This window comes from Agrococcus baldri (assembly GCA_900114805.1).
Lineage (GTDB): Bacteria > Actinomycetota > Actinomycetes > Actinomycetales > Microbacteriaceae > Agrococcus > Agrococcus baldri.
This window is the reverse complement of sequence record FOZN01000002.1, coordinates 666,046-777,178: the sequence shown is the minus strand read 5'-3', so window position 1 is coordinate 777,178 and position 111,133 is coordinate 666,046. Positions and strand designations below refer to the sequence as shown.

Here is a 111,133-nt window from a genome sequence, read left to right as displayed (position 1 = left end):
CGAGCGTCACGGCGACGGCGAACGGCGAGCGGCGCTCGATCGTCTCGGCGATCGCCGCGCCCTCCTTGCCGGCCGCGCGCAGTCGCTCGAGGATCGCCCGCGGGTCGTCGCCGGCGAAGGCTTGGTCGATCATCGGCCGCGCCGCGACCAGCGAACCGGCAGGTGCGGGGGCCGCGAGCTGCTCGATCGCGGCATCCGGATGCGTCGTCTCCAGCAGAGAGACGAGCTCGGCCAGGCGATCGGCCGGCACGTAGCTGTCGGCGAGCCCCAGCGCGATGGCGTCGGCGGCGCCGAAGTGGTCGCCGGTGAGGGCGGCGCGCGTGCCGAGCTCGCCGCGCCGGCGGGTCAGCAGCCAGGTGGCGCCGACGTCGGGCACGAAGCCGATCGTCACCTCGGGGAAACCGATGCGCGTCGAGTCGGTCACGACGCGGTGGCTCGCGTGGCCGGAGACGCCGACGCCGCCGCCCAGCACGATGCCGTGCTGCAGCGCCACCACCGGCTTCGGGAAGCGCGCGATCTGCGCGTTGAGCGTGTACTCGTCGCGCCAGAAGCGGGCGGCCCCCTGCCCGCGGGTGGACTGCACGTCGGCGTGCAGCGAGACCACGTCGCCGCCGGCGCACAGGGCTCGCTCCCCCGCGCCCGTGATGAGCACGCGCTCGACCGCGTCGTCCGCGGCGAACGCGCGCAGCGCATCCGCCATCTCCATCACCATCGCGTGGGTGAGCGCGTTGAGGGCCTCCGGGCGGTCGAGGGTGACGACGCCCAGCGCGCCGCGGACCTCGGTGGTGATGTTCGACATGGCTCCCTGTCAGTACCGTCTCAAGATCTATCGCTCGCCGAGCAGCGCGCGCCCGACGATCATGCGCATCATCTCGTTCGATCCCTCGAGAATGCGGTGCACACGCAGGTCGCGCACGACCCGCTCGATGCCGTACTCGTGCAGGTAGCCGTAGCCGCCGTGCAGCTGCAGCGCCTGGTCGGCGACCCGGAAGCCGGCGTCGGTGGCGAATCGCTTGGCCATCGCGCAGGCGACGGGGGCGTCGGGCGCCTTCGCGTCGAGCTTGGCGGCGGCGCGCTCGAGCAGCGCGCGGGCGGCCTGCAGCTCGGTCTCCATGTCGGCGAGCTCGAACTGCACGTGCTGGCGGGTGGCGAGCGGCTGCCCGAAGGTGGCGCGCTCCTTGACGTACGCGACGGTGCGCTCGAGCGCGAACTGCGCGCCGCCGATCGAGGCGGCTGCGATGCCCAAGCGCCCGCCGTTGAGGCCGCGCATGGCGATGCCGAAGCCCTCGCCCTCCTCGCCGAGTCGATCGCTCGCCGGCACCCGCACGCCGTCGAGCACGACCGCGCGGGTGGGCTGCGCGTGCCAGCCCATCTTCCGCTCCTCGGCGCCGAAGGAGAGGCCGGGGGCGGATGCGGGCACGACGAAGGCGGTCATGCCGCGCGATCCGCGCTTGGCCGGGTCGACGCCGCCATCATCGGTCAGCCCGGTGCGGGCCATCACGACGTAGACCGCGGAGGTGCCGGCGCCGGAGATGAACTGCTTCGTGCCGCTGAGCACGTAGTCGTCGCCGTCGCGCACGGCAGTGGTGGCGACCGCGGCGGCGTCGGAGCCGGCGCCGGGCTCGGTGAGGCAGTAGCTCGCGAGCTCGGCCATGTCGGTCAGCTGCGGCAGCCAGCGGCGGCGCTGCTCGTCGGTGCCCTCGGCGTCGATCATGCCGACCACCATGTTGTGGATGGAGATGTAGGTGGCGACGGCGATGTCGCCGCGCGCGAGCTCCTCGTAGATGGCGATCGCGTCGAGCCGGCTGAGGCCCGAGCCGCCGACGTCCTCGCGCACGCAGATGGCGCCGAGGCCGAGCTGGCCGGCCTCGCGGAGGGTGTCGACGGGGAACTCGTGGTCGGCGTCGCGCTGGTTCGCGAAGGGTGCGAGGCGCGCATCGGCGAAGTCGCGCACCGCCTCGACGAGCGCTGCGCGCTCCTCGGCGCTCGTGGGGCTCAGGCCCTGGCTCGGCTGGCTGGCGCCGGCCTCGCTCTGGCCCGCCTCGCTGCGGTTCATCTCGGTACGGCTCGGCATGGTCATGGTCAAGCGCTCGACCCCTTCGTCGCGTGTCGCTGTGCGCACCTGCGCGAATCCTTGTCATCCACGCAGTTGCATGGACATCCACATATCTACCATCCTGGGAGCACGGCACGCCAGCCACGCGGAAATCTCAACGTGTCCTGTGTCTGCTCGACGGAATAGTCGCGCTGAGCGACCACCTGACACGTTGAGATCCACAGGGCGGGACGAGGCGACGGGGGCGCGAGATACGGTCGGGCGTCGACAGCGCCCGGCACGAGGCAGTACCGGCACGAGGCACGACCGGCACGAGGCAATGGAGCACAGATGGACATGAACGGACAGGTGGCGCTCGTCACCGGTGGAGCATCGGGGCTGGGCCTCGCCACCACCGAGGCGCTGCTGGCGCTGGGGGCGCACGTGGTCGTCATCGATCTCGGCGGCACCCCCGCGGCCGACGCCGTCGCCGAGCGCGAGGGCGTCACCTTCGTGGCCGCCGACGTGCGCGACGAGGCGCAGGTGGCCGCCGCGCTCGACGCGGCAGGGGCGCGCGGAGCGCTGCGGCTGGTCGTGAACTGCGCCGGCGTCGCCGACGCGGCGAAGGTCGTCGGCCGCTCGGGCCCCTTCGCGCTCGAGACCTTCCAGCGCGTCGTCGACATCAACCTGGTCGGCACGTTCAACGTCATCCGGCTCGCCGCCGAGCGGATGGCGAAGCTCGAGCCCGTCGGCGGCCCCGGCGGGGAGGAGCGCGGCGTGATCGTCTCCACCGCATCCGTCGCCGCCTTCGACGGCCAGATCGGGCAGGCCGCCTACTCGGCGTCGAAGGCCGCGGTCGTCGGCATGACCCTGCCGATCGCCCGCGAGCTCGCCGCCAGCCAGATCCGCGTCAACGCGATCGCGCCCGGGCTGTTTGCCACCCCCATGCTCGCAGCGCTGCCGCAGGAGGCGCGCGACTCGCTCGGCGCCCAGGTGCCGCACCCCGCCCGGCTCGGCGACCCATCCGAGTTCGCACTGCTGGTGACGCAGATCGTCGCCAACCCCATGCTCAACGGCGAGACCATCCGGCTCGACGGTGCCATCCGCATGCAAGCCCGATAGGAGATCGAGATGCGTTCCACCTTCTACGACGAGGACCACGAGGCGTTCCGCGAGACCGTCCGCGAGTTCACCGCCCGCAACATCGCGCCGAACCTGGCGACGTGGGAGGCCGAGGGCCTCACCGACCCCGATCTCTACCGCCAGATGGGCGAGGCCGGGATGGTCGGGCTCGCGATCCCCGAGCAGTACGGCGGCATGGAGATCGACGACTACCGCTTCCGCATGATCATCAGCGAGGAGCTCTCGAAGGTCGGCGCCGCTTCCGTCAACGCCACCTTCGGCGTGCACGACGACATCGTGCTGTCGTACCTGATCGACCTCGGCACGCCCGAGCAGCTCGCGACGTGGCTGCCGCCGATGGCCGCCGGCACCTCGATCGGCGCGATCGGCATGACCGAGCCCGACGCCGGCAGCGACCTGCAGGGCATCCGCACGAACGCGGTGCGCTCGGGCGACGGATGGGTGCTCAACGGCTCGAAGACGTTCATCACCAACGGCTTCCACGCCGACAAGGTGGTCGTGTTCGCCCGCACCGACCCGGAGGCCGGCTCGCGCGGCTTCACCCTCTTCCTGGTCGAGAACGGCATGGCCGGCTTCGAGCGCGGCCGCAAGCTCGACAAGCTCGGCCTGCACTCGCAGGACACCGCGGAGCTGTTCTTCAAGGATGTGCGGGTGCCCGACGCCAACCGGGTCGGAGAGGTCGGCATGGGCCTGATCGCCATGATGGAGCGGCTGCCGCGCGAGCGCCTCTCGATCGCCGGCGGCGCGCTCTCGTCTGCCGAGGCCGCCTACACCTGGGGCCGCGACTACGCCTTCCAGCGCAAGGCCTTCGGTGGCCTGGTCGGCGACCTGCCGACGGTGCGGTTCACGCTCGCCGAGCTCGAGACCGAGCTCGACGTCACGCGCGCCTACATCGAGCGCAGCATCCTGGCGCTCAACGAGGGTCACCTGACGACCGCGGATGCCTCGAAGGCGAAGTGGTGGGCGACCGAGCTCGAGCAGCGGGTGATCACGAAGAGCCTGCAGCTGCACGGCGGCTACGGCTTCATGGAGGAGTACCCGATCGCGCGCGCCTTCCGCGACTCGCGCGTGCAGACGATCTACGGCGGCACGACCGAGATCATGAAGGAGATCATCGCCCGCGACATCGCGAAGCGCGCGAAGAAGTAGGCGCGCTCCACCGCGGCAGCGGTGGCCTCAGGCGGCGGATGCGGTGCTCGCGTCCGCCGCCTCGGCGTCCGTGGCGTCGGTGGTCGCCGGCCGCATCGCGTGCGCCATCCACCACCAGGTGAACACGCTCACGGCGATCGGCACGATGAGCGCCAGCAATTGCCCGAGCGCGATCCAGGGGCCGAGGACGCCCAGCAGCACGCCCGGGTCGGCGAACTGCTCGAGCACGCCCGCACCGCCCTCGAGCAGCCACTCCTGCGCCTCCGCCTGATCCATCGTGCCGGGGTCGACGCCGCCCGGGCCGAAGTCGCCGGGGTCGAAGTCAGCGCCGTCGCCGAAGGGGAGGCCGCCGAAGAACGGCAGCGTCAGCGAGCCGAAGCCCGACAGCAGCACGGTCGCCGCGACGGCGATGCCGAAGCCCGCCCAGGTGACGCCGACGGGGCGGCGCAGCCCCGGGTGGCGCAGCATGCGCGTGCTGATCCACAGGCCGAGCAGCGCGATCACGATGCCGGCCGGGATGCCGATCGCGATGACGATGCCCCACGGGCTGCCGAGCCAGGCGAGCGTCTGGCCCCAGACGTCTGCGGTCGCGCTGGTGCCGTCCTGCGCGAGGGCGAAGCCGATGCCGTAGACGACGGCGCCCACGATCGCCGGCAGCAGCAGGAAGATGGCGGCCAGCTGCGTGATGCCGAGCCCGAGCCAGGTGATGCCGCCGCCGATGCCGCCGGCGAGCCGGGCGCGGTGGGCGGCGGCCTTGGTGAGCTTCGGGCGCGGGGGCCGCGGCGGGCCGGCGTCGTAGACCGGCGGCACGTACGGCTGCTGCTGCGCGTAGGGCTGCGGGTAGGGCTGCTGCTGCATGCCCGGATCCTGCGGGTACCGCTGCGGCTGGAAGGCAGGGTCCTGCGCGAACGGCTGCGGCGGCAGGCCGCCGGCGTAGCCGGGCGCGGGGTTCTGCACCGGCTGGCCCGGCTGCTGGGCGTAGGGGTTCGGGTTGGGGACCGTCATGGCCTCCACGCTAGAGCGCTCGACCGCACGACACCCGGGGGTTTCCCTCCGGATCCGGGTCGCTCAACCCGCCAGAGCGCCCGCGCGCCGTCAGGCCGCGGCGACTCCGGGCTCGGCCAGCGCGCGCTCGATGTCCGCGCGGATGTCCGCGGGCGCCTTCGCGGAGGCGTAGCGCTCGAGCACGGTGCCGTCGCGGCCGATCAGGAACTTCGTGAAGTTCCACTTGATGGCGCCGCCGATCATGCCCTTCTTCTCGTTCTTCAGCCACTGGTAGATCGGGTGCGTGTCGGGGCCGTTGACGTCGATCTTGGCCGCGAGCGGGAAGCTGACGCCGAAGTTGCGCTCGCACACCTCGGCGATCTGCTCGGAGGATCCGGGCTCCTGGCCGCCGAACTGGTTCGACGGGAAGCCGAGCACCACGAGCCCCTGCGGCTCGAGTTCCTGCCAGAGCTGCTCGAGGGCCGGGAACTGGCTGGCGAAACCGCACTCGGTGGCGGTGTTCACCACCAGCACCACCTTACCGTCGGTCGCGGCGAGATCGAGCTCGCCGCCGGTGAGTGCCTGTGCCTGGAAGTCGCTGAGCTTCGTCATGCCTTCATGCTGTCAGGGCTTGCTATCCGTCTGCCGAGCCACGCGCATCCGTCAGCTCGGGTGGGACTCCTCGGGCAGCTCGAGGCCGGCGAACGGCGCGATGCCGTCGCGGTATGCCTGCTCGTCGGCCGCCGCGATCACGGTGCCGCCGGCCATCAGCGCGAGCACCGGCTCGGCATCGGCCGGGCCGCCGACGCCGCGCTCGGGATCGACCAGGATGACGGACACCCACATGCTGCCGCTGTCGGCGTTGCCCATCCACTGCCACATCTGGCCGGGGTCGAGCGAGCCGTGCACCTCGCGCACGTCGGCGTCGCGCTCGGCGACCGTCTCGTGACCCCAGGGCTCGCGCTCGTAGTCCCACGCGACCGGCCCGTAGCCGTGCTCGGCGAGCGCCGCCTCGATGGCGGCGACGAGCGTCGGCCAGTCCTCGGGCGGCGCGGTGGATGCCTCCTGCGAGTTGAGCGTCTGGTGCAGGCTGCGGCCGCCGTAGCCGTTCTCGGCGCTCGGGTAGAGACCGCCCTCGGGCCCGCGCTCCCACGCGAGGCCTGGCACGGCGGCGTCGATCGCGGACTGCAGCTCGGCGATCAGCGCGTCGCCCTCGGCCGCGGCCTGCTCAGCGCGCGGCGCGGCGAGCACTTCGGCGGGATCCAGCCAGGCGTCGGCCGGATAGTCCGCCCAGTCGAGCGTCACCTGCCGGCCGCTCGCATCGGTGACCGTGCTGGTCGGCGAGGCCGGGCTCAGCAGTGTGCAGCCGGTCATGACGGCCGCGACCAGCCCGATCGCCGCGAGCGAGAAGAGCGCCGCGGGCGCGGCTCGACGAGTGCCCATGCCCCGACCATGGCAGGCGCGGGTCGTTCGCGGGCACGACCGGCCCGCGAATCATCCGCTGGTCGGACGCGCGTCGTGCGCCGACGCATCCGCGACGTGCGTCGATGCGGCACCCGACCCATCCGCCGTGTCCGGGTCGAGTCCGCGCCCGACCCAGACGGCGACGGCCGCTGCGGCGATGCCGACCGCGGCCACCAGCAGCAGCCAGCGGAAGTCGATGAACACCATGGCGGCGGTCGCGGCGGCGAGGAAGAGCATCTGCGGCACGTTGATCGAGACGTTCATCGCCGCCGAGGTGCGGCCCTGCAGGCGGCGCGGCACCAGCCGCATGCGCAGCGTCGACAGGCCGACGACGACCCACGGCACGCCGAAGCCGATCGGCCACTGCACGAGCGCGATGCCGGCCCAGCGCATCCACTCCTCCGGCAGCGGCCACTGCACGATCGCCCAGGCGGCGAACGAGCCGATCGCGACCAGCGTCATGCCCCAGGCGAAGAGCTTCCGCTCCCCCAGCCGGCGCAGCAGCATCGCCGAGAGGAGGCCACCGGCGAGCGCCGCGACGCCCTGGATGGCCTGGGCGGGACCGAGCGCGGCGGGGCCGGCCTGCAGCCCGTGCTCGATGAGCGGGAAGATCGTCGCGTTCAGGATGCCGGTGAGGCCGAAGCCGGCCGCAGCGGCGATCGTCAGCAGCCGCAGCAGCGGGTCGCGCAGCAGCTCGCGGAAGCCGGCGGAGACCTCGTGCCAGTAGCTCTCGCCCTCGCCGCGCGGCTCGGGCGCCGACTCCTCGATGCGCACGGTCAGCAGCATCAGCGACATCACCAGGTAGCCGGCGACGCTGACGGCGACGACCGACCAGGGGCCGGCGAGCACGTACAGGCCGGCCCCCAGCGGCGGGCTGACGATGCGCATGCCGTTGTCGATCGAGGTGAAGATGCCGTTGGCGGTGCCGATCTCGTCATCGGGCAGCAGGTCGCGCAGCAACCCGGACTGGGCGGCGCTCGTGACGTAGGCCGAGAGGCCGTAGCCGAAGGTGGCGGCGTAGATGAGCCACACCTGCCCCGGCCCCTGCACGAGCAGCAGGGTGAGGATCACGGATGCGGTGGCCAGGTTGGTCACGATCAGCAGCGGCCGCCGGTGCACGCGGTCGGCGAGCTGGCCCGCCCAGGGCGCCAGCAGCGCCGGCAGGCCCAGGAAGAGGAACACGAGCGCGCCCGCGGCGTCGGAGCCGGTCAGCTCGCGCACCCAGATGGCGAGCACCAGGTAGAGGGCGCTGTCGCCGAGGTTGGTGGCGAACCAGCCGACCATCAGGCGGCGGTAGGCCGGTCGGCGCAGGGGCGACGGCGGCTTGACCTTGGTGGCCGAGGTTCGTGCGGATGCGGTGGTCATGCGTGGACTCCTGTGTCCTGATGCAGAGGTGGCGGGGTGGCGCGAGCGTTCGGTGTTCGAGGGGCGGGCAGCGAGCAGCGCGGATCAGCGACTGTCGGTCGCGGAGCACGCGCCGAGGGCGCGCGTCGTGGGGCCGTCGACTACTCGGCGTCGGTCGCCGGCGTTGCCGGCGTCTCGGGCAGATCGAAGTCGGGGTTCAGCGTGGCGAACAGGTGCGCACGGCGACTGCCGGGCGGGCGCTTCGCGGGATCCTTGCGGCCCGCGTACGGGTCGACCAGGTGGTGAATGGCCTCGGCCAGCGCGGCGAGCTCGTCAGGGGTTGCATAGATGGTCGCGGAGTTGACGGTGATGCCGCGCAGCCAGCGCTCGTCCCCGAGCCCGTGCCGCGCGAGGAAGTCGACCACGCGGTTGGCCTCGTGCTGCACGTACATCGACGCGATGGCGGCGGAGGTGCGCATCGACTCCGGATTGCCGGGCTCTGGCCGCAGGTCGCGGCTGCTGTGCGCGGACTTCCAGGGCTTCGACGTGCCCTTCGCCTCGGCGCGCTCGATGAAGCCGGCTTTGGCGAGCTGGCGCAGGTGGAAGGAGCAGTTGGAGGGACTCTCGCCCACATGCTCGGCGATCTGCGTGGCGGTGGCCTCGCCCAGCTCGTCGAGCAGCGCGAGGATCTCGACCCGCAGCGGGTGCGCGAGCGCCCGCAGCAGTGCGGGATCGCCGGTGCGCAGCCCGCGGCCACCCTCCTCCTCGAAGACTTCGGTGCCCGTGTGCTGCTCGGCGCCCTGCGCCGCCCGCTCCTCGGTCATGCTCAGATCAAACCACGCTGCATGCTCAGCTCTGCGCGCACGCGGTCGTAGTAGCGCTGCGAGTCGTCGCGCTCGAGGCGCGTGCGGTTGCGTCGCTCTTCGACGGCGGCGTCGACCGCAGCGATGCTGCGTGCGATGCGGCTGGTGCGTCCCATGGGATGCCTCCTCGGTCGGGGCCGGCGGGTCTTGGTGTGCCGACGTTTGAAAGACTACTTTCAAAGCGCACGCTTCGCAAGAGTTATTTCAAAAGGTTTGCTTCGGCGTGTCGCGCCTGCGCGATTGCGACTGCGATTGCTTCACGCTTGACTTATATAAGCGACGGTGCAAGCATGGGCGCATGCACGCCCTCGATGTCCTCGGCGATCCGGTGCGGCGACGCATCCTCGAGCTGCTCACCGACGGTGAGGCCAGCGCCGGCGCGATCGCGACCGTGATCGGCGACGAGTTCGGCATCAGCCAGCCCGCCGTCAGCCAGCACCTGCGGGTGCTGCGGGAGCAGGGCTTCGCGACGGTGCGGCCAGAGGGGCAGCGGCGGCTCTACGCCGTCGACCCGTCCGGCCCGCGCGAGGCCCGCGAGTGGCTGAGCGCCTTCGACGGGTTCTGGATGCCCAAGCTCGCCGCCCTCGATACCGAGCTCGCCCGCGGCCGCCGGCAGCGCCGGCTGCAGGCGGCGACAGATGCAGCGCGGGAGGCGGCCAAGCGCAAGCGCGCGACCGCGTCGGCGGACGCACCCGGGCCACCCGAGGCACCCGACGACGGCAAGCAGAGCAAGGGTCGCGATGGCGCGGCCGAGAACGAGAGTGAGGAGTAGACGATGGTGGATGTGCTGGGACAGCTGGGCGCGGTGAGCCGCGGCGTGCGCAGCGAGGTGATCGACGGCGAGCCCTCGAGCGTGCAGACGCTCGAGCAGACCTACCCCTCGCCGATCGCCGACGTGTGGGATGCGGTGACCGACCCCGAGCGGATCGCGCGCTGGTTCATGCCGGTGTCGGGCGAGCTGCGGCTCGGCGGCCGATACCAGCTCGAGGGCAATGCCGGCGGCGAGGTGCTCGAATGCGAGCCGCCCGCAGGCGACTCCGCCCGCTACCGCGTGACGTGGGAGTTCGGCGGCGGCGTGACGTGGCTGACCGTGCGGCTCGCGGCCGCCGGCGAGGGCACCCGGCTCGAGCTCGAGCACGTCGCGCGCGACGCGGATGTGCCGGCCGAGATGGGCGAGATGTTCGGCCCGGGCGCGACCGGGGTGGGCTGGGACGGCGGCCTGCTGGGGCTCGCGCTGCACCTGGCAGACCAGCCGGGCGCCGGCCTGAAGCCCGACGAGCTCGAGGCCTGGGCCGCGAGCGACGAGGGCAAGGCGTTCTACCGGGGCGCTGCGGATGCGTGGGGCGCGGCCTCGGTCGCGAACGGCACCGAGGCGGCCGCCGCGCAGCGGCAGGCGGATGCGACCTTCGGCTTCTACACCGGCACGGCCGGCGGCAGCGAGGGCGACGAGGGCTGAGTGCCGCACGCCGCTGCGAGGCGAGCCGTGGCTGGACGAGACACGAGGAGGGGCGAGCCGGCTGCGTGCCGGCCCGCCGCTCGCCTCTCGGCTGTGCGGCTCAGATGAGCCGGGTCATGCCGCGGACCTCGTTGCGCAGGTCCTCCTGATGCTCCATGATCCGCTTGGCTTCGATGCTGAGCGTGTGGCGCTGCAGCCACGTCTGTCGCTGGTCGGCCTGACGGGTGGTGCGCATTCCGCGTGCCATGGTGCTGCCTCTTCCGGTGCTCGTCCCGGCCACGGCTCTCGTCGCCGGCTCCGAAGCATCCGGGGCACGCCGCCTCGGCCTCAGTCAGCCCGTCTCGAACACTTCTCGCTCATTCCAGCACGGGCCACCCACACGGGAGTTGGCCGCGGCCAGCGGGGTCGCCGAAGCCGGTGACGACGCACTCGTGCCGCCATCCGTCGCCGAGGTCGAAGACGTACGCGAAGCGCTCGCCGACCGCGAGGCGCTGCCTGACGCGGTCGCGCATCGACGCGGTGCGCTGGATCGGACCCCAGGGCTCGGAAGCGAGTTCCCTCGCCCAGTCGTCCTCCACCACCTGCGTGCCGTCGGCGAGCTCGAACATGCGCGCGTGCGACAGGTCCCAGCGCGCGAACGCCGCATCGATCGCCAACGCCAGCTGTCCGAACGTGGTGCCGGTCGGGCAGATCATCGCCCTGCCCGCCGGATGCTCGACATCCAGGTGCGCCCCGCCAACCAGCTGCACGTCGATCGTCTGCCATCGCCTCGCCATGCGGCCAGCGTAGGCAGGTGCGTGGGCCGCGTCGAGCGCTACCGCACCGCCACGGTGAGCATGATCACCGCATCCGTCTCGGCGTCGAGCGCGTGCATGGCGTCCGGCAGATCGATCCAGTCGCCGGCGCCCAGCTCGACCGCCTGCTCCTCCCATCGCAGCCGCACGCGCCCCTCGAGCACCTGCAGCGTCGCCTCGCCGGGCGCCACGTGGTCGTCGAGGCCGCGGCCGTGCCGCAGCGCCATCACCGTCTGCCGCAGTCGCACGTCGCGGCCCGAGCGGATCGACCTCGCCGCCCGGCCGCTCGACGCATCGCGGGCGGTGGCGAGCAGCTCCTGGGCGAGCGTCGGCAGGTTCTCGAGCTCCATGTCCCCAGCATGCCCGGCCGCGCCCATTCGGCCTAGCCTCGTTGACATGACGACGGATGCGACCGGCCGGTCTCCGAGGGTCCTGGCCGACACGAGTGCTCTCGGCGAGCGCGCCGCAGCCCCCGACGAGCGCGGGGCGGTGTGGCGGCTGGCGGAGCCGACCCGGCACCTCGACGCGAACGTGATCGCGGTGCCGCCGGGCGCATCCATCGACCCGCATGTCGGGCCGGAGGAGGACGTGCTCTGGCACGTGGTCGCGGGCTCGGGCACGCTCGCCACCGACGCAGGTGCGATCGCCCTCTCCCCCGGCGCGATCGTCTGGCTGCCGCGGCGCTCGAGCCGCGCGGTCGTGGCCGGCGACGAGGGCCTGCGCTACCTCTCCGTGCACCGCCGCAAGAGCGGGCTGCAGATCGGCCGCCGGCCGGACTGAGTCCGCTCGCGCGCCCACGCGCAAGCGATCGACCGTGACGCGCCAGAATGCGCTGATCCCTTGCGCCAGGGGCACAAACGCGCGCGGTCTCGCCGATAGATTGCGAGGTACGCGCCCGCCGCGCCCGAGCCGCTACGAACGGAGCATCCTGTGACCGCCTTCGTCGACGTCACCGACATGGCCCGGTGGGCCACAGCCACCGGCCCCCAGCGCATCATCGCCGAGCTCATCGAGTACATGGACGCCGACTTCCGCCGCTGGCAGGAGTTCGACAAGTCGCCGCGCGTCGCCAGCCACACGCCCTTCGGCGTGATCGAGCTGATGCCCATCGCCGACCGCGACGAGTACGCCTTCAAGTACGTCAACGGCCACCCGTCGAACCCGGCGCGCGGCTACCAGACGGTCACGGCGTTCGGCGTGCTCGCGAACGTGCACAACGGCTACCCGACCTTCCTCGCCGAGATGACGATCCTGACGGCGCTGCGCACCGCCGCCGCCTCTGGGCTCGCCGCCCGCGCGCTCGCCCGCGCCGACTCGACGACCATGGCCCTGATCGGCTCGGGCAGCCAGGTCGAGTTCCAGGCGCTCGCCTTCCGCAGCGCGCTCGGCATCGAGCGGCTGCGGCTGTTCGACGTCGACCCGGCGGCCAGCGAGAAGGCCGCCCGCAACTTGCGGCCGCTCGGCTTCGAGGTGACGATCGCCGGGAGCGCCGCCGAGGCCGCGCGCGGCGCCGACGTCATCACCACCTGCACCGCCGACAAGCAGAACGCGACCGTGCTGCAGCACGGCGACATCGAGCCGGGCGTGCACCTGAACGCGATCGGCGGCGACTGCCCGGGCAAGACCGAGCTCGACCCGGCGATCCTCGACGACGCCGCCGTGTTCGTCGAGTTCGCCCCGCAGACGCGCATCGAGGGCGAGATCCAGCTGCGCGATCCCGACTTCCCGGTCACCGAGCTGTGGGAGGTGCTCACCGGCGCCGCCGCGGGCCGCACCTCGGCAGCGCAGGTCACGCTGTTCGACTCGGTCGGCTTCGCCATCGAGGACTTCTCAGCGCTGCGCTACGTGCGCGACGTGACCGCCGGCAGCGAGTTCGAGCAGCAGATCGAGCTGGTCGCCGCGCCCGACGACCCGAAGGACCTCTTCGGCATGGTCGGCTCGCTCTCGCCGGTGGGCTGACGTGAGCGCCGTCGCGCCCCACGCGGTCATCCTGATCCGCGCGCTGCGGTTCCGCCCGAACCCGGCGACCGCGGCCGACAACGCCTTCCAGGCCGAGGTGGCCGAGGGCGAGAGCCCCGACACGACCGCCTTCAAGGCGCTCGCCGAGATGGATGCGCTCGCCACCGCCCTGCGTGACGTCGGCGTCGTGGTGCACGTGTTCGAGGACGAGGACCACACCCGCCCCGACAGCGTCTTCCCCAACAACTGGCTCTCCACCCACGCGGGCGGCACGGTCGCCGTCTACCCGATGTACGCATCCAATCGCCGGCACGAGCGCCGGGCCGATGTGCTCGAGATGCTCAAGGCGAGCTACCGGGTGCAGGCGATCGTCGACTACTCAGGGCTCGAGCCCGACGGCATCTTCCTCGAGGGCACCGGCGCCATGGTGCTCGACCCCATCTCGCGGGTCGCCTACGTCGCGCGCAGCCACCGCGCCGACACGAACGTGCTCGAGCGCTTCTGCACCGACTTCAGCTACGAGCCGATGGTCTTCGACGCGGTCGACTCGGGTGGCGTGCCGGTCTATCACACCAACGTCATGGCAACGATCGGCACCGACGTGGCGCTGGTCGCGCTCGAGATGATCCCGGATGCGCGCCGTCGCGCCGAGGTGCGCGAGCGGCTGTCGGTGAATGGTCGCCGCATCGTCGAGCTGAGCGAGCGCCAGGTGCGCGAGTTCGCGGGCAACGCGGTCGAGCTCGCCGGCCGCTGGCCAGACGGCCGGCGCCGCACCGTGATGGCCATGTCGGCGCGCGCGAAGGCGTCTTTGACGGATGCGCAGATCGCGCTGATCGAGGAGTCCTGCGAGATCGTCGCGGTCGAGATCCCGACGATCGAGCTCGCGGGCGGCTCGGTGCGCTGCATGATCGCCGGCGTGCACCTCGACCCGCGACCGGCGCGCGAGCCCGAGCTGACCGAGGCGGTCGAGGCGATCGCCGACGAGCCCGAGACGATGGACGGCGCCGAGGCGGCGTCGGAGCTGCCCCTGGTCTCGAGCCTCGAGTAGCGTCCGCCCCCGCGCTGCGAGCAGCGCCCACTCCGACGCTGTCGAGCAGCGCCCGCCAAGCGCGCATCAGATCCGCCTACCCGCGCACCACCCGCCCCATCCACGGCCACACGGCGCGGCCCACGAGCGCGCCGCCCGCGATGCCGAGCAGTCCTGCCACCGGCACGAGCACCCGCTCGATGGGGCTGATGCCCGCGGACTCGAACATGACGAACGCGCCGACCATGGCGACATCGATCAGCAGCGCGCCGCCGGCCGCGAGCGCCGCCGCCGAGGCGGTCACGCGGATCGCCCGACGGCCGTCCCAATGCCGCAGCCGGCGCACGCTGCAGACGATTCCCGCGGTGACGAGCAGCGCACCGCCGGCGACCATCGCGAGCACCCACCACGCGAACGGGTCATCGACGATCGTGCTGCCGGGCCGCCTGCCGGAGGCGAAGGCGATGACGACGGCTCCGAACAGCAGCCCCGGCAGCAGCACCGCGACGCCGACGCCGACCAGTGCGCCCGAGAGCATGCCGATCGAGCGCAGACGCCGGAGCTCGTCGAAGGGCAGGAGCGGCCGCGCCCGGTCGGCCGGCCCGCGCCGGTGCGAGGCTGCGCTCATGACCTGAGCGTAGGCAGGCGAACTGGCGGCCCGGCCCAAGGCATGGCAAGGATCTCCTGTGTCGGCGGTGGCGCTCGACACGCGCGCGACCGCGGCGCGCGCTCCTGGCTGACGAGGCACCACTGCGATACTCGAGGCGATGAGGGTGCACGAGACAGTCATGCGGTGGGTGACGGCCGAGCTGCAGAGCGGGCGGCTCGCGATCGGCGACCATCTGCCGGGTGAGCGCGCGCTCGCCGAGACGCTGCAGATCTCGCGCGGATCGCTGCGGGAGGCGCTCGCCGTGCTCGAGGCGATCGGCACCATCCGCACCTCGACCGGCTCGGGCCCGCGCTCGGGCACCATCCTCACCGCGGCGCCGGGGCAGGCGCTGTCGCTCTCGATCAACCTGCAGCTCGCGACCCGGCACGTGGAGCACGGCCACGTACTCGACGTGCGGCTGCTGCTGGAGACCTGGGCGGCCGAGCACGCCGACCTCGAGGCGGGCGACTGGCAGGCCGCCGAGCTGCTGCTCGACCGCATGGATGACGCGGAGCTGCCGCTGGCCGACTTCCTGGTGCTCGACGCCGAGTTCCACACCGCGCTCGCGCGCACCGCGAGCAACCCGCTCATCAGCACGCTGATGGATGCCCTGCGCACGTCGATCTCGGATCACACGCTGGCGCGCGCCCGCGCCATCCCGGACTGGGCGACGACCGCCGCGCGGCTGCGCGCGGAGCACCGCGGCATCTACGAGCGGCTGCGCGCCGACGACCGCGAGGGCGCCGCCGAGCTGCTGCGCGCGCACATCCGGGGCTACTACCTCGAGACCTCGCAGGGCTCGGCACCCGCGCCCGACGAGCGCGCGTAACCGGCTCGCCGATCGCGACCAGACGCATCCGCGCCTTGACACGGTCGGGCTCATCGCCGTATCTTTCGTGTGGTTCGACCACATGGTCTGACCACACAGCACGGTCACACCGACCGCTTCTCAAAGGAGAGAGCCTTGGCCACGACCACCTCCCCCGCAGCGCCGCCCGAGCGCCTCAACTACCGGGTGCTGCTCGGCAGCCTCTCTGGCAGCGTCATCGAGTGGTTCGACTTCCTCGTCTACGGCACGGTCGCGGCGCTGGTGTTCAACCGCCTCTACTTCCCCACCGAGGATCCGTTCTTCTCGACGATGCTCGCCTACGCGTCGTTCTCGCTCACCTTCTTCTTCCGCCCCGTTGGCGGCGTCATCTTCGCCCACATCGGCGACCGCATCGGGCGCAAGAAGACGCTCTTCCTCACCCTCATGCTCATGGGCGGCGGCACCGTCGCGATCGGCCTGCTCCCCGACTTCAACGCGATCGGCATCTGGGCGCCGATCCTGCTGCTGGTCTTCCGCGCCCTGCAGGGCATCGGCATCGGCGGCGAATGGGGCGGCGCGCTGCTGCTGGCCTACGAGTACGCGCCCAAGAACCGCCGCGGCCTCTACGGCGCCGTGCCGCAGATGGGCATCAGCCTGGGTCTGCTGCTCGCCTCGGGCGTCATCGCGCTGCTGACCCTCATGCCCGAGGAGCAGTTCCTCGCCTGGGGCTGGCGACTGCCGTTCGTCGGCAGCATCGTGCTCGTGCTCATCGGCCTGTGGATCCGCAACAGCCTCGACGAGACGCCCGAGTTCAAGCGCATCCGCGATACCGGCGCACGCCTGAAGCTGCCGATCAAGGAGGTCGTCACGAAGCACTGGCGCGCCGTGCTCGTCTCCATCGGCGCGAAGGCCGGGGAGACCGGCCCGTTCTACATCTTCAGCACCTACGTGATCGCCTACTCGGTGGACATCCTCGACGTGCGGCAGAACACCGTGCTGCTGGGGGTCGCCGCAGCCGCGCTCGTGGCGACCATCTGGATGCCGTTCTTCGGGCGCCTGTCGGATCGTGTCGGCCGAGCCCCGCTCTACCGCTACGCGGCGATCGCGACGATCCTCTACTCGGTGCCCTACTTCCTCATCCTCAACATCGGCGAGGACTGGGCGGTGTTCACCGCGACCATCATCGGCTTCGGCCTGCTGTGGGGCAGCGTCAACGCCATCCTCGGCACGCTCATCGCCGAGAGCTTCAGCCCCGAGGTGCGCTACACCGGCGCCACGCTCGGCTACCAGGTGGGTGCGGCCGTCTTCGGCGGCACGGCACCCCTCATCGCCGCGTGGCTGCTCGAGATCAGCGGCGGCCAGTGGTGGCCGATCGCGGCGTACGTCTCCTTCTGCGCCCTGCTGTCGGTCATCGCCTCCTACTTCATCAAGCACGTCGCGCACGTCGAGCCCACCGACTTCGACGAGTACAAGCCCGCAGGCGGCGTCCTCAACGCCGCCCACGATCACTGAGAGGCTCGAGACCATGAAGCGTCAGCTGCCCAACCCGCGCGAGCTCGTCGAACTCCTGCAGTTCAAGAAGCCCGACCTCAACGCGCGCCGCCGCCGCCTCGACGCGGCGCTCACGATCGACGACCTGCGCGCGATCGCCAAGCGGCGCACCCCCGCCGCCGCCTTCGACTACACGGACGGCGCCGCCGATGGCGAGATCTCGCTCGCTCGTGCGCGGCAGGCGTTCGAGGATGTCGAGTTCCACCCCGACATCCTCAAGCCCGCCGAGCGGGTCGACACCCGCGCGACGGTGCTGGGCGGCACGAGCGCGCTGCCGTTCGGCATCGCGCCGACCGGCTTCACGCGGCTGATGCAGAGCGAGGGCGAGACCGCGGGCGCGGGCGCGGCAGCCGCGGCCGGCATCCCCTTCACGCTCTCGACGCTCGGCACCACGACGATCGAGGACGTCAAGGCGGTCAACCCGCACGGGCGCAACTGGTTCCAGCTCTACGTGATGCGCGACCGCTCGATCTCCTACGGCCTGGTCGAGCGTGCCGCCGCCGCCGGCTACGACACGCTCATGTTCACGGTCGACACCCCGGTGGCGGGCGCCCGCCTGCGCGACACCCGCAACGGCTTCTCGATCCCGCCGCAGCTCTCGCTCAAGACGATCGCGAACGCCATCCCGCGGCCCTGGTGGTGGTTCGACTTCCTCACCACGCCCAAGCTCGAGTTCGCGTCGCTGTCGACCACCGGTGGCACCGTCGGCGAGCTGCTGAACTCGGCGATGGACCCGACCATCTCGTACGACGACCTCGACGTCATCCGCTCGATGTGGCCCGGCAAGCTCGTCGTGAAGGGCGTGCAGAACGTGCCGGATGCGGTGCGCCTGATCGAGGGCGGCGTCGACGGCATCGTGCTCTCGAACCACGGCGGCCGGCAGCTCGACCGCGCGCCCATCCCCTTCCGGCTGCTGCCGCAGGTGGTGCGCGAGGTCGGCCGGGATGCGACCGTGATGGTCGACACCGGCATCATGCACGGCGCCGACATCGTCGCCTCGGTGGCGCTGGGCGCGAAGTTCACGCTCATCGGCCGCGCCTACCTGTACGGCCTGATGGCCGGCGGGCGCGAGGGCGTCGATCGCACGATCGCGATCCTGCGCACCGAGATCGAGCGCACGATGGCGCTGCTGGGCGTCTCCTCGCTCGACGAGCTCGAGCCGCGGCACGTGACGCAGCTGCGCAGGCTCGAGCCGGTGCCGGGTCAGAGGGACGTCACCGCGCGGTAGCCGCCCGGCGCGGCGGCGACCGGGCGCCATCGGTCAGCCCGGTCGCTGCCGGTCACTCCACGGCGAGCTCCAGCGTGCCGCTCTCGTCGCGGTCGTAGCCGGTGGCGACCACCGCGATGTCCTGCGGGCTCTCGCCGATCAGCTCGATGCGCGGGTTGCGGTCGCCGCCGCCGTCGTCGTCCCAGTACTCCTGATCCGAGTCCGGCACGTACGCCCACAGCGTCGTGTCGATGTCGGAGGTCGCGGCGATCGCCTCGTCGCCCTCGGTGATGGTCGCGATCACGAGCGCGGGCCGGCCGGGGCCGAACTCGAGCTCGGCGACAGAGCCGGCGGTCACCGTCGTCGTGCTGGTCAGCACCTGCAGCCGGTAGTCGGTGGAGTCATCGCCCCACTCGGCGAGCTCGATCGTGTACTCGCCCGGCTCCAGCACGGTCGCGATCGCCGGGTCGCGCGTCTGCATCTCGAACTCGAACACGTCGAGGTCGCCGGAGGCGTCATCGCTCTCGACATCGGTGCCGGCGCCGGTGAGGTGCATCGTCAGGTCGTCCTCATCCGGCGAGGTCGCGCCGATGGCGACCGCGGCGCGCTCGTCGATCGTGAGCGTGACCGAGCTCGTGCCACCGGCGGGCACGAACCCCTCCCGCAGCTCGCCCGCGGCCGCGCCGCTCTGCACGATCGGCGCGGCCGGCGTGGGCTGCGGCACGGGCGGCGGACCGGGGATGCAGCCAGTGAGGCCAGCCGCGATGATCGCGACGACGCCCACGGCGCCCGCTGCCCTGCCTGCTCTGCCCATGCTCGGCTCCCTCTCCCGACCACCCGGTCGCGCTCCCGCCCGATCGTACGGCGGCTCGCTGAGCGCTGCGGAGGCTGCTCTCCACAGGAGCACACCCACTCCTCACCCGCCGGCGGCCGGTTGCCGCATCCTCCCGGCATGAGAGCGGATGCGACGCACAGGTACGAGTTCGACGTGGACGGCGGGAGGCGCACCTTCGAGTGCCTCGCGCGCACGCGCGCCGAAGCGGAGAAGATCGCGGGGCACGCGGGGGCACCGACGCGCTTGCGTGCCAGGGTGCGGCTGGGCGACGATGAGGGCGACGCAGTCGCACGTCGTCACCTCCAGGGTCGGGGCCTACTCGACAATGCGTGGCGCGATGATCTGATCCTGCTGGTCGACGTGCTGGATCGCGCACGCTGCATCGAACGAGCTGTCACAGCCATATGGGTCGGAAGCGCACCGCCCGAGGAAACAGCGTTGTTGGTCCAGACGATGGAGGACGGCAGTTGGTCCCTGCACCTGCGAGAGCAGAGCAAGCGAACCGGACCACTCACGAAGATCGACTGGGAACGCTGCCCCGACGCGCACTGTCGCGGGCTCGGCGCCAAACGTCCGCCCCTGACATCTGTCTGGTCGATTGCGCTCGAGGGGCTGGCGGCGCTGACCGCCAGCATCGGCCTGCGCCCGGGCGCCCTCTCTGCCGATCCGATCGATCTCGTCCTACCGGAACGGGCCTGATCGACTGCCGGTCGGCCACGAGCACCGCACGTCTGCGGATGGGAGTCACACGCAATGCCGAAGTGTGTACACAACGTACGTACGAGTATGGTCGTACGCATGAGCGATGTCACCAGTCAGGTCTCGACGCGAGAGCTGCGTGAGCAGCTCTCCGATGTACTGAGCCGCGCGATGTACGCAGGCGAGCGGATCGGCGTGACTCGCAACGGGAAGCTCAGCGCAGTCGTGATCAGCGTCGCCGATCTGGAAGCGCTCGAAGCGTTCGAGATGGAGAGCGATGTCGCCGCCTATCGCGAAGCGATCGCGGAAGACGACGGGCAACGCGTATCGCTCGAGGCTCTGCGGCGCGAACTGTCGACGTGAGCTATCGAATCCAGTTCACGACGGCAGCTGCTCGGCAGATCAAGAAGTTGCCGCGCCCGGGACGCGATCGGGTGCTGCGTGCGATTGACGGCCTCGCCGTGGAGCCGCGGCCGCAGGGCTCGAAGAAGTTGACCGGTGAAGTCACTGCGTGGCGGATCAGGGTCGGCGACTTTCGGGTGCTGTACGACGTCTTCGATGTGACCTTGGTCGTGACTGTCGTGCGCGCGGGTCATCGGCGCGACGTGTACGAGCACCGGTGACACGCTCGCCTCAGCGGACGAGCAGGATCTTGCCTCCCGGAGCCTGCGGCGAGCCCATGAGCTCGTGCGCGCGCTCGGCGTCGGCGAGCGGCAGCGTCGCGCCGATCACGGGCCGCACCGCGCCCGAAGCGAGGAGCGGCCAGACGTGCTCGCGCACCTGCGCGACCACCTCCGACTTCGCGCCGCGACCTCCCGTGCGCGGGCGAGCCCGCAGCGTCATCGCGCGCAGCGTGACGCGGCGCTGCATGAGCCGGCCCAGACTGACCTCGGCCCTCGTGCCGCCCTGCGTCGCGATCACGGTGAGGGTGCCGTCGAGCGCGAGCGCATCGACGTTGCGACGCAGGTAGTCGGCGCCGACGACGTCGAGGATGAACTCCGCGCCACCGCCGTCGGTGGCCGTCAGCACCGCATCCACGAAGTCCTCGGATCGGTAGTCGATCGCGATCTCGGCGCCGAGCGCGCGGCACAGCTCGTGGTGGCGGCTGCTCGCTGTGACAGCCACGCGGTAGCCGCGAGTGCGCAGCAGCTGGATCGCCATCGTGCCGATGCCGCCGCTGCCGCCGTGCACGAGCGCGAGCGCGTCGGGCCCTGGCTCCGGCAGGTCGCGCACGGCGCTCCAGACCGTGCAGACCGCCTCCGGCAGTGCCGCCGACTCCTCGAGCGAGACGCCCTCGGGCACCGGCAGCAGCTGCGTCACCGGCACCGCGACGCGCTCGGCGTAGCCGCCGCCCGCGAGCAGTGCGCACACCGCGTCGCCGACGGCCCAGCCCTCGACATCCGCCCCGAGCGCCACGATCGTGCCCGAGCACTCGAGCCCCATCACCTCCGACTCCCCCGCGGGCGGCGGATACTTGCCTGCCCGCTGCATCAGGTCGGCGCGGTTCACCGCGGTTGCCGCGATCTCGACGAGCACCTCGCCCGCGCCCGCGGCCGGCTCCGGCGCATCCGCCCACGTCAACGGCCCATCCACCTCGAATTGCATCGCCTTCATGCCGTGCTCCCCTCGCTGCTGCAACCCATCCTGTCGACAGCCGATCACCCCCGTCGGCGTGATGCAATGGGCACCACCGCGTTCATCGGGCAGCGCAGACGCGTGTCGGCGCTCAGCGCCATGATGGTCGCGTGACGGACGACGACACGACCATCGGCGACGCCTGGTCGGTGGAGCGCCACCTCGAGGGCAAGCCCGAGCTGAGTGTGGCGATGTTCCGTCGCTTCGTCGAGCTGGTCGCAGCGTGCGGGCCGTACGAGGTGTCGACGAGCAAGTCGTCGGTGACGTTCAAGGGCACCCGCCGGGGGTTCGCGGGTGCGCGACCGACCGCATCCGGCCTCGCCGTCTACCTCGATCTGCAGCGCGCGCTCGAGAGCCCGCGGGTGCGGAACGTGAGCCCGTACACATCGCGGCTGTTCGTGCACCACCTGACGCTGCAGTCGCTCGAGGAGCTCGACGATGAGCTCGCCGGCTGGATCGCGGAGGCATACGATGTGGGCGCCGGGGCGCACCTGCGGGACGACCGTCGCGGCTGAACTGCCGCCACATCGGCGCATCTCCTCTCCTGAGCCCGACCCTCAGCCACCTGCCAGGAGCCGGCGCCGAGGGATCGCCAGTGCTGCCACCGCTGCGAGCACGGCGATCATGCACGCTCCGGCGCTCGCGATGTCGAGCGGGTCGAGCAGCGACCCCGCCGCCGAGGGCAGCGCAGCAACGACACCCAAGATGGCGCTCGCTGCAGCGAAGCCGAAGAACCGCATGAGGGAGTTGATGCCGTTCGCGGTCGCCGCATCCTCCGCGGGAGCAAATCGCAGGACGAGCAAGGGCATGGCGGCGAACGCCATTGCCGCTCCGATCGCCACGACGACCGAGTTCACGAGGATCCAGCCGAGTTGGTGATCGGTCGCGAGATGAGCTGCGAACCCCATGGCCATCAGCGCCGAACCGACGCACAGCGTCATGCGCGCGCCGAGCCTGTTGAGCATCCGAGCGACCAGCGGGGTCGCGACGACGGAGACAGCGCCGATCGGCAGGAGCGCAAGGCCGGTCTCGACCACACCGAGGCTGGGCCCGCCTTCGCGCGCCGGGATGGCGAGCTCGAAGGTCGCGATGAGCATGTTCGCAAACATCGCCATCGAGGCGAGCACGGTCGCGAGGTTCGTCCAGCGCACGGGTCGCGAGGCTAGCTGTCCGAGTTCGATCAACGGCGACGTCGAGCGCGCCTGCATGATGCCGAATATCGTCAGCAGCACGAGCCCGGCCCCGAGCAGACCGAGGGTCGGCATGCTCGTCCAGCCCCAGGCGGTGCCCTTCGAGATGACCAGCATGATGCTGACGAGCGCTGTCGAGAGCACGAGGGCGCCCGACCAGTCGAAGCGGCCGACCGCGCGCGGCGGCGTGCGCGGGACGACGATGAGCACGACCGGCAAGGCGATCGCCCCCAGCACAGCGGTCACACCGAAGACACCGGCGAAGCCGGACAGCTCGAACAGGAGCCCCGAGAGCGGCAGCCCTGCGGCACCGCCGACGGCGAGCGTCGCGCTCATGAGCGCGATGCCGAGAGCGATGCGCTGACGCGGCAGCACTTCCGCGAGAATGCTGATTCCGATCGGCAGGAGCGCTGTCGCGCTGCCCTGCAGCGCCCGCCCCACCAGCACCCAGCCGAACGACAGGGGCAATGCGGCGACGATGCTCCCGGCGACGAGCAGGGCGAGCGTGACCACCAGCATCCTTCGGCGCCCGAACAGGTCGGCGAGCCGGGTGACGACGGGCGGCGCCACCACACCAGCCAGCAGCACCGCGGTCAGCAGCCACGACGCGTCGTCTGCGGTGACGCCGTACCGCTGGGGCGCTACCGAGAGCACGGGCATGACGAGGGTCTGCTGGAGTGCGGAGATGATGCCTCCACCAGAGAGCGTCGCGATCAGCAGGGCGGCCCGGCGCCGCGTGATCGGGGGGCGTGCGGTCTCAGCGGCGGTCACCATGGGTGCCAGGAACCGACCAGCCTGCGGATCGACGTCATCGTCGCCTCCTGAGCTTGTAACAGAACGGTCATCGTCTGTATTCTGAGCCTACCTCCGCCGCATCGGCTCGGCAATATCAGACGAGCGTCGTAGGCGATTCCATCCGCTCGGTCGAGTGAGAGGTTGTTTGCATGTCACAGACCGCGCCCCGGCGTGTAGGGCGCCCCCGTGATCCCTCGATCGAAGGGCGCGTGCTCGACGAGGCGATCCGGACGTTCGGACGTGAGGGCTGGTCGGGATTCTCCATCGAGAAGATCGCGCAGCACTCCGGCACGGGCAAAGCTTCGATCTACAGCAGGTGGAAGACCAAGGAAGCCCTGCTCGTCGCCGCGCTCAGCGACAGGGTCGCGGTCATCGAGGACATCGACACCGGCAGCCTCCGCCAAGACCTCGTCAGCCTGGGCTGGCAGGCGATCGACCTGTTCCTAGGTCCGGCTGGACCAGCGGCCCGACGCCTGCCGCTCGAGCAGGAGATCGCGCCGTCGCTGCAGCCCTTCACCAGCGAGTGGTCACGGTCTCGCGTCCGCGCTGCGCGGGCGATCGTCACGCGTGGGGTGGGGCGAGGCGAGCTCTCCTCGGATGCGTCGGTGGAGTTCATCATCAACACTGTCTGGGGAGGGGCGACGAACTTCGCCTCGACGCAGACGCCGCGCAGCCGGACGACCGCGCACGAACGAGGGCGCGCCTACGTCGAGCAGCTGGTCGACCTTCTGCTGGCCGGAGTGGAGCAGCGATGAGCGAGCTTCGCCCGACGAGCGCCGCCGGGTACGCCGCGTTCACGGACGGCCGTCTGCCTGCGCCGGAGGAGATCGATGGCGACACCCTGGTCGTCGCGGTTCCGATGCCGGCCGGCGGCATCGTCTCGAGCACGCTCTGCTACGTGCTGCGCGACCGCAATGGTGCCGCGCACATCCTCGACCCCGGGTGGAACACCGACGAGAACGCAGCACTGCTGCGGCACGCAGTCGAGAGCTGGGGCATCCGGCGCATCGCCTCGGTCATCGTGTCGCATCTGCACGAGGACCACCTCGGCATGGCCCAGCGGATCCGCGACGCGACCGGCGCCATGTTCGTGATGGCCGACATGGAGTGGCAGACCCACCTCGCGCGCACGGGCAGCGGCGACCGCAGCGCACGCTACGACGCCTGGGGTGTTCCGGCAGACAAGCGGCCGCGCTATCCCACGATGCCGCCGGGCGCGCTGCAACACCCGACCCGTGAGCCGGAGCTCATGGTGCGCGACGGCGATGTCCTCGCGCTCGGTCGCGACGTCGAGGCTGTGCTGACGCCGGGCCACACCCAGGGCAGCCTCACGCTCCGCGACGCCGAGCGACGACAGCTCTTCACCGGCGATCACCTCTTGCCTCACGTGCATCCGGGCGTCGGTCTCGACTACGCGACCGACGCCGATCCGATCGGCGACTACCTCGAGTCGCTCGAGCGCATCCGCGCCTTCGACGGCGACGAGGTGCTTCCCGGGCACGGCTATCGCTTCGCGGCGCTCGAGGACCGCATCGACCGCACGACCGACCACCACCTCCGTCGCGCGCGCCAGGTCGCGGATGCGCTCGAGCAGGAGCAGGACCTGAGCGTATGGGAGCTCGCGAGCCGCCTCACATGGACGCATGGGTGGGATCGGCTCGAGGGATACTTCCTCAACTCCGCGCTGCAGCAGACCGCGATGCACGCCCGCTTCGTCGCCGACACCGCGCGGTCGGCACGCTGGCTCGAGCGGTCCAGAGCCGCGCAGCGCGCCTGATCCGTCGGGCCGCGCGGCGACGCGGGTCAGCCGGCGCTCACCGGTTCTGCCATTGCGGCGCCCGCTTCTGCGCGAACGCCGACATGCCCTCCATCGCGTCCTCGCTCGCCATGAGCTCATCGAGCAGGCCCGTGCGCGCCGTGACGGCGTCGAGCGGATCCGCATGCTGCTGTGCCTCGGCCATGACCTCGAGCGAGATGCGCACCGAGGTCGGCGAGTTGACGGTGATCTCCGTCGCGAGCTCGCGCGCGGCGGTGAGCGCTTGGCCGGCCGGAGCCACGCGGCTCACGATGCCGAGGTCCTTTGCCTCCTGGGCACCGATGCGCCTGCCCGTGAGAATCAGCTCGTTCGCGATCTTCGGCGGGATCGCCCGCGGCAGCCGGATGACGCCTCCTGCACCGGCCACGAGACCGACCTTCACCTCGCTGAGCGCGAACTGCGCCGTCTCGTCGGCGACCACCAGATGGCTGGCGAGCGCGATCTCGAAGCCGCCCCCCATCGCGAAGCCGTTGACCGCGACGATGACCGGCTTGTTCATGCCGCGACGGCTCGTGAGGCCTCCGAAACCGGATGCGGGCACATAGTTGGGCTTGCCGCTGGCAGAGTAGACGAGGTCGTTGCCCGCGCAGAACGCCTGGTCGCCGGCACCGGTGAGGATGGCCACCCAGAGCTCGTGGTCGGCGAAGAATGCGTCGAAGATCTCGGCGAGCTCCTCGTGCGCTGCAGGGAAGAGCGCGTTGCGCGCCTCAGGACGGTTGATCGTGACCTCGAGCACGTGACCATCGCGCGCGACGAGCACGTGCTCGTAGGATTCGCGCAGCCCCTTGGGCCTGGGCGGCAGCAGTTCGAGCGCGCGCTCCGGTGTGGTCGTGACGCGGTTGCCGGGCGCTGCGCTGACCACCCAGACTCGAGCTCCGATCGGTTCGTCGCTCGCCAGCAGCGCGAGGATGTCGTCGTCGCCGTCGACACCCATGGCGACGAAGCGCTCACCGGTGGCCTCGAGCCGGCCGATGACGATGCCGGTCCGTCGACCCTCGCGGTCGTGCTTGACCGTGTACGTCTCAACCGTCGCCCAGCCGTCGGCGCGGCTGATCTGCGCCACAGGCTCCTGCGCGTCGATGATGGCCTGGATCTGCGCCGAGCGGTCGAGCTGCCACTCGCGTGGTGTTGTCGAGTAGATGCCCACCGAGTACTTGCTGCACACGCCGCCGTTCGCACCGACGAAGCCGAAGGTGCCAGGTGCCTGGCGTGCCCGCTCGACGGTCTCGGCGATGCCATGCATGGAGTAGTTGTTGCCAGCGCCGCCGAAGAAGGGCAGTCCGCCGGTCAACGTCAGCCCTCGCTCGTCCTTCGGGTCGAGCCCGAGTCCGTCGACGGCCACGTTGAACACGGGCACGGGGAAGCACGAGTAGAAGTCGAACGTCGAAATGTCATCGGCGGTGACGCCCGCCATCTCCAGTGCCTGGTCGGTGGCGAGCCGTGCGGCCGGGCTCCCTGAGAGATCCTGGCGGTCCATCAGGTCGCGCTCACGCGCATCCGAGTGCCCGTGGATGAAGACCCAGCGGTCCTCGGGAACGCCGAGCTCGCGCGCGGCCTCGACCGATGCCAGCAGCACAGCCGCCCCCTGGTTGACCTGGTCGCGAGCGACCACGTACCGGTTATAGGGATCGGCGATGGGTCGGTTCGCCTCAGTGGGCGTGACGAGCTCCTCCGCCGAGCGCTCGGTCGGTGCAGCAGCGTAGGGGTTGCGGGCCGCCACCGCGGTAAAGGGGGCGAAGAGCTCGCCGATCTTCGCGTCGTAGGCCTTCCGGTCGAGGCCCAACCTCGCGCGGCGCGCGTTCTCGACCAGCGCGTACTGGCTCGGTGCGTCGACGAGCCCATGCGCGGAGGCCTCCATCGACATCATCCCCTTGAGCCCGAAGCCGCGATCCTCCAGGTCTCCGCCGATCGACTCAGAGAAGTCGGGCCGGTCCTCGGACTTGGCGAGGGCGCGCGCCGTCGAGATCGCCTCGGAGCCGAAGACGAGCGCCACCCGGCTCTCGCCAGCCGCGATGCTTCCAGCCAGCTCGGTCACCAGATGCTGCGACGACTGACCACCGCCGACCTCGAGGATCGCGCGGCGCGGGGCCGCACCGATCCGAGCCGCGACCGAGCGCGGAAAGTTGTTCGAGCGCCCCAGCGGTGCCGGCGCACCGGGCGTCGAGGTCTCGAACTGTCGAATGCCGCCGACGGTGTCGATGGCGACGCTGACCGCGTCGGGACTCACGCCGCTGTCGGCGACCGCCGCAGCGGCAGCGCGACCGGCGAGGTCGACCGCGGAGAGCGCCTCGTACCCCTCCTTGCCGTAGGCATCGAGATGCTGGCCCACCCCGATGATGACGGGGGTCCGTGGGTCGATGGTGTTCATGTCCGTTCCTTCCTTGCGAAGACAGCGCCGCTCAGCGCGGCAGTCCGAGAGCGCGAGCGATCAGGCCGCGCTGGATGTCGTTCGTGCCGCCTCCGACGACGTACATGATCGACGTGCGGAGGCTCTTCTCGATGGCACCGCCACCCGGGACCGCGGCGTCCGAGAGCATCCCGACCGGGCCGAGGATGTCGAGCATCACCTCGCCGAACTCTTCGGACAGCTCGCCTCCGAGGACTCCCGCCATGGGTGCCTCGAGCTTGGCACCGGCGCCCGACGAGGTCGCACCGATGGCCGACGCGACCAGCGCCCGGAGCGCCTGGAGCGAGGCGGCGATCGAAGCGAGCTTCGCGCGCTTCGCCGAGCCTCGCGCGCCGACCCAGCGCTCGGGATCCGTGCGCACAACCTCGAGGAAGTCGTCGAGCTGGCGCAGGAGCTGGCCAGCGATCCCGCCCATGACGACGCGTTCTCCCGCCAGCGCATCGGTGATGACCTTCCATCCGCCGTTCACCTCTCCGACGAGGGCATCGGCGGGCACACGGACGTCGTCGAGGAACGTGATCGTGGAGATCTCCCCCGACAAGGCCGTCATCGGCTGGATCGAGACGCCCGGTGTGTCCATCGGCACGAGGAAGACGCTGATGCCTGCGTGGCGCGGCTGCGCGTCGGGGTCTGTGCGCGCTGCGAGCCACATGTACTTCGCGGTGTCGCCACCGGTCGTCCACATCTTCTGGCCGTTGATGCGCCAGCCGTCGCCGTCGTGCACGGCCGAGGTGCGCACCGACGCGAGGTCCGAACCCACTTCTGGCTCTGAGTAGCCCAGGCAGAACTGCATCTCGCCCGCACGCACGATCGGCAGCAGCTTGGCCTTCTGCTCATCGGTGCCGTGCAGCAGGATCGAGTTGCCGAGCAGCATGACCGATCCGAGCGTCAGGCTCGCAGGGTGACGGTGGTAGACCAGCTCATCATGGAGGACCACCTGCTCGGCGAGCGATGCACGGCGGCCGCCATGCTCCTCCGGCCATCCGAAGCCGAGCCAGCCGCGGTCGACGATGGCCTCGACCGCGCGATCGCTGTCGAACGAGCCGTCGGATTCGCGGCTTTCCTCGATCGCTCCGAGCACGTCAGCCCGGAACGCCTCTCCTGCCTCGTCGAGCGCGAAGCCGGGCAGCGCGACGGCGGAGTCGACGAGCACATCAGCGAGAGAGCCGGCCGCGCGCTCGATCGACGCGGCGCGCACGACATCCGCGTGCACCCGACGGAACTGCCACGGGCCTGCGTGCTCATCGAAGTAGCCCATCGCGGCGAGCGTGTGATGCGCGCCGAACTGGATTCGCCGAGCGCCGTCGTGGATGAAGGTCGACGCGAGCTCGGCCGCCAGCACCCACTCGCCAGAGTCTGCCGTGTAGGACTCGACGGCCCGTCGGACGAGGTGGGCGCTCGAGGCGACATCGATCGCGCATGCAGCTGCGCGCTGCTGCACCGCACCGAACGACCCGATGATCTTGCCGAACTGCGCTCGGGTCTTGGCGTGCTCGACCGCCAGCTCGTGCGTGAGCGCGGCAGCCGCAGCTGCGCGTGCCGAGAGGGCGAGTCGGAGCAGCACGAGCGCCGCGTCCGCCGCGTCCGCGTCTACGTCGATCGTGTGCTCAGCATCGCCGAGCTCGATGTCATGCCACGCAGGTCGGGCGATGCCCTCTGTCGCGGTCGCCGAGGTGATCGTCCGCAGCTCGACTCGTCTCCCGGATGCTGGGATCACGAGCGCGTGGGTCGCGCTCTCGGCCGCCTCGACGAAACGTGCAGTCGATCCCTCGACGGCTGCGGCATGCGTCACTCGCAGAGTGCCGTCAGCGATCGCCTGTGCGACCTCGCTCTCGTCGCCGAAGAGCCGCGCGGCGACGAAGGCGTCGGCGATCGGCAGGGGGCATGCGGCACGGCCGAGCTCCTCGACGACGACGACGAGGCCGTCCAGCGCATCGAGGCTCGCGAGCTCGAACAGGCCGTCCTGCGCGATCCCCGCCCAGAGCTCGTCGAGATCGGCATCGGCGGCGGCCGTGCTCGAACCCCACGTCTGCTCGATGCGGCGGCGCGCCGTTGCGCGCAGGGCGTCCAGTTCAGCGTGCTCCATGGGGATCCCCCTAGTCGGTGCGTCAATTTCAGACGGATAGTGTTCTGATTTGCAGCGAGCCTAGCCCGCGCGTCAGACGACTCGCAAGGCAGCGGCTGCTGCCGTCCACCCGACCTTCTCGAGCCAGCGGCGCACTTCCGTCGCGAAGCGCTCGGGCTCCTCCTGATGCAAGAAGTGACCGTTCTCGCTCCAGACGAGGATCTCGTCCGACGGGCCGTGGTCGAGCGTGCGATCCCAGTCGGCGATAGCGGCACCGGTGCCCGCATAGATGGCGAGCGTGGGCGCCTGGCGCCTGCGCAGGTAGCTCTCGCCCACGGTCTTCAGCCCGACGGCGCCCTCACCCTCGTAGAGGCACACGAGCGCATCCCGAACCACTGCCTCGTCGGTGGCGAGGATGCGGCGGCGGTGCCACTCCGGCAGCCACGCGGGCGTCCGCTCGCCGTAGAACCCGCCGAAGGACGCCTCCGCGACCGCGTGAGGCGCCTGGCGGATGGCCGCGAGCGCGCCAACGAGGTCCTGCGCATCCATGCCGTACACGGGGTCGACGAGCACGAGCGCGCCGACGAGGTCGGGGTGCTCGGCTGCGAGGGTGGAGGCGATGATCGTGCCCATCGAGTGGCCGATCACGACTGGGCGCTCGAGCCCGAGCTGCTCGATCACCTTCGCGGCGTCGGCGGCGAAGAGCGCGGGCGAGTACTGGCCGTCGACGGCCGTCGACCGGCCGTGTCCGCGATTGTCGATGGTGATGGTGCGGTGGTCGCGGCTGAGGTCGCTGACGAGCCAGGACCAGTCGGAGCCGTCGCACGACCATCCGTGGATCAGCAGTGCGGGCGGGCCGTCTCCCTTCTCGGTGTAGAAGATCCGCTGGTCATCGGCGACATCGATGTAGGGCATGTGCAATTCCTTCGCAGGTATGGATGTGGTGGGTCGTGCAGTGGGGATCGGGGCCGGATGCGTCGCTCACGCGATGCGCTCCGGCCCCTGGTCGCGAGGACCGGTCAGGCGGCGAGCTCCGCAGTCGCGGCGAGTGCTGCGAGTCCGCGGCGGTCCTCCTGGAGCACGCCGGCATCGATCAGTCGCTCGATCTCGGCCTCGTCGAGCCCGAGCAGTCGCGCCGCGATCGCTCGTGTGTGCTGGCCGAAGACGGGCGCAGGCCGCACGGCGACGCGCGGCAGTCGCTCGAAGGTCGCCGGCTGGCCCTCGCTGGGCATCTCGCGCTCGATGAGCGGGTGCCGCTCGATCTGGAACGCCTCGCGTGCGACCAGCTGCGGGCTCGAGAGCAACTCGTCGAGCCGAGTCATCTTCCCCGCTGGCACGCCTGCGGCCTGCAGGACCTCCATCGCGGCGGCTGGGTCGCGCTCGGCGATCCAGGGCGCGACGACGTCGTCGATCTCCGTGCGATGTGCGGCGCGATCGGCACTGCTCGCGAACCGCGCATCGGCGGCATCGAGACCGGTCACGTCGGCGAGTGCGCGGAAGTGCGCGTCGGTGCGCACATCCACCACGACCCATTCATCGTCGCCCTGCGCCGCGTAGACCCCGCGCGGTGCGTCCCCGGCGCCGATATTGCCCACGACGGCCGTCGTGCCGGGCTGGAGCGACTCGGCTGCGAACCGGTGCGCGTGCTGCGACAGCGAGACCTCGGTCTGCGCGAGGCGGACGGTGCCGCCGATGCCCGTCGCGCGGCGCCGGATGAGCGCAGCGGCCGCGGCCACTGCCATGGCCCGCGCCGCCGCGTGGTCGGGGTAGATCGTCACGTCGTCGTAGTAGCGGCTCGGGTCGTCGTGGTACTGCCAGAGCCCCGCGACGCCCACGGCGGCGCGCACGATCGGTCCGTAGCCCGGGTTGACCGACCATGGACCGGTGTGCCCGAAAGCACTCGACTCCACGGTGATGATGCCCGCGTTGATCTCCCGCAGCTGCGCATAGCCCAGCCCGAGACGATCGAGCGTGCCCGGCTTGAAGTTGGAGAGGATGATGTCGGCCTCTGCCACCAGCTGGCGCATCAGCGCCGCGCCCTCCTCTGAGCGCACGTCGATGCCCAGGCTGTCCTTGTTGCGGTTCCCCCAGCTGAACACCGGGCTGAGCACCGCGCCATCCTGACTCTGGCGTGAGCCGTCCGGCACCGCCTGGTTCTCGACTTTGATCACGTCGGCGCCGAGGTCGCCGAAGAGCCTGCCGCCCTCGCCGCCGGCCACGATCACGCCGAAGTCGAGCACTCGCACACCGGCGAACGGCATGTCCGGCTGCTCGCTCGGTGCCGTGCCGAACGGTCCGATCTCGGGCTCGGGCCGCGCCGCGGCGTACTCTTCGAGCACCGCCATCGAGTCGGCACCGAGCTCGGGCGCCGGCGTGCGGATGCCAGCGCGCTCGTCATCGATCTCGACGAGACCGTCGACCACCTGCGCCGTGCCTGCGGCGGTCTCGATCTCGCGGAATGCGCCACGGGCCGCGTAGTGCTCGTTCTGGAGGATCTCGGCAGGCAGCAGCACGGATGCGGCGGGGATGCCGTGGGTCGCGGCCCCCGAGATGATCTCGGCGCGCGTCAGCGTGGAGAAGAGCTTCTGGATCTCGGGGTAGAGCGTGTCGCTGTTGGCGAAGCGATGCCCGAGGCCCACCCACTCCTCCCCCGCGAACTGCTCCGGGCTGCCGAGCCATGCGAACATGCCCGCCCACTGGCGCGGGCTGAGGATCGTGATGCGCACGGCGCCGTCGCTCGCCTGGAAGAACGGGTAGCGGAAGGAGCTGTCGGTGCGACCGCGCGGGCCGTCCGCGGCGGGCATGCCGCCCGATGCCGACCCCGCCATGCCGTAGCCGGGGTCGAGCACCTGCACGACCGCCTCGAGCGCGGAGACGTCGACGACGTCGCCGGTGCCGTGGACGAGGCGGTTGCTGTAGGCGGCGATCGTCGCCCACGCCGCCTGGACCGCGGCCCCGTGCATCGCGGTGTCCAGCGGCGGCAGCAGCGGCTCGCGGCCCGGCGCTCCCGAGCGCGACAGGGCTCCTCCGAGCGCGAGGTGCGTCCACTCTGTCGCCTCCCAGTCGCGCCACGGACCCGTGAGTCCGAAGTGCGTCAGCGCGACGGCGACGAGATGCGGATTGCCCTCCCGCAGCCGCGCCGGTTCGAGATCGAGCTCGGCGAGCACGCGCGGTGCGAACGAGGTGACCACGATGTCGACCTTGGCCAGCAGGCCGTCGAAGACTCGACGGTCCTCTGGCTCGCGCAGGTCGAGCCGAAGCGATCGCTTGTTGGCGTTGAACGCCTCGTGGTAGGTGCTCGTGCCGCGCACCACGGGCTCGTGCGTGCGGCTCGCGCTCTGCGCATCCCACTCGACGCGCACGACATCGGCGCCGAGGTCCGCGAGGTAGCGGGTTGTCAGCTCACCGAAGCCGTCCGTCAGATCGAGCACGCGCACGGCATGCAGCGGCAGCTTCTCCTGGGTCATCATCGACGCCTCCACGATTGTCACGAGCACAACTCGTCTTCGAGTTGCGCGTGACGACATGGTTGCCGACACGGAGCCTGCTTGTACATCGCAAGCGAGAGGGCCTGTGCGTGCTACTGATTAGCATGCAGGCGCTCAGATGACTTCTGGCTTGCTCCCTGCAGGTGCGAGCATGTGAGCGATCTGCAGGAGCACGGGCGCGATGCGCGCTTCGGTGGTGCGCGTGACCAGCCCCAGCTGCAGGCTGTCGTCACCGGAGCCGAGCTTTCGGAACTCGAGCTCGTCCATGTCGACGAGCGCCCCGATCGGAGTGTCGGTGGCGCGTGTGGTCATGAGGGACGCCCCTGTGCGGCGCATCCGGGGGCCGACGGTCAGCAGGTCCGAGAAGGCGATCTCCTCGACATGTGTGTAACCGGCGTCGTTGAGCAGTGTGACGGTGTGCTCCATCGTGCGCCGTTGCAGCACGATCGGCAGGATCAGCACGGTCTCGGAGCCGGGCGACTCGCGCTCCTGCGCGTCGGCGGATCGCGGAAAGCGTGCGAGCTCCAGGTGGTACTCCGCGACGACCCGGCTCTCGACTCCGGGCATGTCGACCGGCAGATGCACCAGCACGGCGTCGAGCTCGCCGAACTTCAGCTTCGGCAGCAGCTCGCTCGACATTGCCTCCTCGAACTCGATCGGGCCATCCCAGGCCTCGTCGGCGGCCGCGCGCAGCCGCTTCGCGAATCGGCTCGGCGCCCAAGGCGTCGCCCCCAGCCGCAGCGGCGGACGAGGTTCGCCGAGGATCTCTCCCGCAATCCGAAGCATCTCGACCGCCGAAGGCAGCAGTTCGTCGCCCGCCGGCGTCAGCTCGAGCGAGTGGTAGCTGCGCTCGAACAACCGGGAACCGATCTCGCGCTCGAGTTCGCGGATCGTGCGGCTCACCGGCGAGGGCGTCAAGTGCAGCGACGTCGCTGCCCGAGTGATGTTGCTGTGGCGGGCGACGGCGACGAAGACCCGAAGATGGCTGAGCTCCATGGCCCGAGCATACCTGTCAATGGCTGGCACGTGTGCTGCACGCCTCTTGGCATGTCATCGCTCGAACTCTTGCGATGTGCTGCTACACGGCGCCATGTCAGCATGGGCCCACTTGCCGCTGCGACGGCATCTCTCAACGATGAGCGAGGATCCGCATGACATACGCAACCATCCAGGATTCGCGGCCGGTCGAGATCGGCGGCAACGGCACCGTCCGCGCAGAGCGCGTCGACCACGTGCTCCTCGTCACGATCGACCGGCCTGAAGCGCGCAACGCAGTGAATCCCGACGTCTTCGTCGGCATCGGAGAGGCGCTCGAGATCGCCGAGCACGACCATGACATCTGGGTCGTCATCCTCACCGGCGCCGGCGACAAATCCTTCTGTGCAGGCGCTGACCTCAAGGCTGTGGCCCGGGGCGACTTCGCGAACATCGCTCCAGAGATCGACGCCTGGGGCTTCGGCGGCTTCGTGAAGCATCACATCTCGAAGCCCGTGATCGCTGCCGTCAACGGCTTCGCCCTCGGTGGTGGCACCGAGTTCATCCTCCACGCCGACCTCGCCATCGCCGTCGACAGCGCGCAGCTCGGGCTGCCGGAGGTCAAGCGCGGCATCTACGCGGGCGCGGGCGGCACCTTCCGCCTCGGTCAGCAGATCCCGAAGAAGATCGCGATGGAGATGATCCTGACGGGCGAGCCCATCACTGCGGCCCGCGCCCTCGAGCTCGGGCTGGTGAACCAGGTCGTCTCGTACGACGACCTGCTGCCGGCCGCCTTCGCGCTCGCCGACCGCATCACCGCGAACGCTCCGGTCGCAGTGCAGGTCTCGAAGCGCATCGCGAAGGGCATCACCGACGGCCACGTCGAGCGCGACGAGGACGACTGGGCACGATCCGAGGGTCAGGGCGCCGTGCTCATGGCGAGCGAAGACGCTGCGGAGGGCCCCCGCGCGTTCGCCGAGAAGCGACAGCCCGTCTGGACCGGCCGGTGAGCGCCGCGAAGGCAGCCGTCGTCGGGCTCGGCATCACCGAGCTCGGGAAGGTCTACGGTCGCAGCGCTCCCCAGTTCGGCGTCGAGGCCGTGCGGCTGGCTGCTGCCGACGCAGGCCTCCGGCTGGACGATATCGACGGGCTCATCGTCTCCGGCGGCCTCAGCGACATGATCAGCCCCGCCAATGCGATGACGCTGTCGCTCGCGACGGATCTGGGTCTCGAGGATCTCAATCTGCTGACGGTGATGCAGGGCTACGGATCGTCTGCGGCGCAGACCGTGCAGTACGCGGCCATGGCAATCGCGGCGGGCACCGCCGAGACGATCGCGATCGTCTGGGCGGATGCACCACTGCAGGAGCGGCGAGGTGGCGGCGCCGCGTACGCCTCGCAGGCGACATCGACGCCGGCCGGCTGGAATGCCATCACGAGCACCAGCGGCGCGCTCACGGCGAACAACATGTACGCGCTCGCCGCCAGGCGCCACATGGATCGGTTCGGCACGACGAGCGAGCAGCTCGGCCACATCGCCGTCGCCCAGCGCGACTGGGCGGTCATGAACCCGCTCGCGCAGCTGCGGGATCCGATCACGCTCGAGGACCACCAGAGCTCGCGCTGGATCTCGGAGCCCTTCCATCTGCTCGACTGCTGCCTCGTCTCCAATGGCGGCATCGCCCTCATCGTCACGAGCGCCGAGCGGGCTGCAGAGCTGGCGCAGCCGGCTGTCGGCGTCTACGGATGGGCGCAGGCGCACCCGGGTCGCACCGGCATGCGCAACGACGACTTCGGCATCGTGTCGGGAGCCGCTCGCTCTGGCCCCCGAGCGCTGGAGATGGCCGGCCTGGGCCTGGATGAGATCGACATCGTCGAGCTCTACGACTGCTATTCCTTCACGACCCTCATCACGCTCGAGGACTACGGGTTCTGCGGCAAGGGCGAGGGCGGCGCATTCGTCTCGGAGCCGGGGATGCTCGGGCCCGGCGGCAAGCTCAAGCTCAACACCGGCGGTGGGCAGCTCTCCTCCTACTACATGTGGGGGATGACGCCGCTGTCGGAAGCCATCATCCAGGCGCGCGGCCAGGCCGGCGAGCGCCAGGTCGAGAAGCACGACCGCGTGCTCGTCTCCGGCAACGGCGGAGTGCTCGACTACCACGGCACGCTCGTCATCGGCACGGTCTAGGAGGACGACATGCCCCTGTTCCCCATCACCAGCAATGCGGCAACCGCCGACTACCTCGACGGAGCCGCCCGCGGCGAGCTCCGCGTCGTCCGGGACACCGAGACAGACACCTACCTCGAGCCTCGCTTCGACGCATCCGTCGACCCCGAGCGCTACGAGCGCGTCACTGCATCCGGAGACGGCACGATCGTCTCCTGGTCGGTGGCGCACGGGAAGGGCGCCGATGGCCCGACCCGCACGCTCTTCGGGATCGTCGAGCTCGCGGAGGGCCCATGGCTATGGGTCGAGCTGCGTGCTGACGAGCCCTGGGAGCATCTCGGCGGTCGCGCCGTGCGCGTCGCCTTCGAGGCGTCGGGACCGGCTGAAGAGCACGCGACGCTGCCGATCTTCATCGCCACCTAACCCATTCACAGCAGAAGGAACACGACAATGACGTCACCTGATTCCACCAGCCTCGCGGCGCCCAGCGCGCCCAGTCCCGCTCCCGCATCGCGTTCGACCCCGCCGCCGACCGTCTCGGAAGCGATCGACCTGCTTCCGCGCGTCGGCCTGAACTGGGGTGCTTGGGGCGCCCTGCTCCTGGCCTTCTTCTTCGCCAACTACGACATCAGCGTCTTCGCCATCACGCTCCCTGCCATGCGCGAGTCGCTCGACCTGGTCGGCGACGATCTCGCGTGGCCGGTCACCTGGAACCTCATCGGCTACTCCGTCGGAGCCACCGTGTTCGGCTACGTCGCCGACAAGTGGGGGCGCCAGAAGGGTCTCTTCCTCACGTTCGCCATCCTCGCCATCGGCGGCTTCGCGTCGGGCTTCGCCTGGGATGTCGCCTCGCTCTCGGCCTTCCGGTTCCTCGCTGGTGGCGGCATGGGTGCGGTGCTTGCGCTCTGCGCTGCGTACATCGGGGAGATGGTCCCGCTCAACCGTCGCGGCCAGTACCTCACGCGCATCTACATCTGGACCGGACTCGGGCAGCTGCTCGTCGGCTTCGCGTCCTTGCCGATCCTGGCATCGATGCCGGAGCTCGGCTGGCGCGGGCTGCTGATCTTCGGCGGACTCGTGTTCGTCATCCTGCCGTTCATCAACCGCAAGCACGTCACCGAGTCGCCGCGCTGGCTGGCAGAGCGCGGCCAGCATGAGCTGGCGGAGGACATCACGCGACGCATGCAGCGGCACGCCAAGGTCGAGGAGACCCCCGTGTTCAGCCGCGATGCGATCGTCGAGGACAAGGGCGCCATCCGCGAGCTGTTCAAGGGCGAGCTGCTGCGGCGCCTCGCGGTCGTGCTCGGCTTCTGGTTCATCTTCTACACCGCGATGTACGGCTTCTCGTCGTATCTTCCGCTGCTGCTCGAGGGCATCGGCGTCTCGACCTCGGATGCGATCTTCGTGACTGTGCTCACCCGCATCGCACCGATCATCTCAGCGGTCGCGCTGCTGCCCTTCATCGAGCGGGTGGAGCGACGCACGCTGATCATCATCGGCACGCTCATCTTCGCCGTGGGCGTGGCGCTGATCATCGTCGGATGGGGAGATGTCGCGGCGACCGCCGGCTCGATCCTCGCGACGTTCGGCATCATGATCATGGCGACACCGGCGTACACGTACACGGCCGAGGTGTTCCCGACCAGGAACCGCTCCACGGCGGCGGCCATCTGCGACGGCGTCGGCCACCTCGGTGGGGCCGTGGCGCCGTTCGTCGTGCTGCCGGTGCTGATCGGGGCGGGAGCGGTGCCTGCCGGCATCCTCATGATCGTGCTGCTCATCGTGGCGGCCGGTCTGCTCGGCTTCGGCCCGCGCACGAAGAACAAGGCGCTGGAGGAGATCGCCGCCTGAACCGGCCGATCCGGGTGGGAGCGGGGCTCAGCGCCTCGCTCCCACCCGTCTGCATGCAGGCACGCTGCAGCGCGACAGCATCTGCCCCAGGGGCGCATCAACCTTGCGCGTAGTGCGCCGCGAGGCGGCGCAGGCCCTCGTCGATCGACACCGTGGGCGTCCAGTCGAGGTCGCGGCGGGTGTCGCGCTGGTCGAACCAGTGGGCCGTCGAGAGCTGCTCGGCCAGGAAGCGCGTCATCGGGGGCTCGTCGCCACCCGCGCGGGCAGCGACGCCGGGCAGCGCCCAGAGGCGCTCCACGAGCGAGCCAGCGGCGCGGCCGAGCGCAGCGGGGAGACTCACGTGCGGCGGGCGCACACCCGCTGCCAGGCAGATGCCGGCGAGCAGGTCGCCGACCGGTCTTGGTTCGCCGTTGGTGATGACATAGGCGTTGCCGTGCGCCGCATCCGCTCGGTGCAGTGCGGCGACGATGCCGCTCGCGGCGTTGTCGACGTAGGTGGTGTCGATGAGGGCCGTGCCGCCGTTGAGCAGCGGCACTCGGCCGCGGCGGGCGCGCTCGACCACGCGCTCGATGAGCTGCGTGTCGCCGGGGCCCCAGACGATATGCGGGCGCACCGCGACGACGTGCATCGCCGCCGAGTCGCGGGCGAGGGCGAGCAGCTCGGCCTCGGCCTTCGTGCGGGCGTAGTCGCCGCGCGCGTGCTCGGGCGACGCGGGGGTCGCGCCGACACCGGCGAGCGAGGTGCCCAGGTGCGCGACGGAGGGCGATGAGACCTGCACGAAGCGGGTGACGCCGGCGCGCTCGGCCGCGTCGAGCAGCGTGCGGGTGCCCTCGACGTTCACGCGCCGGAAGTCGTCCGGGTCGCCAGCGAGCGAAACCTTCGCGGCGAGGTGCACGACGCCCTCGACACTGCGCCCATCCCCGGCGATCGCGTCGGCGACGACGGATGCGTCGGTGACGGAACCGAGCACATCCGTCACCCCGGGCACACCCGACGGCCGGCGCTGCAGGGTGCGCACCTCGTGGCCGGCGGCGACGAGGTGCGCGGCGACGGCGCGGCCGAGGAAGCCGGAGGCTCCGGTGGCGAGGACTCTCATGCGCGCACGCTCACGGGGCGCTCGGCTTCGCGCCGGCGAGCATGCGGTCGGCCCACTCGGAGAGCCGCGAGCGGTCGATCTTGGAGTTGTGGCGCACGTCGGTGGGCAGCTGCGGCACGACGAGCACGGCGGCGAGCGGCAGCTCGGTGGTGGCGCGCACGGCGGCGGTCAGCTGCGGGTCGGCGAGGCCGGGGCGGCGGGCAGCGGGCGTGGTCTCGACGACGGCGACCGCCTGGCGCAGGCCGTGCGGGCCGACGCCGACGACGGCGGCGCGACGCACCGCATCCGCCGACTCCACCTGCTGCTCGGGGCCGACCGGGGCGAGCGGGCCGTCGGCGGTGACGATGACGTGCTGGATGCGGCCCTCGATCCAGAGGCGGCCCTGGGCGTCGAGGTGGCCGATGTCGCCGGTGCGGTGCCAGCGCTGGGGCTCTGGTCTCGATACGGCGCCTGCGGCGCCTACTCGACCAGCGGGGGTGTCGCGGGTGGCGGCGACGTCGGTGAGGTGGAGGCGGTCGTAGTGGGACTTCAGGTGCGGGGCCGAGACGACGATCTCGCCGAGGACGCCGGGCTCGGGGCTCGGGGTGCCCGTGGCGTCGCCGTCGGAGTCGAGGGCGCTGACGAGCACCTGGTTGTCTCCGATCGGCGTGCCGACGCAGACGCCAGTGTCGGGCGCGGCGGCCGCGTCGCTGACGCCCGCGAGCGTGATGTCGGCGACCAGCAGGCACTCCGTCATGCCGTAGGGCGTGTGGGGCGTGGCGTTCGGCATGAGGCGCGCGACGGCCCGCAGCATCGGCTCGCCGATGGGCGCTCCGGTCGAGAGGAAGGTGTGCACGCGGGCGAGGGCGGCGCGGTCGTCGTGCGTCAGCGCATCCGCCGTCTCGACCACGTTGAGGATCGCCGCCGGTGAGAGGAAGACGATGCCGGCGTCGGATGCGGTGACGGCGGCCGCGACCGCGGTGGCGGTGAGGGTGCGGGGCGCGGAGACATCCATGTCGGGGGTGGCCGAGAGGGTGCCGAGCGCCGGGCCCAGCAGCGCGAACGGCGCGAAGCCCGTGACGAGGCCGGTGTCGGCGGTGATGCCGAGGTGGGTGCCGAGCACGTCGCGCAGCGCCGAGAGCTGGCCGTGCGTGTAGACGACGCCCTTCGCGGGACCGGTCGAGCCGGAGGTGAACAGGATGGCGGCGTCGTCGGCGGGGCCGGGCTCTGCCGGCAGCGGCTGGCCGGCGCCGAGGTCGGCGACGTCGCGGGTGCTGCGGGTCACGCCGAGCGCGAGCGCTGCGGCCTTCGGGAGGCGCTCGGCGGAGATGCGGGTGCCGGGCCAGCCGAGCGCGCGGGCGGCGGCGAGGCCGAGGCGCTCGCCGATGATGAGGTCGGGCCAGGATCCGCGTACGGCTCGCGTGAGGCCCTTGACGCCCAGGCCCGCGTCGGCGACGACGACGATCGCGCCGATCTTCAGGCACGCGTAGAGGACGGCGGTGAGGGTGGGGCCGGGCTTGACGAGCAGCGAGACGCGGTCGCCCTTGCGCACGCCCATCGCGTGCAGGCCGGCGGCGATGTCGCGCACGCGGGCGTCGAGCTGGCGCCAGGTGACGCGGCGCGGGGAGCGGCCGCGGCCGGTGGCCATGTCGATGACGGCGGTGGCGTCGGCGGTGGCGGGGGTGGCGGCGCGGGATTCGAGGGGGCGCCAGAGGGGGGTGAAGGTGGGGTCGGTGGGCGGTCTCGATACGGCGCCTTCGGCGCCTACTCGACCAACGGACTCCTTCAGCCAGTTCAGGACTGCGGGCGCACAGGGGCGGTCCTCGGCGACGAGGTGGCTGGCGCCCTCGAAGCGGTGGATGTCGGCGTGCGGCAGGCGGTCGGCGAGGTCGTCGAGGTAGCGGTCGCCGAAGACCGGGTCGCTCGGGCCCCACAGCATGAGCGCCGGCACGGGGTCTGCCGCAGCACTGTTTGCCGCAGCACTGTTTGTCGCAGCACCGAGCGCCGCGACACCGGCGGCGATGCGCTCGAGCTCGGGGAAGCTCTCGTGGCGCTCGTCGACGGGGATGTCGGCGACGAAATTGCCGATGCCTCCGCGGCGGTCGGCCGACCCGTAGGGCGCGCGGAACGCTGCCTTCACGTCGGGCGCGAGCGCCGGCGAGGCGAGCGCGAGCGTCGTGTCGAGGAAGGCGGTGGTGGCGACGGTGGAGGCGGCGAGCACCCCGCGGGCGCCCGCGAGGCGCAGCGGCGCCGGGATCGGCACGCCCGCCGGGTGGTGCACGGCGGTGTTCAGCAGCGCGACGGCGGCGAGCTGCTCGGGGTGATCGATGGCCCAGCCGAGCGAGATGACGCCGCCCCAGTCGTGCCCGAGGGTGACGACCGGGCCTTCCAGCTGCAGCGCATCCGTGAACGCCGCCAGGTCGGCGACCCGCTGCGGCAGCGTGCGGTGGAGCCCGGTCCGTTCCGAGTAGCCCATCTCGAGCTGGTCGACGGCGACGACCCGCCAGGCGGGCTCGCCCGCCTCCGCGGCACGCACCGACTCGGCAGCGATGGAGCGCCAGAGGTAGCTCCAGGTGGGGTTGCCGTGCACGGCGAGGATCGTGCCTGCCAGGCCGCCCGACGTGACGGGCACGCCTGCGCGCGCCAGCGCATCCGCCGTGTCCAAGCAGTGCCACTGCCGCGCGTGCCCCGCGTCGATGCCGACACCCGGCACGTCGACGAGACGGCTCCAGGAGGGGTCGAGGCCCGGCAGATCGCGCGGGGGCAGCGAGGCGGCCCCGGTGGTGGGGCGAGCGGCGCCGGCAGTCACCAGGCGAGCTCCATCATGGCCGTGTTGAGGCCGGAGCCGACGCCCATCAGCAGCACGCGGTCGCCGCGGTTCAGGGTCGCCTGCTCCTCGGCGAGCGTGATGGGGATGGATGCGGGGCCGACGTTGCCCAGGCGCGGGAACGTGGTGGGCACGCGGGCGGCGTCGAGGCCTGCCGCCTTGATGATCGCGTTCGTGTGCACGGCGGAGACCTGGTGGGTGATGTAGCGGTCCATCTGCGACCAGTTCCAGTCGGGCGCCGCCTCCTTCCACGCCGAGACGACGAGGTCGAGGCCGCCCTTCAGCAGCGACTTCGCGTTGGTGTACATGCCGTCGGCGCTGCCGACGCAGAGGTCGTGGAACTGCGTGGCGGCGCGCGTGACGCCGCCGAGGATGCGGTGGCCGTCGGGGTGCTCGTCGCTGCGACCGAGCACGGCGGCGGCCGAGCCGGAGCCGAGCGTGAGAGTGGCGAACTCGCTCAGGAAGCCGTCGCGGTCGATGTCCTCGCCCAGCAGCCGCTCGATGGTGTTGACCTGGATGTCGTCGGCGTCCTCGCCGTTGACGACGATCGCGTGGCTGATCTGGCCGGATTCGATCATGCCGGCGGCGAGGCTCATGCCGTTGACGAAGCCGAGGCAGGCGTTGGCGACGTCGAAGTTGACGGCGCTCGTGGGCAGGCCGAGCTCGTGGTGCAGCCGCACGGCAACGCTCGGCTCGAGGTGCTTGCGGGTGACCGAGGTGTTGATGAGCAGGCCGACGTCCTGCGGCTTCACGCCCGCCTCGGCGAGCGCACGCTCGCCCGCCTGCACGGTCGCGGCGTCGGCCGACTCCCCCGCCGTCGCATCCCAGTTGCGGCGCTCGAGCACGCCCGCGACGCGGCGCAGCAGGCCGCCCTTCAGGCGCAGGCGCGAGAGCGCGTCGGCAAGCCGCTCCTCGATGTCGACGGATGTCGTGACCCGGCTCGGGAGGGCGCTCGCGACCGACAGGAGTGAGACGTTGCTGAATCTGGTGGTCGCGTTGCCGGTCATAGAAACTCCGTCGAGAGCCGAGTAGGTCGGTGCGGCCCAGCGTCCAGCGTACCGAGCGCACCCGGCGTGCGCCTGCATGGGGCTGTGCGTTCGCCGTGCATGAGGGGGTGACACTGGGCCGAGACAAGCACCGAGCGGCCGGCTGAGGGAAAGGTTCGGGCTCCCGCACCATAGTTAACGCTATGTCGGTACCGTTGTATATAATTCCAGCGTGAGCATGGATACGCGAGATCCTGCAGCGGCCAGCAAAGGCTGGCCGGCGGTAGGTCACGAGACCGCGATGTGGCAGGTGGATGCCGAGTACGGGCTCTCCCGTCGACAGGCCTCGCTGAACCGCGGCGAGTACCGCGCCGCGGTCGTGCCGCAGATCGCAGAGCGCACCGTGTCGCTCCCGACGGATCTCGCGGCGGATCTCGACGAGGCGACGATGGCGCTCGTGCGGCTCGACGCGCACGCCGATACGGCGCTCCGCAGCGAGCTCGAGCTCGCCCCCCTGCAGTCGGTGCTGCTGCGCACCGAGAGCGCCTCGTCGTCAAAGATCGAAGGGCTGACCGTCGGCGCCCGCCGACTCGCGCTCGCCGAGATCGGCGAGCCATCCAGCGGCAACGCATCGCTCGTGGTCGCCAACGTGCGCGCGATGGACGCGGCGCTTCGACTCGCCGCCGAGCCCGGTCTCGCGAGCATCCTCGCGATGCACGCGGCGCTCATGGCCGAGCAGACCGTGCACACCCCTGGCGCCCTGCGCACGGTGCAGGTCTGGATCGGCGGGGGCGCCGGCCCGCGTACGGCGCTGTTCGTGCCGCCGCTGCCCGGCAGGGTCGATGCCGACATGCGCGATCTGGCGGCGTTCGTCGCCCGGGACGACATCCCCGCCCTCGCCCACGCGACGCTCGCGCACGCGCAGTTCGAGACCATCCACCCGTTCACCGACGGCAACGGGCGCACCGGCCGCGCGCTCGTGCATGCGATGCTGCGCCGGGCAGGCACCGCTCGCCGCATCGCGACGCCCATCTCTGCCGGGCTGCTGACCGACACCGAGGGCTACTTCGCGGCGCTCGGCGCATACCGCGACGGCGACATCCGGCCCATCCTCGAGACCTTCGCGCGCTCGAGCAGGCAGGCGGCGGAGTTCGGCCGAGGCCTCGTCGACGAGCTGGCGCACGCCCGCGCGGCGATGCGTGCCCGCACCGCCGCACGCTCCGATTCCTCGGCCTGGCGCCTCATCGACCTCGCCATCGCGCAGCCGGTGCTGCACAGCCGCGCCGTGATGCAAGGCCTCGGCATCTCGGCACCCGCAGCAGGGCGAGCGCTGATGACGCTGGTCGACGCGGGCGTGCTGCGCCAGACGAGCGTCGGCCGACGCAATCGTGTGTGGCAGAGCGACGAAGTGCTGGCGATCCTCGACGGCTTCGCCGAGCGCATCCGCAGAACCGCGGCTCGCTGATCCGGGTCGGCGGAGCCGCGTCACGCGCTCCGAGGTGTCCGCCGCAGCAGATCACGCCATCCGATGGCTACGGCGCAGCCGGCGACGGAGCGCGATCCCGAGCGCCAGACCGACGGCGACGCCGACGACATCGACCACCGCGTCCCACAGGTCACCGCCGCGTTCGGGCAGCAAGAGGTGCTGCACGAGTTCGGAGGCGACGGCGTGCGCGACGAGCGCGGCACCGAGCCAGAGGGGGCGGATGCCCGCCACCACCCCGAGCAGCGCCGGCAGCAGGAAGACGGCGGCGTGCACGAGCTTGTCGAGGCCGGGGATGACAGGGCCGCCCGGCGGCGAGGGCCAGTAGAGGGCCACGAGCTGCAGCACGATCGCGAGCGTGAACGCCGCCCAGGTCGCCTGCCGCGCTCGTGCTGAGATCATCGCTCGATCGTGCCACGGCGGCGCTTCCGGTCCGTCACCCATCTATCCGGTCGACCCGCCGGCCCGGTCACCCATCTGTCCGGTCAACCTGCCGGCCCGGTCACCCCATCTGCAGGTACTGCCGCGGGGTGTGCCCGAGCCTGCGCAGTCCCGCGATCTCGTCGCCGAACAGCCGCGACGCCCACGACGCATCCGCCCGCCGCACACTGCGCGAGAGCTCGACCAGTGCGAGCACGCCGGGGAACGTCGGCGGCCGCCGCAGGCACGCGACCGCCCACGCGAGCGAGCTCGTCGCGTCGTCGAGGTCGACCTCGGGCAGCGGCGCGAGCGGCAGGATCCTGTCGCACAGCACGCACTGCTCCCGGTCGCTGTACGCGTCGGCGCTGCGGCGGTCGCCGTCGTGCGGGCAGGCGCGCTGCGCGCGGGCGGCGGCCTTGATCCAGCTGATGCCGGCTCCGGGCGTCGGCTTCGGGATGCGCTCAGGCCAGAGACCGTCGTGGTGCGTCGGCAGCGGCTGGCCGTCGAAGCATGGGGGCTGGGTGTGCATGGCGGATCCGTCCTCTCGGCGAGGACGGCGGACCGCGCTCGCTGACTTGCCCCGCGCGGGCGCGCTGGGCCGGCTCTTCCCCTGGGGCACCCCGCTCAGCGGAGGGGTTGCCGTGCAGCCGGCCAGGTACCGATGGCTGCAGCTCGTGAGCTTGCTCGTCACTGTAGTCGGGGTGGGTGACAGCCGGTCCGCAGAGGTGAGAGAATGTTCTGTTGGCGCGTCCCGATCGGATGCGACCACACCCCATTCACTCCAACGGCGGATGCGTCGTTGGCCGTGCCGCGCGCATCCGTCTGAGGTCAGAGACGAAGAGAGCAGCAGCATGAGCGCCACCGGCACCATCGACATCACCCCGACGACCGAGGCCGCGCCGGCGACCGAGACCACCACGTCGACCGCGGCGAAGCAGCCGGCGCCCGCGCGCAAGGCGCGCCGCTGGCCGTGGATCGTCGCGCTCGTCGTCGTCGCCGCTGCCGGCGCCACCGGCACTGGCCTCGCCGTCGCCTCGGCGAACGAGACGCAGGCCGAGCTTGTCGCGCTGCAGGAGCAGTACGGCGACCTCGAGACCCGCGCGACGATCGCGCAGAGCAGCCTCGACATGATGCGCGAGAGCCGCGACCGCCTCGAGCTGCAGCTCGAGGAGCTGCAGGCAGCCGAGTAGTCGGCCGCGCGAGCGATCGCGCGACCAGCACCACCGCGAACGGCGGCGACGGATCCTCGTCGCCGCCGTTCGCGCATCGGCGCTGCCCGCCAGGTGGCGCCGGTAGTGTCAGGCCATGACCGAGCGCACCACCTACCTCCTCGTCGACGGCGAGAACATCGATGCGACGCTCGGCGTCTCCATCCTCGACCGCCGCCCGGAGCCGCACGAGCGGCCGCGCTGGAACAAGGTGCTCACCTTCGCCGAGGAGGCGTGGCAGCAGCCCGTCAAGGGCCTCTTCTTCCTCGCGGTGACGCACGAGCTGCCCGCGTCGTTCGTGCAGGCGCTCATCGCGATGGGCTACCGCCCCGTGCCGCTGAGCGGCGAGGGCAAGATCGTCGACATCGCCATCCAACGCACGGCCGAGGCGCTCGTGCACCGCGACGCCGACGTGATGCTCGTCAGCCACGACCGCGACTTCGCGCCGCAGATGGAGCGGTTGGCCGAGGACGAGGAGCGCCGCGTCGGCCTGGTCGGCTTCGGCGAGTTCATGGCGGGCGACCTGCGCGAGGTCGACGGCATCGAGTTCTTCGACCTCGAGTACGACGTCGCCGCCTTCACGAGCCGGCTGCCGCGCGTGCGGGTCATCCCGATCGACGAGTTCGACCCGCTCGAGTTCCTGTAGGGCGGTGCAAGCTCACGCGTCATCAGGGCAATAGTTGCTCGCTGGCTCGCAGTCGATCTGCGACGTTCGATGTCAACGCGAAGAGCGCCTGGCAGGCTCACAGCCCACCAGGCGCTCAGTGACGTGCCTTGGCGCTATCGCACGCTGCCCTCGAGCACGACCTCCTCTGCGATCTCGCCGCGCCGGCGTTTCGCGCCAATGACGGCCGTGCTGATGCCCGCGAGCACCGTGAGTAGCGAGAGGAACGCGATGTAGCCGGCGATGAGCACCGACGATGCATCGGATGTCAGGAACGCCGTGAGGATAAGGGGCGTGAACCCGCCGACGACACCGCCGAACTGGAAGGCGAGCGAGACACCGGTGTAGCGGATGTTCGTCGGGAACAGGTCGCTGAACATCGTCGACAGCAGCGCGTAGGTCAGCGGGTGCACGATCGTCATGGCACCGATCATCACCAGGATCAGGATAAGCGGGTTCCCCGGGTTGGTCACCAGCAGGAAGATGACGGGGAACGCGATGAGCAGCAAGCTGATCGCACCGATGATGAAGATGCGGTCTCGCCCGTACTTGTCGGCAATGAGGCCGGCGAGCGGCATCGTAATGATCTCGAGTCCGGCGGCGAGCGCGACGCTCCACAGCAGCAGCTGACTGTCGAACTGCAGCACGTTCACGCCGAACGTCAACAGGAACGTGGTCAGGAAGTAGAAGAAAACGAACGGCGCAAGCGTCAGGCCGATGCCCGTGAGCACCTGGAGCGGCGCCGATGTGAACGTCTTGAGCAGCGGCACCTTCACGCGCTCGCCCTCGTCGCGAACCTTCTCGAATTCAGGCGACTCGTGCGTCTTGAGACGGATGAACAGACCGACGATCACAAGCACTGCCGAGATCAGGAACGGCAGGCGCCAGCCCCACGAGAGGAACGCATCCTCGGGCATCATGTTGACGAGCGCCACGACGATCGTCGCGAGCACCAGTCCGGCAGGCGAGCCGACCTGCACGAGGGAGCCTGCGAAGTTCTTGCGGCCCTCGGGGGCGTGCTCGACGGACATGAGCATCGCTCCGCCCCATTCCCCGCCGATCGAGAAGCCCTGGATGAGGCGGCAGAGGACGAGCAGGATCGGTGCGGCCACGCCGATGGTGGCATAGGTGGGGAGGATGCCGATCGCGAAGGTCGCTGCGCCCATGCCGACGAGGCTGTAGACGAGCATCTTCTTGCGGCCGATTCGGTCACCGAAGTGCCCGAAGAACGCAGCGCCGATCGGCCGTGCGAGGAATCCTACGGCGAACGCGGCGAAGGCAGAGAGCGACTCCACGATCGGATCGCCCGACGGGAAGAAGAGCTGTCCGAGCACGAGTGCGGCCATGGTGCCGTAGACGTAGAACTCGTACCATTCGATCACGGTGCCGATCACGCTGGAGGTGGTCACGCGCCGGTCGAGTTTCAGTGAGGGGTGCACGGCAGAACTGCTGGTCTTCATCGACCGTTCCTTTCGGAGGGGTTTGGTGTTGGGGTCTAGTTCGGGGTTGACAGATGCCGAGCGTCAGACGATCTGCCAGACGCGGCCATCGAGCCCGAGTGCTGGATCGACGGGTGCGAGGCGATCCCTCACGCGCGGGTCGTGCCCAGGAATGATCTGGCCAACCGCGGTGGCGCTGCTCGCAAGCTCGAACGCGCGGTCGAACGCGTCGAACATCTGTGGCGTGCTGTGCGTGATCGAGAACGGCTTGTCCGCCTCGATGTTCTCGAAGAAGTGCGAGGCGTCCGAAGCGAGGACAACCACCTGGTCGTCGACGACGACGCGCACAACCTGCATACCTGCGGTATGGCCACTCACCAGGTGCACACTCACGCCCTGCGCAAGCTGCGCGTCGCCCGTGATTAGATCGACGCCGCCTGACAAGTTGCGTCGGACGAGCTCGAGTAGATCATTTTCCTCGAGGATTGCGCGGTACATCTCCTTGTGCGCGTGCCTGCTCACCCAGAACGCAAGCTCGCGCTCCTGCATGTGCACCTTGGCGGCCGGCAGCTCGTGCACGTATCCGGTGTGGTCGTAGTGGCCATGCGTGATGATCAGGCTCTTGATGGCGGCGATGGGGTAGCCCAGCGCCTCAGCGGCCTCGAGCGGCGAGCCGAGATGGATCCGGTCGCCGCGACGCGCACCGACCTCCGGGGTGAATCCGGCGTCGACGAGGATTGCCTCGCCTTGCCCCGCGATCAGCCAGACGAAGTAGTCGATGGGCATCGAGTCATCGCCGCAGTCGATGTGGCCATAGAAGTGCTCGTGACGCAGCGCGGTCGGCCGAGTGGCGTAGCGGATCGCATAGATGTGCTCCGGCTTCCACTCAGGACGCATCGTGGCGTTCCGCGGGATGAGAGGGCGCCGGGTCATGCTGCCGCTTCCAGATGCGTGACGACCGTCTTGACCTGCGTGTAGCCGTGCAGCGCCTCGAAGCCTTTCTCTCGCCCGACGCCCGAGTGCTTGACGCCGCCGAAGGGGATCTCCATGCCCGCTCCGATGAAGCCATTGATCTGCACCTGGCCTGCGCGCAGCGACCGACTCAGACGAGAGGCGATGCCGATGTCGCGCGTGAAGACGGCGGCGGTCAGGCCGTAGTCCGTGCCGTTGGCGATGCGCACGGCTTCCGCCTCGTCGTCGAAATGCAGCACGGTCTGCACGGGGCCGAACACCTCGGTCGAGGCGATCTGCATCTCAGGCGAAACGTTGGTGAGCACGGTGGGCGTGACGAACCACCCTTTGCTCAGGTCGGGCGTTGTGGGGACGAGGTCGCCACCCGTCGCGATGGTGGCGCCGGCAGCCGCAGCCTGTCGCACCATCTCAACGACACGGTCGCGCTGCTGCTGCGAGACCAAAGGTCCGAGCTTGTGATCGTCGATGCCTGGGCCCATGCCCATCGACGCCGTCGCCTCGACCAGCAGTCGCTCGAACTCGTCGGCGACCGAGCTGTGCACGATAAACCGCGTCAATGCGCTGCACGACTGGCCCGTGTTGCGCACCAGCGCGTTTGCCGCCGAAGCCGCCGCGCGCTCGAGATCAGCGTCAGGGAACACGATCGCCGCAGACTTGCCGCCGAGTTCGAGGTTCGTTGCGACGACGTTGGCCGCCGCAGCCTGCGAGACGCGGATGCCCGTGGCCACCGAACCCGTGAACGTCAGGTGGTCGATGCCCGGGTTCGATGCGAGCGCCGCGCCAGTCAGCGCGCCGTCACCGGGGATGACGTTCATCGTGCCCGCCGGCAGCACGCCCTTCAGGAGATCGGCCACAAGGAGGGTCGACAGCGGAGCCAGCTCCGATGGTTTGACCACGACGGTGTTGCCGACCGCGAGGGAGGGGGCAACGCCACGGCTCCACTGGCTGAGCGGCGCGTTCCACGGCGTGATGTGCGCGACGACGCCATGCGGCTCGCGCTCGGTGCGCACCTGCAGGTTCGATGCAGACGGGATCGTTTCGCCGAAAAAGTGTCGGCTCGCGTGCGCGTAGTAGCGAAAGTACTGATCTGCGATCGAGACGTCGGTCTTCGACTGGCTCAATGGCTTGCCCGTATCGAGCGTCTCGACCACGGCGAGCAAGTCTGCATGCTCGACAATGACCCGTGCCGCCTCTACCAGCAGTGCTTCGCGCTCGTGCACCGACCGTGCGGCCCACGCAGCCTGCGCCTCGCGCGCGGAGGCGACCGCGGCATCGACCTGATCGGGCGCAGCCTCGCGCACGGTCGCGAGCAACTCGCCGGTGGCAGGATCGAAGACGTCACGCAGCGGGCCGGTGTTCGGCACCCACGCTCCGTGGATGAGGCTGCCCTGGGGCAGCGCGTGGCCGCCTGGCAGCGTGACAACGCCGTCGTTGTGTTCGGTCATACATGGAACTATAGAATGCACACGCATTGAATGCAACCTGCATACAATTCCAGTCAAAGGAGCCTCTTCGTGACTACCACCTCTGCACTGCTCGAGCGGCCCATCGGGGTCATCGGCCTGGGCAACATGGGTCTTGCCCTCGCGGGCCGGCTCGCGAACTCGTTCTCCGTGATGGGCTCCGATCCCTCTGTCGAACGCCAGTCGCTCGCCGCCGAGGCCGGCATCACCGTGGCCGAGCAGGCCACCCTCGCCGAGTCGTGCTCGGTGATCCTGCTGTCGCTGCCCCGCCCATCCATCTCCCTGGCAGTCACGCGTGCACTGGCAGCAAGTGAGACGACGCCCGCGGTCGTCGTCGAGACCAGCACGGTCAATCCGAGCGACATCACCGCGCTCGTCGATGCCACACAGGGTACGGGCATCACGGTCGTCGACTCCGCGATCCTCTCTGGGGTCAAGCAGATGACCGAGGGCACGTCGGGCCTGCTTCTCGCAGGCGAGCGGGCGCTCGTCGAGACTCTCGACCCGCTGTTCGCCACGATCACCCGCAATCGACGGTTCGTCGGACACTCCGGCAGCGCGATGGCAGCAAAGGTGCTGAACAACGCTGTCGCGCACGTCGTGATGGTGCTGCTCGGCGAAGCCATGGCGCTCAGCAAGACTTCGGGGCTCGACCCTCAGTTGCTGGTCGACATCCTCGCGGCACCCGACGGCGGCCTAATGCGGCCGCTGACGCACCGCATGGCCGAGCGCGCCTTCTCCGGTGACTACGAGGGCGGGATGTCGCTCGAGGCTGCACGCAAGGACTCCACGCTGGCGTTGGCGATGGCGCAGGACGCGGGTGTGCCCGTGTTTACGATTCCCGCGGCACACAGCGTCTACGAGATGGCGATGGCCGAGGGCTTCGAGCGCGAGGACTACGCAGCCCTAGTCAAGCTCTGGGAGCGCTGGTGCGACACTGACTTCAGCTCGCGGGACTAGCCCATAGAGTTGCCGCGTGACGCAATCCACGAGCTCCGGGGATGCCCTCGCCGACATCGCCGCCTATCTGGAACTGCCGGCTGCACCCGCACGAGCTGCCGATCGAGCGGTGTTCGCCGTTCGTGAAGCGATCCTCGACGGCGTCATCGAGCCCGGCACGTGGCTCAGGGAGGAAGCCCTAAGCCAAGCACTCGCTATGTCTCGGACACCGTTGCGCGAGGCGCTCAATCGGTTGCGCCAGGAGGGCCTCGTCGAGAGTCCGACGGGCGCCGGCCTCCGTGTCACCGAACTTCGACCGGACGACCTCGCCGTGGTCTACCGGGTGCGGGCCGCTCTCGAAGGATTCGCGGCCGAGCTCGCCGCCACCCGGGCCACAGAGAGGAGCGTCAGAGCGCTTCAGCGAGCTCACGAAGAGATGCGTGAGGCGTCCGAGAGCAGGGATCGCTTGCGGTTCGTCCGCGGCAACGCGCGATTCCATGAAGCGCTGGCCGAGGCGGCCCGGAACGACTACCTCGAGCGACTCTTGGGCCCGGTCCATGTTGCAATTCGCCGCTTCCAGGCGTCGAACTACCACCCGAGCAGAATGCAGGCGATCGTCGACGAACACGAGGCGATCATCGAGGGCATCCTGTCGGGATCACCGCAAGCCGCGAGAGAAGCGTCCGAGAAGCATGCTGTCGCAGCAAGAGCCGAGACGTTCCATCGGCTTACGCCTTTTGAATCCGTCTGACGGCACACGCCCGGACAACTCGGCGCGAGAACACGGTATCCATGACTAACGCACTGCGCCTGTCCGCGGCGGGGGTCAGGGCGTCGGCATGCCGCCGTTCACGTTGAGCGTCTCGCCGATCACGTAGCTCGACTCCGGCGAGGCGAGGAAGACGTAGGCGGGCGCCAGCTCGGTGGGCTGGCCGGCGCGGCCGAGCGGTGTCGACTGCCCGAACTTCGGCAGCTCCTCCTTCGGCTGCCCGTCGGTGGGCTGCAGCGGGGTCCAGATCGGTCCGGGAGCGACGGCGTTGACGCGGATGCCCTTCGGCGCGAGCTGCTGGCCCATGCTCTTCGTGAAGTTGTTGATCGCCGCCTTCGTCGACGCGTAGTCCACCAGCACCTCCGGCGGCATGTAGGCCACGATCGACGTCGTGTTGATGATCGTCGAGCCCGGCTGCAGGTGCCGCAGCGCCGCCTTCGTGATGCGGAACATCGCCAGCACGTTCACGGCGTAGGTCTCCACCAGCTGCTCGTCGGGCAGCTCCTCGAGGCTCTTCGCCGCGATCTGCTTGCCTGCGTTGTTGACCAGGATGTCGAGCCCGCCCAGGCCGGCCACCGCATCCGTCACCAACGACTCGCAGAACGCCTTGTCGGTGAGGTCGCCCGGCAGCAGCACGGCGGTGCGGCCGCACTCCTCGACGATGCGCTTGACGTCATGCGCGTCGGGCTCCTCCTGCGGCAGGTAGTTGATCGCGACGTCGGCGCCCTCGCGCGCGAAGGCGATGGCGACCGCCGAGCCGATGCCGGAGTCGCCGCCGGTGATCAGCGCCTTGCGGCCCTCGAGCCTGCCGGTGCCGCGGTAGGAGAACTCGCCGCGGTCGGCCTTCGGCTGCAGCTTCTCGTCGAGGCCGGGCTCAGGCTGGTCTTGCTCAGGCGGGGAGATGACGGGGTACCGCGTGGCGGGATCCTGGAAGGTCAACTGGTCGGTGCGCTCGCGGTTCGCGTCGTCGGCGTTCGCGCTGCTCTGGTCGGCCATGGGTATCGCTCCTCACGTTGCACTGGGCTGGAAGCCTACGACCGTCGGGGCGCGCGTGACGCGATGCGGAGGAGACTCACACGCGGCGCTGATGCCGTGCCCACGGATGTGTCCACGACGCCGGCCACGGGCGTCGCGTCGCGCCTCACCTCGGAGGCGTCTCGCTCACCGCACCAGCAGCAGCTTCCCTCCCGGAGCCTCCGGCGATCCCATCAGCTCGTGCGCCCGCTCGGCCTCGACCAGCGGCACGCGAGCCCCGATCACCGGCCGCACCGCTCCCGCGGCGATGAGCGGCCAGACGGTCTCGCGCACCTGGCGCACGACCTCCGCCTTCGAGCCGCGGCCGCCAGTGCGAGGCCGAGCGCGCAGCGTCATCGCGCGCATCGTCACGCGGCGCTGCATCAGGCGGCGCAGGTCGACCTCGGCCTTCGAGCCGCCCTGCACGGCGATGACGGTCATCGCGCCATCGAGCGCGAGCGCCTCCAGGTTCCGGTCGAGATAGGACGCACCGATCACGTCGAGCACGAAGCCGGCACCGCGGCCCTCGGTCGCACCCTTGACGACGTCCACGAAGTCCTCGGCGCGATACTCGATCACGATCTCCGCCCCGAGCGACGCGCACAGCTCACGGTGCCGTGCACTCGCCGTCGCCGCGACCCGCCACCCGAGCGCCCGCAGCAGCTGGATCGCCATCGTGCCCATGCCGCCGGAGCCGCCGTGCACGAGCGCCAGCTCGCCCTCCTCCGGCTCCGGCAGGTCGCGGATCGCGCTCCACACCGTGCACACCGCCTCCGGCAGCGCGGCCGCATCGGCCAGCGAGACGCCCTCCGGCACCGGCAGCAGCTGCGTCGCCGGCACCGCCACCCGCTCGGCGTAGCCGCCGCCGGCCAGCAGCGCGCACACCTGGTCGCCCACCGCCCAGCCCTCGACGCCGTCCGCAACCCCGGCGCCGAGCGCGACGATCGTGCCCGAGCACTCCAACCCGAGCACCTCCGACTCCCCCGCGGGCGGCGGGTACTTGCCGGATCGCTGCAGCAGATCGGCGCGGTTCACCGCGGCCGCGACGACCTCGACGACCACCTCACCCGTCCCCGCCACCGGCTCTGACGCATCCGCCCACCCCAACGGCCCGTCGACCTCGAACTGCATCGCCTGCATCGCGACCTCCCGTCTCCGCTCCATCCTGTCGTGCTCGAAAGCAATGCAGGCGGATGCGTCCACCGCACAGACAGGCACGCGGCAGACACGCCCGTGTCACATCCCACTCCCCGATCTCGTCACGTGCACGAGGGAGCCGCACCCCGCGGCCCCGACGAGAAGGAGAGCGATGATGCGAGTGTTCGTGGCAGGCGGATCCGGCGCGGTCGGGCGGCGGCTGGTGCCGCAGCTGGTCGCGCGCGGCCACCAGGTGACGGCGACGACGACCGACCCGGCGAAGGTGGCGCTGCTCGAAGGCCTCGGTGCGACGGCCGTGGTGATGGACGGCCTCGATGCCGCCCAGGTGGGCGAGGCGGTCGCGGCCGCCGAGTCCGACGCGGTCGTCCACCAGATGACATCGATCGGCGCGATCGACATGAAGCACCTCGACCGCGCCTTCGCGCAGACCAACCGGCTGCGCACGGAAGGGCTCGACCACCTGCTCGCCGCTGTGCGAGCATCGGGCGTGCCGCATGTGGTGGCGCAGAGCTAAGGCGCCTGGAACGGCATCCGAGAGGGCGGATGGGTGAAGACCGAGAGCGAGGGACTCGACCCGATGGCAGGCACGGCGGCCGAGCCGGTCATGGCAGCGGTCGTCAGGCTCGAGCGGCTCGTGGTCGAGGCCGGCGGGGCGGCGCTGCGCTACGGCTGGCTCTACCGGCCGGGCGCGACCGAGATCCTCGCCGAGCCGGTGCGCAAGCGGCAGTTCCCGGTGGTCGGCGGCGGTGCCGGTCACACCTCCTGGTTGCATCTCGACGACGCGGCGAGCGCGACGGTGCTGGCGATCGAGCAGCGCGCGCAGGGCGCGTTCAACGTCGTCGACGACGAGCCGGCCCCCGTGCACGACTGGCTGCCGCACCTCGCGCAGGTCGCGGGCGCCAAGCCGCCGCCGCGCATGCCCGCCTGGCTGGCGCGCCCGTTCGCGGGCAGCGCCGGCGTGCTGATGATGACCGAGGGCCGCGGCTTCTCGAACGCGAAGGCGAAGCGGCAGCTGGGCTGGCAGCCGAGCCACCCGTCGTGGCGGCAGGGCTTCGCGGAGGACGCCGCATGAGTGAGGCCACGGAGTTCGAGCGGCTGCGGCCGCTGCTCTTCTCGATCGCCTACCGCATCCTCGGCAGCGTGACCGAGGCCGAGGATGCGGTGCAGGAGACCTGGCTGCGCTTCGACGCGAGCGACGAGCGGCCGGCGTCGCTGAAGTCGTACCTGGCGGCGATCGTCACGCGAGTGTCGATCGACGTGCTGCGCTCGGCGCGCGTGCGGCGCGAGGAGTACGTGGGCGAGTGGCTGCCCGAGCCGCTGCTCGACGACCCCTACAGCGACCCGCAGCAGGCGGCGGAGCTCGCCGACTCGCTCACCACGGCGTCGCTGCTGCTGCTCGAGCGGCTGAGCCCGCTCGAGCGCGCCGCGTTCGTGCTGCACGAGGTGTTCGCGTTTGACTTCGCCGCGATCGCCGAGACCCTCGACCGCTCCGAGGCCGCGTGCCGGCAGCTCGCCGCTCGCGCCCGTCGGCACATGGACGACGGACGCACGAGACTCGAGGCGGATGCGCGTGAGGCAGAAGCGCTCACGGCCCGGTTCCTGTCGGCGATGCAGGATGGCGACGTCGAGGGCATGCGGTCGATGCTGGCGGCGGATGCGGTGATGCCGGCCGACGGCGGCGGCAAGGCTCCCGTCTGGGGTCGCGGCACGTGGGGCGCCGACCGCATGGTCGAGAAGCTCGCGCAGATGGCCCCGGCGTTCATCGCCGCAGGCTGCGCCCTGGAGCCGCAGCGCATCAACGGGCGCCCCGGCGCGATTTTCCGCGACCGCGACGGCCGCGTGCTCTCGAGCTGGGGCTTCGACGTCGCTGGCGGTGTCATCACCGCCGTGCGCATCGTCCTCAACCCCGACAAACTGCAGCACCTCGGCCCGGTGGCGGATGCGTGGACACTGCTTCGCGAAGCGGGCTCGGCCTCGCCTCGCGACGCGCAGGCCGAGCCGCCGACTTGAGCCTTACCGAATCACCGGAGCAACGTCGTCGCTCGGAGGAACGTACACGCCGTAGTCGCCGAATGGAGCCCAAGAGCCGGCGGATCGCGGGGCCAGCCCCGCCTCTTCGAGGCGAGTGATGCCGCGGTCGCGATCGGTGCCCACTAGCGCCTGCCATGCCTCGACCAGCATCGGCTCTGCCTTCCTATTCTCCAACTGATCGACGGCCACGTCCGTCGCCATGCCGAGAGCGGCGGCGAGCGCTTCTGTTCGGTCGAGCGGGATGGCGAACATGTCCATCGCCTCGGACTCGCGGGTGAACGAGAAGCTCCATGAGTCATCGTCTTCTCGGCTCCTCGCAGGAACACTCCACGGGCTCCGTCCGCGCGTCATATGCTCACCCTTCTGGCGATGCTTCGATGCAGGTTCATCGTGCCACCATCCCTCATTTCGTCGATCGGGTCTTGCCCGATGACTCTGGACCGCTCTCGACCTCCTCCGTCACCAGTCCCAGCGCCTCATGCACCAGCCGACGGTAGCGCTCGGCGTCGTGCTTGTGGACATTCGCGTTCGAGCGCGAATAGTGAGGGACACCGACGATCGAGCGGATTCCGGTCTCGCGCTCGATGAGGTCGGCATACGCCGAGATCGACCGGAGGCTCTTTCCTCCGAGGCAGATGATCGTCCCCACGGACTGCAGCAACCGGGCCTGAGCGATCAGCGACTGCACCGAACGCAGGGCCTCTTCCTGCTCGGGACGCACAAGCGTCGAGTTCGGCTCCACCAATTGCGGGTGCAGGTCTGTCATATACGCGCCCCAAAACGGAGTTCCCACGAATGCGTGCGCAAGGAAGATGTCGTTGTGGCGGCTGTTCGGGCTGTGAAAGTTTGACCAGTCCGGCGTCACCGGGTGCTCGGCCGACGGGATGCCCCCGGGATTCAGCGCCACGATCATCGCTCGACCGTGGGCGGCTTCGGTGGCTGCCTCGAGGGGGAACTCGGGATCACCAACGACGTCGCCCGCGTCGTCGGTCTTCCACACCGCCCACGAGGCCTCGTGTCGATATGCGTCCAGCGACTGCAGCAGGTCCATTGGAACATTCTGGTCGAGGCGGCTGACAACCTCAGTTTCAGCCATCGACGGTGCGCAGCGAGCCGGGTCCCGACGTCGGTCGGAACTCTTCATATACCGCTTCCGCTTGCCCAAGCCTTGCGAGTAAGGAGATCTTTTCGACACGGCGGACGCGATCCCCTGTGAGCACGTTCTGCCGGGCAAGGCGAATGTGGACGATGAAGTCGACGAACGCTGAGTCGAGGGTAGGCGTCGATCTCGACGAGCACCTGCCGTGGCGCCTCATTGAGCGTGTACTGCCACTGTGCCTTCCGGCAGCCAGCGAGACCCTTCTTTAGAAGAGCGCACCGTCGTCGTTCTTATTCTTGGGGGGCTGGCGCATCCAGGCCGGCGGTTGCGGAAGCTCTGAGGCGGCGATCAGGGGACCGGCCATGACACGGTCAAGGAGCGCAATCCCGTCAAGCTGCAGAGCAAGCGTGTCCCGGATGGCGGCGACGATCTCACGCAGCTCCTGACTCCACTCCGGCAGCCAGGTCGTTGGACGAATTTTGTCCAACGGGGACTCGCTCGACGCAGCCCGACCGGATGCCTTCGCCATGCGGTAACCGAGCCACTTCGGAATGACCACCATGCCGCTGACGGCGAAGTAATAGACCTCCGGCGGGACACCGATGAGCCTGCCGTCCGCGACGCGTAGTGCGCCGCCCTTCGGGTCGTACAGAAGGTCAGACTTAGCCTCAGGGAGGCGACTGGGCTCCCCGTCCCAGGCGACGCCGCCGAGGTCAAGCGGCTCTGTCGCGAATCGTTCGCCGAACGTCTGGAGGGCAATCAACTTTTCGCCAAGGTCGGCGAACTCTGCGAACAGCGTCGGGTCGGCCGTCGCCGGAATGCGCGGGCCGGGGGTTTCGAGCTCGTCGTGCCAACGTGCCGTGTAGTCCGTGCCGGCGAGCATTGCGAACGTGTAGGCGAAGAGCCGCTCGGGCGTGACTGCTGCTGCCGAGCGATCCGCCTTCCGATGAGCCCTCGTGATGCTCTCGAGCAGCGCGGCGTCAACGTTCGGAGTCCCCTTCCCGTCGCGATATAGCGGGATCACGTCCTTGCCTCCGCGGCCAGCGAAGTAGTGAAAGTCGGGAACCCCGGTCGACAGGGTCGCCGCGGGGCCAGGGCCGAGCTTGTTCGTCATCATCGCGGTCATGAAGATCTGCTTCGGGGCTACAGACCACCACAGCGACGGGCTCTCTGTCTTCGCCCACCGTGCATCATCGAAGGCCCACTGGCGGTCAAAGGATCGGTAGCCGTAGCGGACGACCGGCTGGTGTGCCGCGCCGACGGGCTCGTCGACGAGCTTGGGGAGTCCCGAAACCTTCGTGTTGATGTTCCGCCCAGTGCTCGAGGCGTTGAAACACTTCGCGCGGTCGGCGGCGTCCTTCGTCGAGACGAACCGCTCCCATCGGCGTTCGAGAACCTCTCTGCTCGGCCCGACAGGGGAAGTGCGCCCAAACTGGCATCCTGGCTGCTGCCACGGGAAGAGGTCAGCGACCGCCGTGAAGTCCAACCAACTCGCGTCACCAGTCGGTGGCGCAAGTGCTGCGAACCACTCCGGGTCGAGTGCTGTCCACTCAACCGTCTTGCCGCTGGTGAGCGCGGCAAGCGCAACGAGCTTCTCATGCCGCGTCCCGTGGATTCGGTGATACCGAGCGGTCGCGGGCTCCGACCGCACCGCTTTGCCCTTCCGCGTCAGCGTGACGATCGCGACCGGGGTCTGAATGTCGAAGATGTTCTCTTCCTTGCGGGCGCCACGTCCCGCTCCGCCAAGGTCGAGCACCGTGATGTCGTCGGCGACCTCGCGCACCAAACGTCTGAGCCCGAGAAATCCCGGACCGGTGAGCCACGACGACGACGTGATCATCGCGACGACCGCAGGTCCGTCGTTCTGCTCCATGACCTTCCAGATCGCCCAGCGCCAGAAGTAGACGTAGAGGTCGTTGAGGCTCTTCGTGTGGCTGAAGATTACGTGTGCCTTGGCGTCGTCGAGGATGTCGTCGAAGAGCGACCGCTTGCCGGTCTGTACCGGTGCGGTGATGTAGCCAGCCTTGCTGCTCGCGTCACGATCGTAAGGCGGGTTGCCGATGAGGACCGTGTGATGCCGGTCATATTTCACCTGATTCGCGAGGAGTCCCTCGTGACCGATCGGGTCGTCGAGTCCTTCGAGTCCGGTCGCGCGACGCGCACCGAGGGTGTCGCCGAGGAAAATCGGCAGGCGGAACTCTTCACGCAGGTCGGTTGGAAGCTCGAGTGACACCTTGAGGTGGCTGACCGCATACGAGGCGAGCGAGATCTCGACGGCGGATGCATGACGCAGCGCCGTCTCGACGGCCGCGGCGCCCGCGTTCTTCTTCGCCTGTTCGATCCACTCGACGAGGAAGGTGCCGGTGCCGTTCGCAGGGTCGAACATCGACACGACCGCGTCACTCGGGCTGACGTTCGCTGGGATCTCGATGCCCGGGTGGGTCTTGACGTAGTCGGCCCAGGTGGTCGGGTCGGCGACACCGAGCGGGAGACCGAACGACTTGAGCGCGTCATCGACGGTTTTGACGATGTACCGGACCACCGGCTTCGGCGTGTAAAACGCCCCGAGGTCTCGGCGTTGATCCGGGTCGTACTGGGCGAGGAACTCCTCGTAGAAGTAGACCACCGGGTCGTCGCGCTGGTTGTCCGCGCCGAAGTCGGCGAGCAGCTCGTCGACGTTCGTCGTGGCGAGCTCCTCGGCAAGGTCCGCGAGCCCGAGTTCGTCGATATCGAGCACACCGTCCGCCTCGTCCCGGAAGCGCGAGTGGATCGCGTCGAGGAACTGGTTGTCGAACTTCATTGCCGCGAGCGAACGCTCCGCCTTGAAGTCATCGGGGTGCGCAATCCGGGCGGTGAGCAGTCCGTAGACCATCGTCTGCGCGTACACGTCCGCGAAGCGTGGCTCGGTGATGTCCCCGATCAGACGCTCCTTAACGTCGCGGAACAGCGACTTCATCGGGCCTGCCTCGGTCTCGACCGCGAGCAGCGATTTCACCTCATCGCGGACGTCCTGGGCGACTTCTGCCATGCGCTTCGAGAGGGTCTTCGCGCTGCGGATACCCTCGCGATAAGCCGCAAATCCCGTCGCCTGATCCGGCTCGACGATGAGCCGCGGCCCCTGGTCGTCGACCCAAGCCAACTCGGAAAGCGTGCGCTGCGCGAGGAGCCTCAGTCGGGCCTCGGTCGGATTCCCGTTCCAGGTCAGCACTCGGAGCAGCCGCTTGCCGTTCCGCTCCCGAAAGTTGACGACGTGGATAACCGCCTCGTCACCGGCGGCGAGGCAGAAGAACAGGATGTCGTCGAGCTTCCAGGTCGGCGTCTTCCCGCCCGTCCTTCCGCGCTTGCTCGTGACGAGCCGCTGCACCAGGCGCCGCACAGCTCCAATCGGCAGTTGGCCGCCCTCGAACCGCAGGTAGAACGCGCCAAAGTTCTGCTTCGCCGTCAGCGGCGGGATCTGCGAGATGCGGGAGAGTCGGGCAACGTGATCTGGGTCGAGGTGCAACTCCTCGGGGCTCCAGTCAATGAGCACATCCTCCGGCTCTAGGGGCGTGCCATAGAGCGGCCAGCCGAGACCCTCGTGCAGCAGCGAAAGCAGGCTGTCGAGGGACTCTGGGGCCGCCTTGATCAGTTCGCGAAGCTGCTCGGCGCTCGCCATCACTGCACCTCAATCCATGCCAGCGTCTCCGGCGCCGGCGCGTCGAGCGGGAGCTGGACCTCCTTGCGGAGCTGCTTCGTCTCGTCGCGCTCGAACCCGCGGAGCGAGGCGAGCAGTTCGCGCTTCGCGCGGAACGGGTGTGCCTTGTCGTTGGGCTGCGCCTCGACGGCGGCGTCGATAGCGAGCAGGCCGCGCTCGACGTCGGTGGTGGTCTTGAGCGCCCACTCGACGCGGCCGGGCTTAAGGTTCCACTCCGCCTCGGAATGCTCGTCTGGCTTCGCGAGCACCGGAACGCGCCGCACGACGAAGACGCCGGTCGGCTTCCCTGACTTGGCGACCGAGATGCCGTCGGGTAGCCGGTCGACCAAGCCAGGCAGCGTCGGGTCTGTTTTGACGAGCTCCAGCCACTTGAGGCGGAGTTGCTCGATCGGGGCGATGTCGCCCTCGTATTCGTCCTTGAATGCTTGGAAGACCTTGACGTCGTCGTAGACATCGGACTCGTCGATGAGCTTTCCACCGGGGATCCCGAGCGTCTTCGAGATCATCAGCGTCTTGCCCTGCACGCGGCCATAGAGCGCGAGCAGGCTCTCGATCTCTGTCGGGGGAAGGAAGTTGCGAATCTGGATGTGGCCGCGGGAGCCACTCTGTAGCTTCAGCTCCTTCACTAGTTCGGCCTCGATCGCAGGGTTCATCCTGCGATCGACGCGGCCGATGCGCTGCATGAGACGGACCGGGTTCCAGTGGATGTCGTAATTAACAAGCAGCGAGCCGTCCTGGAGGTTCACCCCTTCGCTCAGAACGTCGGTCGACACGAGGACTCGGAGCGGCGCGAGCTGCTTCCGATCGGCAGCGCTGACCTTATTGTAGAACGGCGCAAACCGTTTGATCATCGCGTAGCGGTCGTTCCCTCGCGTGCCGTCGATCCGGTCGACGTCGGTTAGACCATCGGTGCGGAGACGCTCTTCCAGGTAGCGGGCGGTGTCGGCGAACTCGGTGAAGACGATGACCGGCTGCTTGCGGAACTCCTCCGTGAACACCTTCTCGTCGATCCCCTTCTTCTCCGACTTCGTCGGGCCGAGGAGTAGCGAGCGGAGCTGGAGGTACTTGTCGTCGACGCCGGCTCCAGCAAGCACGAGGTCCATGAAGCGCTGCAGTTGATCGAGGTCGCCGAACGCGGCGTCGATCATGTCGCCTAGCTTGTAGTTGCCGCCGACCAGATTGTATTCCAGCTCGTTGAGCTCCTCCTCAGTGAGGTCCTCCTCGTGCCAGACCTCGGCGAGGGTGGTCCGGTAGGCGTCGTGGATCTTCTGCAGGGTCGGCTCGTGGGCAGTACGCCAGGCAGCAAGTTTCGCTTCATTCGCGTTATCGCCGTTCGTGTTCACATCGAGCCAGCGCAGCACCTTTGCCGCGAGGTCGAGACAGGAGCCGGCGAAGGCGGCGAGACTCGACTCGAAACGCTTGAGGAAGATCGTCCGGATCAGCGCGACGACCTGGCGCTGCCGGTTCTCGGCGACCGTGTTGATGTCCTTGTCGGTCGAGAATGCCAGCGGGTAGTACATCGGCAGGACAAACAGAGGCGTCGCCCGGCTAAAGGCGGCCTGGATCTCCTTAAAGAGCGGCGCGTAGAGCAGCCCGAACTCGTAGGGCACCACCTTGGGCACCTGAGTCTCCGGAAACACGACCTCGGCGCCGCCGGCGAGTTTCGCGCTGTCGACGGCGTACTTGCGACTGTTCTGGTGGATGACCGCCTGGAAGAGCTTGTCATTGGACATGAGCGCGTCAATTGCGACATGGTCGGGGATCGCATCCTTGAACGGCTTCTCCAGACCGACAATGTACTTGCGCAGGCTGTTCACGCCGATGCTCGCAAAGTGGTTGTCGGCGTCGACACCCGTGAAGAGCTCGGCCTGGTGGACTAGATCGAAAAGACTGTTATTGATCGGCGTCGCGGTGAGAAGAAACACCGTCTTGCCTTTGCAGACCTCCTGCATCCGCCACCAGCGCGAGCCCCAAGGGTTCTCCTCGGTCGGCTTGGCGCCGTGGTTTCGGAAGTTGTGCGCTTCGTCAATAATGATGACGTCAGCGCGTTTGGCGAGATGCTCGATCGCTTCGGCACCGGACTTCGTCGTAAGGTCGGTGTGGGCTTTCACGATGACGTTTGAGAATTGACCTCCGTAGAGGTCCGGGAGTTTCTCCTTGATCTCCGGATCCCATACTGCGTCCTGACCGGTCTTTGTCGCCATGATTAGGACGTTCTTCCGCTGCCTGACCGCGAAGTACTCGGTGAGCATCAGGCCGACAAACGTCTTCCCCAGGCCGACGCCATCGGTCAGGAAGCCGCCACCCCACTGCTTCGACATTTCGATTAGCGAATGAAACGCCTCCTGCTGATAAGGGGCGAGCATCGGGTAGATAGCCGACTCGGTCTCCTCCCAGCCCTGATCGCTGGGGTCGGCGTTCGCAGTGAGAGCGTGGAGCGCCTTCGCGTAGACTTCAAAGGGCGTGAACTCGCGAACGTTGTGGCCGAGGACTGCGAGCAACTCAGGGTTCACTGGAGTCGCCTGCGCCCAATGGTCCTCATACCACGACTGCAGCTCCACCGTGTCGGTTCCGCGGACACGGACGTTTAGTTCTACGTTCTGCGTGAGACCAGGCCGCGTGAAGTTCGATGATCCGACCAGCGCCTCCGACCCGACGACCGGGTTCCTCGCATGCGTGATGTAGGCCTTCGCGTGGAACTTCTTGGGCTTGTGGACGCGAATCTCGACCTTACCGACACGGATTCCGTCGACGACGGCGTCGATCCCGCTCAAGAAGGCGTCCCCGACCTGCCGCTCGACCTTGATCGACGTTTCGAGTGCGGCCGCAATCGCGTCTGCTGTCGTCCGGCTCGTCTCACCGCCAATAAGCAAGCGAATCTTGTCGACCTTCTGCCACTCACCATCTAGGGCGAGAAACGCACCGATCTCGAAGTGGCCCGTCGCGATGTCGATCGCGCTGCTGAGGTCACACCATGCGCGGATGTATTGGAGCACCTGCCATTCGTCGTTCGTATTGTCGACAATGAAGCTGTCAGGTGCGGCCATCTGTGTGTACTCCCCTTCAGGTGTCGCGGGAGCCGGCCCGCCGGCGCCACCACGGCGACGAACGCGAAACCCATGGTCGTCGTCAATAACGAACACGGCGCGCGTAAGTCGAAACCCGCGGGTCGTGCCGTCCCCTACGTTAGTGGCGACCCCCAACATCAGCCGCTCGCCGCGATCGAGGTGGAGGATATGCGGTCAGCGCTCGAGTACTGCAACGAGATGTCGCTCCGCCCGATCTCATGCCCAGAAGTGCGCGCGAATGGAGCTCGCTCGCGGCATGAGCGTCGGCATCGCGACGCGCGCTCCCGATTGGCTTTCACCGTCGAGCAGCTCGAAGGCCGAGTTCGCGATCTGCTCGAAGTTCGTGCGCACCGAGGTCAAGGGCACGGGCATGCGCGCCGCCATCGGCACGTCGTTGTAGCCGACGAGCGCGAAGTCCCGCCCGACCTCGCGGCCCGCACGGTGGCAGGCGGCCAGCACGCCAAAGGCGAGGTCGTCGTTCGCGGCGAACACCGCAGTCGGGCGGCGAGAGCCCTCCAGCCAGGTCGCTGCAGCGCGCTCGCCCGAAGGAATGCGGTAATCGTCCGTCTCGGCCACGAGCGGGGTGACGCGTGCCTCACCGAGAGCGCGGTGCGCGCCGGCCATGCGGTCGCGCGCGCTCGACGTGAACAGCGGGCCGGTGACGAGCGCGATGTCACGATGCCCGAGATCCAGCAGGTGCCGTGCGGCGAGGTAGCCACCGGTCTCGTCATCGCCGATGGATGACGGGCTCGTGCCGTCCGTGCGGAGCACGAGCGCATGCCGCACCCCACGTTCGCGCAGCGCCGTGGTGAGCGGGTCGTCGATGCGCGCCGAAGCGACGAGCAGCGCATCGATCCCGCGGGCGAGCAACGTCTCGGCGGCCAGGCGTTCGCCATCGGGCTCGTCGCCACTCGTAGCAACGATCGCGAACTGGCCCCGCCGGGCAGCCGCTGCGGCGATCGCCTCGAACATCAGTGCCATGACGGCATCCGACAGCCTCGGCACGAGCACGCCGATCGTACCGGTCTCACCTCGTCGCAGCGCCGACGCCGAGTTATTGCGGCGATAGCCAAGCTCGTCGGCGATCGCCCGGATGCGTTCTACGTGGGATGAGCCGGCACTCTTGCCGTCAAGCACGCGACTGACCGTAGCGATGCTGACGCCTGCCGCTGCCGCGACGTCGCGCAGCGTTACGACCTCACCCTGCTGCGCTGCCATCGCACCCCCTTCCGCTCAGCGTAGTCAACGCATCCGCCCATCGTTTTTTGGTCGGAGCGCTTGACATCCTCCCTCGCCGCAGTGCAGACTGCAATCGTTCTCGCAAACGTTTGCATCTGTGAGACGACCAGACCATCGCGATGCGGATCGCGGCACTCAATGGAGAGGAACGCCACCATGGCTCTCGACCTCCGGGGACTCACCCCCGCACCTGTCACCCCGTTCACCCGCGAGGGCGCGATCGACTTCGACGCCATCGCCCGCCTCGGCGGCTGGCTCGGCTCGATCGACGGCGTCAAGGGCCTCGTCGTGCTCGGCCACGCCGGTGAAGGCACGTTCCTCACGCAGGAGGAGCAGGCGCAGGTGATCACCGCCTTCGTCGAGTCGACCGACGGCCGCGTGCCGGTCATCGCCGGCATCACCGGCGAGGGCTCGACCGTCGCCGCACTCGAAGCGAAGCGGGCCGTCGACGCCGGCGCCACCGCCGGCCTCGTCTACCCCTCGCACGGCTGGCTGCGCTTCGGCTACCAGGACGGCGCACCACAGGCCCGCTACCAGGAGATCTACGAGACCAGCGGTCTGCCGCTCATCCTCTTCCAGTACCCGGATGCCACGAAGGCCACCTACAACCTCGACACGCAGCTTGAGATCGCCGGCCAGGAGGGCGTCTTCGCCACCAAGAACGGCGTGCGCAACATGAAGCGCTGGGACACCGAGATTCCCGTGCTGCGCGCCGAGCACCCGGAGCTGCAGATCCTCACCTGCCATGACGAGTACCTGCTGCACACGATGTTCGACGTCGACGGCGCGCTGGTCGGCTACGGCAACATCGCGCCCGAGCTGCTCATCGAGCTGATCAAGGCCGGCAAGGCGAAGGACTACGCGCGGGCGCGCGAGCTGCACGACCAGCTGCTGCCGGTGACGAAGACCGTCTACCACCGCGGCTCGCACATGGAGGGCACCGTCGCGCTCAAGGAGGCGCTCGTCGCCCGCGGCATTCTCGAGCACGCCACGGTGCGCTCGCCGCTGCTGCCGCTGGCCGAGGGCGCGCACGAGGAGATCGCCGCGGCGCTCGTCTCGGCGAAGATCGGCAGCGCGCTCGTCGCAGCCTGACCGCTTGGCGTGGGGCCGGTCCGTCGGCCCCACGCCCTTCGGCCGCTGCTGCCGACACCTTCCGCGCCGCGCCACCCACGAGCTGGGGCGCGGCGACTGCCGCACATTGCATGTGCGGCCACAGCTCGACCGGTCAACGACGACCATCGCGGCATCGCCCGCGATAGAACGGAGCTCAACGATGAGCAGCACCGACACCCGCCGCGCCAACGCCGGCACGCACGACAATGGCGGGAATGAACCCACCGCATCCGCCCCCGCCGCCCCCGCGTCAGGCGCGCCCGTGAAGCAGCGGCACAAGATCTGGCGCACGCTCGCGCTCGCCGGGCCGGCCTTCGTGGTGGGCGCCTGGCAGTTCGGGCCGGGCAACCTGGCCTCGGCTGTGCAGGCCGGCTCGGGCTATGGCTACGCGCTCATCTGGGTGATCGTCGTCTCGACCATCCTGATGATCTTCTTCACCGACATGAGTGTGCGACTGGGCATGCGCTCACCGCTTTCGCTGATCCAGTCCATCAAGGATGAGCTCGGCAAGCCCGTCGGCGTCATCGCGGGCATCGGGGTGTTCTTCATCACCCTGATGTTCTCCGTCGGCAACGCCGTCGGCTCGGGCCTCGGGCTGTCGCTGCTGCTCGGCGGCTCCCCGATCCTCTGGACGGTCGCGTGCACGGTGGTCGTGTTCGCCATCCTGCTGTTCCGCAACGTGTACCGCGCGGTCGAGAAGCTGCTGATCACGATCGTTGCTGTCATGGCGGTCGCCTTCATCGTCAGCGCGATCATCTCGAACGCCGCGTGGGCGCAAGCCGCCGCCGGACTCATGCCGAGCTTCCCCGCCGGCAGCGAGATCCTCATCGTCGCGCTGGTGGGCACGAACTTCTCGATCAACGCCGCGTTCTACAACTCGTACGGCATCAAGGAGCGCGGCCACAAGCGCGAGCAGTACCGCGACGTGACGTTCGTCGACACCATCCCCGGCATCGTCGCGCCTGGCATCATGACGATCCTCGTGATCATCGTCGCCGCTGCGGTGCTCGGTCAGACCGGCGAGGAGGCACGGACCGTGAACCAGCTCGCGGCGGTCTTCGAGCCGCTCGCCGGGCCCGTGGGCTCGGCCATCTTCGCCCTCGGACTCGCCGGCGCAGCCTTCTCGTCGATGATCGCCAACGCCACCGCAGGCGGCACGATGCTGTCGGATGCGCTGGGTCACGGAGCGTCGTCAGGCTCCCGCACCGCGAAGATCGTCTCAGCGATCATCCTGCTGTGGGGCATCGGCATCACGCTCGCGTTCCAGGAGTCGCCGGTGGGGCTGATCATCATGGCGCAAGCGCTGACCGTGCTCGTCGCTCCTCTGCTGGGCGCGCTACTCATCATCATGAGCAACCGCCGCGGCTTCATGGGCGAGCTCCGCAACACCTGGTGGAAGAACGTGTTCGCCGCGATCGGCTTCATCGCGATCCTGGCGACGTCTGTGCGGCTGGTGATGTCGCTCGTGAGCTGACCTTTGGAACTGATGCCCCGAAGCTCCAGCTTCGGGGCATCAGTGTTCGCTCCTGAGGCGCGAGTCCTACCGCTCCTCGTCAATGTCCTTGTGCGCGGATGTCAATGCGCTGGCGTCGGCATCGTCGTCCCGCCTCCGGCGGAATAGCGCACCGAAACGATCGGAAGCCGCGGTGGCCGCCGCCTTGGCGGCGCCGCCGGCGTCCTTGATGGCGGTCAGCGCCCTCGCCTCGTCGGCGACTCCGTCGCCGTCCAGGTCGACGGGTCGGAAGAAGTCCGCCGCATCTGAAGCCGCGCCGAGCGCGCGCTCCCGCGCAGCAGCCACCCCGCCACCATGCTGCGCAACTTCGGCGGCTGCACCGGCCTCGCGCACCATGCGCAGGTACTCTTCCGCGTCTACGCCGGGCGGGGGAAGTTCTCGCAGGTGCTCCACGAGGCGTCGTGATTGCACGCCGAGCATCACGTACGTCATCGCGCCCGAGACAACACCGCCGATCACCGGCACGACCTTGCTCGCGGCCTTCGCGAAGCTGTCCTTCGTCACCTGCACACCGATGAGGCGGAGCACCTGCTTCATCGGCCCGTACCACGCGGTCTTTGTCAGCGCGACGCCAGCGATCTGGCGCTGCACCGCGGGGCGAGCGACATTGGCGGCGAAAGCCGTGAGCGAGGCGGATGCTCCACCGACACCCATCATCACGCCGAGGAACGTAGCCAGCATGCCGAGCGTCTCGTCATCGATCTCGTCGGTGTCCTCGAGGAACGACTGCCATCCGTAGATGTAGGCGACCTTCTGCATGATGCGGAATGCATGGATGTAGAACTGCGTGATGTCGCCAGGCACCGATACGAGCATCGCAAGGCCACCGGGAATACCCGCGGCGAACGACAAGAACGTCGACTTTCGCGTCTCGAATTCGATCGCGCCAAGTGCCATCTCGTCGAGCATCGATGGCGTCACGCCGGCGGCTGCCGGATTCTCAGCAAGTGCCCGCTCGATGACGCTGCCCGACACGCCCCGCTTGTGAAGTTCGGACTTGAGGAAGTGCGCCCGGTCTACCTGCACGCCCCTGAGCCGCAGGACCTTTACGAGGAATGCGGCGGCGAATTCCTCTGCCTCCTGGCGCTGCTCCTCGGTCATCTCCCAGAGCGCTTCAGCCAGGCCCGGGTCGTCGACCTCGATCGGCTCCGCCGGGAGTTCACTCATCTCGATTGGCCCTGCGGGCACGTCACGCTTTTCGATGTTCATAGGCCATCTCGCTCCATCGGCATTCGATCCGGCGGAGCCGGCCGAATCGAACGTACCCCAGGATTGCGACGTAGACGTGTCACGCAGGCACTCGCCACACTCTGACAGCTCCGAAACCCGATCCAGCGTGCGCTGGCCGTGTCCGATCGCTTCAGTCGGTGTCACGCAGCTCAAGCAGAGTGCGCTCGAGCACACGTGCCTCATCGACCGACAGCGACCAACGCCGCGACGGGCCGTCGAGCGCGAACGCCGGTGACGCTACGACGGATGCCGCCGGTGCCGCGTTGCCAACGATTCGAACAGCGCGGGTGGGGGCGATTCGCAAGTCGCGCGCTCGGGGCAGATGGGTCGGCGCCGGCGGGGCGACGATGTAGCCCGATGCGACGTCCCCGTAGACCTGCAGGCGCGCATCCGACGTCGCCCACAACCACGCCAGCCACGCGCAGACGATGCCGTCGACCTCATCTTCGATGCGGTTCAGGTCGCCGTGCTTGGTCGCCGCCGCGGCGATGGAGCACAACTCGCCCCAGCGTGGTAGCTCGGTCACGCGCAGCGCGGGATCGCGGTCGAGCAAGTCGAGCAGCCGGCCGAACTCGCGCTTGCGGAAGTCGAAGGGGTACTTCGTCTTGTGCTTGTACTTCAGGATCAGGTCGAGCTCCCACAGGCCCACCATCGCGGGATGCGGGTACACCTCGATCGCGACGCCCGAGCGCGGACCGTCCGGATCGAGCGGCAGGCCCAGACGCCCGGCCAGCACTGCGCCGCGCGGTGGGTTGAACTCGGGCTTGCCGAGGTTGGTCGAGTGGGCGTACGCGTCGTAGCGGCCGAAGTGCTCCTGGATGAGTGACTCACAGCGCCGGCGACCGCTCGCGTTGGTGACGACCAACGGCGCGTCGATCGCGACGACGCCCAACGCATCCGCATGGCCGGAGATCCAGCCGAGGATCTCGTCGTCACTGAGCGCACTGCCCGAAGCGAGGAGCCTGCCCTCAGACGACACCGCCGCGAGGCCGGTGCGGTTCTTCGGGCCCCACGCCAGGTCGATCCCGATGTGGACTGAGGTCGCGGTCATGGCTTCACCCTACGGATCGTGCGGCGGCGGCTCGTGTCAGCGGTTCCGCATAGGTTCGCCATAGGTCGAGACGCCCCCAGCGGATCGGCCCCCTCTCCCCGACCCCCAGGCCGGTGGGTTCACCCTGTCAAGAGAGACCTCCATGTCCCACACCACCCCCTCGCAGGGCTTCGGCCCCGCACAGGCTGGCGGCGCAGCGCCGCAGGAGTCTGCTCCGCAGTACGCCGCGCCGGGCTACGCGCCCGCAGCCGGCACCGCACCCAACGTGGGCTTCGCGCCCGCGCCCGGGCACGCATCCGCCCCCAACTTCAGCGAACAGCAGGCGCCGCTGAAGAGCTTCGTCGCGACGTGGCTGTTCGCCATGCTGCTCGGCGTGCTCGGCGTCGACCGCTTCTACCTCGGGAAGGTCGGCACGGGCATCGTGAAGCTGCTCACGTTCGGCGGCCTCGGCATCTGGGCGCTCGTCGACCTGATCATCACGCTCGTGGGGAAGCAGACCGACAAGCTCGGGCGGCCGCTCGAGGGCTACGACCAGCACAAGAAGCTGGCGTGGATCGTCACCGGTGCCTGGGTGCTGCTCGGCGTGCTCATCGGGGCCGTGAACGGTGCGACCGCAGGCAACCGCGAGCCCGCCGCGGTGCCCGAGGTGTCACAGCCGGCAGCCGAGCCTGCTGCCGAGGTAGAGGACGAGCCCGCGGCGGAGGCGCCTGCGGAAGAGCCTGTCGACGAGCCCGCGGCGCCTGTCGAGGAACCGGCGGACGACGCTGCCTCGTGGGCGGCGGACACCTACGGCACGTTCGAGCCGGTGACGCGGCAGGGTTCGGGCGACTCGATCGTCGAGCTGCCGGCGGGCGCAGGCATCGTCACCGCCTCGCACAACGGGTCGGCGAACTTCATCGTGCAGGTGCTCGACGCGAGCAACGGTTCCACCGGCGACCTGCTGGTGAACACGATCGGCGCGTACAGCGGCACGGCCGTCTACGGCGTCAGCGCCTTCGGGGAGGGCGTGCGCCTGCAGGTGACTGCCGACGGTGCTTGGGAGCTGACGATCGCTCCGGTCGCGAGCGCGCCCGAGCTGGCCGCCTCAGGCAGCGGCGATGGCGTCTTCCTCTACGGCGGCGACGCTGGAGCGGCCGCGATCACGCACGACGGCGCCGCCAACTTCATCGTGCAGCAGCACAGCGACGACTTCCTCACGATGGGGCTGCTTGTCAACGACATCGGCGCGTACTCGGGCACGGTGCCGATCGGTGCGGGGCCGTCGGTCGTGACGGTCATGGCTGATGGCGGGTGGACGATCGCGGTGCAGTAGGCCGCGTCAGCGGCGGGCGCCGAGCGCGACTGCGTTCGGCTCCCGCTCTCCGTCCGCCGACGTGCGCCGGGATCAGCAGTTGTCACACACACCAGTCGCCGGCACCAGCATCCCGCACGGCGTACACGCGGCCGGTTGCCGCTGTTGGCGAAGGTCAGCCCTCGGAGGAGCTGCGCGTGAGACCCAGGAACTACCTGTCGGGGCCTTTACCTCGTTCGAAGAGATACCTGTAATCGCATATCCGAGTTCGGTGAGTCGGGCGGCGGCACCCTGCTTGCCGCCGGTGAACTCGCTTGGTGGCACGCCATGTTGCTTCTCGTAGGCGGCCGCGAATATCGCCTTCGAATCGTAGTGCCGATCCTCCTCTACGAGGAAGTACTCCCGAGCCTCACCGAGGCCATACCTTTCGAGGAAGGTATGGCGTCCCACGTGATCGAACTCGGCGATGGCCTCGTCGACGGCGTCTCGCGACGTGAGCTCGTCATAGGGCCTCATAGGTCGGCCGTACCGATCGGATCACGCAGGGGCTAGTCGCAGCAAGAGGTGACGCCCAGGCTGTGCCGATTGATGTCGTCATTCGGGCAGGTGCGCAAGCTCCTGCGCCGCGATGACGTCGACGACGAGCACGTCGACCAGGCCAGCGCGCAGCGCCGCCGCGATCGCGGGCGCCTTCTCAGGTCCCGCTGCCAAAGCCACGACCAACGGGATGCGTCGAAGCTCTTCGAGAGGCGTGCCGATGACCCGATCTTCGAGCAGGCTGCGGATCTCCTCACCCGACGCATCCATGAAGCGGCCGACGACGTGACCCACCGCTCCATGGCTATGCAGCCGACGCACCACGTCAGCCGTCAGCGCACCGCTGAACACCGATGCCGGATGCCGGAAGCCCGCACCGATGCCGATGAGCGCAACGTCGACCTGAGCCGCTCGCTCGAGAGCGTCTCGAACCTGCGGTGTCGCGCGAAGGTCGCGTGCCGCCTCGGCGCTGGGGGCAAGCAGCGGAGCGGACATGGTCACAGCCGTGCCGCCGAGTCGGTCGGCCACCTGCTGGATGAGCTCAGCACCATCGAGGATGCGCGTGCCCTGCGTCGCCCGGCCAGACATCTGCACGACTTCGACGCTGCGGTGCCGCAGCCCGTCGAGCGCATGCGGCAGACGCGAGTGCACGCGACCGTTCGTGAGCCCGATCCTCATCCCCGAGGCGAGGAGGTCGTCCAGCAGCGCCGAGCATTCGCGAGCGACCGCATCGAACCCGCTCTCCTGGGGCGCCTGCGTCGATGCCCGCACATGCTGCACGCCGTAGCGCGACTGGATGTTGCGCTCGAGTTCGACGCTGCGCTCGAACGGGTGCGCCACCTGGATGCGGACGATGCCGACCTCGCGCGCTTCCTTGAGCATGCGTCCGACCGTGGGCCTCGACATACCCGTGGCCTGCGCGATCTCAGCCTGACCCATCCCGTGCTCGTAGTACTGACGAGCGACCTCCAACAGGCGCATGCCGCGGTCCCGCTCAGGATCCTCCGCCCAGAGCGACGCCGTCAGCCGTGAGCGGATGCTCAATCGGCGATCCAGTTCGTCGCTCACATGTCGCTCCATGTAAGGAACACTAGGGACTGAGCCGAGCGACCGCCAAGAGCGGATGCTCACACCGCAATCGCAGCACGTGCACGGTCGGCCATAGCGTCGCGGCAGTTCCGATCCGGTCGATGGTGATCGGGAGACCTTCCTCACTCAAAGGAGAGCTGAGCATGCCAGCACTGAGCACCGCGGGATCGACCTCGATCCCAGCGATCGAACAGCGTCCGTTGACAAAGCGCCAGAGGGCGCTCGTCGGAGCGGCCGTCGTGAGCAACACCGTCGAGTTCTTCGACTTCTTCATCGTCGGCTTCATCCTGTCGATCATCGCCGAGCCTTGGGGCCTCACCTTCGGCGAGAGCGCGATCATCCTGCTGGCCGCCGGTCTCGGCACCACGCTCGGCGCACTCTTCTGGGGCCGCGTGGCCGACCGCATCGGCCGAAAGCCCACGTTCCTCTGGACCGTCGTCACCTTCTCGGTCGCGACCGGCCTCTGCGCCGCGGTGCCAGAAGGCGCATGGCTGCTGCTCGCACTGCTTCGCGTGGTCGTCGGCTTCGGCGTCGGCGGCCTGCCGGTGGTCGACATCCCGCTGATCTCGGAGTTCGTGCCCACCAAGATCCGCGCCCGCCTGGCGGGTCTCACCGTGGTCTTCATCCCGGTCGGCCTGTTCATGGGTGCGCAGGCTTCCGCGCTCTGGGGCGAGACGCTCGGCTGGCGCGGCCTGCTGCTGCTCGGACTGATTCCGGTGCTGCTCGTCTTCCCGATCCGCATGATCGTGCGAGAGTCCCCGCGCTGGCTCATTCAGCAGGGGCGCATGGAGGAGGCACGGGCAAACGTCGCCTGGTACCGCAACATGGACCCCGCCGACGTGCAGATGCCTCCGGCCGACGCCTTCCGCGACGAGCGGGCCGGCTTCGGCGAGGTGTGGCGCAACCACCGTCGGGCCCTCATCATCGCGACCCTCGGCTCGTTCTGCTTCATCACCGCATCCGCGTCGGTGCAGGCATGGGGGCCGACCCTGCTGACGCAGCTGCTCGCGATCACCCCCGCGCAGGCCGCGCAGATGTTCGTGCTCGTGAGCCTGGCGTCGCTCATCGGCCGGCTCTTCTCCTCGACCATGGCCGACATCATCGGCCGCAAGCCGATCATGATCCTCTCCGCGCTCATCGGTGGCGCGTTCGTCGTCACCTCCGCGCTGGCCGGCGACACCCTCGTGTTCGGCGCATCCCTCTTCTACCTGGGCGTGCTCGGCGCGTTCCTCTTCGGGGACGGTGCGTTCGGTGTGATCAACACCTACACATCGGAGATGTTCCCCTCGAACGTGCGAGCCACGGGTCTCGGCATGGCCTACGGCCTCGGCGCGCTGGGCAAGGTGTTCGGTCCCCTGCTGCTCGCGCTCGTCTCCGGCAGCAGCAACCTCATCACCCCTGCCGCGACGCAAGCAGCGGTCGCGCCCGCCTTTCTCATCATGGCCGGCCTGCTCGTGCTCGGCGCCGTCATCTACGCGATGGCGCCCGAGACGAAGGGCAAGAGCATCGAAGATCTCGACACCGCGTCGATGATCCGCCTCTCGGCGAAAGAGTCCGGCGCGATCCAGCGCCGCGGCACCACCAAGCAGACCGCTACGAATAGGAGCAACTGATGACCGTCTTCCGCACCATCCTCGGTGATGTCGACATCGCCGACATGGGCTACACGATGGCCCACGAGCACATCTTCACCCACCCGCAGGGCCACGGCAGCAAGAACGAGGACGACCACCTGCTGAACGACTTCGACAAGGGGGTGCAGATGCTGAAGGAGTACAAGGAGATCGGCGGCGGCACCATCGTCGAGGCCACGCCGAAGACGTGGGGTCGAAAGCCCCAGGCCATGGTGGACGCGTCGAAGGCGTCGGGCGTGCACGTCATGGCGTGCACCGGTTACATCTGCCAGGAGCACGGCATGGAGGCGAACATCACCGATCGCGGTGTCGACAACATCGCCGAGGAGTTCATCAAAGACCTGACGGTCGGCATGGACGACACCGACGCGAAGGCCGGCTGGATCAAGGTGGGCACCGCCTACCTGCACGTCACGCCCGGCGAGGACATGGTGATCCGTGCCGCCGTGCACGCCGCGCAGCAGACCGGTGCGCCCATCAGCACCCACACCACGGGCGGCACCATGGGCATCGAGCAGCTCGAGATCGCCGCATCCGAGGGCTTCGACCTGACGCGCATGACGATCGCCCACGTCGACCGCAACCCCGACCTCTGGTACCACCGCAAGATGCTCGAGACCGGTGCATCGCTGATCTACGACGGCCCCGGCAAGGCGAAGTACTACCCCGACTCGATCCGCGTCGACCTGTTGCGCCAGCTCATCAAGGACGGCTTCGAGGATCAGCTGATGATCTGCAACGACATGGGTCGTCGCTCGCACCACACCGTCTACGGCTTCGGCCCGGGCTGGCAGTGGATCAAGCAGCGCTTCATCCCGCGCCTGCTCGAGGAGGGCTTCACCGAGGAGCACATCCACAAGTTCATGTACGAGAACCCGGCGAAGCAGTACCACTGGGCGGAGCCGACGGCATGACCCAGATCCAGCTCGCACTCGACACCCGCACGGTCGAGGAGGCGGTCGCCGCTGCCTCCTCGGCCGCGGCCAGCATCAACATCGTCGAGGCCGGCACCGTGCTGTGCCTCTCGCAGGGGCTCGGCTCGATCGCCGCGCTGCAGGATGCTGTTCCCGGCCTGCCGATCGTCGCCGACATCCGCATCGCCCGCGCCGGACGCAAGTTCGCGCAGTTGGCGTTCGATGCGGGTGCCGATCGCGTGACCGTGGTCGGCGAGTCCGGGCTGGGCATCGTGCAGGGAGCGCTCGAGGCCGCGCAGTCGGCGGGCGGCGAGGTCGAGGTCGAACTGTGGGATGCGTGGACTGACGACGACGTGAAGGCCTGGGTCGATGCCGGGGTCGCCACGATCATCGCCCACCGCTCCGGCCGCTTCGACGCTGAGCACGACGACGACATCCGTGCCCATCTCGATCGGCTCGCCGCGCTCGACTTGGGCGAGACGACCGTCACCCTCGCGGGCGGCATCTCGGCGGGCGAGATGCGCTGGTTCGACACCGGCCAGTTCGACGCCGTGGTCGCCGGCTCCGCGATCGTCGGGGCTGCCGATCCGGGCGCAGCAGCGCGCGACCTGCGCGCCGCGCTCGAGCTGCAGGCGGTCGCATCATGACCCGCTTCGACGTGACAGCGATCGGCGAGGGTGGCATCCGCCTGAGCGTGCCGGCCGGTGAGCGGCTCGAGCGCGCGCAATCGTTCGAGATCGGCATCGCGGGTACCGAGGCGAACGTGCTCGCGGGGCTCTCGGCGCTGGGCTGGTCGACGTCGTGGTGCAGCGCGCTGCCCGACTCGGCGCTCGGTCGTCGGGTCGAGAACCAGCTTCGCACGCACGGCATCGACCTCTCGCTCGTTCGCCGGGTCCCCGGCGCACGGTTGGGCACCTACTACGTCGAGTACTCGGTGCCGCCGCGGCCGACGCAGGTCACGTTCGATCGGGCCGACACAGCCTTCGCGCTCATGCAGCCCGAAGCCGTCGACTGGGATGCATTGCTCGACACGCGCGTGCTGCACCTCACCGGCCTGACGGCGGCGCTCTCACCGAACGTCGCGGCCATCCTCGCGGAGGCGGTGAGCCGCGCGAAGGATGCCGGCGTGCCTGTCTCCCTCGACGTCAACTACCGCCGCAACCTCTGGGCGCCCGAGCAGGCGGCCGAGGCGCTTGCGCCGCTCGTCGCGAGCGCCGACATCCTGTTCTGCCGCACGGAGGACGCCACCACGCTGTGGGGCACCCCCACAGATTCTGAATCCGCGCTGGCAGCGATGCGGGAGCGCACCGGTGCCCGTTGGGTGCACCTGACCGACTCCGATCGCGGAATCTGGTCGTGGGTCGACGGCCAGGTTGCATCCACGCCCATCGTCCCGGTCTCGATCGTCGACCGACTCGGAGCCGGCGACGGCTTCGCGGCCGGCGCGCTGCACGGTTGGCTCGCCGACGACCATGCGACCTCCGCGCGCTACGGCGCCGTCATGGCCGCACTCGCCCTCTCGCAGCGAGGCGAGCAGGTCATCACCACCCGCGCCGAGCTCGATGAGCTGCTCATCGACCCCGAGCGCAGCCTCACACGCTGACCATCCCGAAAGGATCATCATGACCGACACGACCACTGCCGCCGACTGGCGCGTGGAGACGCATCGAGTCGCCCAGCGCATCCGCGCCCGCGTCCTCGAGATCACCCTCCTCAAGGACGGGTGCTACCTCAGCCAGGCACTCTCCTCCGCCGATGTGCTCGCCGCGCTTTACACGCGCATCCTGAAGCTCGCCCCGCTCGAGCAGCCGCTCGACTCCCCGGCTTTCGCCGGCGTGCCCGGTGCCGCGGATGCCTCGCCCTCCGGCGGGCGCTTCCACGGTGAGCACGGCCCTGACCTCGACCGCTTCCTCATCTCGCCCGCCCACTACGCCGTCGCGATCTACGCGGCGCTCGAGTCGGTCGGCCGCCTGCAGGACGGTGCGCTCGAGAGCTTCAACACCGACGGCTCGACGCTCGAGATGATCGGCGCAGAGCACTCCCCCGGCTTCGAGCTCACGACCGGATCGTTCGGGCAGGCGCTCTCGCAGTCTGGCGGCATCGCCTTCGCGCGCCGCCTGAAGGGCGACACCGGCCGCACCATGGTCTTCGTCTCCGACGGCGAGCTGGAAGAGGGTCAGACCTGGGAAGGCGTGCAGGCCGCAGCCTTCTACAAGCTCGATCGACTCGTCATGTTCGTCGATGTCAACGGCCAGCAGGTCGACGGCTGGACGAAAGACGTGATGAACATCGAACCGATCAACTCCCGGTTCGAAGCCTTCGGCTGGGACGTCGCGACCGTCGATGGCCACGACCTCGAGGCGATCGTCGACGCGGTCGAGACGAAGGAGGCGGACGGCAGGCCGCTCGTCGTCCTTCTCTATACCGACTCCGCCAAGGGCATGCCCTACCTCAACGCCCGCAAGCCGCACCTCCACTACGTGCGCGCCAAGACTGAAGAAGACCGTCGCGAGTTCGAAGCCGCGCTCGCCCGCCTGCAGGAGGAATCCCGATGACCGAGACCCAGGTGCACTCGCGCACGATCGTCGAATGGGCCGCCGACAAGCCTGAGGCCGTCGTGCTCTCGGGCGATCTCACCGGCAGCGTCGAGATCGCCGAGTTCAAGCGCACATACCCGGATCGCTTCTTCTCGCTCGGCATGGCGGAGCAGAACATGATCTCGTGGGCCGGCGGCATGGCACGCGAAGGCCTCGTGCCCTACCTCCACACCTTCAGCGTCTTCCTCGTGCGCAGGCCGTACGACCAGGTGGCGATGTCGGTCGCCTACCCGAACCTGCCCGTGAAGCTCGTCGGCTTCCTGCCCGGCATCATGACCCCCGGCGGCGTCACGCACCAAGCGATCGAGGACATCAACCTCATGCGCGGGCTGCCGAACATGACGGTGCTGGAGACCGGTGACGCCGCCGACATCGAGTCGGTGCTCGACGTCGCGCACGCGGTCGACGGCCCGGTCTACATCCGCATGCTGCGCGGCGCCGTGCCGCGGCTGTTCGACACCCCGATGGAGCTCGACAAGCTGCGCCACCTCAGTGAGGGCGAAGACGTCACCATCTTCTCGAGCGGCATCTGCACCGAGGAGGCGATCCGCGCCCGCCAAGTGCTCGAGGACGCCGGCATCTCCGTCACCCACCGGCACGTGACCACGCACAAGCCGTTCAGCGATCCGGCGATCGCCGAGGCGATCCGCGCCGCGGGCAAGGCCGTCGTCACGATCGAGAACCACAACGTCGTCGGCGGACTGGGTTCGGCGGTCGCCGAGCGGATGGCCGAGATCGGCGCGGGCGTGCCGCTCGTGCGGATCGGCATCCAGGACACCTTCGGCCAGGGCGCATCCGCACACTTCCTGATGGAGAAGCACGGCCTGACCGCTCGGCGCATCGTCGAGCGCGTCGCCGAGCAGCTCAGCGCGCAGGTCGACATCCCCGACGACATCGATGAGCTGGATGTCTCGGTGTCGGTCGGCGCCGACCAGCTCGAAGCGCTCTAGGAGGCATTCATGCTCGAAGCATTGAAGGAAGAGATCTGGCAGGCGAACCAGGAGCTCGCCGCCTCCGGCCTGGTGGTCGGCACGTCGGGCAACGTCTCCGGGCGCGACCCGGAGACCGGCCTGTTCGTCATCAAGCCCAGCGGCGTCAGCTTCGCCGACCTGCGACCCGAGCAGATGAGCGTCGTCGACGCGAGCGGCCAGCAGGTCGAGGGACCGCTCAAGCCGTCGGTGGACACGCTCTCGCACGCGTACGTCTACCGCACCAGGGACGACATCCAGGGCGTCGTGCACACGCATTCGCGCTACGCGACCGTGTTCGCGGTGCTGGGGGACGACATCCCCGTGCTGACGACCACGCACGCCGCCCTGTTCGGCGCGCCGATCCCCGTGTCGAACTACGCGGTGATCGGCGAGGAGGAGATCGGCAAGGAGATCGTCGAGAACGTCGGCGCTGGCACCGCAGTGCTCATCCGCTCGCACGGCGTCTTCACCATCGGTAGCGACTGGCGCAAAGCGCTGCGCTCTGCCCAGTACGTCGAGGAGTGCGCGGAGGTCGCGCATCTCGCACGACAGGTGCGGGAGCCAGAACCGCTGGCCGACGAGACGGTCGCCGCCTCGCGCGACTGGTACCTGCACGGCTACGGCCAGAAGGCGATCCTGAGCGGCTCGTGATGAACCCATCGACCGGAGGGCGGCTGCTTGCATCGGCAGCCGCCCTCGGCATCTACGAGAAGGCGCTCGCCGGTGCCGACTGGGCGGCGCGGTGCTCGGCCGCGGCTGCCGCCGGCTACGGCTTCATCGAACTGTCCGTCGACGACTCACCGCAGAAGCTCGCACGGCTGAACTGGAGCTCGACCGAGCAGCACCGGATGCGCCAGACCGCCGCCGCCGCCGGCGTGCGCATCGGAACGATCGTGCTCAGCGCGCATCGGACGTACCCCTGGGGCGCCGCTGACGACGCGACTCGTGAGATCGCAGACCAGCTGGCGTCCCGAGCCATCGATCTCGCCGCCGGGCTCGGAGCTGACCGCGTGCAGCTCGCCGGCTACTTCAGCTTCGAGGGACCTCGCCACGATCACGCTCGGGATTGCTACATCGAGGGCGTGCGACGAGCCGCGCGCCTGGCCGAGCATCGCGGCGTCCGTCTAGCCATCGAGAACATGGACGGCACCGACGTGCTCTCCGCGACCGACGCGACCGATCTCATCCGTGAAATCGACCGTGACGTCGTGCGGCTCTACCCCGACGTCGGCAACTTCGCGGGGAACGGTCTTGACGCCGCAGCCGAGCTGCGTGTAGCGCTGCCGCTCGCAGACGCCGTGCAGTTCAAGGATGCGCGGCTGGGCGAGTTCCGACGGGTGCCGTTCGGCGACGGCCTCGTCGATTGGCCGGCTGTCTTTCGCGAGCTCAGCAATGCCGCGTGGCGCGGCCCTGCATCGATCGAGATGTGGAACGACGACGGCGATCATGCGATGGCGGCGGATGCACTGGACTGGCTGCGGTCCACCCCTTCGACAGCCGCGTAGACGGTTCGCGGTGCATGGGGACGATCCGCACCGACAGCCCGGACATCCGGCTCGTGATCGGTCCGCGACTTCGTTGGCGGGCGTCAGCGTGAGAAGGTGCCGACCACGCGGTTCTGCTCGATGATCGCGTCGGCGTAGGCGTCGAGGAACTCCTCGCGACCGGGCTCCCCGTCGACCGCGCGCGAGAGCGCGTAGACCCAGAAGTAGTAGCGGTGGTCGCCGTGGCCGACCGGCGGCTGCGGGCCCATCCAGGCGGCATCGCCCGCCGAGTTCCGCGCCTGCCGGCCGGCGCCCGGGTCGACGTCGCCGCTCTGCGCCGGCAGCCCGTAGACCGCCCAGTGGGTGTAGCCGTGCGGCAGCGGCGCGTCGGGGTCGTGCACGACGATGGCGAGCTCCACCGCATCCGCCGGAACGCCGTGCACCGACAGCCTCGGCTGCTCGTTGCCGCCGTCGACCGTGAACCGGTCGGGAATGCGGCCGTTCGCCTCGAAGGCGTCGGTCGTGATCGCGAGGTCGGCGATGTTCAGACCCATGGCGTGCTCCTTCGTGTCGTCTTCCCTCGACGCTGGCATCGACCGGCTCGAGATACAAGAGCGGCGTCCTCCGCGACGACCAGCTGGACACTGCGCACTCGGGCGACGCTCGACCGCTTAGGCTCAGGCATGGCCGCTCCCGCACCCCGCTTCCTCGACCTCGCCGATCCCGCCTTCGACGTCACCGCATCCGCTGTGCATGACGCACGCGATGAGAGCTGGTACGCCGAGACGCCCTACGGCTGGGCGGTGCTGCGCTACGAGGAGGGCACGGCGCTGCTGAAGGACCGCCGCTTCCAGCAGGGCAACGCCAAGTGGCCCGACCAGAACGGCATCCACGACGGGCCCTGGCGCGAGTGGTGGCAGCAGACGCTGCTGAGCATCGAGGGCGACGACCACCTGCGGCTGCGGCGGCTGCTCGGGCCGGCGTTCCGCATGAAGACGATCGAGGCGATGCGGCCGCGCTTCCAGGCGCTGGCGAACGAGCTCATCGACGGCTTCGCCGGGCGCGGCGAGGTGGAGTTCGTGAGCGAGTTCGCCGAGCCCTACTCGAGCCGCATCCTCTGCATGCTGCTGGGCCTGCCCGACGACGAGTGGCCGCAGGTGGCGCACTGGGCCGACGACCTCGGCAAGTCGTTCGGCATCAACGTGCGGGCCGATCTGCCGCGCATCGAGGCGGCGCTCGAGGGCCTCAGCGGCTACATCGAGCAGGTCATCGCCGACCGCCAGGCGCAGCCGCAGGACGACCTCGTCTCGACCCTCATCGCCGCACATGAGGGGTCGGATGCGCTGTCTCGCCACGAGCTGTCGGTCGCGCTGGTCTTCCTCGCGTTCGCGGGCATGGAGACGACTCGCAACCAACTGGGCCTCGCCCTGCAGACCTTCCTGGCGCATCCCGACCAGTGGGCCCTGTTGGCCGAGCAGCCGGAGCTCGGCGGCCGCGCCGTCGAAGAGGTCATGCGGGTCGCGCCGACCGTCACCTGGGTCACGCGCGAGGCGATCGAGGATGTCGACCTGCACGGCCTGCGCATCCCCGCCGGCGGCATCGTGCAGGTGCTCTCGCACTCGATCGGCACCGACGAGCGCGCCATGGCCGAGCACGCACCCTTCGACATCCGCATCGACGACCGGCCGCTGCACTCCGGCTTCGGCGGCGGCGTGCACCACTGCCTCGGCCACTTCGTCGCCCGCACCGACATGGCCGTCGCGCTGCCGCTGCTCGCAAAGCGGATGCCGGATGTCGAGGCCGACGGCCCGGGCGAGTGGCTGCCGGTCTCGGGCAACACCGGCCCCGTGCGCTTCCCGCTGCGGTTCACGCCGGAATAGAGAGTCGGATCGCGTCTCGCTACTCGCCGTCGACTCAGGGGACACCCCGCATAGGAACCAAACAAGACAGCTTCGGAGTCAGCGAGAGCCCTAACTTCTGCCGAAGATGCGCGCTTTCCAGTCGTCGTCAACCGTAATCTGAGCAGAGCAATCGAGCTGGCGTCAGCCACCGACAGGAACGGGGTCCCGATGGATGCTGCGAGCATCGGCGCGATCGTCGTCGTGACAATAGTGCTGCTCGGCGGCGGCGCTTGGCTAACCTGGTGGCTCCTCCAGCGAAGCAAGGAGAAAGCGCGGGTTGCCGCGATGCCGCCCGCTGTGCGCCAAGTCCATGACGCCGCCATAGCCAACGCTCGACAGTTGAAGGTCGTGCACGCTGCGCTAGCCAAAGAGGACCGCGCCTATCAGAAACGGGTCGCGGCGGCTCACCAAGCATTGGGAGCAGCGCACCAAGTCGGCTCCCGGCCGCTCGGGACCGTGCAAGGCCATGGCGCTGCAATCTCACTCTTTGAGGATCGACTGGTGTATTCAACCGGCGGCCGGCAATGGACATATCCGCTCGATCCGTCCCTACGCGCGTGGGTCGATGCATCGGGAGCCATCTACTCGACCGAACGAAGCACGTTCACGAGGATGGCGGGGGGTGCGGTAGTCGCGGGTAAAGCTGGCTTGGTCGCGGGGGCAGCTGCTCGCAAAACTTCGGTGCAGGACGGTCGCGAGCTCTACCTGAGTGTGGAGAGCCAGCAGTTCGCGATATCGATGCCGTGCCGCCCCGATCACGGCGCTGGCGTGCGACAGTTCGCCTCGGCGATCACCACTGCGGCTCGGCAGGCTCAGGCAGTGCAACAGCAAAGACCCGGCGCCATCGCGCACGCGGAATTCGGGTTAGCGCAAGCGAAGGGGTCAACCGCAGAGATCGCGCGCGCTCGCGCGGAGATCACGAGGCTCGAGCAGGCTCGCCACCAGATCGTGGCCGCGCAACGGCAGTTCGAGGCGACGGCACAGCACCAGAGCGCACTGCCACCCGGCGGCCAAGCGACTCCGCAGTAAGCGTCGCGATCACCCGAGCTTTGACAGCTGGCAGCTGCCATTGCGTGCCGCATCCGCCGACCTGCCCCTCGGACGCGCCCGTCGGTGGCCATGTGGGCATGACGCCAGCTTCGGCTAGACCTTCGCCGGAGAAGTAAAGGGTCAGCCCGGCAGCGGTTCGCCGCAGTCGCGGCAGGTGGCCGCGACGGGGACGACCATGAAGCAGTTCAGGCAGGTGGTCTCCTTGAGCGCCGGCGTCGGCGCTGCCGAGGCGGTCGATGGGCGGCTGTGGGCGGTCGAGCCGGTGGCCGTGCGGCGGGGCTGTCGCTGCGCGCGCTCGGGCAGCGGCGCGAGCACGACCGGGCTGCCGCCGTCGGCGGGTATCGTCGCGCCGAAGTGGCGGTAGCACGCGAGGCGGTCCTCGGCGGCGACCCGCTCGCGGGTGCGCTCGTCGGTGCCTGCTGGCACGCCGGGATAGTCGCTGCCGATGCGCCGCTCGGCCGTGACGCACAGGGACGTGAGCTGCGGCTCTCCGCGCTGCTGCGCATCCGCCCCCACTCTGCCGAGCACGCGGTCGATCCACTCCTCGGCCGGATGCCGCGTCGTGATGCCGGTGCTCGCCTGGATGCGCTCGCTCAGGCCGTCGTGGGTGATCCACGCGCCGTAGTCGCGCGCGGTCTCGACCAGCACCTCGCGGGCGGCCGGCCACCACTGGCGCACGGCGTCGGCCTGCGAGACGTACTGGCCGTTCGCGAGCTCGGGCATGGTCTCCTCCTCACCGGTGCTGCGTCAACGCTATCGACCTGGCCGCCTCGCGCGAGACTCGCGCGCGCCGCGCGAAACGAGCCCCTGCCCGCTCCTCACCCCTGCGGCACCGCCGGCGGCGCGACGCGAGGCGCCTTCGGGCGCCGCCGGCTCGCGCCGATCGCCCACTCCAGCACCAGTGCCAGCCACCCGACCAGCCATGCCACCGCGCCCAGCGTCGCCAGCGCATCCGACACATCATGCGCCGCTGACGGCGAGACCGGTGACCCGAGCAACATCGTGAGCAGCGACTGCACCGACTCGCGGGTGTCGCCGCCGTCGATCATGGCGAACCCGAGCAGCACGACGCCGACCGACGTCAGCCACGCCCAGACGATCGAGCGCGTGCGGCGCGCGCCCTGCCGCAGCACGCCGTCGCGGCGCAGCATGCCGCGCGCGACCGCCACGACGAGCAGCACGCAGCCGATGATCAGCACCGGGCTCCAGAGCAGGATGAAGAGCATGAGCCAGCCCGAGCTCACCGACTTCAGCGCGAAGCCCACGAGCGGCGCGACGATCGCGGCCCACGCGACGACGGTCATGGGCGGGCCGGATGCGGTGGCGGGCGTCGTCATGGGAACAGGATGACCGAGATGGCCGGGCTGGGCCAGCAGGAAGCCAGATCTGCCCGGCTGGCGGCTTGCCCCGACCGCCCCGAGGCGACAGGCTTGCCGAGTACCTGATCGAGGAGGCCACCATGGGCAGCGGCACCACCCGGCTCGACGACGAGCACCTCGCCGACTACCTGAACGAGCACCTGCTGGCCTCGGAGGGCGGGCTGCGCGCGTTCAAGGCGGCCGCCGACACCTGGGCGGGCACGCCGCACGAGCGCACCCTGCACGCGCTCGTGGGCGAGATCGAGCGGGATCGGCACGACCTCGCGCAGCTGATCCAGCGGCTCGGCTACCGCCCCACCGGTTGGAAGCGCGCGCTCACCCTCGCCTTCGCGACCGTCGGCCGAGCGAACCCGGTCAACCTGCTGCGCCGCACGGGCGGCAGCATGGCGCAGCTCGAGCTCGATGTGCTCACCGGCGCCGTGCGCGCCAAGCGCTCGATGTGGGACACGCTGCTCGAGATCGCCGGCGACGAGCCCCGCCTCGACCCTCGCCTGCTGCACGACCTCGCCGCCCGCGCCGATCAGCAGATCGGCGAGCTGCAGAACATCAGCCGCGCCACCTGCCGCGACCGCTTCCTGGAGACCGCGTGACCTCCGCCGTCATCGTCGGCGCCGGCCCGAACGGCCTCACCGCCGCGGCGGTGCTCGCCCGGGCGGGGCTCGAGGTGACCGTGCTGGAACGGCTCGACCACGTCGGCGGCGCCAGCGCATCCGCCCCCGCCTTCGGCGAGCAGTCGCTCATCGATCTGGGTGCCGCGGCGCATCCGTTCGGCGTCACCAGCCCCGCCTTCCGCGCGCTCGGCCTCGAGCAGCACGGGCTCGAGTGGGTGCACGCCGACTACCCGATGGCGCACCCGCTGCCCGGCGGCCGGGCCGCCATCCTGCACCGCGACGCCGAGCAGACCGCCCGCGAACTCGGCGTCGACCGCGACGCCTGGCTGCGCCTGCACGCACCCGCCACCGAGGATCCCTACGCGACGGCAGCGAGCATCCTCTCCCCCATCCTCCCGTGGCCCGAGCGCCCGCTGCACCTGGCGCGCATCGGCGTGCGCGGCGCCTGGCCGACCAGCCTGCTCGCCCCGGCGATCTTCCGCTCCGGCGCCGCGCGGGCGCTCTTCGCCGGCAACGCCACCCACGCGACGCTGCCGCTGGGCATGCCGCTCACCAGCGCCTTCGGCATCGCCTTCGGCGGGGTCGGCCACTCGGCCGGCTGGCCGTTCGCGAAGGGCGGGTCGCAATCGGTGGCGGATGCGCTGCGTCGCGTCGCCGAGGCCGCCGGCGCCCGCATCGAGACGGGCGTCGAAGTCACCGACCTCGCGCAGCTGCCGGCGGCGGACGTCGTCCTGCTCGACATCACCCCGCGCCAGCTGCTGCGGCTCGCGGGCGACCGGCTCGCGGGCCCCTATGCGAAGCGGATGGCCGGCTGGAAGTACGGCCCCGCAGTCTCCAAGCTCGACCTGCTGCTCGACGGCCCGGTGCCGTGGGAGGACGAGCGCGTCGCCCGCGCGGGCTCCGTGCACGTGGGCGGCACACTGCCCGAGATCGCCGCGGCCGAGCGCGACGTCGCCGCCGGCCGCATGCCAGAGCGGCCGTTCGTGCTGCTCACCCAGCCGACCGTCGCCGACCCGGAGCGGGCTCCTGCCGGGAAGCACCTGGTGTGGGCCTACGCGCACGTGCCGCACGCCTGGCCGGGCGACGCATCCGCCCACATCGAGGCGCAGATCGAGCGCTTCGCCCCCGGCTTCGGCGAGCGCGTGCTCGAGCGGCGCTCGTCGCCTCCGGCGGCGCTCGAGCTGTGGAACTCGAACCTCGTGGGCGGCTCGATCGGCGGCGGCTCGATCGGCGGCACGCAGCAGCTGCTGCGGCCGCGACCGCTCAAGCCCTACCGCGTGCCGATGGACGGCAGCGTCTACCTCTGCTCCTCCTCGACCCCGCCCGGCGGCGGCGTGCACGGCATGAGCGGCTGGCATGCGGCGCACGCGGTGCTCAAGGATCTCGGCGCCTAGTCAGCAGCCATCGAACCCACCTGTGGACGGCGGCAACGCCCAGGCATCGCGATCTGGCAGGTGTACCACCTGCAGCAGCGCCGCCTCGCACAGATCGCACGCGAGCGCGGCGTGCGCGTGCTACCGGTGAACTGACGACCGCCCGCCGACGCCGGCCGGCTCCCCGACCATCACGGCAGCCACACCTTGACCATCGTCACGTCGACCCCGTTCCACAGCTGCCCGATCGGGCTCTCGGTGTTGTCCTTGCCGATCGGGTGCACCTCGACCGGTGCGCCGTCCTTCTCGAGCACGGTGGCGGTGTAGCCGGCCTCCGCCGACTCGCTCGCGCTCCAGCCCTGCTCGGTGAGGCCGTCGATGGTGGCGGTGGCGTTCTGCGGCGCGTCGAACCACACCATCACGACCCAGCGCCGCTCGGCCTCGACGTAGGAGATGTGGCAGGTCGGGGCGTCGGGGAACAGCATGTCGACGACGCCGTGCACCTGCACCTGGTCGTCGATCATGCCCTGCATGGGCCGCTGCTCGGCGAAATGGCTCAGCAGCGCCGACTCGCACGACTCGGGCGAGCTCTGCGGCGGCTCCTCGTTCGCAGCGCCCTCCCCCTCGGCCGGCGGTGCCGCCGCGCCCGAGGGTCCCGCGCTCGAGCCCGGGGTGTCGGATGCGGTCCCGGGCTCGGGGTCGGACCCCGGCCCGCACGCGGTGAGGGCGAGCACGGTCGCGAGCGCGGCGGCCGCGGTGAGGGCGCCGGTGAACGATCTGCGGTGCATCGTGACTCCAATCCGTGCCCGGAGCGTATGCCGGATTCCGGCCGGTTGACCGACCTCTCGGCGAACCTCGCGCGAACGCTGAGCCGCCCGCTCGAGCGCGTCGCGCGACGCCGAGGCGCGCTCGGCGCCTCGGCCCTTGCCTGCCCGGCCGCGACGCGGAACGCTAGCGGTGATCCCGACACGGAGGTGACGCATGGACGGGACGGCGCTGGATTGGACCGCAGTGGCCGCCTGGCTCGACGCCCCGCACGCCGAGCTCGCCCGCCAGGTCATCCAGCGCGGCACCGCGGCGATCTTCGCCGTCGCGTTCCTCTCGACGCTGCTGCAGTTCCCGGCGCTGCTGGGCGAGCGCGGACTGCTGCCCGCCCCGCGCGCGCTCGAGTCCAGGGCGATCGAGGGCCAGCCCACCATCTTCCGCTGGCACTACTCGGATCGCTTCCTGCGCATCCTCTGCCTCATCTGCATCGCGATCGCGCTCGCCCTTGTCGCAGGCCTGCCGCAACTGGGCCCGCCGTGGCTGCCGATGCTCGCGTTCCTGGCGCTCTGGATCGTCTACCTCTCGATCCTCCCCATCGGTCAGGTCTTCTACGGCTTCGGCTGGGAGCTGCTGCTGTGCGAGGCGGGCTTCCTCGTCGCCTTCCTCGGCTCGAACAGCACCGCTCCCCCGACCCTGACGCTGCTGCTGGTCGTGTGGCTGGTGTTCCGGCTGGAGTTCGGCGCCGGCATGATCAAGATCCGCGGCGGCCACGAGTGGCGCGACCTGACCGCGCTCACCTACCACCACGAGACGCAGCCGATGCCGGGGCCGCTCAGCCGCACCGCGCACCTGCTGCCGCGCTGGTTCCACAAGGGCGAGGTGGTCGGCAACCATCTCGCGCAGCTCGTCGCGCCGTGGGTGCTGGTCGTCGCGGTGCTCGGGTCGCTGATCGCGAGCGCCGCCGCCGACACTGCGGCCATCGTCTTCGCCGCCGTCGCCGCCGGCGCTGCCGCCGTCATGATCCTCACGCAGCTCTGGCTGATCGTCACGGGCAACTTCGCCTGGCTCAACTGGATCACGATCGTGGTCGCCTTCGCCGCCGTCGACGACCGCGCGGTGGCGTGGCTGCTGCCCGCCTGGCCACCGGCGCGCGCGTACGAGCCGACGCCCGTGTGGTTCAGCATCCTCGTCGTGCTCGTCTTCCTCGCCTATCTCTGGCTGTCGATCCCGTCGGTGCGCAACCTCTTCTCGCGCCGCCAGCTCATGAACGCCTCGTTCAACCGGCTGCGGCTCGCGAACGCCTACGGCGCCTTCGGCACCGTCACGAAGCACCGCGATGAGATCGTCATCGAGGGCACGCTGGATGCGTCGGCCGAGCACGAGTGGCTGGAGTACGGCTTCAAGGGCAAGCCCGGCGACGTGCGCCGCGTGCCCGGCTGGTTCGCGCCGTACCACCTGCGGCTCGACTGGCTGATGTGGTTCCTGGCGCTCGGCTCGCACGGCCCGTGGTTCCGCGAGCTGCTCGTGAAGCTGCTCGAGGCCGACCCGGCGACGCTGCGGCTGCTCGGCCACGACCCCTTCGACGGCGAGCGGCCGGAGGCGGTGCGGGCGCGCGTCTACCGCTACCGCTTCGCCACCCGCGCCGAGCATCGCGAGACCGGCCAGATCTGGATGCGGGAGGACCGCGGCCTGCTGGTCGCGCCGATGGGGCTCGACCGCTGAGCGCCGCGGCTACACTGGCGCCACGCTCCCCGACGGCGAACGGAGCCCCATGCCCACATGGACGGAGCCGCGCGACGGCGCCTCCCGACTGCTGGTCGAGCGCGCCCACGACGAGCTCGTCGCCGGCAACCCGGACGATCCGCGCCTCGCGGCCGTCCGCCAGCTCGTGCGGGACAGCTGGGGCCGCTCGCTCACGAGCCTGGCAGGCGTCGAGGGCGCCCCGACGCTCGAGCTCGATGCCGAGGCGCTCGCCGCCTACCGCAGCGCGCATCCGCTCGCCGGCGCGCTCGAGCTGATCCGCTCGCTGCTGCTGCCGGGCGACGCGCTCGACTCGGGTGTCGTGGTGGCACTGGGGGATGCCTCCGGTCGCCTCCTGTGGGTCGAGGGCGATCGGCGTGTGCGCGCCCTCACCGGCGACATGGGCTTCGTCGAAGGCGCGAACTGGTCGGAGGACGTCGTCGGCACCTCCGCGCCGGGCACGGCCCTCGCGCTCGACCGCTCGGTGCAGATCCACGGCCCCGAGCACTACAACCGGCTCGTGCAGCCGTGGTCGTGCACCGCCGCGCCCGTGCGCGATCCCGAGACCCGGCGCATCCTGGGCGTGCTGGACGTGACGGGCGGGCCGGAGGCTGCGACCGCGCAGGCGCAGCTGCTGGTCGACGCCACCGCGCGCGCCGTCGAGGGCGAGCTGCTGGTCGCCAGACTGCGCGCCCGCAGCGAGCAGCCCAGGCGCTCGACGTCCCGCCCCGCCCGCCGCGCGACCCCGCGGGTGCCGACCTCCACGCTGCGGGTGCTCGGCCGCGACCTCGCGGTGCTCGAGCTGCGCGGCGAGGAGGGCGAGCGCGCGGTCGAGCTCAGCGAGCGGCACGCAGAGCTGCTGCTCATGCTCGCCACCCACCGGCAGGGGCTCGCGGGCGATCGCCTCGCCGAGCTGGTCTACGGCGACCCCGGCTCCGAGTCGCTGCGGCCGGAGATGGTGCGCCTCAAGCGCGTGCTCGGCGAGGCCGCCCCGCACCTCGTGCCCGCCTCTCGCCCCTATCGGCTGGAGGCGCCGCTCGAGACCGACCTGCAGCAGATGCTCTCGCTGCTCGACCGCGGTGCGCATCGGGTGGCGCTGGCCGCCTACCCCGGCGACGCGCTGCCCGGCTCGCGCGCGCCGGGAGTCGAGGAGCTGCGCGAGACGGCGCTCGCCGCGCTGCGCGAATCGCTGATGACGGAGGCGGGGGTGGATTTGCTGCTCGCGTTCGCCGACACGGCCGCCGGTGCCGACGATGTCGAGCTGCTGCGCCAGTGCCTGCGGATGCTTCCGGCGCGCTCGCCGCGACGTGCGGGGCTGGTGGCGAGGCTGCAGCGGCTGGAGTAGTTGCCCCGCTCGTCGAGCAGCGCGCGCAGCGCCGGCGAACCCGGCGCGCAACGGGATGCAACGTGCGCCTGCGTAGCGTGCGCAGCAACCGCACCGTCGCGGCTCCCCGTCGCGACGCGTCCTGCCGAGTCGAAGGAGACCGCGATGACCATCGTCGAGGATGACGTCCAGACCGGCGAGGCCCAGGGCCCCGCCGTCTACGCAGCGCCGGGCCAGCAGGGCTCCGTCGCCACCTACCGCTCCCGCTACGGCCACTACATCGGCGGCGAGGTCGTCGATCCGGTGAAGGGGCAGTACTTCGAGAACATCACCCCCGTCACCGGCAAGCCCTTCTGCGAGGTCGGCCGCGGCACGAGCGAGGACATCGATCGCGCCGTCGAGACCGCCTGGAAGGCCTTCGAGAGCTGGAAGCACACCAGCCCGACGGAACGCGCGAACATCCTGAACAGGATCGCCGACCGCATCGAGGCCAACCTCGAGCAGATCGCCGTCGCCGAGACGTGGGAGAACGGCAAGCCTGTGCGCGAGACGCTCGCCGCCGACATCCCGCTCGCCGCCGACCACTTCCGCTACTTCGCGGGCGTGCTGCGCGCGCAGGAGGGCTCGCTCAGCCAGCTCGACGGCGACACGGTGGCCTACCACTTCCACGAGCCGCTCGGCGTGGTCGGCCAGATCATCCCCTGGAACTTCCCCATCCTCATGGCCACCTGGAAGCTCGCCCCCGCGCTCGCCGCCGGCAACTGCGTCGTGCTGAAGCCGGCCGAGCAGACGCCGGCGTCGATCCTGCTGCTGATGGAGCTCATCGGCGACCTCATCCCGGCGGGCGTCGTGAACGTCGTGAACGGCTTCGGCATCGAGGCCGGGGCGCCGCTCGCGCAGCACCCGCGCATCCGCAAGGTCGCCTTCACGGGTGAGACGACCACCGGGCGCCTCATCATGCAGTACGCGTCGCAGAACCTCATCCCGGTGACGCTCGAGCTGGGCGGCAAGAGCCCGAACGTGTTCTTCGAGGATGTCGCGCGCGACACGGGCGACAGCTACTACGACAAGGCCCTCGAGGGCTTCACGCTCTTCGCGCTCAACAACGGCGAGGTCTGCACGTGCCCGAGCCGCGCGCTCATCCAGGGCTCGATCTACGACCAGCTGCTCGGCGACGGGCTCGAGCGGGTCGGCAAGATCACGCAGGGCAACCCGCTCGACCCGACGACGATGATCGGCGCGCAGGCGTCGAACGACCAGCTCGAGAAGATCCTCAGCTACATCGACATCGGCAAGGAGGGCGGCGCGAAGCTGCTCACCGGCGGCGAGCGAGTCGACCTGGGCGGCGAGCTCTCGGGCGGCTACTACGTCGCGCCGACGGTGTTCGAAGGCACGAACGACATGCGCATCTTCCAGGAGGAGATCTTCGGACCGGTGCTGTCGGTCACGCGGTTCACCGACTTCGACGACGCCATCTCGATCGCGAACGACACGCTCTACGGGCTGGGCGCGGGCGTCTGGAGCCGCTCGGGCGACATCGCCTACCGCGCCGGCCGCGCCATCGAGGCGGGCCGCGTGTGGACGAACACGTACCATCAGTACCCCGCGCACGCGGCGTTCGGCGGCTACAAGCAGTCGGGCATCGGGCGCGAGAACCACCTGAAGATGCTCGAGCACTACCAGCAGACGAAGAACCTGCTGGTCTCCTACGCAGAAGGGCCGATGGGCTTCTTCTGATCAGCCGGCTGGCCTGGGCGAATGACACCCCGTCTCGCCCAGGCCACGCCTCACTCCAGCGGCGCCGACCGCGCCGACCACCCGCCGGCCCCGCAGGGAGGGCGCCATGACCGCATCCGTCACCCACTCCCGCGTCGCGATCACCGACGACGCGGCGGCCATGGTGCGCCAGCTCACCGCCCAGCACGGGCCGCTCATGTTCCACCAGTCGGGCGGCTGCTGCGACGGCTCCTCGCCCATGTGCTTTCCCCTCGGCATGTTCATCACCGGTCCCGGCGATGTGCTGCTGGGCACGGTGGACGCGGGGCTCGACGACCCGATCGAGGTCTACATGTCGGCCGCGCAGTTCGAGTACTGGAAGTTCACGCACCTCACGATCGACATCGTCACCGGCCGCGGCGCCGGATTCTCCGTCGAGGCGCCGACGGGGATGCGGTTCCTCATCCGGTCACGGATGCTCACCGACGACGAGGTCGAGCACTTCGGGCTCCTGACTCCGCCGGCCGTGGCCTGAGACGCGCCCGCCTGCACTGGCCCCGCGTGGCACGCTGGACGCGTGAGATCCGCGGCGCTGCCCAGCCTCGCGCTGCTCGTCGTCGCGGCGCTCGCCGGGTGCACGCCCGGCGGGCTCGCCCCGGCGCCGCAGCCGTCGACCACGCCGCCCGCTTCCGCCGCGCCCACCGCGACGCCGACGCCGGAGCCGGCCGACGCATCCGCTCACCGCCCCGTGCTGCTCGCGACGCTCGCCGCCTCGAACGCGCTGGCGGTCGTCGACCCGGATGCCGCCGAGCCGCTGCTCGATCGCATCGAGGTGGGTCGAGCGCCGTGGGGCGTCGCCACGCATGACGGCACGGCGTTCGTCTCGACGGCCGAGGGGCTCGCGATCGTCGACCTCGCCGCCGGCAGCCGCACTGCGCTCGTGCCCTACCTGCACCAGCCAGCGGGCGTCGCGTTCGGCGAGTACCGCGACGGCGGGCTCGGCATCGCGGTCGCGCCCGACGGCGAGCGCGTGTACGTCGCGGTGCACCGCTGGCCCGACCCGGCCTGGCTCGAGGTCTACGACGTGGACGACGGCGTGTTCGTGGCGAGCGCCGACGTGGGCGTCCGGCCGTTCGATGTGCTCGCCGATCCGTCGGGCGACTGGGTCGCGACCATCGACCACGACAGCTACACGGTGTCGCTCGTCGACACCGACACCATGGAGGTGCGGGCGGTCGAGATCGCCCCGTTCGGCAACCTCGGCTTCGCCGGCTGGGAGAAGCCGCACTACGCGTCGATCACCGCCGACGGCCGCGTCGCGCTGCCCTACCAGGGGCTCGTCACCGTGCTGCTCGACCCCGCCACCGGCGAGACCGAGCGCATCGAGACGACCTCGAACTCGCACCAGCACGGCATCACCACCGCCCCGGACGGCACGCTCGTCACCGCCGGCACCGGCCCGTTCGGCACCGCGACCGGCGGGCCGAACGTGTCGCTGCTCGACCCCGCGACGGGCGAGGAGCAGGTCATCCCGCTCGCGCACCCCCACGAGACGGTGGCGATCTGGCCAGGAGATGCAGGGGCGGATGCGTCGGGCTCGGCCGCGCCGTGGAGCGCCGTGCTCGCCGGCGGCTTCACGCGCGATGGCTGGTGGGACGGCCTGACGCTCGTCGACCCGTTATCGGGCGAGCTGCGCGAGATCCCGCTCGCCGGGCGGCCGCAGCATGTGCTCGTCGCGGCCGTCGCGCAATGAGGCTCGACACGCGCGATATGCCGCACTGACCGGGCATCCCCGATCGAAATACGAGCGGCCCGCCTCGTCCCACCAAGGCGAGCCGCTCGCGCTGTGTTGCCGTCAGTCGTACCAGGCAGTCAACTTGCGCTCGATGATCGAGACGCCCTGATTGATGATGATCGCCACGATCATGATGAACAGCGCCATCGCCCAGACCTCGGGGAACTGCAGCGACTTGCCGTAGGATGCGCTGAGCCCACCGAGACCGATCAGGGCGATGAACATCTCACCGTTGATCATGCCCTTGACCGCGCGGCCGGCGCCGAGGCGAAGACCGGCAATGATGAGCGGGTACGCGGACGGCAAGATGATTCGGCGGACGGCCGTCCAGCGCGACGCCCCGAAGGACGCGGCCATATCGAGCAGAGGGTCGTCGACATTCCTCACGCCCTCCGCCGTGTTGATGATGATGATGAACATCGCATACAGCACGACGACCGAGATTCGCGTGACATCCGAGAGACCGAAGACCGCGAACAGGATTGGCGCAAAGATGAGCGCCGGGGTGAAGAGCATCGCGTTAACGAAGATGTCGAGCGCCGAATTGATCGTCGTCGACAGCCCCATGAGCGTGCCGACGATGAGGCCGACGACGAGCGACACCGAGAACCCGACGAACAGCGACCACAGGCTGGCGCCCAGGTGGGGCTGGATGACGCCGTCGACGAAGAGCTGCCAGAGCGTGGCGATGACCTCGGTGACGGGCGGCAGCCAGACCAGATCGGCGACTTGGCCCGCGATCTCCCAGATCAGCAGGAGGGCGAGGATGCCCCACCAGCTGCTCGTGGTCTCGAAGAACGTGCTCACGCCCTTCGATGGGCCGATGACGCCGACCGGCTTCGGCCTTGTTGGCGCGACGGCGGTCACGCTGTCACCTGATACATCTCACGAAGTCGGCGCCACAGATACTCCTTCTTCTCGGCGAAGACCTCAGATCGCTCGACGGCTTCGGGGTCCCGCGGCCGCGCGATGTCGACGTCGATGACCTCTTCGATCTTGCCTGGCCGGGCTGACATGAGCACGACCTTGTCACCGAGCAACACGGCCTCCTCCATGTCGTGCGTGACGAAGATCACCGTGCGGCGGTCGCCCTCCCAGATCTGGATGAGCTCCTCCTGCATGTACCGCCGCGTCTGCTGGTCGAGCGCACCGAAGGGCTCGTCCATGAGCAGGATGGGCGTCTCGACCGCGAGGGCGCGCGCAAGGCCCACTCGCTGCTGCATGCCGCCCGAGAGCTCGCGCGGATACTTCCGCTCGAAGCCGCTCAGCCCGACGCGCTTGATGTACTGCTCCGCCTTCGCGATCCGGTCCGCCTTGCCCATCCCCTGCAGCTCGAGACCGAAGGCGACATTGTCGAGGATCGACGCCCAGGGAAGGAGCGCGAAGTTCTGAAAGACGACGGCAGCCTGCTGATGCGGCCCGGTGACCCGCTGGCCGTCGATCGTGATCTCGCCCTCCGTCGGCTGGACGAGGCCGCCGACCGCGCGCATGAGGGTCGTCTTGCCGCATCCCGAAGGGCCGATGATGGTGACGAACTCGTTGTCCTCGATCTCGAGGTTGACGTTCGAGAGCGCAACGGTCTCCTCGCGGCCCTTGGCCGTATACCGGTGCGACACATCCTTGATGCTGATCATGGTGAGTCCTTGAGTCATTTCCACTTGAGCAGGCGGCGCTCGAGCCGCTGCATGAGCATTGCCAGCACGACCGCCTCGATGACGACGGCGATCGTCGTCGCGTAGAGCAGGTCGGCCTGGAAGAAGCCGCGGTAGTCGAGCATCAGTGCGCCGATGCCGACCGGCAGCATGATGAGCTCGACGATGACCATGCCCGCGAACGCGCGGCCGAGGCCGGTGCGCAGGCCCGTCATGATCGCCGGCGTGGCGCCGGGGATGAGGATCTTCCACCAGATCACGCGCTCGCTGGCGCCGAACGACGATGCCATCTCGATGAGCGGCTTGTCGACGGCACGCACGCCCGCTCGCACGTTCGTGGCGATGAACACCCACGCGAACAGGAAGATGATGAAGATGCGTGGCGTGATCCCGAGGCCCATCGCGATGAGGACGACAGGGATGAGCGGGGCGATCGGTAGCGCCAGGCTGACGGCGACGATGGGACTGAAAGCCTTGTCGAACCGCTTCCAGCGGGCCATCGCAAGTCCGAGCGGCACCGCGACGATCACCGCGATCGGGTAGCCGAGCAGGAACGACAGGTTCGAGATTGCGAGCGGACCCCAGATCTCACCGGTCACGAAGGTCGTCTCCCACAGGGCGACCATGGTGGACGAGAACGTCGGGATCAGCAGCGAGTCGGCGAGGTTGGCGCCGGCCTCCCAGAAGATCGCGAAGAGCGCGACCGCGAACGCCCGTACGAGCCAGACCTTCCAGGTCGGGAGCGGTTTGCGCAGTTCGACGCGCCGCGTCGCGGGAAGTGCCCGCGACGCGGCGACGGCGGTTGTCACTGTCCTGCCGCCTCGGCGATCGTGAAGTCTGCGACAGTGACGGCCTCGGTGCCCGCGTCGATCACGCCGGCAGCCTCGTAGAACGCGATCGTGTCGTTGATGCTCTGCTCGTCAAGCTTCGACGACTCGGGGAAGATGCCGTTGTCCGACAGGGTCTGGAAGACCGGGGCGAGTTCGTCCGCCGTGGAGCCGAGCAGCTCGGCGGCGGTGGCGGCGAAGGCGGCGGGGTCCTCGTTCACGAGCGCGAGCTGCTCGTCCAGAGCAGCCAGGAACGCTGCGGTCGCTGTGCGCGTGGCCTCGTCCTCGGCCTTGTTGACGACCAGGGTCTGCGAGAGGAGGGTTGACTGCTCCTCGGCAAGCGTCGCAAGGACGGTGGTGCCGCCATCGTCGGTGGCGGTCGCGGCGACCCAATCCTCGAGACGAACGATCGTGCCGTCGATCTGGCCCTCGAGGAGCGCTGCCGCCCGGTTGCCCGAACCCGAGATTACGAGGAACTCAGGCGAAGCCTCTGGGCAGTTGTCTTCGAGGTACCGCATGAGGTGGGCGGTGCTGGTGGAGCCCTCGGAGTGGTACGCAACCGTGCGGCCATCGAGGTCGGCGCAGGTCTGCACGTCGGGAGCAGCGACGATGAGCTGGTCGATGACGTTGTTGTTCGCGACGATGCGCAGGTCGGCGCCGGCAGCGTTCGCGGCCATGACCGTGGAGGGACCCATAGAGGCGATGTTGACGTCGCCGCCGATGAGTGCCTGCGTGGCGACGTCGGGCGAGTCGAACTCGATGTAATCGGTCTCCCAGCCGTCCTCGCTCATTGCCTGCAGGGCGGCGAGAGCAGGGGTGTCGGTCGGGCCGACTGCGCCCGGGAAAGCGAGAGTGATCGAATTGGTCTCGGCGGGCTCGGCTGCGCTCGACGAGCATCCGGCGAGGGCGAACGCGGCAGCTCCGATGAGCGCGACTGCGGGGATCAGGCGACGCGTAGACGTCATGGCAGTAACTCCTTTGTTATCCATGTCATGGCCCGTGCGGGACGACAACCCCTGGATCGTATCAGATACGATATCGCGTACGAGATCAGAGTCGATTCGTTATCAATCCGTAATGGTGACGTGCGCGGCGTTGGGCCAGCACTGGATCAGCCTCGCGCGGTGCTTTCATCTGCTCGAGGCCGACGACGCCCGCGGTAGCCCGGTCCCAGCACGTGGTCGCCGCGGATCTGCTGACGGACTGACCGCACCGCCGAGTGCGGCCGCAACGAGGCCCGACTGCAATGTCGACCGCAGGCAGCCGCCGCTCAGGCCTCCGGGTCCTGGCTCGCCGCCCAGTCGATGCGCTCGCGGATCGCCCGCAGCGCGAAGACCACCGAGGCGAGCCCTGACTTCGGCTGCTCAACGCTGATCACGCGGCTGTACAGCCTGTCGATCGTCTCGTTCGAGGCGGCGGACGCCGCGGCGATGTCGCCGCGATCATGCCAGGCGTGGACGTGCGCGGCGAGCGCCGCCACCGCATCCGCCGCCAGTTCCCGCTCGTCCTGCTCGATGTCGATGCCCATCGGGTGCTCCCAGGCGGTGCTCGCGACCGCGTCGAGCACGTCCTCCATCCGGTGCACCACCGCGCGCAGTGCCGTCAGTGCGCGCTCGTCGACGGTGAGGTCGTGACGGTTCCACAGCATCCGCACGTTGAAGCGTCGCGCCTCGCGCGCCTCGAGCACCTGGTGATCGAGCTGCTCGACCACCGCGCGCAGCTCCGGCCCCCAGCCGGCCCAGTCCTGCCGCTCCGGCGGCCACTGCCCGTGCATGGTGTCGGCCAGCACGTCGACGCGGTGCGCGAGGTCATCGACGGCCCGGCGGATGCTCACGCGCGTCTCCTTGTCGTAGAGCGCCGGCAGCACGAGCGCGTTCACGATCACACCGACCGCCATGCCGAGCGCGAACTGGCCGACGTACCCGATCGCATACCGGTCGGGGTTGGCGCCGCCGAACAGGATCACGAGCACCGCCACCACCGGCACCACCGTCGCGCCCTGGCTGAAGCGCGGCACGCCCTGCAGCAGCACGGCGACCAGGCCGATCAGGCCGATCTCGAGGATGCCGTTCCAGTCGAGCCAGACCATGAGCATGCCCAGCACGGCGCCGCCGGCCATGCCGATCGCCTGCTGCAGCGCGGTGCGGCCGATCGTGAACACTGTCGTGCCGACCGCCACGAAGGCGCCCAGCGGTGCCGCATAGGCATAGTTGTCGAACTCGCCGCCCGTCTGCGAGCCGATCAGCCACGCGACCATCGCTGCGACCGCGGTGCGCACCGCGATCGCCACGCGGAACAGCGGCAGCGCCCGCTGCACCCCCCGCTTCGCGACCCGCGCGCCCTCGATCGCCTGCGGTGTGAGCGAACCGATCACCTGCTCGGCGCCGTTCATCAGGTCGCCGGCGCCCGCGCGTTCGGCGGCGTCGGCCCGCGCGGAGCGGGCGGGCCGCGCGATGCCGTCTGCCGGCTCGATGCCATCGGCCCGCGCGGTGCCGTCGGCCTGCGCGACGCCGTCGGCCTGCGCAGTGCCGCCGGCCTGCGCAGTGCCGTCGGCGGATGCGTCGCCGCCCGCAGCGGGTTCCGCCGGGTTCTCGGGTGGTTCCTCTGGTCGGGCCACGGCACCAACCTAGCCCCGGGCGCCTGCGCGCGGCAGGGGCGTCGCCTCCGTAGACTGCCCGCATCATGAGCCCGACGCATCCGCCCCTGACTGACGCCGCGGATTGGTCAGTACTCGTGCGCGATGCCGCGACCGGTGAGACCGTGCTCGAGCACGACGCCGACGCGGTGCGCTCGGCGGCCTCGGTGCCGAAGCTGCTGCTGCTGGTGACGTGCGCGGCAATCATCGAGCGGGGCGAGCTCGCCGCCGACGAGCGGCTCGACCGGGCGAGCGTGACGCCGGTGGGCGACTCGGGGCTCTGGCAGCACCTCGGCCAGGCCACGCTCACCGTCGACGACGCCGCGACGCTCGTCGGCGCCGCGAGCGACAACCTCGCCACCAACGTGCTGCTCGAACGGGTGGGGGTGGATGCGGTGGCCCGCGAACGCGACCGGCTGGGGGTCGGCGACGTGGTGCTGCACGATGCCGTGCGCGACGAGCGGCTGACGGAGCATCCGCCGCGGCTCGGCAGCGCCTCGGCCGCCGGGCTGGTCGCGCTGCTGTCGCGGCTCGAGGCCGGCACGCTCGGCTCGCCGGCCGCGAGCGAGCGGGTGCTCGGGTGGCTGCGGCACTCGCTCGATCTGAGCATGGTGGCGTCGGCGTTCGCGCTCGATCCGCTCGCGCACGGCGCGGAGGCAGGCCACATCTCGCTGGTCAACAAGACCGGCACCGACGCCGGTGTGCGGGCGGATGCCGGCATCGTGCGGGGGCCATCTCGCACGCTGGTCTACGCGGCGATCGCGAACTGGCCGACCGCGGCCAGGGTGGCCGGGGCGACCGACGCTACGAGCGTAATCACTGGCGCGGCCACCGCGGCCCGGGTCACGGCGGGCGCAGCCACTGCGAGCGGAGTCACTGCCGGCGACGCCCTGGCGCGTGACCCGCGCTTCGCGGTGCTGGCGTCGATGCGCGCGGTCGGCGAGCTGCTGCGGGAGGCTGTGGAGAGCGATCGCGGCTGAGCACCGAGGGCGCCTATGTTGCCCGCATGGTCCGACGCCGACTCCTCTCCTCCGCGCTCGCCATCGCTGCCATGACCGGCGTCGGGCTGCTGGCCGGCTGCGTGACGCTGCCGCCGCCCGCGCCCGTCGCGCTCTCCCCTGCCGCACCCGTCGGCGCGCCCGACGCGACGCATCCGTCACCACCCGAAGCAACGCATCCGCCAACGTCCGGAGCGACGCACCCGCCAGCGGCCGAAGCGACGCACCCGCCAACGGCCGATGAGCTCGATGAGGAGGCCTGGGCGATGCTCCAGGCACGGGCGTTCGGCAGCTACGACATCTACCTCGAGCTGATTGCGGGCCTGACGGGCGACGCCGAGGGCGACCGCGCGCTGCTCGAGCAGGTCGCGACGCCGGAGCAGGTGACGTGGGAGCTCGACCAGCGGCAGCAGATCGCCGAGACGGGCGGTCGCCTCGACGGGCGTCTGCAGATCGAGTCGTTCGCAATGCTGCGCGACCTCGATGCCATGTATGCCCACGTGTGCCACGACGTCGGCGATCTACGACTCCTGGTCGCCGAGTCCGGTGAGGTCGTCGGCGATGGCGCTCCCATGCGCGAGCTGCTCGTCGGCTTCGTCATGGTTGAGGACGGTCGCCTGCTGGTCTCCGATGTGCGGCAGGTCGCCGAGACCGAGCGCACCTGCCCGTAGATGCGAAGCGGGGCCGCCCCGTGTGGGACGGCCCCGCTCGTGCGGCACGCATCACGCCAGCAGCTGGCGTGCGAGTGCGTCGAGGTTGCGCTGCTCGCGCGCTTCGAGGGCGTCCTCGTAGGCGCGGGCTTCGCGGCGTCGCTGCTCGTCAGCGTCGGCCCCGAGGGCCCAGCGGGCGAGCAGCTGCGATGCGCTCAGTGCTGCTCTGCGCGATGCAGGCAGCTGATGGGTCGAATACGACATGAGTGTTCTGCTTTCTGGCACGGCGATATCACCCATGTATTGGGCGTGCGATATCGCAGAATGAATTGCGAAGGAATGGCGCACCGAATAGCACCGTGCATTCAAGCGGATGCGCGAATGACGTTGCTGCGGATGCGCGAATGACGACGGATGCGTCAGCGACCGACGGGGACGTCGGTGCCGGCACGCGTCGCCCGTGGGCGATCAGTGATGAGGCGAGACGCAGGGGGAGCAAGCCTGCTGTGGCCTGGCAGAAGCGGTGCCGGTGGGGCGCCGTCTTCGTTCAGCCGCTGCGTCCTCCGCTAGGAGACCCCGCCCGGAAGAAGGGCTCCAGCGGTCAGGATGATCGTGTCAAACATCGCGAGCTCCTCCTTTCTCGTGGGCGTAGAAGTTCACGATGACGAAGGTATAACGACGGCACGGTGAATTGCAAGCCCATTCACAAACTTTTTCGGACGAGTTTCGGTCGCACCATTGGTGTCCCCCAAAGGCTGTCGTTCTGTTCGCCTGTGGATAGCGCCGGTGCACATCCGGCCCGGTCGCGTAACCTGCCCGCATGCTCGCTCGGCTCACGTCAGGTATCGCGCTCGCTTCAATCGCGGCGCTGGCCCTCGTCGGCTGCACGCCGCCCGAGCCGACTGACGAACAGATCCTCGTGGAGGCGCGCGAAACGTACGACGGTTTCTACCGAGCCATCGACGATCAAATGACCGCTGGTCGTGCGACAGGTGAGGATCTCGAGCCATACGCCACGTCAGAGTTGGCAACTGAGTGGGCAGGCTACGTTCAGACAGCCATCGACGCCGGCACGACAAGTCACGGTGTACCGACGATCGTCGACATCGAACTCGTCGAGCAATCAAACGAGCAGGTGTCCACGGAGCTGTGCGTCGACGGGCGCGGCATCGAGACCACCAACGAGGATGGGTCGACCACCGCGCCCAGCGAACTAGTCGCTTGGTCGGCGACATTCACCAGACAGGCAGATGGACCTTCGCTTCAGATTGCGGGACTCGCTCCGATCCAGGATCAGACGGTATGCGAGTAGCAGTCGCGCTCGCCTTGATCGTGCTACTGCCGTCGGTGCACGCGGTCTTCGAGAACGAGTCTGCAAGCTGCACGCCATTCCAGGTGAACCTCGGCCAGTGCACCATCGATCCGGGATCCGGCGATCTGGTCATCGGCGGTGAGATCATCCGGCCCGATCCGCCGGTCGACGAGGACGGTGGCGGCGGCTCTGGCGGCTACGCCGGCCCTGCACCGGGCGGCTCCGATCCGAACCTGAACGATCCGTGCCCGACGTGGCGCGATCCGACAGCATGTGCCCGCTACTACGACACCCTGCCGATCGTCGGCGAGGCGGATCCAGCTCCCGACCCTGTAACCGCCGATCCGGTTCGTGCAGTCACGATGGCCGACCTCGCACGCTTCACGCCCATTGTGGGCGAGCTGGTCGTCGAGCCCGACGGCTGGGGCGTGGTCGGCACGCCGACGAACTTCTACGCGACCGCCGAGACGCACACGATGGACGGCGAACTGTTCGACACCGCGATCCAGGTGCGCTGGACGCCCACCTCCTACCGCTTCGACTACGGCGACGGGACGGTCGAGGAGACCGAAGCGGCAGGTTCCGCCTGGCGAGGCACCGAAGAGTCGTGGACGGAGACGGCCACGAGCCACACGTACTCGACCCGGGACGACGTGACCGCATCCGTCACCGTCGTCTTCACCGCAGAAGTCGACGCCGGCAGCGGCTGGTTCGCCGTTCCGGGCACGTTGCCCGTCGAGGCGCCCGCGACGCCCGTGAAGGTCTTCGAGGTCGACACGGTGCTGACCGACGGCGACTGCATGGCGAATCCGTCGGCCGCCGGCTGCGGCTGATCGGACTGGCTCTGGCCGGCGCGCGCAGCACGGGCGGGTCACCGCGCCGGGTCCTCCGAAGCGTCATCGGGCGCGTCGTCGTCGCTCGAGCCATTCGCGTCGAAGGCGGCGCCGAGCGCGATGCCGATCGCCACCCCGATCCCCATGTAGAGCGCCAGGTTGTCGAGCGCGATGCCGAGTGCGACGCCCATCGAGATGCCGAGCGCGATGCCGATGCCCATCGACGACCCCTTCCTGCGGTCTGCCATGCAGGCACGCTACGCGGGTGCCGCGGCGACGCGCCTCCACCGGGCGGGGGAGATCCGCGCTGCAGGCGGGTCGTAGAGTCGCCGCATGCATTCCTCTCTCGGCTGGGGCATCCTCGGCGCCGGCCGCATCGCCCACATGTTCACGCGCGACCTCGCCACCGGCGGCCACCGCATCGCCGCGGTCGGCAGCCGTGACGCGGCCCGCGCCAGCGCCTTCGCGACCGAGCACCGCATCCGCAACGTGCACACCGGCTATGAGGCGCTCGTCGCCGATCCCGACGTCGACATCGTCTACGTCGCCACCCCGCACTCGCACCACCTCGAGCACGCGCTGCTGGCGATCGAGGCGGGCAAGCACCTGCTGATCGAGAAGGCCTTCACGACCACCGGCGACGACGCGCAGACGCTCGTCGATGCCGCCCGCGCCAAGGGCGTGTTCGTGATGGAGGCGATGTGGACGCGCTTCCTGCCGACCATGCTCGCGGTGCGCGAGCGCATCTCCGCCGGCGATCTCGGCGACGTGATCAGCGTGACGGCCGACCACTCGCAGATGCTCGACCTCTCCCCCGGCAGCCGCCTCATCGAGCCCTCGCTCGGCGGCGGTGCGCTGCTCGACCTCGGCGTCTACTGCGTCTCGCTCGCACACGACCTGCTCGGGCCGGTCACGCGCATCCAGGCTGCGGGCGTCGTCGACGGCGCAGGTGTCGACCACCGGGGCGCCGCCATCCTCGAGCATGAAGGCGGGCGGATGTCGTCCCTCACGTTCTCGATGGAGACGCTCGGCTCCAACCGCGCCACCATCGCGGGCACCCGCGGCGTCATCGAGCTCGACCCGTCGTTCTACTCTTGGACCGCGTATTCGCGACGCAGCGCATCCGATCACGATGGTGTCGCGGAGTCGTTCGAGCCTGAGCTGAGCGGACGCGGCATGCAGTTCCAGGCAGCCGAGGTCGAGCGCTGCGTGGCTGCCGGGCACCTCGAGAGCCCGCTGATGTCGCTCGACGAGACCGTCGCCATCATGCGGGTGATGGACGAGATCGCCGCGCAGCTGCGCGCTGCCTGAGACCAATCTCTTCGAATCGCTTGCGGCGGTGCCGCCTGACGCTTACTATCTCGCTTATCGATATATCGATGAACGATAGGGGTTGTCATGAGCAAGGTTGACTTCGGCCGCACCGCCGGCCGCTTCCTCGGCCGAGGCGGCCTCATCGCCGTCATCGCCGTCACCGTGATCGCGATGGCGTGGACGCTCGTGATCGCGCTGCTGCACATCCAGCACTCGATCATGGTGAGCGCTTCCTACGACGTGGGCGTCGCGCTGCCGCTCGACGTGCGGCCGGACATCGCCGGCGACGCCGAGATCCAGTACACGACGGCGACCGTGGTGCCGTTCGAGGCGGACCCGACCGCCGTGCTGCTCGAGTCGATCGGTGTCGGCTCGCGCTACGCCGTCGGCATGCTGGCGGGGCTCGTGCTCATCTGGCTGGCCGTGCAGCTGCTGCGCAAGCGCAGCTTCGGCATCGGCACCGCGGTGCTGCTGGGCGTGCTCTCGATCACCATGCTCGCCGTCGCGATCGGCGCACCGCAGCTCGAGGCGCAGGCCGGCGTGATCGCGATCGAGGCCGCGGGGGTGCCGACCGAGCCGTCGACGCCGGTCTACGGCGAATCCGACGAGAGCTGGGTGATCCCGCGTCCGCCGCACTGGCAGAACATCGAGTTCTCGCTGCTGGCGCTCGGCGTCGTGACCGGCTTCAGCGCCCTCCTGCTCGGCCGCGCATCCCGTCTGCAGGACGACACCACGGGGCTCATCTGATGGCGCGGAAGGCAGAGCAGCCGACCGGCGTGCACTGCCGGCTCGACGAGCTGCTGGACGAGCGCGGCATGACCCTCACCGAGCTGAGCCGCACGGTCGACATCACGTTCGCGAACCTGTCAGCGCTGAAGAACGACCGCGGGCGCGCGATCCGGTTCTCGACGCTGACCGCGATCTGCAAGGCGCTCGACTGCGAGATCGGCGAGCTGCTGGTGCTGGCGGAGTAGCTGCTCGTCAGATCGCGGCAGTTCGCGGCACCTCGGGCCAGATCAGCTCGCCGCGGCCTCGCGCTCCGCTATGCGCGCCCGCACCTCGGGGCGGCGCAGCGGCGGCACCGTCTTCGGCGGCTGACGCCGATCGGGCAGATCCTCCAGGAGGTGCCGCGTGATGTGCGCGACCTCGGCGACGGCGTGCTCGAAGGCTTCGCGCGTGCGGTCGGTCGGATGCGTGATGCCGCTGACCTTGCGGACGTACTGTCGCGCGGCGGCCTCCACCTCATCGTCGTTGGCGGCCGGCTCGAGACCGCGAAGCACCGTGATGTTCCTGCACATGCCAGTCACGGTAGGCCGTGTCAGCGAGGTGCGCCAGGGTACCGTTCGGAGTTCTCCACAGCCGCCCCGAGCGAGCAGCGCCATGTCAGCGGTGTCACCTATCCTGTTCGAACAGACGTTCTAGACGATGTGGGTGGTCACACCTACCGTGGTCGCAACCGAAGGAGTCGAAGGTGACGAGCATCGAGCAGGCAGCAGCCGTTGTCGCCGCTGCGCGCGCGGCCTTCGCCGACGCCGGCTCGCTCAAGACCGCGTCTCGGCAAGATGTCGTCGATCTGCTGTCGCAGACGGCTGAGCTCGCCCGCCTCGTCGATGCGCAGAAGGTGCGCCTCGCAGGCGAGATCGCCGAGCGGTCGATCGGCCCCGCTGAAGATTGCATCTGCAGAGTCCTCGGCAAGAGCGACCCGAAGAGTGCGGTTGCGTCAGCCTTCGGCATTCGCGGCCGCGACGCGGGTGGGCTGATCTCGCTCGCTGCGGCGACCGCCACGGCTGTGAGCCTCACCGGCGAGTCGATCGCGATCAAGTACCCGCGCGTCGCCGACGCGCTCGACGCTGGCGAGCTCTCACTCGCGCAGGCCCGAGCGATCGTGGGGACGCTCGAGCCGGCCGCGCCGCGCGCGGATCTCGACCAATTGGCCTGGGCCGAGGGCTGCCTCGTCGACGCCGCCACCGACCCCGAAATGCCGCTGGTGCCCGAGCTGCTGGTGACGCAGGCTCGCGCGTACGTCGCGGTGCTCGATCCCGACGGCATCCTGTCCGACTCCGAGCGGCAGCGCACGATGCGCTCGCTGCGCATGCGGCGGCGCCCCGATGGCATGTGGCTGCTCACCATGACGTGCACGCCAGAAGCCGCCTCAGCCATCAAGGCGCTGCTGGATGCGTACACATCGCCCCGCGTGAGGGTCGTCTTCAACGATGACGACCCCGAGACCGAAGTCGCCGATGACGAGGCGAGCACCGCCGACGAGCCGAACACCGGCACCGACGAGCCGAGCGTCGAGACCGACGAGCCGGCCGTGGGCAACGATCAGCCGGAGCCCGACGAAGCGCCGGTCGATGACCGCACACGCCCGCAGAAGCAGCACGATGTGATCGAGGCTCTGGCGGTGGCGCATGTCGCCTCCGGTGGTGCGCCCGTCGCGGGCGGCGAGGTGCCGCGGCTGGTCTTCAACGGCACGATCGAGGCGTTCGACGCCTACGTCCGTGGCCTGGAGCACCCGGATCGGGCGCTTCGGATCGAGCACACCGGAGAGATCGTGCCGATCGAGACCGCCGACCGGCTCGTGTGCGAAGCAGTGGTGCAGCGCGCCGTCGTCGACGCCAAGGGGCAGGTGCTCGAGCTCGGACGCGAGAAGCGCCTGTTCAGCAAGCCCCAGCGTCGGGCCCTCGCCGTCACCTACGGCGGCTGCGCCACCTCCGACTGCAACATGCCCGTGGCCTGGACCGAGACCCACCACGTGGTCTGGTGGGACCACGGCGGCAAGACTGACGTCGGATACGGCATCCTGCTCTGCAGCCACTGCCATCACGAAGTGCACGCGGGCCGGCTGCAGGTCGTCGGCACCAAGGGCAACTGGCGAGTCGTCCCGGTGCTGCGCCCCTCGAACCGCTACGCCCGCACCACCCGCAAAGCCGCACGCGTGGCCACGACAGCCGCGTGCGCGGCGCCCGCATCGCTCGCCGTCAAACTCGCTGACGAGGCACAGCCCCGGATCGGCGAAGGCATCGGCGGACCGGGCGCACCGTCAGCGCGTGTGCGACCGGCACCCGCAGTGCGGCGCCCACGTCGGCGCGTCGAGTCGATCGAGCAACGATTGCGACGGCGGCTCGGTACCTCGCGACCACCCGATAAGCGCACGGCTGCCATCGACTTCTACCCACCACCGCGCCTCGTGATGCGGACGTGAGCGTCAGCGTCAGGATTCCTTCGTGATCTCCACCGAGACGAACAGCTGGCTCTTCGCCGCGCCCGCGTACACACCGCGCAGCGGCGGCACGTCGTTGTAGTCGCGGCCGAGGCCCACCTTCACGTGCCGCTCGCCGATGTCGATCAGGTTCGTCGGATCCCACGCGTTCCACTCGCCCGTGAACCACTCCACCCAGGCGTGCGACTCCCCGCGGATCGTCTCGCCGATCTGCGCGTCGGGCTTCGGGTGCAGGTAGCCGGAGACGTAGCGCGCCGGGATCCCGACCGCCCGCAGCGCGCCGATCGTGATGTGCGCGATGTCCTGGCAGACACCCTTGCGGCTCGGCCAGGCCTCGGAGGCGAGCGTGTGCACGTGCGTGACGCCCGACATGTACTCCATCTCCCCGCCGACCATGCGGGCGATGGCCGCCGCGGCAGTGCCCGGCGTCTCCGACGCATCCTTGATCTCCTGCGCCGCACGGACGAGATCGGCGGTCGGGCGGGTGCGCACCGTCTGGCCGAGCTGCTCGACGTACTGCGTCGCGCGCTGCGCCACCTTCTCGAGCTGCTCCCACGACAGATCGCGGCCGCCGGTGAGCTTCGGCCGCACCTCGACGAGGCTCGTCGCCGTCAGCTGCAGCTCGGTGTGCGGGGCGAGCACGTCGAACGAGACCACCGTCGTGCCCCAGTAGTCCTCGTAGGTGTTCACCGAGGTGTTGGGGCGGATGTCGAGGTTCGAGTAGATGACGAACTGGCCGTCGCTCGTCGACGGCAGCATGCGCGACTCGTTGTAGCTCGCGACCGCCGGCTGCTCGTAGCGGTAGCCGGTGGTGTGACGGATGCGGATGCGGCTCACGATGCCTCCCTCGTCCAGGCCGGCATGTTGTGGGTCGGGAAGTAGCGCTCCCGCACCGCGTTCGAGACCGCGGTGGTGGTGGTCTGCACCTTGTCCATGACGACCGGCAGGTCGTCGATGATCTCCTGGATGGGGCGGAACTCGAGCTCCGCGCGGATCTGCCCGAGCATCCGCTCTGCCGCCCCGATGTAGCCGACTCGCTCGCGCCGCGGCTCGATGTCCTCCAGGCACTGCTCCGCGCCCCGCACCGAGAACAGGATCGATCGCGGGAAGAGCCGGTCGAGCAGCAGGAACTCGGCCGCGTTCGTGCTCGAGGGGACCCCGCGATAGGTGCGCAGGTAGGCCTCGTACGCGCCCACCGAGCGCAGGATGGTCGTCCACGACGGGCCGGACGCCTCCGTCAGCGCCCTGGTCGCGAGGAGCCTCGCGACCATGTCGGCGCGCTCGATGTAGCGGCCCAGGGTGAAGAAGCTCCAGGCGTCGTCACGGCTCGAGGTGGCATCGGCCATGCCGCTCGCGAGCGCCATCCGCTCGCGCACCCAGCCGAACATCTGGTGCACCTGGTCGTTGCTGACGCGGCGCGGCATGCTCGCGTAGGTGGCGTTCAGCACCTCCCACAGCTCGGTCGAGATCGTCTCGCGGGCGCGGCGGGCGTTCTCGCGAGCCGCGTTGACCGAGTAGGCGATCGATGCCGTGTTGGTGCGGTCGATCGCGAGGATGTTGACGACGTCGGTGCGGGTGAGCTTGCGCTCGGGCGGGGCGTCGTGGCCCATGACGCCGAGCATGGCGCGGCAGGCGGTGTCCTCATCGACCGCGACGTCCTCGAGCAGCAGCTGCAGGTAGACGTCGAGGATGCGGGCGGTGCCGTCGGCGCGCTCGATGTAGCGGCCGATCCAGAACAGGCTCTCGGCGATGCGGCTGAGCATCATGCTGCGCCCTCCTTCGGCTCGCTGGCTGATCGAGCTGCGCGCGAGGGCGGCGCATCGCGACCCTGCTGCTGCTCCTCGGCCTGCCCGCTGCGGCGCGGGGCGTCCTGCGGCGACTGGTCCTGCGGATGCTCGGTGGCCGTGATCACGCTGATCGGCCTGGTCATCGGCTCACCCGAGGCGCCGAACTCGGCGTCGTGGTCGATCACCGGGATCTGCTCGCGGGCGCCGGCGATCACCCACGTGTCCTTCGAGCCACCGCCCTGCGACGAGTTGACGACCAGCTGACCCTCCGGCAGCGCGACGCGGGTCAGCCCGCCCGGCAGCACCCAGACATCCTTCCCGTCGTTGACGGCGAAGGGTCGCAGGTCGACGTGGCGGGGGCGCACGCCGTCCTCCACGAGCGTCGGGATGGTGCTCAGCTGCACGACCGGCTGCGCGATCCAGCCGCGCGGGTCGTCGAGCAGCCGCTGCTTGAGCGCCTCGAGCTCCTCGGGCGTCGCGTCGGGCCCGACCACGAGACCCTTGCCGCCCGAGCCGTCGACCGGCTTCACCACCAGCTCGTGCAGCCGCGGCAGCACCTCCTCGAGCACGCCGGGCTCCTCGAGCCGCCAGGTGTCGACGTTCTTCAGGATCGGCTCCTCCGACAGGTAGTAGCGGATGAGCTCCGGCACGTAGGTGTAGACGAGCTTGTCGTCGGCGATGCCGTTGCCGACCGCGTTCGCGATCGTCACGTTGCCGAGCCGCGCGGCGAGCATGAGACCGGGACTGCCGAGCATCGAGTCGCCGCGGAACTGCAGCGGGTCGAGGTAGTCGTCGTCGACGCGGCGGTAGATCACGTCGACGCGCGCGGGGCCCTCGGTCGTGCGCATGTAGACGCGGCCGCCGGAGGTGAACAGGTCGCGCCCCTCGACCAGCTCGACGCCCATCAGGCGCGCGAGCAG

The 111,133-nt window shown here is 69.8% G+C and carries 111 protein-coding genes and 1 riboswitch (2 of these 112 running past the window's edge); of the genes, 56 read left to right on the top strand and 55 right to left on the bottom strand.

What is annotated here, in order from left to right; all coding sequences use genetic code 11:
* Nucleotides 1-799 carry the 5' portion of an enoyl-CoA hydratase/isomerase family protein gene (locus BM288_RS07995; protein WP_092917577.1) on the bottom strand. Its footprint begins 287 nt before the window's first position, so only the first 799 of its 1,086 coding nucleotides appear in the window; the start codon lies at nt 797-799; its stop codon lies beyond the left edge, outside the window.
* A 27-nt stretch (nt 800-826) separates the two neighbouring features.
* Nucleotides 827-2,122 (bottom strand): acyl-CoA dehydrogenase family protein, encoded by a 1,296-nt coding sequence (locus BM288_RS07990; RefSeq protein ID WP_404799688.1) that lies wholly within the window; start codon nt 2,120-2,122, stop codon nt 827-829.
* 264 nt (nt 2,123-2,386) lie between these two features.
* On the opposite strand from BM288_RS07990, the gene BM288_RS07985 reads away from it, so the two are divergent.
* Together BM288_RS07985 and BM288_RS07980 are read left to right on the top strand one after the other, a co-directional pair.
* A complete protein-coding gene (locus BM288_RS07985) occupies nt 2,387-3,157 on the top strand; it encodes an SDR family NAD(P)-dependent oxidoreductase (RefSeq protein ID WP_092917575.1) in 771 nt (256 codons plus the stop codon).
* 9 nt (nt 3,158-3,166) lie between these two features.
* Complete coding sequence (locus tag BM288_RS07980; RefSeq protein WP_092917573.1) at nt 3,167-4,327, top strand: acyl-CoA dehydrogenase family protein; 1,161 nt, start codon at nt 3,167-3,169, stop codon at nt 4,325-4,327.
* A gap of 27 nt (nt 4,328-4,354) precedes the next feature.
* Here BM288_RS07980 and BM288_RS07975 read toward each other — a convergent pair whose 3' ends face one another.
* From BM288_RS07975 to BM288_RS14475, 6 genes are all read right to left on the bottom strand, one after another.
* On the bottom strand, nt 4,355-5,332 hold the full coding sequence (locus BM288_RS07975; protein WP_092917571.1) for a hypothetical protein: 978 nt from the start codon (nt 5,330-5,332) through the stop codon (nt 4,355-4,357).
* A gap of 90 nt (nt 5,333-5,422) precedes the next feature.
* Complete coding sequence (locus BM288_RS07970; protein ID WP_092917569.1) at nt 5,423-5,923, bottom strand: glutathione peroxidase; 501 nt, start codon at nt 5,921-5,923, stop codon at nt 5,423-5,425.
* 51 nt (nt 5,924-5,974) lie between these two features.
* On the bottom strand, nt 5,975-6,754 hold the full coding sequence (locus BM288_RS07965) for a hypothetical protein (protein ID WP_092917567.1): 780 nt from the start codon (nt 6,752-6,754) through the stop codon (nt 5,975-5,977).
* A 51-nt stretch (nt 6,755-6,805) separates the two neighbouring features.
* Nucleotides 6,806-8,140 carry an MFS transporter gene (locus BM288_RS07960; RefSeq protein ID WP_092917565.1) on the bottom strand — a complete coding sequence of 445 codons (1,335 nt, stop codon included), beginning with the start codon at nt 8,138-8,140 and terminating at the stop codon, nt 6,806-6,808.
* Between the two features lie 140 nt (nt 8,141-8,280).
* A complete protein-coding gene (locus BM288_RS07955) occupies nt 8,281-8,943 on the bottom strand; it encodes an ArsR/SmtB family transcription factor (protein WP_092917563.1) in 663 nt (220 codons plus the stop codon).
* A gap of 2 nt (nt 8,944-8,945) precedes the next feature.
* On the bottom strand, nt 8,946-9,098 hold the full coding sequence (locus tag BM288_RS14475) for a hypothetical protein (RefSeq protein WP_177220302.1): 153 nt from the start codon (nt 9,096-9,098) through the stop codon (nt 8,946-8,948).
* 182 nt (nt 9,099-9,280) lie between these two features.
* Here BM288_RS14475 and BM288_RS07950 point away from each other — a divergent pair, with 182 nt between their 5' ends.
* Together BM288_RS07950 and BM288_RS07945 are read left to right on the top strand one after the other, a co-directional pair.
* The gene (locus BM288_RS07950; RefSeq protein ID WP_092917561.1) at nt 9,281-9,754 is read left to right on the top strand and encodes an ArsR/SmtB family transcription factor; all 474 of its coding nucleotides are present in this window, start codon (nt 9,281-9,283) and stop codon (nt 9,752-9,754) included.
* A 3-nt stretch (nt 9,755-9,757) separates the two neighbouring features.
* On the top strand, nt 9,758-10,438 hold the full coding sequence (locus tag BM288_RS07945; protein ID WP_092917559.1) for an SRPBCC family protein: 681 nt from the start codon (nt 9,758-9,760) through the stop codon (nt 10,436-10,438).
* A gap of 100 nt (nt 10,439-10,538) precedes the next feature.
* Here BM288_RS07945 and BM288_RS14645 read toward each other — a convergent pair whose 3' ends face one another.
* From BM288_RS14645 to BM288_RS07935, 3 genes are all read right to left on the bottom strand, one after another.
* Nucleotides 10,539-10,673 (bottom strand): hypothetical protein, encoded by a 135-nt coding sequence (locus BM288_RS14645; RefSeq protein WP_318255409.1) that lies wholly within the window; start codon nt 10,671-10,673, stop codon nt 10,539-10,541.
* A gap of 121 nt (nt 10,674-10,794) precedes the next feature.
* On the bottom strand, nt 10,795-11,214 hold the full coding sequence (locus tag BM288_RS07940; protein WP_092917557.1) for an IS1096 element passenger TnpR family protein: 420 nt from the start codon (nt 11,212-11,214) through the stop codon (nt 10,795-10,797).
* A gap of 38 nt (nt 11,215-11,252) precedes the next feature.
* Entirely contained in the window at nt 11,253-11,582 is a 330-nt protein-coding gene (locus BM288_RS07935; protein ID WP_092917555.1) for a cupin domain-containing protein, read from the bottom strand.
* A gap of 46 nt (nt 11,583-11,628) precedes the next feature.
* Here BM288_RS07935 and BM288_RS07930 point away from each other — a divergent pair, with 46 nt between their 5' ends.
* The 3 genes from BM288_RS07930 to ctlX all read left to right on the top strand — a co-directional run bounded on the left by BM288_RS07930 (nt 11,629) and on the right by ctlX (nt 14,239).
* Entirely contained in the window at nt 11,629-12,012 is a 384-nt protein-coding gene (locus tag BM288_RS07930) for a cupin domain-containing protein (RefSeq protein WP_092917553.1), read from the top strand.
* A gap of 150 nt (nt 12,013-12,162) precedes the next feature.
* Nucleotides 12,163-13,191, top strand: a complete 1,029-nt coding sequence (locus BM288_RS07925) for an ornithine cyclodeaminase (RefSeq protein ID WP_092917551.1) — start codon at nt 12,163-12,165, stop codon at nt 13,189-13,191.
* 1 nt (nt 13,192) lies between these two features.
* Complete coding sequence (gene ctlX, locus BM288_RS07920; protein WP_092917549.1) at nt 13,193-14,239, top strand: citrulline utilization hydrolase CtlX; 1,047 nt, start codon at nt 13,193-13,195, stop codon at nt 14,237-14,239.
* Nucleotides 14,240-14,315: 76 nt separating this feature from the next.
* On the opposite strand, the gene BM288_RS07915 is transcribed toward ctlX, so the two are convergent.
* Nucleotides 14,316-14,846, bottom strand: coding sequence for a hypothetical protein (locus tag BM288_RS07915; RefSeq protein WP_092917547.1), 531 nt, complete (start codon nt 14,844-14,846; stop codon nt 14,316-14,318).
* Nucleotides 14,847-14,985: 139 nt separating this feature from the next.
* Between BM288_RS07915 and BM288_RS07910 the strand changes: the two genes are divergently transcribed.
* From BM288_RS07910 to BM288_RS07900, 3 genes are all read left to right on the top strand, one after another.
* A complete protein-coding gene (locus BM288_RS07910; protein ID WP_092917545.1) occupies nt 14,986-15,696 on the top strand; it encodes a FadR/GntR family transcriptional regulator in 711 nt (236 codons plus the stop codon).
* Nucleotides 15,697-15,831: 135 nt separating this feature from the next.
* The gene (locus BM288_RS07905; protein ID WP_092917543.1) at nt 15,832-17,187 is read left to right on the top strand and encodes an MFS transporter; all 1,356 of its coding nucleotides are present in this window, start codon (nt 15,832-15,834) and stop codon (nt 17,185-17,187) included.
* 13 nt (nt 17,188-17,200) lie between these two features.
* Nucleotides 17,201-18,454, top strand: coding sequence for an alpha-hydroxy acid oxidase (locus BM288_RS07900; protein ID WP_092917541.1), 1,254 nt, complete (start codon nt 17,201-17,203; stop codon nt 18,452-18,454).
* A gap of 52 nt (nt 18,455-18,506) precedes the next feature.
* Here the strand turns inward: BM288_RS07900 and BM288_RS07895 are convergent, their stop codons facing one another.
* A complete protein-coding gene (locus tag BM288_RS07895; RefSeq protein WP_143103062.1) occupies nt 18,507-19,247 on the bottom strand; it encodes a hypothetical protein in 741 nt (246 codons plus the stop codon).
* Nucleotides 19,248-19,385: 138 nt separating this feature from the next.
* Here BM288_RS07895 and BM288_RS07890 point away from each other — a divergent pair, with 138 nt between their 5' ends.
* From BM288_RS07890 to BM288_RS07880, 3 genes are all read left to right on the top strand, one after another.
* Nucleotides 19,386-19,967, top strand: coding sequence for a hypothetical protein (locus BM288_RS07890; RefSeq protein WP_092917537.1), 582 nt, complete (start codon nt 19,386-19,388; stop codon nt 19,965-19,967).
* A 99-nt stretch (nt 19,968-20,066) separates the two neighbouring features.
* Complete coding sequence (locus BM288_RS07885) at nt 20,067-20,330, top strand: type II toxin-antitoxin system Phd/YefM family antitoxin (RefSeq protein ID WP_092917535.1); 264 nt, start codon at nt 20,067-20,069, stop codon at nt 20,328-20,330.
* Nucleotides 20,327-20,590: a type II toxin-antitoxin system RelE family toxin gene (locus BM288_RS07880; protein WP_092917533.1), complete on the top strand. Its 264-nt coding sequence runs from the start codon at nt 20,327-20,329 to the stop codon at nt 20,588-20,590. The genes BM288_RS07885 and BM288_RS07880 overlap by 4 nt, the downstream gene beginning before the upstream one ends.
* A 10-nt stretch (nt 20,591-20,600) precedes the next feature.
* Here BM288_RS07880 and BM288_RS07875 read toward each other — a convergent pair whose 3' ends face one another.
* Complete coding sequence (locus tag BM288_RS07875) at nt 20,601-21,581, bottom strand: NAD(P)H-quinone oxidoreductase (protein WP_092917531.1); 981 nt, start codon at nt 21,579-21,581, stop codon at nt 20,601-20,603.
* Between the two features lie 131 nt (nt 21,582-21,712).
* On the opposite strand from BM288_RS07875, the gene BM288_RS07870 reads away from it, so the two are divergent.
* Nucleotides 21,713-22,117, top strand: a complete 405-nt coding sequence (locus BM288_RS07870; RefSeq protein WP_318255408.1) for a DUF5655 domain-containing protein — start codon at nt 21,713-21,715, stop codon at nt 22,115-22,117.
* A gap of 42 nt (nt 22,118-22,159) precedes the next feature.
* Here BM288_RS07870 and BM288_RS07865 read toward each other — a convergent pair whose 3' ends face one another.
* The gene (locus tag BM288_RS07865; protein ID WP_092917529.1) at nt 22,160-23,566 is read right to left on the bottom strand and encodes an MFS transporter; all 1,407 of its coding nucleotides are present in this window, start codon (nt 23,564-23,566) and stop codon (nt 22,160-22,162) included.
* A gap of 170 nt (nt 23,567-23,736) precedes the next feature.
* Between BM288_RS07865 and BM288_RS07860 the strand changes: the two genes are divergently transcribed.
* On the top strand, nt 23,737-24,342 hold the full coding sequence (locus tag BM288_RS07860; RefSeq protein ID WP_092917527.1) for a TetR/AcrR family transcriptional regulator: 606 nt from the start codon (nt 23,737-23,739) through the stop codon (nt 24,340-24,342).
* Nucleotides 24,339-25,364 carry an MBL fold metallo-hydrolase gene (locus tag BM288_RS07855; protein WP_092917525.1) on the top strand — a complete coding sequence of 342 codons (1,026 nt, stop codon included), beginning with the start codon at nt 24,339-24,341 and terminating at the stop codon, nt 25,362-25,364. The genes BM288_RS07860 and BM288_RS07855 overlap by 4 nt, the downstream gene beginning before the upstream one ends.
* 37 nt (nt 25,365-25,401) lie before the next feature.
* Here BM288_RS07855 and BM288_RS07850 read toward each other — a convergent pair whose 3' ends face one another.
* From BM288_RS07850 to BM288_RS07830, 5 genes are all read right to left on the bottom strand, one after another.
* A complete protein-coding gene (locus tag BM288_RS07850; RefSeq protein WP_092917523.1) occupies nt 25,402-27,771 on the bottom strand; it encodes an acetyl-CoA acetyltransferase in 2,370 nt (789 codons plus the stop codon).
* 31 nt (nt 27,772-27,802) lie between these two features.
* Nucleotides 27,803-29,896: an acyl-CoA dehydrogenase family protein gene (locus BM288_RS07845; protein WP_092917521.1), complete on the bottom strand. Its 2,094-nt coding sequence runs from the start codon at nt 29,894-29,896 to the stop codon at nt 27,803-27,805.
* 72 nt (nt 29,897-29,968) lie between these two features.
* The gene (locus BM288_RS07840; RefSeq protein ID WP_092917519.1) at nt 29,969-30,790 is read right to left on the bottom strand and encodes an alpha/beta fold hydrolase; all 822 of its coding nucleotides are present in this window, start codon (nt 30,788-30,790) and stop codon (nt 29,969-29,971) included.
* 104 nt (nt 30,791-30,894) lie between these two features.
* Nucleotides 30,895-33,342 (bottom strand): CaiB/BaiF CoA transferase family protein, encoded by a 2,448-nt coding sequence (locus BM288_RS07835; protein ID WP_318255407.1) that lies wholly within the window; start codon nt 33,340-33,342, stop codon nt 30,895-30,897.
* A 135-nt stretch (nt 33,343-33,477) separates the two neighbouring features.
* The gene (locus tag BM288_RS07830) at nt 33,478-34,359 is read right to left on the bottom strand and encodes a LysR family transcriptional regulator (RefSeq protein ID WP_092917517.1); all 882 of its coding nucleotides are present in this window, start codon (nt 34,357-34,359) and stop codon (nt 33,478-33,480) included.
* 155 nt (nt 34,360-34,514) lie between these two features.
* Between BM288_RS07830 and BM288_RS07825 the strand changes: the two genes are divergently transcribed.
* From BM288_RS07825 to BM288_RS07810, 4 genes are read left to right on the top strand one after another with little or no spacing between them, the layout of a single operon-like run.
* Nucleotides 34,515-35,348: a crotonase/enoyl-CoA hydratase family protein gene (locus BM288_RS07825; protein ID WP_092917515.1), complete on the top strand. Its 834-nt coding sequence runs from the start codon at nt 34,515-34,517 to the stop codon at nt 35,346-35,348.
* Entirely contained in the window at nt 35,345-36,526 is a 1,182-nt protein-coding gene (locus BM288_RS07820; RefSeq protein WP_092917513.1) for a thiolase family protein, read from the top strand. The genes BM288_RS07825 and BM288_RS07820 overlap by 4 nt, the downstream gene beginning before the upstream one ends.
* A gap of 9 nt (nt 36,527-36,535) precedes the next feature.
* Nucleotides 36,536-36,928: an OB-fold domain-containing protein gene (locus tag BM288_RS07815; protein ID WP_092917511.1), complete on the top strand. Its 393-nt coding sequence runs from the start codon at nt 36,536-36,538 to the stop codon at nt 36,926-36,928.
* 27 nt (nt 36,929-36,955) lie between these two features.
* The gene (locus tag BM288_RS07810; protein ID WP_092917509.1) at nt 36,956-38,356 is read left to right on the top strand and encodes an MFS transporter; all 1,401 of its coding nucleotides are present in this window, start codon (nt 36,956-36,958) and stop codon (nt 38,354-38,356) included.
* 97 nt (nt 38,357-38,453) lie between these two features.
* On the opposite strand, the gene BM288_RS07805 is transcribed toward BM288_RS07810, so the two are convergent.
* Genes BM288_RS07805 through BM288_RS07795 form a run of 3 tightly spaced genes read right to left on the bottom strand, consistent with a single transcriptional unit; the run spans nt 38,454 to nt 43,265 of the window.
* Complete coding sequence (locus tag BM288_RS07805; protein ID WP_092917507.1) at nt 38,454-39,452, bottom strand: NAD-dependent epimerase/dehydratase family protein; 999 nt, start codon at nt 39,450-39,452, stop codon at nt 38,454-38,456.
* 10 nt (nt 39,453-39,462) lie between these two features.
* On the bottom strand, nt 39,463-42,243 hold the full coding sequence (locus BM288_RS07800; protein WP_404799695.1) for an alpha/beta fold hydrolase: 2,781 nt from the start codon (nt 42,241-42,243) through the stop codon (nt 39,463-39,465).
* Nucleotides 42,237-43,265 (bottom strand): 3-oxoacyl-ACP synthase III, encoded by a 1,029-nt coding sequence (locus tag BM288_RS07795; protein WP_092917503.1) that lies wholly within the window; start codon nt 43,263-43,265, stop codon nt 42,237-42,239. Before BM288_RS07795 ends, BM288_RS07800 begins: the two co-directional genes overlap by 7 nt.
* A gap of 217 nt (nt 43,266-43,482) precedes the next feature.
* On the opposite strand from BM288_RS07795, the gene BM288_RS07790 reads away from it, so the two are divergent.
* Complete coding sequence (locus BM288_RS07790) at nt 43,483-44,709, top strand: Fic family protein (protein ID WP_177220314.1); 1,227 nt, start codon at nt 43,483-43,485, stop codon at nt 44,707-44,709.
* Between the two features lie 51 nt (nt 44,710-44,760).
* On the opposite strand, the gene BM288_RS07785 is transcribed toward BM288_RS07790, so the two are convergent.
* Both BM288_RS07785 and BM288_RS07780 read right to left on the bottom strand, forming a co-directional pair.
* Nucleotides 44,761-45,129 (bottom strand): hypothetical protein, encoded by a 369-nt coding sequence (locus BM288_RS07785; RefSeq protein ID WP_092917499.1) that lies wholly within the window; start codon nt 45,127-45,129, stop codon nt 44,761-44,763.
* A gap of 100 nt (nt 45,130-45,229) precedes the next feature.
* Entirely contained in the window at nt 45,230-45,676 is a 447-nt protein-coding gene (locus BM288_RS07780) for a hypothetical protein (RefSeq protein WP_092917497.1), read from the bottom strand.
* Between the two features lie 37 nt (nt 45,677-45,713).
* Nucleotides 45,714-45,827: riboswitch (SAM riboswitch) on the bottom strand.
* Between the two features lie 171 nt (nt 45,828-45,998).
* On the opposite strand from BM288_RS07780, the gene BM288_RS07775 reads away from it, so the two are divergent.
* Nucleotides 45,999-46,337 (top strand): hypothetical protein, encoded by a 339-nt coding sequence (locus BM288_RS07775; protein ID WP_092917495.1) that lies wholly within the window; start codon nt 45,999-46,001, stop codon nt 46,335-46,337.
* A gap of 115 nt (nt 46,338-46,452) precedes the next feature.
* Complete coding sequence (locus tag BM288_RS07770) at nt 46,453-47,001, top strand: NYN domain-containing protein (protein ID WP_092917493.1); 549 nt, start codon at nt 46,453-46,455, stop codon at nt 46,999-47,001.
* Between the two features lie 134 nt (nt 47,002-47,135).
* Here BM288_RS07770 and BM288_RS07765 read toward each other — a convergent pair whose 3' ends face one another.
* From BM288_RS07765 to BM288_RS07755, 3 genes are all read right to left on the bottom strand, one after another.
* Nucleotides 47,136-48,479 carry an MFS transporter gene (locus BM288_RS07765; protein WP_092917490.1) on the bottom strand — a complete coding sequence of 448 codons (1,344 nt, stop codon included), beginning with the start codon at nt 48,477-48,479 and terminating at the stop codon, nt 47,136-47,138.
* A gap of 63 nt (nt 48,480-48,542) precedes the next feature.
* On the bottom strand, nt 48,543-49,355 hold the full coding sequence (locus BM288_RS07760) for an N-acyl homoserine lactonase family protein (protein ID WP_177220301.1): 813 nt from the start codon (nt 49,353-49,355) through the stop codon (nt 48,543-48,545).
* Nucleotides 49,356-49,387: 32 nt separating this feature from the next.
* Nucleotides 49,388-50,875 carry an aldehyde dehydrogenase family protein gene (locus BM288_RS07755; protein WP_177220300.1) on the bottom strand — a complete coding sequence of 496 codons (1,488 nt, stop codon included), beginning with the start codon at nt 50,873-50,875 and terminating at the stop codon, nt 49,388-49,390.
* Nucleotides 50,876-50,905: 30 nt separating this feature from the next.
* Here BM288_RS07755 and BM288_RS07750 point away from each other — a divergent pair, with 30 nt between their 5' ends.
* Together BM288_RS07750 and BM288_RS07745 are read left to right on the top strand one after the other, a co-directional pair.
* Entirely contained in the window at nt 50,906-51,853 is a 948-nt protein-coding gene (locus tag BM288_RS07750) for an NAD(P)-dependent oxidoreductase (protein ID WP_092917484.1), read from the top strand.
* Nucleotides 51,854-51,869: 16 nt separating this feature from the next.
* Complete coding sequence (locus BM288_RS07745) at nt 51,870-52,583, top strand: GntR family transcriptional regulator (RefSeq protein ID WP_092917482.1); 714 nt, start codon at nt 51,870-51,872, stop codon at nt 52,581-52,583.
* Nucleotides 52,584-52,658: 75 nt separating this feature from the next.
* On the opposite strand, the gene BM288_RS07740 is transcribed toward BM288_RS07745, so the two are convergent.
* Complete coding sequence (locus tag BM288_RS07740) at nt 52,659-53,597, bottom strand: SDR family oxidoreductase (protein WP_092917480.1); 939 nt, start codon at nt 53,595-53,597, stop codon at nt 52,659-52,661.
* 165 nt (nt 53,598-53,762) lie between these two features.
* Nucleotides 53,763-54,779: an NAD(P)H-quinone oxidoreductase gene (locus BM288_RS07735; RefSeq protein WP_318255406.1), complete on the bottom strand. Its 1,017-nt coding sequence runs from the start codon at nt 54,777-54,779 to the stop codon at nt 53,763-53,765.
* A 148-nt stretch (nt 54,780-54,927) separates the two neighbouring features.
* Here BM288_RS07735 and BM288_RS14640 point away from each other — a divergent pair, with 148 nt between their 5' ends.
* The 3 genes from BM288_RS14640 to BM288_RS07725 are packed head-to-tail and all read left to right on the top strand — an operon-like array spanning nt 54,928 to nt 56,783.
* Nucleotides 54,928-55,287, top strand: a complete 360-nt coding sequence (locus tag BM288_RS14640; RefSeq protein ID WP_318255405.1) for an NAD-dependent epimerase/dehydratase family protein — start codon at nt 54,928-54,930, stop codon at nt 55,285-55,287.
* A 33-nt stretch (nt 55,288-55,320) separates the two neighbouring features.
* Nucleotides 55,321-55,845, top strand: coding sequence for an NAD-dependent epimerase/dehydratase family protein (locus BM288_RS14635; RefSeq protein WP_318255404.1), 525 nt, complete (start codon nt 55,321-55,323; stop codon nt 55,843-55,845).
* Complete coding sequence (locus BM288_RS07725; protein WP_092917476.1) at nt 55,842-56,783, top strand: RNA polymerase sigma-70 factor; 942 nt, start codon at nt 55,842-55,844, stop codon at nt 56,781-56,783. Before BM288_RS14635 ends, BM288_RS07725 begins: the two co-directional genes overlap by 4 nt.
* Before the next feature lie 3 nt (nt 56,784-56,786).
* On the opposite strand, the gene BM288_RS07720 is transcribed toward BM288_RS07725, so the two are convergent.
* The 5 genes from BM288_RS07720 to BM288_RS07700 form a co-directional block, all read right to left on the bottom strand.
* On the bottom strand, nt 56,787-57,056 hold the full coding sequence (locus BM288_RS07720) for a hypothetical protein (protein WP_143103061.1): 270 nt from the start codon (nt 57,054-57,056) through the stop codon (nt 56,787-56,789).
* Between the two features lie 151 nt (nt 57,057-57,207).
* Nucleotides 57,208-57,855 carry a hypothetical protein gene (locus BM288_RS07715; protein ID WP_092917472.1) on the bottom strand — a complete coding sequence of 216 codons (648 nt, stop codon included), beginning with the start codon at nt 57,853-57,855 and terminating at the stop codon, nt 57,208-57,210.
* A 313-nt stretch (nt 57,856-58,168) separates the two neighbouring features.
* On the bottom strand, nt 58,169-61,558 hold the full coding sequence (locus tag BM288_RS07710; RefSeq protein ID WP_092917470.1) for a type ISP restriction/modification enzyme: 3,390 nt from the start codon (nt 61,556-61,558) through the stop codon (nt 58,169-58,171).
* Nucleotides 61,558-64,644, bottom strand: a complete 3,087-nt coding sequence (locus BM288_RS07705; protein WP_177220299.1) for a helicase-related protein — start codon at nt 64,642-64,644, stop codon at nt 61,558-61,560. The genes BM288_RS07710 and BM288_RS07705 overlap by 1 nt, the downstream gene beginning before the upstream one ends.
* A 237-nt stretch (nt 64,645-64,881) precedes the next feature.
* The gene (locus BM288_RS07700) at nt 64,882-65,883 is read right to left on the bottom strand and encodes a LacI family DNA-binding transcriptional regulator (protein ID WP_092917466.1); all 1,002 of its coding nucleotides are present in this window, start codon (nt 65,881-65,883) and stop codon (nt 64,882-64,884) included.
* Between the two features lie 177 nt (nt 65,884-66,060).
* Here BM288_RS07700 and BM288_RS07695 point away from each other — a divergent pair, with 177 nt between their 5' ends.
* Entirely contained in the window at nt 66,061-66,996 is a 936-nt protein-coding gene (locus BM288_RS07695) for a dihydrodipicolinate synthase family protein (RefSeq protein ID WP_092917464.1), read from the top strand.
* A gap of 181 nt (nt 66,997-67,177) precedes the next feature.
* Nucleotides 67,178-68,491, top strand: a complete 1,314-nt coding sequence (locus tag BM288_RS07690; RefSeq protein WP_092917462.1) for an Nramp family divalent metal transporter — start codon at nt 67,178-67,180, stop codon at nt 68,489-68,491.
* A 66-nt stretch (nt 68,492-68,557) separates the two neighbouring features.
* Here the strand turns inward: BM288_RS07690 and BM288_RS07685 are convergent, their stop codons facing one another.
* Both BM288_RS07685 and BM288_RS07680 read right to left on the bottom strand, forming a co-directional pair.
* Nucleotides 68,558-69,739, bottom strand: a complete 1,182-nt coding sequence (locus BM288_RS07685) for a hypothetical protein (protein WP_092917460.1) — start codon at nt 69,737-69,739, stop codon at nt 68,558-68,560.
* A 151-nt stretch (nt 69,740-69,890) separates the two neighbouring features.
* Complete coding sequence (locus tag BM288_RS07680; RefSeq protein WP_092917458.1) at nt 69,891-70,811, bottom strand: DUF429 domain-containing protein; 921 nt, start codon at nt 70,809-70,811, stop codon at nt 69,891-69,893.
* A 142-nt stretch (nt 70,812-70,953) separates the two neighbouring features.
* Here BM288_RS07680 and BM288_RS07675 point away from each other — a divergent pair, with 142 nt between their 5' ends.
* Nucleotides 70,954-72,123 carry a TM2 domain-containing protein gene (locus BM288_RS07675; protein WP_092917456.1) on the top strand — a complete coding sequence of 390 codons (1,170 nt, stop codon included), beginning with the start codon at nt 70,954-70,956 and terminating at the stop codon, nt 72,121-72,123.
* A gap of 72 nt (nt 72,124-72,195) precedes the next feature.
* On the opposite strand, the gene BM288_RS14310 is transcribed toward BM288_RS07675, so the two are convergent.
* The 3 genes from BM288_RS14310 to BM288_RS14630 all read right to left on the bottom strand — a co-directional run bounded on the left by BM288_RS14310 (nt 72,196) and on the right by BM288_RS14630 (nt 74,002).
* Nucleotides 72,196-72,618, bottom strand: a complete 423-nt coding sequence (locus BM288_RS14310) for a ScoMcrA-related endonuclease (RefSeq protein ID WP_143103060.1) — start codon at nt 72,616-72,618, stop codon at nt 72,196-72,198.
* A 78-nt stretch (nt 72,619-72,696) separates the two neighbouring features.
* Nucleotides 72,697-73,707: a sugar-binding transcriptional regulator gene (locus tag BM288_RS07665; RefSeq protein WP_318255402.1), complete on the bottom strand. Its 1,011-nt coding sequence runs from the start codon at nt 73,705-73,707 to the stop codon at nt 72,697-72,699.
* Between the two features lie 22 nt (nt 73,708-73,729).
* Nucleotides 73,730-74,002 (bottom strand): hypothetical protein, encoded by a 273-nt coding sequence (locus tag BM288_RS14630; RefSeq protein WP_318255401.1) that lies wholly within the window; start codon nt 74,000-74,002, stop codon nt 73,730-73,732.
* Here BM288_RS14630 and BM288_RS07660 point away from each other — a divergent pair.
* The 8 genes from BM288_RS07660 to BM288_RS07625 are packed head-to-tail and all read left to right on the top strand — an operon-like array spanning nt 73,968 to nt 81,349.
* The gene (locus tag BM288_RS07660) at nt 73,968-75,341 is read left to right on the top strand and encodes an MFS transporter (protein ID WP_177220297.1); all 1,374 of its coding nucleotides are present in this window, start codon (nt 73,968-73,970) and stop codon (nt 75,339-75,341) included. The genes BM288_RS14630 and BM288_RS07660 overlap by 35 nt on opposite strands.
* Nucleotides 75,341-76,276 (top strand): phosphotriesterase family protein, encoded by a 936-nt coding sequence (locus tag BM288_RS07655; protein ID WP_092917448.1) that lies wholly within the window; start codon nt 75,341-75,343, stop codon nt 76,274-76,276. The genes BM288_RS07660 and BM288_RS07655 overlap by 1 nt, the downstream gene beginning before the upstream one ends.
* Nucleotides 76,273-76,923, top strand: a complete 651-nt coding sequence (locus tag BM288_RS07650) for an orotidine 5'-phosphate decarboxylase / HUMPS family protein (protein WP_092917446.1) — start codon at nt 76,273-76,275, stop codon at nt 76,921-76,923. Before BM288_RS07655 ends, BM288_RS07650 begins: the two co-directional genes overlap by 4 nt.
* A complete protein-coding gene (locus tag BM288_RS07645; protein WP_092917444.1) occupies nt 76,920-77,879 on the top strand; it encodes a sugar kinase in 960 nt (319 codons plus the stop codon). The genes BM288_RS07650 and BM288_RS07645 overlap by 4 nt, the downstream gene beginning before the upstream one ends.
* Before the next feature lie 19 nt (nt 77,880-77,898).
* A complete protein-coding gene (locus BM288_RS07640) occupies nt 77,899-78,831 on the top strand; it encodes a transketolase (RefSeq protein WP_092917442.1) in 933 nt (310 codons plus the stop codon).
* Nucleotides 78,828-79,823: a transketolase family protein gene (locus BM288_RS07635; protein ID WP_092917440.1), complete on the top strand. Its 996-nt coding sequence runs from the start codon at nt 78,828-78,830 to the stop codon at nt 79,821-79,823. The genes BM288_RS07640 and BM288_RS07635 overlap by 4 nt, the downstream gene beginning before the upstream one ends.
* A gap of 9 nt (nt 79,824-79,832) precedes the next feature.
* Nucleotides 79,833-80,495, top strand: coding sequence for an L-ribulose-5-phosphate 4-epimerase (locus tag BM288_RS07630; protein ID WP_092917438.1), 663 nt, complete (start codon nt 79,833-79,835; stop codon nt 80,493-80,495).
* Nucleotides 80,495-81,349 carry an L-ribulose-5-phosphate 3-epimerase gene (locus tag BM288_RS07625; RefSeq protein WP_092917436.1) on the top strand — a complete coding sequence of 285 codons (855 nt, stop codon included), beginning with the start codon at nt 80,495-80,497 and terminating at the stop codon, nt 81,347-81,349. Before BM288_RS07630 ends, BM288_RS07625 begins: the two co-directional genes overlap by 1 nt.
* An 83-nt stretch (nt 81,350-81,432) precedes the next feature.
* On the opposite strand, the gene BM288_RS07620 is transcribed toward BM288_RS07625, so the two are convergent.
* Complete coding sequence (locus tag BM288_RS07620; RefSeq protein ID WP_092917434.1) at nt 81,433-81,882, bottom strand: YbhB/YbcL family Raf kinase inhibitor-like protein; 450 nt, start codon at nt 81,880-81,882, stop codon at nt 81,433-81,435.
* Nucleotides 81,883-82,011: 129 nt separating this feature from the next.
* Between BM288_RS07620 and BM288_RS07615 the strand changes: the two genes are divergently transcribed.
* Together BM288_RS07615 and BM288_RS14305 are read left to right on the top strand one after the other, a co-directional pair.
* Entirely contained in the window at nt 82,012-83,208 is a 1,197-nt protein-coding gene (locus BM288_RS07615; RefSeq protein ID WP_092917432.1) for a cytochrome P450, read from the top strand.
* Between the two features lie 189 nt (nt 83,209-83,397).
* Nucleotides 83,398-84,258 (top strand): hypothetical protein, encoded by an 861-nt coding sequence (locus BM288_RS14305; RefSeq protein WP_143103059.1) that lies wholly within the window; start codon nt 83,398-83,400, stop codon nt 84,256-84,258.
* A 141-nt stretch (nt 84,259-84,399) separates the two neighbouring features.
* On the opposite strand, the gene BM288_RS07605 is transcribed toward BM288_RS14305, so the two are convergent.
* Together BM288_RS07605 and BM288_RS07600 are read right to left on the bottom strand one after the other, a co-directional pair.
* On the bottom strand, nt 84,400-85,002 hold the full coding sequence (locus BM288_RS07605) for a hypothetical protein (protein WP_092917428.1): 603 nt from the start codon (nt 85,000-85,002) through the stop codon (nt 84,400-84,402).
* 95 nt (nt 85,003-85,097) lie between these two features.
* Nucleotides 85,098-85,616 (bottom strand): hypothetical protein, encoded by a 519-nt coding sequence (locus BM288_RS07600; RefSeq protein ID WP_092917426.1) that lies wholly within the window; start codon nt 85,614-85,616, stop codon nt 85,098-85,100.
* Between the two features lie 122 nt (nt 85,617-85,738).
* On the opposite strand from BM288_RS07600, the gene BM288_RS07595 reads away from it, so the two are divergent.
* Nucleotides 85,739-86,248: a hypothetical protein gene (locus BM288_RS07595; protein WP_092917424.1), complete on the top strand. Its 510-nt coding sequence runs from the start codon at nt 85,739-85,741 to the stop codon at nt 86,246-86,248.
* Nucleotides 86,245-87,663, top strand: a complete 1,419-nt coding sequence (locus BM288_RS07590) for a phytoene desaturase family protein (RefSeq protein WP_318255400.1) — start codon at nt 86,245-86,247, stop codon at nt 87,661-87,663. The genes BM288_RS07595 and BM288_RS07590 overlap by 4 nt, the downstream gene beginning before the upstream one ends.
* Before the next feature lie 170 nt (nt 87,664-87,833).
* On the opposite strand, the gene BM288_RS07585 is transcribed toward BM288_RS07590, so the two are convergent.
* Nucleotides 87,834-88,430, bottom strand: coding sequence for a hypothetical protein (locus BM288_RS07585; protein ID WP_092917422.1), 597 nt, complete (start codon nt 88,428-88,430; stop codon nt 87,834-87,836).
* Between the two features lie 193 nt (nt 88,431-88,623).
* On the opposite strand from BM288_RS07585, the gene BM288_RS07580 reads away from it, so the two are divergent.
* The 5 genes from BM288_RS07580 to BM288_RS07560 all read left to right on the top strand — a co-directional run bounded on the left by BM288_RS07580 (nt 88,624) and on the right by BM288_RS07560 (nt 94,940).
* Nucleotides 88,624-90,129 (top strand): lipase maturation factor family protein, encoded by a 1,506-nt coding sequence (locus BM288_RS07580; protein ID WP_092917420.1) that lies wholly within the window; start codon nt 88,624-88,626, stop codon nt 90,127-90,129.
* Nucleotides 90,130-90,178: 49 nt separating this feature from the next.
* Nucleotides 90,179-91,492 carry a sigma-54-dependent transcriptional regulator family protein gene (locus tag BM288_RS07575; protein WP_092917418.1) on the top strand — a complete coding sequence of 438 codons (1,314 nt, stop codon included), beginning with the start codon at nt 90,179-90,181 and terminating at the stop codon, nt 91,490-91,492.
* A 144-nt stretch (nt 91,493-91,636) separates the two neighbouring features.
* Nucleotides 91,637-93,208 carry an acetaldehyde dehydrogenase ExaC gene (gene exaC, locus BM288_RS07570; RefSeq protein ID WP_092917416.1) on the top strand — a complete coding sequence of 524 codons (1,572 nt, stop codon included), beginning with the start codon at nt 91,637-91,639 and terminating at the stop codon, nt 93,206-93,208.
* Nucleotides 93,209-93,314: 106 nt separating this feature from the next.
* A complete protein-coding gene (locus tag BM288_RS07565) occupies nt 93,315-93,722 on the top strand; it encodes a DUF779 domain-containing protein (RefSeq protein ID WP_092917414.1) in 408 nt (135 codons plus the stop codon).
* 42 nt (nt 93,723-93,764) lie between these two features.
* Nucleotides 93,765-94,940: a YncE family protein gene (locus BM288_RS07560; protein WP_092917412.1), complete on the top strand. Its 1,176-nt coding sequence runs from the start codon at nt 93,765-93,767 to the stop codon at nt 94,938-94,940.
* A gap of 102 nt (nt 94,941-95,042) precedes the next feature.
* Here the strand turns inward: BM288_RS07560 and BM288_RS07555 are convergent, their stop codons facing one another.
* The 5 genes from BM288_RS07555 to BM288_RS07535 form a co-directional block, all read right to left on the bottom strand.
* Nucleotides 95,043-95,849, bottom strand: a complete 807-nt coding sequence (locus BM288_RS07555) for an ABC transporter permease (RefSeq protein WP_092917410.1) — start codon at nt 95,847-95,849, stop codon at nt 95,043-95,045.
* Nucleotides 95,846-96,616 carry an ABC transporter ATP-binding protein gene (locus BM288_RS07550; protein WP_092917408.1) on the bottom strand — a complete coding sequence of 257 codons (771 nt, stop codon included), beginning with the start codon at nt 96,614-96,616 and terminating at the stop codon, nt 95,846-95,848. The genes BM288_RS07555 and BM288_RS07550 overlap by 4 nt, the downstream gene beginning before the upstream one ends.
* Nucleotides 96,617-96,630: 14 nt before the next feature.
* Nucleotides 96,631-97,443 (bottom strand): ABC transporter permease, encoded by an 813-nt coding sequence (locus BM288_RS07545; protein ID WP_092917406.1) that lies wholly within the window; start codon nt 97,441-97,443, stop codon nt 96,631-96,633.
* Complete coding sequence (locus BM288_RS07540; protein ID WP_177220296.1) at nt 97,440-98,426, bottom strand: ABC transporter substrate-binding protein; 987 nt, start codon at nt 98,424-98,426, stop codon at nt 97,440-97,442. Before BM288_RS07540 ends, BM288_RS07545 begins: the two co-directional genes overlap by 4 nt.
* 305 nt (nt 98,427-98,731) lie before the next feature.
* Entirely contained in the window at nt 98,732-100,078 is a 1,347-nt protein-coding gene (locus BM288_RS07535; RefSeq protein WP_092917402.1) for an FUSC family protein, read from the bottom strand.
* Between the two features lie 65 nt (nt 100,079-100,143).
* Here BM288_RS07535 and BM288_RS07530 point away from each other — a divergent pair, with 65 nt between their 5' ends.
* On the top strand, nt 100,144-101,076 hold the full coding sequence (locus tag BM288_RS07530) for a serine hydrolase (protein ID WP_092917400.1): 933 nt from the start codon (nt 100,144-100,146) through the stop codon (nt 101,074-101,076).
* Nucleotides 101,077-101,102: 26 nt separating this feature from the next.
* Nucleotides 101,103-101,765, top strand: a complete 663-nt coding sequence (locus BM288_RS07525) for a hypothetical protein (protein ID WP_092917398.1) — start codon at nt 101,103-101,105, stop codon at nt 101,763-101,765.
* 51 nt (nt 101,766-101,816) lie between these two features.
* Here BM288_RS07525 and BM288_RS07520 read toward each other — a convergent pair whose 3' ends face one another.
* Entirely contained in the window at nt 101,817-102,008 is a 192-nt protein-coding gene (locus BM288_RS07520) for a hypothetical protein (protein WP_092917396.1), read from the bottom strand.
* A 556-nt stretch (nt 102,009-102,564) separates the two neighbouring features.
* On the opposite strand from BM288_RS07520, the gene BM288_RS07515 reads away from it, so the two are divergent.
* Entirely contained in the window at nt 102,565-103,056 is a 492-nt protein-coding gene (locus tag BM288_RS07515; protein WP_092917394.1) for a hypothetical protein, read from the top strand.
* Complete coding sequence (locus BM288_RS07510; RefSeq protein ID WP_143103056.1) at nt 103,047-103,889, top strand: hypothetical protein; 843 nt, start codon at nt 103,047-103,049, stop codon at nt 103,887-103,889. Before BM288_RS07515 ends, BM288_RS07510 begins: the two co-directional genes overlap by 10 nt.
* Nucleotides 103,890-103,927: 38 nt before the next feature.
* Here BM288_RS07510 and BM288_RS07505 read toward each other — a convergent pair whose 3' ends face one another.
* A complete protein-coding gene (locus tag BM288_RS07505) occupies nt 103,928-104,137 on the bottom strand; it encodes a glycine zipper domain-containing protein (protein WP_092917390.1) in 210 nt (69 codons plus the stop codon).
* A gap of 85 nt (nt 104,138-104,222) precedes the next feature.
* Here BM288_RS07505 and BM288_RS07500 point away from each other — a divergent pair, with 85 nt between their 5' ends.
* The 3 genes from BM288_RS07500 (at nt 104,223) to BM288_RS07490 (ending at nt 106,177) form a co-directional block, all read left to right on the top strand.
* A complete protein-coding gene (locus tag BM288_RS07500) occupies nt 104,223-105,200 on the top strand; it encodes a Gfo/Idh/MocA family protein (RefSeq protein ID WP_092917388.1) in 978 nt (325 codons plus the stop codon).
* An 87-nt stretch (nt 105,201-105,287) separates the two neighbouring features.
* Nucleotides 105,288-105,950: a hypothetical protein gene (locus BM288_RS07495; RefSeq protein WP_092917386.1), complete on the top strand. Its 663-nt coding sequence runs from the start codon at nt 105,288-105,290 to the stop codon at nt 105,948-105,950.
* Nucleotides 105,950-106,177 carry a helix-turn-helix domain-containing protein gene (locus BM288_RS07490; RefSeq protein WP_177220295.1) on the top strand — a complete coding sequence of 76 codons (228 nt, stop codon included), beginning with the start codon at nt 105,950-105,952 and terminating at the stop codon, nt 106,175-106,177. The genes BM288_RS07495 and BM288_RS07490 overlap by 1 nt, the downstream gene beginning before the upstream one ends.
* A gap of 42 nt (nt 106,178-106,219) precedes the next feature.
* On the opposite strand, the gene BM288_RS07485 is transcribed toward BM288_RS07490, so the two are convergent.
* On the bottom strand, nt 106,220-106,501 hold the full coding sequence (locus tag BM288_RS07485; RefSeq protein WP_092917384.1) for a DUF2277 domain-containing protein: 282 nt from the start codon (nt 106,499-106,501) through the stop codon (nt 106,220-106,222).
* 173 nt (nt 106,502-106,674) lie between these two features.
* On the opposite strand from BM288_RS07485, the gene BM288_RS07480 reads away from it, so the two are divergent.
* The gene (locus BM288_RS07480; protein WP_177220294.1) at nt 106,675-108,408 is read left to right on the top strand and encodes an HNH endonuclease signature motif containing protein; all 1,734 of its coding nucleotides are present in this window, start codon (nt 106,675-106,677) and stop codon (nt 108,406-108,408) included.
* A 9-nt stretch (nt 108,409-108,417) separates the two neighbouring features.
* Here the strand turns inward: BM288_RS07480 and BM288_RS07475 are convergent, their stop codons facing one another.
* The 3 genes in view from BM288_RS07475 to BM288_RS07465 are tightly spaced (each overlapping or abutting the next) and all read right to left on the bottom strand, a layout consistent with a single transcriptional unit that may run on beyond the window.
* On the bottom strand, nt 108,418-109,263 hold the full coding sequence (locus tag BM288_RS07475; protein ID WP_092917380.1) for a transglutaminase family protein: 846 nt from the start codon (nt 109,261-109,263) through the stop codon (nt 108,418-108,420).
* Nucleotides 109,260-110,189, bottom strand: a complete 930-nt coding sequence (locus tag BM288_RS07470) for an alpha-E domain-containing protein (RefSeq protein ID WP_092917840.1) — start codon at nt 110,187-110,189, stop codon at nt 109,260-109,262. Before BM288_RS07470 ends, BM288_RS07475 begins: the two co-directional genes overlap by 4 nt.
* On the bottom strand, nt 110,189-111,133 hold the 3' portion of the coding sequence (locus tag BM288_RS07465) for a circularly permuted type 2 ATP-grasp protein (protein WP_092917378.1). It continues 738 nt past the right edge of the window; 945 of the gene's 1,683 nt are visible here — the last part of the coding sequence; the start codon falls outside the window, past its right edge; the stop codon is at nt 110,189-110,191. The genes BM288_RS07470 and BM288_RS07465 overlap by 1 nt, the downstream gene beginning before the upstream one ends.

Excerpts from the sequence above, each read along its gene's own strand:
- BM288_RS07675 (WP_092917456.1), top strand. The coding sequence starts at position 70,954 with ATGTCCCACACCACCCCCTCGCAGGGCTTCGGCCCCGCACAGGCTGGC.
- BM288_RS07760 (WP_177220301.1), bottom strand. The coding sequence starts at position 49,355 with ATGCGTCCTGAGTGGAAGCCGGAGCACATCTATGCGATCCGCTACGCC.
- BM288_RS07620 (WP_092917434.1), bottom strand. The coding sequence starts at position 81,882 with ATGGGTCTGAACATCGCCGACCTCGCGATCACGACCGACGCCTTCGAG.
- BM288_RS07815 (WP_092917511.1), top strand. The coding sequence starts at position 36,536 with ATGCCCCTGTTCCCCATCACCAGCAATGCGGCAACCGCCGACTACCTC.
- BM288_RS07700 (WP_092917466.1), bottom strand. The coding sequence starts at position 65,883 with ATGGCAGCGCAGCAGGGTGAGGTCGTAACGCTGCGCGACGTCGCGGCA.
- BM288_RS07685 (WP_092917460.1), bottom strand. The coding sequence starts at position 69,739 with ATGAACATCGAAAAGCGTGACGTGCCCGCAGGGCCAATCGAGATGAGT.
- BM288_RS07565 (WP_092917414.1), top strand. The coding sequence starts at position 93,315 with ATGACCGCATCCGTCACCCACTCCCGCGTCGCGATCACCGACGACGCG.
- BM288_RS07790 (WP_177220314.1), top strand. The coding sequence starts at position 43,483 with ATGGATACGCGAGATCCTGCAGCGGCCAGCAAAGGCTGGCCGGCGGTA.
- BM288_RS07975 (WP_092917571.1), bottom strand. The coding sequence starts at position 5,332 with ATGACGGTCCCCAACCCGAACCCCTACGCCCAGCAGCCGGGCCAGCCG.
- BM288_RS07575 (WP_092917418.1), top strand. The coding sequence starts at position 90,179 with ATGCCCACATGGACGGAGCCGCGCGACGGCGCCTCCCGACTGCTGGTC.
- BM288_RS07890 (WP_092917537.1), top strand. The coding sequence starts at position 19,386 with ATGAGAGCGGATGCGACGCACAGGTACGAGTTCGACGTGGACGGCGGG.
- BM288_RS07860 (WP_092917527.1), top strand. The coding sequence starts at position 23,737 with ATGTCACAGACCGCGCCCCGGCGTGTAGGGCGCCCCCGTGATCCCTCG.
- BM288_RS07710 (WP_092917470.1), bottom strand. The coding sequence starts at position 61,558 with ATGGCGAGCGCCGAGCAGCTTCGCGAACTGATCAAGGCGGCCCCAGAG.
- BM288_RS07605 (WP_092917428.1), bottom strand. The coding sequence starts at position 85,002 with ATGCCCGAGCTCGCGAACGGCCAGTACGTCTCGCAGGCCGACGCCGTG.
- BM288_RS07770 (WP_092917493.1), top strand. The coding sequence starts at position 46,453 with ATGACCGAGCGCACCACCTACCTCCTCGTCGACGGCGAGAACATCGAT.
- BM288_RS07550 (WP_092917408.1), bottom strand. The coding sequence starts at position 96,616 with ATGATCAGCATCAAGGATGTGTCGCACCGGTATACGGCCAAGGGCCGC.
- BM288_RS07810 (WP_092917509.1), top strand. The coding sequence starts at position 36,956 with ATGACGTCACCTGATTCCACCAGCCTCGCGGCGCCCAGCGCGCCCAGT.
- BM288_RS07600 (WP_092917426.1), bottom strand. The coding sequence starts at position 85,616 with ATGACGACGCCCGCCACCGCATCCGGCCCGCCCATGACCGTCGTCGCG.
- BM288_RS07865 (WP_092917529.1), bottom strand. The coding sequence starts at position 23,566 with ATGGTGACCGCCGCTGAGACCGCACGCCCCCCGATCACGCGGCGCCGG.
- BM288_RS07945 (WP_092917559.1), top strand. The coding sequence starts at position 9,758 with ATGGTGGATGTGCTGGGACAGCTGGGCGCGGTGAGCCGCGGCGTGCGC.
- BM288_RS07505 (WP_092917390.1), bottom strand. The coding sequence starts at position 104,137 with ATGGCAGACCGCAGGAAGGGGTCGTCGATGGGCATCGGCATCGCGCTC.
- BM288_RS07845 (WP_092917521.1), bottom strand. The coding sequence starts at position 29,896 with ATGGAGCACGCTGAACTGGACGCCCTGCGCGCAACGGCGCGCCGCCGC.
- BM288_RS07595 (WP_092917424.1), top strand. The coding sequence starts at position 85,739 with ATGGGCAGCGGCACCACCCGGCTCGACGACGAGCACCTCGCCGACTAC.
- BM288_RS07775 (WP_092917495.1), top strand. The coding sequence starts at position 45,999 with ATGAGCGCCACCGGCACCATCGACATCACCCCGACGACCGAGGCCGCG.
- BM288_RS07960 (WP_092917565.1), bottom strand. The coding sequence starts at position 8,140 with ATGACCACCGCATCCGCACGAACCTCGGCCACCAAGGTCAAGCCGCCG.
- BM288_RS07955 (WP_092917563.1), bottom strand. The coding sequence starts at position 8,943 with ATGACCGAGGAGCGGGCGGCGCAGGGCGCCGAGCAGCACACGGGCACC.
- BM288_RS07830 (WP_092917517.1), bottom strand. The coding sequence starts at position 34,359 with ATGGAGCTCAGCCATCTTCGGGTCTTCGTCGCCGTCGCCCGCCACAGC.
- BM288_RS07755 (WP_177220300.1), bottom strand. The coding sequence starts at position 50,875 with ATGACCGAACACAACGACGGCGTTGTCACGCTGCCAGGCGGCCACGCG.
- BM288_RS14640 (WP_318255405.1), top strand. The coding sequence starts at position 54,928 with ATGCGAGTGTTCGTGGCAGGCGGATCCGGCGCGGTCGGGCGGCGGCTG.
- BM288_RS07725 (WP_092917476.1), top strand. The coding sequence starts at position 55,842 with ATGAGTGAGGCCACGGAGTTCGAGCGGCTGCGGCCGCTGCTCTTCTCG.
- BM288_RS07520 (WP_092917396.1), bottom strand. The coding sequence starts at position 102,008 with ATGTCGTATTCGACCCATCAGCTGCCTGCATCGCGCAGAGCAGCACTG.
- BM288_RS07795 (WP_092917503.1), bottom strand. The coding sequence starts at position 43,265 with ATGACCGGCAACGCGACCACCAGATTCAGCAACGTCTCACTCCTGTCG.
- BM288_RS07495 (WP_092917386.1), top strand. The coding sequence starts at position 105,288 with ATGAGCAAGGTTGACTTCGGCCGCACCGCCGGCCGCTTCCTCGGCCGA.
- BM288_RS07695 (WP_092917464.1), top strand. The coding sequence starts at position 66,061 with ATGGCTCTCGACCTCCGGGGACTCACCCCCGCACCTGTCACCCCGTTC.
- BM288_RS07645 (WP_092917444.1), top strand. The coding sequence starts at position 76,920 with ATGACCCGCTTCGACGTGACAGCGATCGGCGAGGGTGGCATCCGCCTG.
- BM288_RS07720 (WP_143103061.1), bottom strand. The coding sequence starts at position 57,056 with ATGTTCGCCATCCCGCTCGACCGAACAGAAGCGCTCGCCGCCGCTCTC.
- BM288_RS07530 (WP_092917400.1), top strand. The coding sequence starts at position 100,144 with ATGAGCCCGACGCATCCGCCCCTGACTGACGCCGCGGATTGGTCAGTA.
- BM288_RS07950 (WP_092917561.1), top strand. The coding sequence starts at position 9,281 with ATGCACGCCCTCGATGTCCTCGGCGATCCGGTGCGGCGACGCATCCTC.
- BM288_RS07655 (WP_092917448.1), top strand. The coding sequence starts at position 75,341 with ATGACCGTCTTCCGCACCATCCTCGGTGATGTCGACATCGCCGACATG.
- BM288_RS07735 (WP_318255406.1), bottom strand. The coding sequence starts at position 54,779 with ATGGAGCGGAGACGGGAGGTCGCGATGCAGGCGATGCAGTTCGAGGTC.
- BM288_RS07765 (WP_092917490.1), bottom strand. The coding sequence starts at position 48,479 with ATGAAGACCAGCAGTTCTGCCGTGCACCCCTCACTGAAACTCGACCGG.
- BM288_RS07615 (WP_092917432.1), top strand. The coding sequence starts at position 82,012 with ATGGCCGCTCCCGCACCCCGCTTCCTCGACCTCGCCGATCCCGCCTTC.
- BM288_RS07935 (WP_092917555.1), bottom strand. The coding sequence starts at position 11,582 with ATGGAGCTCGAGAACCTGCCGACGCTCGCCCAGGAGCTGCTCGCCACC.
- BM288_RS07885 (WP_092917535.1), top strand. The coding sequence starts at position 20,067 with ATGAGCGATGTCACCAGTCAGGTCTCGACGCGAGAGCTGCGTGAGCAG.
- BM288_RS07835 (WP_318255407.1), bottom strand. The coding sequence starts at position 33,342 with ATGACCCAGGAGAAGCTGCCGCTGCATGCCGTGCGCGTGCTCGATCTG.
- BM288_RS07625 (WP_092917436.1), top strand. The coding sequence starts at position 80,495 with ATGAACCCATCGACCGGAGGGCGGCTGCTTGCATCGGCAGCCGCCCTC.
- BM288_RS14305 (WP_143103059.1), top strand. The coding sequence starts at position 83,398 with ATGGATGCTGCGAGCATCGGCGCGATCGTCGTCGTGACAATAGTGCTG.
- BM288_RS07850 (WP_092917523.1), bottom strand. The coding sequence starts at position 27,771 with ATGAACACCATCGACCCACGGACCCCCGTCATCATCGGGGTGGGCCAG.
- BM288_RS07585 (WP_092917422.1), bottom strand. The coding sequence starts at position 88,430 with ATGCACCGCAGATCGTTCACCGGCGCCCTCACCGCGGCCGCCGCGCTC.
- BM288_RS07985 (WP_092917575.1), top strand. The coding sequence starts at position 2,387 with ATGGACATGAACGGACAGGTGGCGCTCGTCACCGGTGGAGCATCGGGG.
- BM288_RS07630 (WP_092917438.1), top strand. The coding sequence starts at position 79,833 with ATGCTCGAAGCATTGAAGGAAGAGATCTGGCAGGCGAACCAGGAGCTC.
- BM288_RS07895 (WP_143103062.1), bottom strand. The coding sequence starts at position 19,247 with ATGGGCAGAGCAGGCAGGGCAGCGGGCGCCGTGGGCGTCGTCGCGATC.
- BM288_RS07525 (WP_092917398.1), top strand. The coding sequence starts at position 101,103 with ATGGTCCGACGCCGACTCCTCTCCTCCGCGCTCGCCATCGCTGCCATG.
- BM288_RS07855 (WP_092917525.1), top strand. The coding sequence starts at position 24,339 with ATGAGCGAGCTTCGCCCGACGAGCGCCGCCGGGTACGCCGCGTTCACG.
- BM288_RS07970 (WP_092917569.1), bottom strand. The coding sequence starts at position 5,923 with ATGACGAAGCTCAGCGACTTCCAGGCACAGGCACTCACCGGCGGCGAG.
- BM288_RS14645 (WP_318255409.1), bottom strand. The coding sequence starts at position 10,673 with ATGCGCACCACCCGTCAGGCCGACCAGCGACAGACGTGGCTGCAGCGC.
- BM288_RS07635 (WP_092917440.1), top strand. The coding sequence starts at position 78,828 with ATGACCGAGACCCAGGTGCACTCGCGCACGATCGTCGAATGGGCCGCC.
- BM288_RS07840 (WP_092917519.1), bottom strand. The coding sequence starts at position 30,790 with ATGCCCTACATCGATGTCGCCGATGACCAGCGGATCTTCTACACCGAG.
- BM288_RS07900 (WP_092917541.1), top strand. The coding sequence starts at position 17,201 with ATGAAGCGTCAGCTGCCCAACCCGCGCGAGCTCGTCGAACTCCTGCAG.
- BM288_RS07805 (WP_092917507.1), bottom strand. The coding sequence starts at position 39,452 with ATGAGAGTCCTCGCCACCGGAGCCTCCGGCTTCCTCGGCCGCGCCGTC.
- BM288_RS07910 (WP_092917545.1), top strand. The coding sequence starts at position 14,986 with ATGAGGGTGCACGAGACAGTCATGCGGTGGGTGACGGCCGAGCTGCAG.
- BM288_RS07680 (WP_092917458.1), bottom strand. The coding sequence starts at position 70,811 with ATGACCGCGACCTCAGTCCACATCGGGATCGACCTGGCGTGGGGCCCG.
- BM288_RS07510 (WP_143103056.1), top strand. The coding sequence starts at position 103,047 with ATGCGAGTAGCAGTCGCGCTCGCCTTGATCGTGCTACTGCCGTCGGTG.
- BM288_RS07705 (WP_177220299.1), bottom strand. The coding sequence starts at position 64,644 with ATGGCCGCACCTGACAGCTTCATTGTCGACAATACGAACGACGAATGG.
- BM288_RS07740 (WP_092917480.1), bottom strand. The coding sequence starts at position 53,597 with ATGGCCGACCAGAGCAGCGCGAACGCCGACGACGCGAACCGCGAGCGC.
- BM288_RS07470 (WP_092917840.1), bottom strand. The coding sequence starts at position 110,189 with ATGCTCAGCCGCATCGCCGAGAGCCTGTTCTGGATCGGCCGCTACATC.
- BM288_RS07785 (WP_092917499.1), bottom strand. The coding sequence starts at position 45,129 with ATGATCTCAGCACGAGCGCGGCAGGCGACCTGGGCGGCGTTCACGCTC.
- BM288_RS07875 (WP_092917531.1), bottom strand. The coding sequence starts at position 21,581 with ATGAAGGCGATGCAATTCGAGGTGGATGGGCCGTTGACGTGGGCGGAT.
- BM288_RS14310 (WP_143103060.1), bottom strand. The coding sequence starts at position 72,618 with ATGAGGCCCTATGACGAGCTCACGTCGCGAGACGCCGTCGACGAGGCC.
- BM288_RS07515 (WP_092917394.1), top strand. The coding sequence starts at position 102,565 with ATGCTCGCTCGGCTCACGTCAGGTATCGCGCTCGCTTCAATCGCGGCG.
- BM288_RS07650 (WP_092917446.1), top strand. The coding sequence starts at position 76,273 with ATGACCCAGATCCAGCTCGCACTCGACACCCGCACGGTCGAGGAGGCG.
- BM288_RS07930 (WP_092917553.1), top strand. The coding sequence starts at position 11,629 with ATGACGACGGATGCGACCGGCCGGTCTCCGAGGGTCCTGGCCGACACG.
- BM288_RS07915 (WP_092917547.1), bottom strand. The coding sequence starts at position 14,846 with ATGAGCGCAGCCTCGCACCGGCGCGGGCCGGCCGACCGGGCGCGGCCG.
- BM288_RS07825 (WP_092917515.1), top strand. The coding sequence starts at position 34,515 with ATGACATACGCAACCATCCAGGATTCGCGGCCGGTCGAGATCGGCGGC.
- BM288_RS07780 (WP_092917497.1), bottom strand. The coding sequence starts at position 45,676 with ATGCACACCCAGCCCCCATGCTTCGACGGCCAGCCGCTGCCGACGCAC.
- BM288_RS07940 (WP_092917557.1), bottom strand. The coding sequence starts at position 11,214 with ATGGCGAGGCGATGGCAGACGATCGACGTGCAGCTGGTTGGCGGGGCG.
- BM288_RS07965 (WP_092917567.1), bottom strand. The coding sequence starts at position 6,754 with ATGGGCACTCGTCGAGCCGCGCCCGCGGCGCTCTTCTCGCTCGCGGCG.
- BM288_RS07690 (WP_092917462.1), top strand. The coding sequence starts at position 67,178 with ATGAGCAGCACCGACACCCGCCGCGCCAACGCCGGCACGCACGACAAT.
- exaC (WP_092917416.1), top strand. The coding sequence starts at position 91,637 with ATGACCATCGTCGAGGATGACGTCCAGACCGGCGAGGCCCAGGGCCCC.
- BM288_RS14475 (WP_177220302.1), bottom strand. The coding sequence starts at position 9,098 with ATGGGACGCACCAGCCGCATCGCACGCAGCATCGCTGCGGTCGACGCC.
- BM288_RS07490 (WP_177220295.1), top strand. The coding sequence starts at position 105,950 with ATGGCGCGGAAGGCAGAGCAGCCGACCGGCGTGCACTGCCGGCTCGAC.
- BM288_RS07580 (WP_092917420.1), top strand. The coding sequence starts at position 88,624 with ATGGACGGGACGGCGCTGGATTGGACCGCAGTGGCCGCCTGGCTCGAC.
- BM288_RS07750 (WP_092917484.1), top strand. The coding sequence starts at position 50,906 with ATGCAACCTGCATACAATTCCAGTCAAAGGAGCCTCTTCGTGACTACC.
- BM288_RS07485 (WP_092917384.1), bottom strand. The coding sequence starts at position 106,501 with ATGTGCAGGAACATCACGGTGCTTCGCGGTCTCGAGCCGGCCGCCAAC.
- BM288_RS07640 (WP_092917442.1), top strand. The coding sequence starts at position 77,899 with ATGACCGACACGACCACTGCCGCCGACTGGCGCGTGGAGACGCATCGA.
- BM288_RS14630 (WP_318255401.1), bottom strand. The coding sequence starts at position 74,002 with ATGAAGAAGTCGAAGAACTCGACGGTGTTGCTCACGACGGCCGCTCCG.
- BM288_RS07540 (WP_177220296.1), bottom strand. The coding sequence starts at position 98,426 with ATGACGTCTACGCGTCGCCTGATCCCCGCAGTCGCGCTCATCGGAGCT.
- BM288_RS07980 (WP_092917573.1), top strand. The coding sequence starts at position 3,167 with ATGCGTTCCACCTTCTACGACGAGGACCACGAGGCGTTCCGCGAGACC.
- BM288_RS07715 (WP_092917472.1), bottom strand. The coding sequence starts at position 57,855 with ATGGACCTGCTGCAGTCGCTGGACGCATATCGACACGAGGCCTCGTGG.
- BM288_RS07500 (WP_092917388.1), top strand. The coding sequence starts at position 104,223 with ATGCATTCCTCTCTCGGCTGGGGCATCCTCGGCGCCGGCCGCATCGCC.